Origin of the sequence: Endobacterium cereale, assembly GCF_009617585.1 — a bacterium.
GTDB classification, from domain to species: Bacteria; Pseudomonadota; Alphaproteobacteria; order Rhizobiales; family Rhizobiaceae; genus Neorhizobium; species Neorhizobium cereale.
Window position 1 is genome coordinate 341,342 of record NZ_WIXI01000051.1, and the last position, 113,930, is coordinate 455,271.

A 113,930-nucleotide genomic window follows, 5' to 3' on the forward strand; every position below is an offset into this window, starting at 1 on the left:
TGCGGCGTGGCGTGACAAAGAAAAACCTCTTCACGCCAGACCATGCTTGTCGGCAGTTTGCGCAGCCATTCGAAATGCCGCGGCGCCAGCAACGCGTGAGCATGCGCGTCCGAACGCCCCATTGCCTCGGGCGGTGTTTCCAGAAGGTAGCGATCGTGATTGCCACGCACCGTCTGAACCGCATTCATGTCAAGCAGGAGAAGAAGATCGGCTGTACGCCCCGCGTCCAGCGGCCCGCTGAAACAATCGCCAAGATTGACGATATCGCGAATGCCGAGCGCGGCAACATCATCCAGCACTGCCGTCAGGGCGGCACAATTTCCATGGATATCGGCGATCGCGGCAAAGCGCATCAGCTCCCCCGATAGGTGGAATAGCCGTAGGGCGAAAGCAGCAGAGGCACGTGATAATGCCCGGTGATATCGGCAATACCGAAACGGATCGGAACGACATCGAGGAAAGCCGGTTCGGCAAGCGCTGCACCATGAAGGCGCAGGTAATCGCCAGCATGAAAGACGAGCTCATAGGTGCCGGCGACAAAGGCGTCGCCGATCAGGATCGGTCCGCCATCAACCCTGCCGTCACTGTTGGTCGTTACCGTCTGCAGCTTCTCACGTCTCTCGCCATCAATACGATAGAGATCGATCGCCATCCCCTCGGCGGGCTGGCCCCTTGCGGTATCGAGAACATGCGTGGTGAGGCCGGTCATAGCTCTGGCTCCGCAATCTGGTAGGCATTCTCGAAGAAAAACTCCTCGAGATTTTCGGCAGTATTGTCACGATCGACAACGAGAAAATCACTGACCTCGCCAAGCGCCATCAGGGGATGGTGCCAGGTATTTACAAAATAGTTCACGCCCTGATGCGCCCCGGCCAGAAACACCTGCGGAGGCCCTGGCTTGCCGTCCTCGTCATCGGACACGGCAACCAGAAACGGCCTGCCCGACAAAGGCATGAAACTCTGGCTGCCAAAAGGATGACGCTCCATCATGTCGATGGCATAGGGAAATTGCCGGGGCTGGCCGCGAAAAACGTTGAAGATCAGCCGTTCCGGCTGCCCCACCACCACGGGTTCCGCCAAAGCATGGAAGCGCTCGGTGGTGCCGTTGTTGATAAGCCGCATGCGGGAGGGGTCGGCCTCGATGACATCGCCGTAACGGGCGAAGGCATTTTTGGTGAGTGGCTGAATGGTTAGGGTCTGCATGTGGGACAACATCATTCACCTTGGGCACGCCAGTTTCCAAGAGCGTGGAGTTGATCGATAAGTTCAGGCAAGGAGACGGATGCGGCACGCCACACGATATCCAGCTCGATATCGAAATAACCATTCGCGATCCGGTTGCGGAGATCCTGTATCGCAGGCCAGGGAAACTCCGGGTGATCTACCGGAAATTCGGGATATTCCCTCGATAATCGAAGCGCCGCTTCACCAAGCATCAGGATGCTCATCCCGACCGCGCGCTGGACCATAACGTTTTGGCGAAAATCTTCGTTGCTCATCGCTTCGATGAACCGCACGACATCAGCGGCTGCCGTCCGCATCTGATGCAGGTACAACGCGCGACTGTCCGTCATAGGGGCCTGGCTTCCGACAACACGCGAGACCGGATCATCTCGTGCAGTTCGCCAGGAGTGAGAAGACCCAGTTCATATCGAAGCCCGCCCAATGTCAGCAACGTGCTCCCCGCCAAAGCATCGACAAGAACGCCGATATTGCTAGCAGGCCGATCTTCCCCCCGCGCCACTGAACCGAAGACACGCGGGTTTGCCGCATTGAAGCATTTTGTCGCTTCGCGGATCGCCTGCCTGTTTTTGTCCAGAACGTCCGATGGGCTCATGACGACATCGCTCCTTCAACAGATAGAATAATTCGCCTCTATCGCTCCGGCAACAGCGCCTGCAGCCGCAACAGAGCGATACGCTCCACCTGCGCCGCGGCCGTTTCGAACTCCTCGTCGAAATCGTTATCGATACGGCGCTCGAAGGCAGTCAGAATATCGTGCCTATTCAATCCCTTTACGGCAATGATGAAAGGAAAGCCGAATTTTTGCGTATAGGCCGCATTGAGTTCCGTGAAACGCGCATGCTCCGCCGGGCTCAATCGGTCGAGCCCGGCACCGGCCTGCTCATTTCGGCTGTCCTCAGTCAATTCCCCGGCGATGGCGAGCTTTCCAGCGAGGTCCGGATGCGCGCGCAGCACATCCAATCGCTCCTCGCGCGCCGCATTGCGAAACTCCAGCACCATGCCGTCATGCAGCCGCTTGGCGGTCAACGGCACCGTGACGAAACCGGCGTCGTATGCACGCTCGGCAATGAACGGCGAATGTTCGAACACGCCGCCGAATTTTTCGATGAAATCGCCCCGCGCTGTCATGCTGCACCTGTCGGCTTGTGATGTTCATGCCAATGGCGCGCAATCTCGACACGCTGCGGGATCCAGACCTTGTCATGCCCCAGAACATATTCGAGGAAACGCCGAAGTGCGGCGACACGGCCGGGACGCCCGACGAGACGGCAATGCAGCCCCACCGACATCATTTTTGGAGCGCCCTCCTGCCCCTCGCGACAAAGCGTGTCGAAGGCATCCTTCAGATAGATGAAAAACTGGTCGCCTGAGTTGAAGCCCTGCGGTGTGGCAAACCGCATGTCGTTGGTCTCAAGCGTATAGGGGATGATCAGGAAAGGCTTGCCATCTAGACCTTTCACCCAATAGGGCAGATCATCCGCATAACTGTCTGACGAATATAAGAAACCTCCCTCCTCCATCACCAGCTTCAGCGTGTGGTCTGAAGGTTTCCCCTGATACATCCCGTAAGGCCGTTCACCGGTCAACTCCGTATGCAGCCGCACCGCCTCGATAATATGGGCACGTTCGTCGGCCTCGGCAAAATCCTTGTATTCCAGCCAGCGATAACCGTGGCTGGCGATTTCCCAACCGGCTTCCTTCATCGCGGCAACGGCCTCCGGATTACGTGCCATGGCGAGCGTCACGCCATAAACGGTGGCCTGCACCTTGAGTTCGGTGAACAATCGCCACAAGCGCCAAAAACCGGCGCGAGAACCATATTCGTAGATCGATTCCATGTTCAGATTACGCTGCCCAGACCAGGGCGCGGCACCGACGATTTCGGAAAGAAGGCTTTCAGAGGCCTTGTCCTGATCGAGGATCGAGCTTTCGCCGCCCTCCTCGTAATTGATGACGAACTGCACGGCGACATTGGCCCCGCCCGGCCACTTCGGATCAGGCGGGTTGCGCCCGTAACCGACAAAATTGCGCAGGCTTTCGATCGGCAGCAGCATGACATCCCCTCGATGCGTTTTTTGAAACGCTATCAGCGCTCCGGCGCTGCTGTCGAGATGCGATCTTTGCCAATCAGGCCGTGCGACGTGCAGAAACCCGGCCGAGCGGATGCAGGGAATGTACGCTCAGTGGCGCGCCCGGCTCCTCTTCCACGAACAGGGCAAGGTTGGTCACCTCGACCGGATCTGTCAGGAGCGGCGTGAAATAGTTGCGCAGGGCCGTTTCGAAACGGCAAAGATCGGATTGCCCCAGCGGCCCGCTCAGGATCATATGGAAACGAAACTCGTCCATCACATAGGGATCGCCCCAGCGCAGCATATTGGCAAACTGACCGGCGGAAAGATTGCCGGGATCGGCGCGTTCCATCTCGTCATCCGGCATGGGCAGACGAAAACGCTCGAATTCGGTGACGACGGCTCCGGCGAGCAGATGCATGGCCTGCGACGGGATGACGGGCGCAAGAGCGAACTGCGTACCGATACGCACCACTTCCAGCTGCGGCAATGTGAAAGGGCGCTGCTTGCCGGCAAAGCGCATCAGGTCGCGCAGCAATTCCTGCTCGCTGGTTCCCGGTGCCAGTCGGAACGTCGGTCGCAGGCAGCCATGGAAACCCGAACGTCGCGGCAGTGCCGTGTTGAAGGCGATGTCATGCAGGCTCAGGCTTCGCAATGCCGGATGATCGAGGGTCGCGCCGGAAAATGGATGCCGACCCAGCCATTGGGCAGCGGCAAGCGTCAGCGGATCGTGCGCCGGTGGCGTAAAATTGATCGAATAGCGCATGCGTCATCATCCTGGATTGCGGTTGTTATTCACGCATTGCTCAAACATCCCCAACGACCGGGTTAGGTGATTTGCGTAACAGGATGACGACGATTCGGGAGGGTTACACGGCCGCTCGCGCAACTGTGAGATGATTTTCTAATAAAAAGCTTTCCGGCACCGGCATAGGCCTTCCGGCGAGCGCCTCCAGCACGGCATCGGCCAGTTTGTGCGCCACACCAAAGCTGACCTTGAAACCACCCGCCAGCGCCAGAATGTGTTGGTGCTCCGGGTGGCGGCCGAGCATCGGATCGCGATCAATCGCCTTTGGCCGCAGCCCCGCCCAGCGTTCAACCACGGGCGCATCAGCCAGCATAGGCGACATGTCTCGGGCACGCGCGATCAGGGCATCAAGCTTGTCGTCCGTCGAAAACGGCGCGTCAAAATCCTCCTCGCTGGTGCTGCCGATGGCAACCGTGCCGCCCTCATGCGGTACGACGTAAAGCCCCTTCAGGAAGATGACGGGCAGATCGATATCCACATCGGCTTTCATGAGCGCCGACTGCCCCTTGACCGGCATGCCGAGCGACCGCGGCATCGGATGTCCAAGACTTTCGAGCAACGGAAACGCCTGATGCCCGTTCGCCACGATCGCATCGCCGAAAGCGATAATGCTGCCATCGGCAAGCACAGCCTCGCGTCCATTCAGCCCTACGACACCATTGTTCTCGATGATCCGCACATGTTTTGCCTGTTTCAGGGCCGCCGCCAGCGCCGCCCCAAAACGGCGCGGCGAGGCACGCCCGGCCAGCGTGTCATGCACCACGCCGGCTTCACCGATCGAGGCATCCAGCCATTCGGGATGCGGCGTGGTTTCCAGCACGTGCCAATGGAATTTTCTGTCGCCGGCCAGCCACTGGCTTTCGGCATCCTGCGAATGACGACGGGCGATATCGGCCAGATGCGGTTTCGGCAGCGGGATCAACCGACCGCAGCGGCGATAACCGCAGGAGACACCGGTCTCGGCTTCCAGCCGCGCCACTTCGTCTTCCAGCGCCACCAGCGCATCGAACTGGAACTGCTTTTTGTCGTTCCACTTATCCGGTAGATGCGCCATCAGGGCGCCGACCAGACCATAGCTCGCCCCGTGCCCCAGAACACCTGCATCGACAAGGATCGTATCTATGCCGAGCCGCTCAGCCTTCACAGCCGCCCAAAGCCCCATGACACCGCCGCCGATGATCAACAACTCGGCAGACGATTGACCGAACGGCGCGGCCGGATTATCGGCTTTTCCCATGACAGATCCCAATCAGATTTCTGAAGTGCAGTCCCTAGACTGGCGTGACGGCGACATGCCCTATTCGCCGCAGTTTGGCGACCATTTTTATTGCCAGACGGATGGCCGGCTGGAATGCAGCCATGTGTTTCTGGCCGGCAATGGCCTGCCGGACCGCTGGAAACCCGCTAAAAATTTCGCGATCGGCGAACTTGGCTTCGGAACCGGCCTGAATTTCTGCGAAACCTGGCGGCAATGGAAAGAGGTGCGGCAAGCAGGCGCAGTTTTGCATTTCACCTCGTTCGAGCTTTATCCGATGGACCGCGCCTCGATCGACCGCGCGCTGGCGCATTGGCCGGAACTGGATATCGAACGTGCCGCGCTCACGGCGCTTTGGCCGGACAATCCGCAAGGCAGCGTGGAACTGCAGCTTGATGGACAGACCAAACTGACGGTCGTCTGCGGCGCGGCGCTGGACAACGTTGCTCGCCATGACACGCCATTCGACGCCTGGTTTCTCGACGGATTTGCACCGTCGCGCAATCCCGACATGTGGTCGCCGGAACTCATGAGCGCGGTGTTCGACAAGACTGTCGATAATGGTTCATTCGCCACCTATGCTGCAGCCGGCTTCGTTCGGCGCAACCTGCAGGCCGCCGGTTTTGCGGTAGAGCGCCGACCGGGCTTCGCCGGCAAGCGCGAGATGTTGTGCGGGAAAAAGGAAAGGCCCTGATCCGCAATATCAAGGCGTGAGAACGCAACAAGGAGTCGGCAATGTCCGAGACGATTCTTCGCTACGTGCCTCAAGATCCATTCTGGCAGCCCAATGGCGCCGACGCGGAAAAAGCCGTCTCGTAGCTGAAGACGATTGCCCCTCAGGCGGATAGCGTCGAAGCGCTTTTTGAAGATGAGGTCGTTTTTTATAATCCGGGCGAAAACTGGTCAGGCATAGAATGCAACGCGTGCGGCGCCGATGCGGAGCCCTGGTGGAACGATGCCATGGACATCGCTTTTGCCGGCGGTTTTAAAAAGCTTGAAGTCAAGGCGCCATGTTGCGGAGCAAACACGTCGCTGAACGATCTTCGCTATGTCTGGCCGGCCGCGTTCGGGCGATTTGCCCTGGAAGCTCTAAACCCGGACAATTCGGATCCAACGGAAGAACAGGAACGGGAACTTTCCCACCGCCTTGGTGCGCCGTTGCGAAAGATCTTGGTGCGGCTTTAATTCACAGCCGGTTCCGTGGTGAACTATCTTCCCGCAACATTTCCTATCACATCGCTGCCGAGCCACGCATTGATCTTCTGCTCCAGCATTTCCGGGCTGATCGGTTTGGACATGTAGTCGTCCATGCCGGCGGCGATGCACAGTTCCCGGTCGCTTTCCAGCGCATGCGCAGTCACGCCGATAATCGGCACATGGCCACCCTGTTCGCCTTCGATTTCGCGGATTTTTCTGGTTGCCTGATGGCCGTTCATGACGGGCATGGACACGTCCATCAGAATGACGGACGGATCGCGTTCTCGCCATGTGTCGACAGCTTCGGCGCCATTCTTGACAATCAGGAATTCCAGCCCCGTCGATTGCAGGATCTGCGTGAAGACGATCTGGTTGACGTCATTGTCTTCCGCCACAAGCACATGCAGCAGAGGAGCCGCTTTTTCCCCGACAGCGGCAGCGGATGACGTCATCGCAGTGTGCGCAATCGGCTGCAGACGAGGTGGCGCGACAACGGCGGCTGTCTTCGCCGGCAGTCCATCCGTGTCGGCAGCCAGACGGCGGCGGGTGCGAACGCCGCGCACGACATCGACAATGGTACTGCGCAACAGGTTGGCACGCGCCGGCTTCATCAGATGCGCCTGCACGTTCATCGCCGCAAAGGCGCTGTCATCTCCGGCCATGTCCATCGAGGTGAGGAAAACGATGGCAATGTCGGCAAAGCGACCGTCACCACGAATATGGGCGGCAACCTCCATGCCATTCATGTCCGGCATGTGGTAATCGAGGATAACGGCATCTATGACGATGCCAAGCCGTGCCGCCTCGGCCAGAACCGCCAGACCTTCCGGTCCGCCCTCGGCCGCCACGGAGTCGAAGCCCCACATGCCAAGCTGTTCGGTCAGGATGCGGCGATTGACGGGATTGTCGTCGATCACGAGGATTTTTGCGCCTTCGGTTGCAAGCGGCAGCGCCGGCGCATTGTTGCGCTCGCTGACCACCTCGAACGGCATGCTGACGGTAAAGACCGAGCCACGCCCGACCTTGCTTTCGACCGCAATCGAACCACCGAACAGATTGACGAGACCGGCGGTGATGGCCAGGCCAAGACCCGTGCCTTCATGACGCCGCGTCGAGGACGTATCGACCTGCGAGAATTTTTCGAAAACGGTGCGCAGCTTGTCTTCCGGAATGCCGATACCGGTATCCTCGATGCGGATCGCCAGCATCAACTGGTTCTCGGCCGTCGGCGTCGCCGAAAGCTCGATGAAGACATGGCCCTTTTCTGTGAATTTCACCGCATTGCCGACGAGATTGGTGACGATCTGGCGAAAACGTCCGGCGTCGCCCATCACCGTGTTGCGCACGGTCACATCACCGCGCACCAAAAGCTCGATATCCTTGTCGGCGGCAGATGACGACAGAAGCGTCGCAACATCCTCGATCGCCTCAACCGGATCGAAGGGCGCCTTGCGCAGTTTCATCTGGCCGGCATCGATCTTGGAGAAATCGAGGATGTCGTTGATGATGGTCAGCAGCGCGTTGCCGGATTTGACGATGATATCGATGAATGTCTTCTGGCGCGGATCGAGCTGCGACTTCGACAACAGTTCCGCCATGCCGAGAACACCATTCATCGGCGTGCGGATTTCATGGCTCATGTTTGCCAGGAATTCCGACTTTGCGCGGTCGGCGGCCTCTGCCCGTTGCAGCAGGCGGGTCAGTTCCTGTTCGCGCAGCTTCATCTCGGTAATGTCGGTAAAGACGGCCAGCCAGTGATCGTCACCGGTCAGCTTGGCCTCGACCTGCACCCACCGCTTGCCGTCGATCAGGAATGTCAGCGCCACGGGCTTGCCAAGCTCGATACTGGTCTCCCAGCTGCGCAAGGCATCCATCGCCTGCTCATGATTGCCGAAATCGCCGCGCTTCTGGCAGAAACGGAAAATGTCTCGCCAGGCGCAGCCTATTGCCGCGAGATCATCCGGCAAATCCAGCATGGCTGCCAGCGCATTGTTGGAGAATACGATGGTGCCATCATGCAGGATGAGCAGGCCCTGGCTCATGGCGCTGGTGGCATCGCGCATCAACGCGCCCTGCAACTCCAGCGCGGCACGCGCCTCGAGCACTTCCTCATCGCGCTTGCGCAACGCCGAAATGTCCATGTAGCTCAACAGCATCTTGCCGCCGGTCAGCGGCGTGCCGGAAATGACGATAGTACGGCCATCCCGGCTTTTCACCTCGATCGGCGGGCCGTCCTTTTCTTCCGTCAGACGCTGGATCCGCTCGGCATAGATGTCATCGAAGGATCGTGGATCTCCGGAATAAATGCCGTGGTCGTAATTGACCTTGAGGAAATCGCGATAGGGCCGGCCCTTGAGCTCAAACTGCTCGCCCGCATCCCAGAAACCGTAAAAGGCCGAGTTGGCAAACTCGAAACGCAGATCACAGTCGAGAATGCCGATCCCGACCGGCGTGGCATCAAGGATCGTCTGCAGATCCCGATGCATCTTCTCCGCCTTGTCCTGCGCCTGCCGGACCATGGTAATGTCGGTGCGCGAACAGACGAGATGGCGTTCGCCATCTGGTGAAATGATGCGGCGAAGACGGGTAATGACAGGAATGACATCGCCGTCCGGAAAGGTCACTTCCTCGACCTTGTCGATCGGTGTCCCGTCGCGCAGCACGCGGGTGTTCTCGTCGACAAAACGCTGGCCGGCCGAAGGAAACATCTCGGCTTCCGTCTTGCCGAGGAAATCCTCGCGTTTGCCGCCGAGCATTTCCTCATAGGCGTCATTGGCAAAGCTCAGGCGACGCTCGGCATCGCGCAGGAATACGGGCACCGGCAGGTCTTCCAGCACGGCGCGGAAAAGCTCGCTCTGCTTGGCTTTTTCGCGAAGCTGGGTTTCCTGCTCCTTGAAATCGGTCACGTCGATGCGAAGCGCGATGACAAGACCGTTGTCGAGCCGCTTGTTGACGCTGCGAAGCCAGCGACCACCCGGCAAATGCTCGATGATATCGCTATGAGCCTCGCCAAAACGGCTTATGCGCGCGGCAATCCATGCATCGCGATCCGGGTTTTCGCGCTGCATTTCGTCCGGTGCGCGCTCGGACGCACGATCGTAGATGGCGCGCGACATGTCACCGATCGTCATGCCCACGGCAACATCGATGCCAAGCGGCGCATAGAACCGGGCGAACTGGGGATTGCAATAGATCAGCGTCTTGTCGTCGCTATAGTCATCCTCGCCGTAAATGCCGACACCGATATCCAGAAGATCAAGCGCGTCGTTGAGCAGCAGTTCCTGGAGCTCGGGCTGGGGTCGTTGATCCCCTTCAGCATTCACCGGGGCGGTTTCCCGTGCCGGAGCAACCTGCCCGACAACCTTGTCGGGCACCGGTACATCGCCCATGTCTTCGAGCACGCCATAGACATAGGCCCGGTCGTCTTCGGTCAGAAATCGTTCGATATGAATCTTGTGGCGGGTAAAACCTCTATCGTCGAGCGATAGCGCCGTCTCATCACTGCCGAAGACCAGCGCCCTGCGCTCCTTCTCCTCGCAATCGAACGTGTCGAGACGTTCGGCAAGATCGAATGTGCGCTTGCCCTTGAAATCCTGACGCGAGAAGCCGAAGAGACGGGCATAGGCATCGTTGACCGCGACATAACGCAGAGCGCTGTCCTTGATGAAGGCAGGCGTGCGCAGATCGTTGATCCGCTCGCAGGCCATGCCTAAAAGCTCGCTATCGCTTGTCAACCCGCCCTCGCTGACCGCGCGCATACCCGCAACGCGTGATTCGACATATCACCAGATCGCGGGATATCATCATGGGGATGGTTAACAATGGGTTGTCCTTGCGCACACAAATCAACAATCCTGACGAGCATCATTTTCGGATCTCGGCGTTAGAAAGCACGGACTGAAAAGCGCTTTCACATTGCCACTCTTGACTTTTTGCCGAAAAACAACCAAATGGCGGCAAGCTTTCACCTTCCGGCCGCCGCGTGAGCTGGCCCCGCGACGAATTTCTGCATTCGCGAAGAAGGAACAAGGCGCATAGATAGATCGCCCTCACGACGAGGGTTCAAGCGCTGGAAAGTATTTTCCAACTCACAAGTTCCCACTTCACGCGGGGTTCTTGACGCCTAAAGCAGCCGACCCGGCATGGTGCCGCGTTGGCATATGTGCTTTTGGCGCCCCGAAAGGTTTTTGACTTGACCAATTTCGAAACGCTTGGCGTCTCCAAGCAGATCGTCGAAACGCTGTCGCAGCTCGGTATCGAAACGCCTACGCCTATTCAGGAAAAGGCTATCCCGTTGCTGCTCGAAGGGCGCGACCTGATAGGCCTGGCACAGACCGGCACCGGCAAGACCGCCGCTTTCGGCCTGCCGCTGATCGAGCGCCTGCTGGCCGAAGACCGTCGTCCCGATAACCGCACGACGCGCTCGCTGATCCTTGCCCCGACCCGCGAACTGGTGAACCAGATCGCCGCAAACCTCAAAACCTTCATCAAGGGCCGTCCGCTCAAGATCAACCTCGTCGTCGGCGGCGTGTCGATCAACAGGCAGCAGCTGCAGCTGGAAAAGGGCACCGACATTCTGGTCGCCACCCCCGGCCGCCTGCTCGATCTCGTCGCCCGTCGCGCCATCGGCCTGACCACCGTTCGCTTCCTCATTCTCGACGAAGCCGACCAGATGCTCGACCTCGGCTTCGTGCATGACCTGCGCAAGATTGCCAAGATCGTACCGAAGAAGCGCCAGACCATGCTGTTTTCGGCCACCATGCCGAAGGCAATCGCCGATCTGGCCTCCGAATTCCTGACCGACCCGGTCAAGGTCGAAGTGACGCCTCCGGGCAAGGCTGCCGACAAGGTCGAGCAGTATGTCCACTTCGTTGCCGGCAAGGGCGACAAGACGGAAATCCTGCGCAAAACGCTGCTCGAAAACCCGGACGGCCGTTCCATCGTTTTCATGCGCACCAAGCACACTGCCGAAAAGCTGATGAAGCATTTCGACAATATCGGTTTCTCGGTCGCATCCATCCACGGCAACAAGAGCCAGGGCCAGCGCGAGCGCGCCCTGAAGGGTTTCCGTGACGGCGAAATCAAGACGCTGATCGCCACCGACGTTGCTGCCCGCGGCATCGACATCCCGGCCGTCAGCCATGTTTATAACTACGACCTGCCGGAAGTGCCGGACGCTTACGTGCACCGTATCGGTCGTACCGCCCGCGCCGGTCGCGACGGTATCGCAATCGCATTCTGCGCACCGGACGAAACCATGCTGCTGCGCGACATCGAAAAGCTGATGGGCATCGAGATCGCCACCGCGTCTGGCGAACGCCCTGAAGCCATGATCCGTCCGGCTCGCGGCAACGGCAATGGCAACAACAAGCGTGGCGGCCAGTCCCAGGGTCGCGGCGGCCGTGGCAATGGCGGCGGCGAAGGCCGCAGCGCATCCGGCGAAGCGCGCAAGCCGCGCCGTGAACGTCCTGCCCGCAAGCCGTTCGGCGATGGCGCCAACGGTGAAGCCGGTGCGCGTTCGGAAGAACGCGGCGATCGCCCGCAGGCTGCACGCCCGCACGGTGATCGTCCGCAGGGCGGCCGTCCGGCCCGCCCGGCGCGTCGCAACGAGGATTTCCGCGGCCAGCGCCGCGAGGAAGCCGTTCCGCAGTCGCATGGTGACAACGACCTGAACTCGACCTCGGATTTCCGTCCGAAGAAGCAGTTCGGCGGCCAGGACGGCGCCAATCGCAATGAAGGCCGTCCCGCCCGTAGCGAACACCGCAAGGGTGGAAACGGCAAGCCGGAACATGCAGCACACGGCGCGCATGAGCCAGGCGCACAGCGCAGCAACCACCGCGGTGGCCAGGGCCGTCCGCAGGGTGGACAGGGCGCAGGCCAGAAGCAGGGCGAAGCCCGCGGCCCGGTCAAGTTCGGCGGTGCCGGCAACACCGAAGGCGGCACGCAGGGTCGCAAGCGCCGTCCGGCGTAACGCCTGACATGCATTGAACACACAAACGGCCGGGCATCACAGCCCGGCCGTTTGCTTTTAGGAGATGTTCAAGCCAATGCGAGATCGCGCTGGATGGTCAGGGCGATCAGGCGCCGACCCGCGAGACCTCACGGAAAATCCGACGAGTCTTTAGCGGTTTGGCACCCAGATACGGCGACCATCGCGGTAAGCGAACTGCCCGTCACGGCCGCGTCGATCGTCCCTGTCCGCTCGACGATCATTTCTCCAGTCACGACGATCACGGCGGTCATCACGGGCCTGATGGCGACCGCGATCCCAGTCCCTGCGATCGTGACGCGCATTATAGTGATGGCTCGGGCCAGACGGGCGCACATAAACGCGTTCGTGTGTGCGGTAGGTTGCCCCCTCGCTGACACAACCGGCCAGGGTGAGACAGGCAAGGGCTGTTGCGGCAAGTGTTGTAAAAGATCTGATCATATCTGCTCCTTCATGCCACGCACACATCGGGCGCTGCCCGGATTTGACAAGGTGGCGCGCTCCAATACCCTGATGGCAAGGTCCGCCGCGAGCACTCTGCCTTTGCCTTTTGCCCACCACCCGGTTACCAAGGCGGCAAACAACGGAGATCTCATGCCAGCCCGCTATTCGCTGACGGAACAGGATGTCGTGGACGGAAACGACATGTGGCGGCGCCAGCAGATCAATATCTGGCCGCTCGTCACCGTGCTGGCTTTTTCATGGCTGCTGATCTCGGCCTATATGGCACGGACGCTGACCGGGCTTTCCCTCGTCTTAACGGTGCTCTTCATTCTCATCCTCGTGTTGGCTCTGGGGGCCGTCACGCTCTGGCACGGCAAGCGACAATCCCGCCGCATGTCGGCCATCGCGTTCAGCCAGGCGACCGGCGCCAGCCGTGAGGTGCGGGTGACGTGGAATGCGGAAAAGATCGAGTTCCGCCAGCATAAGGCCTATCGCACGCAGGCATGGCGCGAGATTTCCCGCTGGGCCGAAAGCGACACGACGTTCGTGCTGCTGAGTGCCGACGGCATGTTCAACCCGATCCCGAAGCGGGCACTGACAGCCGAGGATCTGTCGCAGATCAAGGGACATCTTGCCGCCGCCGGCGCAAAACGGGCCCGGTTGCTTTTCTACTGAGCAGCGGCCGGTCCCGCCTCGTCCTTTGCCGACTTGCGGTTCACCATCCACACACCGGCAACGACGATGATCGTGCCGATCACCATCGGCGGCGTCAGCGGTTCGCCGAACAGGATAGCGGCTTCGATCGCCACCGTCGGCGGCATGAGATAGATGAGCGAGGCAGCGCGCGACACCTGACCACGGCGGATAAGATAAAGCAGCAGTGCCACCGCCCCCATGGAAATACCGATAACCGACCACGCCATGGCGGCGATCGCCTGCATGGTCCAGTCGAAACGCAGGTCTTCCAGAAGCAGCGCCAGCGGCAGGGTAACGATGAAGGCGCCAACGAATTGCAGGCAGGCGATGGTCAGAAGATCGCCCTCCTGCAGGTGGCGCTTCTGGTAAAGCGTGCCGTAAGTTACGGAAAACATCGCAACGAGATTGATCAATACAGGCAGCGCCAGACCGGACAAGCCGCGCTCGGTGACATCGAGAAGCTGTGGCGAGATGGCAATGAGAATGCCGGCGAAACCGATACCGAGGCCGATTTTCTGAACCCGGCCCAGCCTCTCGCTTAAAAACATCGGCGCGAGCATGGCGGTCAACAACGGTTGAAGGCCGGCAATGACGCCTGACAGTCCTGCCGGCACGCCCTGCCCGATCGCATACCACACACCCACCAGATAAAGCCCATGCAGGAAAAAGCCGGAAAACAATGTCCGGCCGATCAGCTTTGCGGTTTTCGGCCAGGCAGCACCCATGGCAAATGCCACGCCGGCAAAGGCTATCGCTGCGAGCGCATGCCTCGCGGCGAGAAAGGTGATCGGGTCCGCATGTACGGCCGCATATTTTGCGACGATCCAACCGGTGGACCAGAGAAGGACGAAAACGGCCGGAGCGAGACGATCAAGCATAAATGGATCCCGGCGTTGGAGAGATTTTGTCCGATGCTCTAAAGCCGACGCAACCTTCGCGTCAAAGAAGAAATATTGATCGCTGTGATCAGTACCATTCAAGGCCAGTAGCGGTGCACAAATTCAAGGCACGGGCAGGAACAGCCAAACGCGGTAAAACAAAGCCCGCAGCCGTTTCTGTCGCCTGTCAACATCTGCCTGTTTTATCGGCAGAAAGCGCTTGAAATCAGCAGGTCCACGTTAAATTCAAATTCTGCGCGCGAAATGTGCATCCAGCTTGCAAAGGCCCGATGCTTGTACTCTTATGGTCAAAAAAAGGGGAACGCATCATTGGCATTTGATGAAATGTTAACTGCGGAAGAACTTCCGCGAACACCCTACCAGACCTATCATGAGTGGTATTCGAGCCAGGATCCCGCACATCTGATCCAGAAGAACCGCGATGCCGAAAACATCTTTCGCAGGACCGGCATTACTTTTGCCGTCTATGGTCACGCGGACAGTTCGGAAAAGCTGATCCCGTTCGATATCATCCCGCGCATCATCGCGGCACGCGAGTGGCGCAAACTCGCGCAGGGCATCGAGCAGCGCGTGCTGGCGCTCAACGCCTTTCTTGAGGATATCTATCATAAGCAGGAAATCATCAAGGCTGGCCGCATCCCGCGTGAACTGATCGAAAAGAATGTCGCTTTCCTGCCGGAAATGATTGGTTTTCGCCCACCGGGCGGCGTCTATACCCATATTGTCGGCACCGACATCGTGCGCACCGGCGAGGACCAGTTCTACGTTCTGGAAGACAATGCCCGCACGCCTTCCGGCGTCTCCTACATGCTGGAGAACCGCGAGACGATGATGCAGATGTTCCCGGAACTGTTCTCGCTCAACAAGGTGCAGCGTGTGGAAGACTATCCGCGTCTGCTGCGCCAGTCGCTCGCCTCGCTGGCACCCGCCGGCTGCAAGGGTCGGCCGCGCGTGGCGGTGCTGACACCCGGCATCTACAACTCCGCTTATTACGAACATTCCTTTCTAGCCGACCAGATGGGCGTCGAGCTGGTGGAAGGCTCCGACCTGCGCGTCATCGACGGCAAGGTGAAGATGCGCACGACCAAGGGCTATGAGGCGATTGACGTGCTCTACCGCCGCGTCGACGACGATTTTCTCGATCCCCTCACCTTCCGCCCGGATTCCGCACTCGGCATTCCCGGCATCATGGATGTCTATCGTTCCGGCAACATCACCATTGCCAACGCACCGGGCACCGGCATCTGCGACGACAAGGCGATCTATTCCTACATGCCGGAAATCGTCGAATTTTATACAGGCCGTAAGGCGCTGCTCGAAAACGTGCCGACCTGGCGCTGTTCCGAAGCCTCCAGCCTCAAATACGTACTGGAGCATCTGGAAGAACTGGTGGTCAAGGAAGTCCACGGATCGGGCGGTTATGGCATGCTGGTCGGCCCGACCGCCTCGAAGAAGGAACGCGCCGAGTTTGCCGAAAAGCTGAAGGCGAGGCCCGGCAATTACATCGCCCAGCCGACGCTTGCCCTCTCCACCGTGCCGATCTTCGTCAACAAGGGCATCGCCCCGCGTCACGTTGATCTGCGCCCCTATGTTCTCGTGTCGGACAAGGTCAAAATCATTCCCGGCGGGCTGACCCGCGTTGCCCTGAAACAGGGATCGCTGGTGGTCAATTCCAGCCAGGGTGGCGGCACGAAGGACACCTGGGTTCTGGAAGATTGAGGGCGTAAACATGCTGGGAAGAACTGCAAACGGCCTCTACTGGATGTTCCGCTACATCGAGCGGGCCGAAAACATCGCCCGCCTCGTCGATGCCGGCCTGCGCGTCTCGTTGACACGCGTCGGGTATTCGGATGAAGACTGGCACGGCGTGCTGGAAAGTGCGGGCGTGCGCGAAGCCTATTCCGAGGTTCACGACACGCTGACGGCAGCCGACGCCATCGATTACCTGCTGCGCGACAGCGCCAACCTGTCGAGCGTGATGTCCTGCATCGAGGCGGGCCGCAACAATGCCCGCATGGTGCGCACGGCGCTGACGCGCGAGACCTGGGAAGCCACCAACGAGGCATGGATCGACCTCAAGGCCCGGCTTTCGAAAAAGCTGAAAGCGACCGACCTGCCGGAACTGATCGGCGTCATCAAGCACCGTTGCGGGCTTATTCGTGGTGCATTCCATGGCTCGATGCTCAGAAACGACCTCTACAATTTTTCACGGATCGGCACATTCATCGAGCGAGCGGACAATACGAGCCGCATCCTCGACGTCAAATATTACGTGCTGCTCCCGTCCGTCAGTCAGGTCGGATCGGCACTCGACAACATGCAATGGGAATCGATCCTGCGTTCGGTCTCCGCGCACCGTTCCTACGGCTGGGTTTATGACGGCGACTACCAGTCGGCCAATATCGCCGATTTCCTGATCCTGCAGGTGCAGATGCCGCGTTCGCTCGCCTATTGTTACGAAAAGATCGTCAGCAATCTCGGCTATCTGGCCGAGAATTACGGCGGACGTATCAAGGCGCATGAGACAGCCGATGCGATCCGCAAGACCCTGAAGCAGCGCACTGTCGCCGAGATCATGGATCAGGGCCTGCATGAATTCCTCGAGGATTTCGTCAGCCGCAACAGCCAGTTGAGCGCCGAGATTTCCGACGGCTATCGTTTCTATCAGTGAGCCGGAGAGTGTTTGCCGATGCGCCTGAAGATCACCCACACGACCGAATATCTCTATGATGCCCCGGTCCCTTATTCACTGCAGCGTTTGCGGTTGACGCCGGTCGATACGCTGGCCCAAAAGGTGCTCTCATGGCAGATCGCCGTCGAGGGCGCCTCTGTGGAGGCCGGTTATGCAGATCAGTATGGCAATCGCACCGAGCTCGTTTCCACCGAAGGCGACGCCCACACGATCCGCATCATCGCATCGGGCGAAGTGGAAACATCGGACAAGGCAGGTGTCTTCGGCCCGCACCAGGGTTTCTGCCCGCTCTGGCTTTTTCTGCGCGAGACGGCACTGACGAGGCCCGGCAAGCTGACGCCAGAACTCGCCCGTAGCCTTTCCGGAGACAGCGAACTGGCAAAAATGCATAGGCTGATGGAAACGATCCACGCAACCGTCGCTTATACGCCCGGCAGCACCGGCACGGAAACCACCGCCGAACAGGCGCTGGAGGCGAAGACTGGCGTATGCCAGGACCACGCCCACATTTTCATCACCACCGCACGCCTGCTCGACATCCCGGCCCGTTATGTTTCCGGCTACCTCCTGATGGAAGGCCGCACGGAACAGGTGGCGACACACGCCTGGGCGGAAACATACCTCCCTGGCCTCGGATGGGTCGGTTTTGACGCCGCCAACAATATCTGCCCGGACGAGCGTTACGTGCGCATCGCCTGCGGACTGGATTATGCCGATGCCGCCCCGATTTCGGGCATGCGCCTCGGTTCAGCAGGCGAAGATCTCAAAGTGTCGCTCACTGTCGAAGGAAGCCAGCAGCAAAGCCAGAGCGGCCAAAGTCAGAGCCAATCCTGACCGGACACGCCCGTAAGCCCTGCGCCATCTTCGGCTGTTTGAATGCGCCTTCATAAAGGAGGGCACATGCTGGTAGGGCAGTCCATTTTCCAGTCGGTCCTGAACCGGCTGGAGGACGAGCAACAGGAAAGCGAGGACGCTTCAACCGAAGGCACGGATTTCCGCATTCGCGGGTTCGGCGCCGGTTTTGTCATGCCCGAAGGTCGCCCGGCGGCAGCCGATGCCGACACCGACGCCTATTTCGATCATCTTGCGGAATGGCTCGATGAGAAGCCCGCCACTCAGCCGGAAGCATCCGATGCAACAGGTGGCGAACAGACGCCGGCCGCGGCCCTCATGCCTCAACATCTCGAGCGCCTGAGCGAAGCTGATATCGCCGAAGATCTTGCGATTTCCCCGCAGGACACCGAAGCAATGCTCAACGAAAAGCGCCGGCAATTCGCCAAGCTCAATCACCCGGATCGGGTTGCGCCGGAATTTCGCGAAAACGCAACCACCCGGATGAAGATCGCCAATCTTTTGATCGACCGGGCGCTCTTATCGGGCAACCGAGGATGATACGGATATGCGTGAAGGCCCGACCGGCCTGATACGCGGACGCTATCTCAACCGGATTTTTGACGTTCGAAGAAAAGCTTGTAGGCCGCAAAAACGCCGATGGCGCCGACAATTCCCGCCCACATGAGATTACCGACAAAAAGCTCGATGACCACCCAGCCGAAACAGAAGGCCACGATCGCCACCCGGCGCCAGAGTGCGTCATAAAAGGGATGGTTGGGGTCGATCATATCTGCGCGTCTCCTCCGCCGGACATTTTTGGCTTGCGTGCGGATATCCGGGCTGGCGCAGGAAAATGCAAGAGAGATCGAAGAGCGGGCACGATTTTGCGGCATGTGGACCCACAACTCTCCGTGTCCCTCACAAAAATCCAGGTATTTGGGAGGGAAGCTGAAGCTACAGCAATTTTTCCCTGCGCGACGGCGGTATTGGCATTGAAGCCACTGCCGAGCTAGGCTAAGAACCAATCATCGGTCACCGGCGAGTCATCGTCGGCACGGTTAGCACCCGTAGCTCAGCTGGATAGAGTGTTGGATTCCGATTCCAAAGGTCACAGGTTCGAATCCTGTCGGGTGCGCCATTTCAAAACGAAAAAATCAGTAACCCATTGATGTCGTTTCGTCGGCTTTTGCCAATGTCGGCTCCGCTTCGTTCGCCGCGATCTTTGACCGGATCTGGCGTTTCGCGCCCGGCCGCCTCGTCATGCAGGCAGGAAAAGGCAGATAGCCACAAATGTCGCCATGACCATCCATCCCAGCATTTCCAACGTAAAAAACGTACGCATCGCCCTACCCCGCTAGCCAGCAATCGCACTCAATGCGAAAATGGCAGGAAGGTTGCGTTCATCTGCAAATATTATCTGCGGAGTTTCTAGGTTCGAACGCGTGTCGAAAGATATCGCTCGACAATTGCGTCGACGGGCTCTTGACCGGTGCAATCTTGGAAAAGCTGCCGCCGGACCGCCAACGCCTGTTCGCTATCAGGAGCAATACGCAAGGCTTCACATATCTCGATGCTCGCCTTCGACAACACACCAAGTTCCTCGCATGTGAATTGCTTGCTTTGGTGCATATCTCACCCTGTCATCCGTGACCTTCAATCCCTCACCGTTTCGACCAGCTTGCGGTCGATGATGATGGCATTGGTCAGATCATCGTTATTGTTCAATCCGTTCAACAGCGTTTGAGTGTCGGGGATTTCCATATCCACGCGGTAAATCGGCATCGGATCGACATCACCATATTCCGGATCCGATCGCAATTCGGACCGCTGCTGCCTTGCGGCTGTACGGCATTCGTCCAGCGTGGCGGTGAAATAGAGCCGGTCGGGGTTTGAGATGGGGCTGATCTCGTAGGCGAAAAGCGTCGTCATGGCTGTATCCTCATTATCAGACACACAAACGATAACGGCACCTATCTGGTTCCGTTTCCTGCAGAATTCTACAGTTTATCAGTTTGCGAGGACGTGTTCTGACAACGGATGCAGTTCAACAGCCATGCAGGCAGAGGCCGAAATCCAGATCGCTTCAAGGATACCCAGACCTCGACCACAGCGCACAGCTTCCCACGGCGGGCCTGCGCCACGCCATTCTCCAAAAAACGGCACGACCTTGTCATTGCCACCGGAAACGACAGATAAGACGCAGGCATATTCCGCTCCGGCAAGGACATTTCCATGAACAAGCCAATCCTCTCGGCCGCCTTCGCAATCCTTCTAGCAAGCTGCACCGCCACGCCAGATCCGAGCATGCGCCGGTTCGATGCCGGCCCCGGCCTGCAGCCCATTCCCGGCAGTATCACTTATGGCGGGCAGCCGCGCACCAAGCTCACCAAGTCACCGATCGGCAGCAGCCTCACTCACGAATTCGAAAACCAGTTCGGTTACCGCGTCATCGAACGTTACGTGATCCAGCCTGATCGCAGCCTGCTTCTGGTCAGCCGCCGCGTCATCCGCAGACCTTTTGGTTACGACGACTGAAGCCTGCGCATCCGCACAGTTACGCAGCAAATGCATGCCTCCGTTGCTTTCAAATGCATACAAAACCGGCATTAAACCGATTATATAATGTGCATAGACCAAAGGAGAGAAGACATGCGTATCGCTGAAAAACTGAAGAACTACGCCGCCAACCGCCGCGCCATGCGCGAACTGGACCAGCTCGATGACCGCGCCCTGCATGACCTCGGCATTTCGCGCTCGACCATCCGAGCCGCAGTTCTGGGCGCCGGCCGCTAAGCCGATCTTCGGCTGGCACTCATTGATGCAAAGCCGGAGGCGAAGCTGTTCGCCTCTTTCGGCACGCGGGCGGTATCCTGTTGTGCCCACCCGCCAGGTTCAAGTCACTACGGATTTCGCGCGAAGCGCTGGATACGGCGCTCGTTTTCAGTCCATGCGGGACCGTTTCTGAATTCGCCGCAAGCATAACAGCAAGGCACATTGCTTTTTGCGCGGCAGCGCCTTGAAATAATGACAAGGCACATCCATATTCTTCCCATACAAGAATTCATCTCCGCCTGACCACGGATGTACTGGCGGTGTCGTAGAGATGACGTGAGGAAGGTCGGTGCGAAATTCGCCCGGCCTTTTTTCTTGTTCGATTTCCGTTGAAGCCTAAAAAAGCGAGGCCCGCACATGGCAGGCCTCGGCTCTGATTTCAGCAAAATAACGCGGCAGGCTCAGGCAGCAGGCACCTGGCGGCGTGGCAGCTTCCAGTTCGGCCGCGCGAAATGGCAGGTGTAACCATTCGGGATTCGCTCCAGATAATCCTGATGCTCAGGCTCGGCATCCCAGAAATCGGAAACCGGAGCAAGCTCCGTCACTACCTTGCCTGGCCACAGGCCTGATGCATCGACATCGGCGATCGTGTCTTGCGCGACGCTTCTCTGGGCATCATCGACATAAAAGATCGCCGAGCGGTAACTCGGGCCAAGATCGTTGCCCTGGCGGTCGGGCGTCGATGGGTCATGGATCTGGAAGAAAAATTCCAACAGGTCGCGAAAACTCAAGCGGGCCGGATCGAAGATGATCTCGATTGCTTCGGCGTGATTGCCATGATTGCGATAGGTGGCATTCGGCACCTCGCCGCCGCTGTAGCCAACGCGGGTCGAAATGACGCCGGGCATCTTTCGGATAAGATCCTGCATTCCCCAGAAGCAGCCGCCGGCCAGCACTGCACGTTCCGTTGTCATGACATGCCTCCTTGATTGGTATGATCGACATTTGGTGCGATCAGTCCTCGCCAATATAAGGAGAGACCTCGGTGATTTACAGATGTGCCTGTCGCCATTGCGCCAGATCAAGGCGACCGACTGCACCATTATGGCATATTCGGCCCGACTAAAAAGCGCTTGTCGAAGACACGAAATGAGCGCAATTTCAGTGGACTGCTCGGTAGCGAAGGAGGAACGCGAATGAGTAGAGACCTGACAATCACGGAAGCCATCAGCGATCCGCTGATCGTACAGTTGCTCGCGGCCGACAACGTGCCCGTGGCAGCCTTCGTGCAACTTCTGCAAAGCGCGGCCCGCATCCAGATGGCAGAGGTCGAGCGCGCCAGGCTTGATGTTGTCATTGCCGATGCACAAAGCGGCCTGCGCGATGCCGAAGCGATGGGTGCGGCATGATTTTTTCGCGCGAGAGCCATCCGGAGACGGCGTTTTCGCATCTGCAGGGCACGGCATCCGCTTTCGGTGCCGCCTCCCCATTGCCGTCATCGACAACAACGAAAACCGACCCCGTGGCGCGGCAGGCGCGCTGGCCGGTTTCGCCGGCCCTGCTGGACAACAGCGACGCGACCAAGGATGTCGACCGGCCGACAACGATCGCACACCCCTTCCCGGTCCGGCTGCCGATCTGATCGGCCGCGCCAAACGCCACCGCCTGCGACGCGTTGGCGGCTTGCCCGCTCGTGCATGGCGGCGTAACAAACATCAAGCACAGTTCAACCGCCGACCTCACCTTTCGTCATGGCCGCAACGGCCATGGTCAGAAGCGCCAAGGCCAAGCGGCAGCAATGGATCTTCATGTCAGGCGAAACCATCACCCTTTACGAAGCGATCGGCGGCGATGCCACGGTGCGCGCCCTGTCCCACCGGTTTTACGAGTTGATGGACACGCTTCCCGAAGCCGCGCGTTGCCGGGCCATTCATCCTGCCAGCCTGACGCAAAGCGAAGCCAAACTGTACGACTACCTGACGGGTTATCTCGGCGGCCCGCCGGTCTATGTCGAAAAACATGGTCACCCGCGCCTGCGTTCACGCCATTTCGGCGCCGAAATTGGCCCACAGGAGCGTGACGAATGGCTGCTCTGTTTCCGTCAGGCGCTGGATGAAACGATCGAAAATCCAAAGCTGCGCGATATCATCTGGCCACCGATCGAGCGGCTCGGTTTTCACATGCAGAACAAGGAATAAGCCGTTGACCGGAATCGACAAACTGCGCCCGCTGATCCTGCTTGCGAGCGGGCTGATGGGTCTTTCGGGTGTGGCGCTGGCAGCCGCCGCTAGCCACAGCGGCGATAACCATCTGCTCGGTTCGGCCTCCACCATGTGCCTCGCGCATGCGCCGGTTCTGCTAGGGCTTTATCTCGCGAACACCCGTTTCCGCACCGCCACGCTTGCGGCGCTGATCCTCGCTCTCGGCACGATCGTGTTTGCCGGTGATCTCGTCGCGCGCCATTTTCTCGGCGACCGACTGTTTCCGTTTGCCGCCCCTCTCGGCGGCACGCTGATGATGCTCGGCTGGCTGGCCGTCGCGGCAGGCGCATTGCTGCCGGTGAAAAAAGCCTAGAGATCTGCCTCGACCGATATCAGCCGGATACCGATGATGTTTTCGCGCTCATCGGCAATGATTTCGCCGTAGCCGATGCGCTTGCCGTTGACCTGCAACTCGACCGGCTCGCCAAAATGCTTGTCGAGCCAGAAGGGTTCGCCGGGCTTTGCCGCCATCAACTGCGAAACCGACACCTTTACCTTGCCGAGAACAGCCTCAACTTCGATCGGGATGTCGCGCACGCGCGGAGAGGAAAGTTCCAGCGATGTTGCCGGCATGGCGGAGCGGGATTTTGGATGGCCGGTGGATGCATCGGTGTTCATTATGACTGCCCTCTAAAAATCTACGGTGAATCACAGGTTAACCCGGCGCATTTGCCAAATCGCGGCCGAACGCCCGCAAACCTTAACAAGCGGTAAACACCCACAACGCCCCAAATCGAGCCGCCTGAAAACGATACAAAATCACATTAAATCGTAACCGTAGGCCGCCCTTTCGTGCGCATTCGGGCCTGAACGATCGGCGGGCAGGCGTCACGAATCCCGCTGAGCGATGCCAGCGGCAGCACGAGTCGCGACAGAGCCTCGATGAAAAACGAATCTTCTGCCTCCGAAAAGGCCACCACCATCTCGCCCTTGATGATGTTTTTTTGCGCGCAGGTGAAAAAGATTTCGCCGGCGCCGAGGCAGATGTAAAAATGTTCGGGCAGGAATTCGATTGCCTTGGACTGGATGATCGCGCCCTTTTCATGCAGGCCGACGATACGGATCTGCATTGTGGCAAACGACTTGACGCCGGATTTCGGGTAAATCGCCCGCGCCAGGATGTTCGCCTTGCGCATGCGTGGCAGGGCGTTGTCATTGGCGCTGTAAAACTGCGCCAGATAATTGCGAGGTTTCTGGGGTCTCAAATGAATGGTCCGAGGCAAACGATTTGGTTAAACAATCCTTAACCCTGTATCGCCCCGCATAAAAATGTTCAACTATCACATTTAGGGATAACCGCCTTTTGCGCGAAATCCCACAAAACAAAACAGCCCGACTTCTAACCGGGCTGCGCGTTGTATCTGTCATTTTCGAAAATCAGGAAACCCGACGTTCCTCGCGGCGATCCTTCATGGTCTGAAGGGCGCGATCGAGGCTGGATTTCGAGCCGTTGCGCAGCGGCACGAAGGTGACGCCGAACTTCTTGCAGCCTGTCTTGACGCGCAGACACGCGTCATGGCTGATACAGTCGATGGGGCAGAACACACAGTCGACCGAGGGAAGCACGGTATCGATGCGGGAGACCGCCTCGCGCAGGCCGCCGTCATGGTGGATCAGCTCAGCTCCATGGGCGCTGGCGATCGCCCGCAGATGCGCAACCTGGCAGTCACGCCCGCCGACATAAAGGAAGCTGCGGATATCCTGCTGCGCCTGGGTAATGCCGGTGGATTCGCGCGACTGCTCTTCGGCACCGCTGTTTCCGCCCTTGCGCTTCTGCTTCTTCGCCATCACCAACCTCATGTCGCAATCAAAGTGCTGCAATCAAATTTCGAACCATTCCCTAGAGCGGGAATGCCGTGTTGGTGCGCACCCTAATAAACTTGATTTTGAGAGTAAAGATTAAAGTTGAGAATTTCGGTCAGGAAATTTACCCGATACCAAAAATTGCGCCGCCTTCGACACGGCAATCATAAGGCATGACGAAAACGGCCCCGATCAACGGGGCCGTTTCGAGGTTACAGCTTGAAGGTTTTCACCTCGTTGCCGCGTTCGAGATTGCGGTTGGCGAGAAAACGTTCCCGCCGCGCCGCATCCGCCTTGTGGTGCTCCAGCATGTCGAGCATGCCGGAGAGACGCCGCAGCGCCAGCGCCTTGTTGCGATGCTGGGAACGCTCGTCGCGCGCCAGAACCGTCAACCCGGTCGGGATGTGCACCACACGCACGGCGCTATCCGTGGTGTTCTGGTGCTGCCCGCCCGGCCCGCCGGCCCGCAAGGTCTCAAAGCGCAGGTCGGCGGGATCGAGACCATTGTCGACCTGCTCGACGGCAAGATCGACCGGCTGCACCGCCACGAACCAGTTCTGTCTTTTGTGACCCGGCCTGACCGGGCTCTTGAACATGAACTTGATCGAGCCGGTATAATCACCGGCCAGCACCGCAGCGCCCTCACCGTCCAGGCTGACAATTGCCGATTTCGGCCCATGCCTGTCCGGCAACGGACCGAAACTGACTGCGAAACCGCAGCCGCGATTGCCGGCCTCCACCCGCAGGATATCGACCAGTTTCGCAACGGCGATCCGGCACTCGACCGGACCGTCGCCGGAAGTGACGAGAAGATCAACGCCAGCCATGTTTCTGCCCCCTCATCTCCCGGTGGTCAGACTTGCGCTCGCGGCGTTCAGCCTCAACCTCGTCCACCGCCTTCTTGTAGGTAACGAGCGGCCGCAAGGTGGCGACCGGCTTGACCAGTCCCGCAGCGGCAAGATCCCCCACGACATGACCGGCATCCTTGTAGGCGGCAGCCGCTTCCTCGATGACGAGATTGCGATCATCGCAGATCGCCACCCCACCCCAGGCATTGCGCAGAAGCTGCTCGCGATCCGACCGCGTCTTGCCGACACGGCCATACATGCTGGCACGGTCGTATTTGCGACCGGCCCCATGCGAGATCGCCCCGAGCGCACCCGAAACGCCCTTGAGCGCCCGCACCAGATGGCTAAGGCTGGCGCGAGAACCGGCAACGGGCGCGAGTTCGCCCGCACGCACCGCGGCTGCGCCTTTGTGGTGAACGAAACCACGCTCGGACACCCGGACGAGATTGTGCGGAATGTCAGCGATGCGTTCGACATCGGCCCGAAGCGCCAAAGCCGCCCGCTCCGCCACTATCTGGCGATTGAGCGAGGCCCATGCGACACAGCCATCATGCGCTGCAAGCCACGCCACCCCCGCTTCGGAAACCGGGTCGAGACCATCCTTCAGTGAAGGGTGGTTCGCAACGGTGTTTTCGAAAACGGAGGCACCAAATCCGCGAGAGCCGGAATGCACGAGGAGATAAAGACGCTGATCGTCAAACTCCTCGCCATCCGCCACCGTGTCGATGGCCTGCAGCTCGCAAAAGTGGTTGCCGCCACCGATCGTGCCGAGCGAGTTTTGGAAAAGCTCAGGCGGCAGACCGGCATCCTCCAGACGCGTGGAAAGATCATCGATCTCCTGCGCTTCGAACAAACGCAGGCGTGCGGTCGCCTTTTCGATCTTCAGCTTGCGCAGCGGCAGATCCAGCGCAAACAGCGACATGCCGCAGCCGATATCGTTGCCGATCAGCAGCGGATGAACGCGGTCGGATAAAAGCGCGACACCGGTCGCACCATATTTGCCGGGATGAAGATCAGGAAATGCGACGATTTCCTTCACACCCGGAAGACGCGCCATCTCGTCAAGCTGATGGAGGGCAGCACCCTCGATCCAGGCCTTGTCCGAAAAGACACGATGAATGGCCGCCGGGTGCACCGACGGCGTATGGGAGCTATCGCTCCCGATGGAATTGCCCATTTTTGAAAAACTCTGGGTAGGAGTGATCGTCTGCCGGCGGATCTAAAATCGGCGCGGCAGGTCAATCGGCATTCGTCGGCAAAATCACCGAGTTAAGCCGAAACCCCATTGGGGCGTGCGGAGATGTTTTGCATCGGGCGCTCCCTTGTTCCAGAAATCAATGAGGCTCAACTAGGCCAGGCATTTCGCATAAGCAAGCGACAGCGAAGGCTCGGCGCATAGGTTTGGGCCGAGGTGTGGCGAAAAGGTCGCCGTCACCAAACATGCCGGCATTTCAGAGTGACGACCAGCCGATTTTTCTGAATTAAAACGAAAATTTATTTGGCCGTATTCCGTTCAGCATTTATTGTGCAGCGCAGTATATTCCGCGATGCAACATTTTTCGCGGTATGCGCGAGATATTTCGCCGGGCGCCACGGAAAACGAAGTATTTGCATTCAAAAGAATTTTAGGCACATCTGCAATGAGCAATTGCCCTAATAATTTACATTTATTCGGCACACTATTCGCGCGCCGTTACTTCATTGGCACAACAACTATCGGTCTGCATTTTAACCGGCAATTAGTGCCGATCTGCCAAATTGTCGCACAAGCATGCTGTCGCGCCTCTCAGAGAGAAGAGCTGCGCCACGCGCCGTTGTGTTGTGCAGTTTTATGGGTGGGGTGTAGCATTATGGCATTCAAAGATATGGCCATTTCAAAGAAACTCGGCATCGTCACGGTTGTGATGGGCCTGTCCTCGGTCGTCATCGCCGGTGTTGCTGGCAGCGGCCTTTATGGCCTCCAGCAGGCGATGGTTTCCGTCGGCGCCCGCGAGGAAGTCGCTCGCGAAGCGATGGACCTGCGCGTCGACATCATCGCCATCAGCCGCATGACCTACCAGCTGGCCGCAGCACCGGAAAAGGCCAAGGATTTTCGCGCCGAGACCGATAAGCGTTCGACCGAAATGCTCGGTCGTCTGCCAAAGATCGAATCCACCGCCGATGCCGCCGAAAAGGATCAGTTGAAGACGATCCGTGGTGCGATGGAAAGCTACTTTGGCGAGATCCGTAAGATGGTCGATGTTGCCGAAAAGAACCCGGCAGACACCGCGGCCATCGGCGCCAGCCTCAAGAAAGCGCTGGACGGCCAGAAGGTCGTCACCGACACGGTGAAGGTCTACAGCACCTACTCCGGCAAGTCGCTGGCGGAAGCTCGCACCTCGGCCGTAGAATCCTCCTCCACCGCCATGCTGATCTCGGCGCTTGCCGCCCTCGGCTTCATCGCTCTCGGCAGCGTCATCAGCACGCTGGTCGCCCGCCGCGGCATCATCCGCCCGATCCGCGACCTGACCGATGCCATGAGCCGCCTTGCCAAGGGTGATCTCGATGGCAGCGCCGTCGATGCCGCCCGCAAGGACGAGATCGGCGAAATGGGCCGCGCCGTCGACGTGTTCCGCCAGAACGCACTGGCCATGAACCAGCTGAAGGCACAGGAAGCCGTTCTGCACGAGCGCAGCTCCGACCTGCAGTCGAGCATCGCCACCGTCGTCGCGTCAGCTGTCGCCGGTGATTTCACCGCCCGCATCCGCAAGGACTACCAGAGCGAAGACCTCAACCGCTTTGCCGGCAGCGTCAACGAACTGGTATCGAGCGTCGATAGCGCCGTCAGCGAAGTCCGCCGCGTTATCGCCGCCCTCGCCGATGCCGACCTGACCCAGACGATGGAAGGCCAGTTCCAGGGCGCGTTTGCCGAACTGCAGGGCAACGTCAACGCCACGATGGTGACGCTGCGTGCCACCATGCACAATGTTCGTGGCGCCGCCGGTACGATCAACAACAACTCGGCCGAACTTTCGTCTGCCGCCAATGACCTCTCCAAGCGCACGGAGCAGCAGGCCGCTTCGCTGGAAGAGACCGCTGCGGCTCTCGACGAGATCACCGCAACGGTTCGCGCCGCATCCGCCCGCTCCAACGAAGCCCGCGACATGGTGCACCAGACCAAGCAGAGCGCATCGAAGTCCGGCGACATCGTCCGCTCGGCCGTCACCGCCATGGGCCGCATCGAAGAGTCCTCGAACAAGATCAGCCAGATCATCGGCGTGATCGACGAGATTGCCTTCCAGACCAACCTTCTGGCGCTGAACGCCGGCGTCGAGGCAGCGCGTGCCGGTGAAGCCGGCCGTGGCTTTGCGGTCGTTGCACAGGAAGTCCGCGAATTGGCCCAGCGTTCCGCAAACGCCGCCAAGGAAATCAAGACGCTGATCAGCACCTCGGCTTCGGAAGTCGAGGGCGGTGTGTCGCTCGTCCGCTCGACCGGTGATGCGCTTCTGGAAATCGAGAACCTCGTCAACCGTGTCAACGAGCATGTGGAATCGATCGCTACCGCCGCGAAAGAACAGTCGATGGCGCTGGCCGAGATCAATTCCTCGGTCAACCACATGGACCAGATGACCCAGAAGAACGCAGCCATGGTGGAAGAAACCACCGCCGCCAGCGAAACGCTGGCAGAGGAAAGCCGCCAGTTGCAGACCATCCTGCAGAACTTCAAGCTGGAAGAAGGCCACGTCGCGCAGACCGGCCATCGTTACCGCTCGGCAGCCTGATCACCGTCAGAAACAGTCAAAAGACAAAGGCCCGGAGCAGCGATGCTTCGGGCTTTTTCGTGTTTACGCTCGCCAAGATATCGCGATTGTCGCATCAAACATCGATCGATAGGTTTGAACACAGCTTGCAACGCCGAGCCAACCGGCTCTACCGGATGGATGAGCGTGTCCTTTGCATCGAAAAGCGTCTCGAACTCGTCGAGAGCTGAGCCTCAACAAAGCCGCAAACAGCCCACATTCATTGAAGCCCGCTGTTACAAATTGCAAAAAAACTGCAAAGCGGATGTTACGTCGCTCTGATTGATTTGCGCTACCCAAGCCGTTAAGTTCACGCAAGTGTGAAGCCGGTACTTGCAATCGCAAATGTCGATGCACATGTCAGCGGCGACCTTGCGTTGGGAGGCGCAATCTCGATCCGTCGCGATTGGATTCTCTCCCTTACCCATGAAAGAGTCCGCATGTCTCGACGCCGCTTTGACCTTTTGCCCACTGCCGCCGCCATCGTATTCGTTGCCGCATTTTCTGGCCCGTCGCAGGCGCAGGAGCCTCAGCCAAAACCCGAGCCGAAACTGCCCGCAATCGTCGTCACGCAGGCCGCAGAACGGCCGCTGACCGACCGCGTCATCGCCACTGGCACAATCCGGCCAATCGATGAAACCCTGGTCCAGCCGCTGGTCGACGGCCTGCCGATCAAGACACTCAATGTCGATGTCGGCGATCATGTCGAGGTAGGTAGCGTGCTGGCGGTACTCGATGGTGATGCGCTGGTTTTGCAAAAGAGCCAATATCAGGCCAACAGGGCAAAGGCTGAGGCGGGTCTGGCACAGTCGAATGCCCAGGTCGTGGAAGCTCAGGCCAATTATGACGACGCTATCCGCCAGCGTGACCGCACCAAACGTCTTGGTCAGAACGGCACCAACTCCGTTTCGCAGGTCGAGCAGGCGGAGGCGCAGGCACAGGTCGCCGATGCCAAGATGAAGGCCGCTCAGCAGGCTGTCGGTGTCGCCGAAGCCGATATCAAGGTTGTCGATGCGCAGATCGCCGATATCGAGCTGAAACTGGCGCGCACCGAGGTCAAATCGCCGGTCGCAGGCGTCGTTTCTGTGAAAAACGCCAAGGTCGGCGCCATTGCCGCCGGCAGCGGCGACCCGCTTTTTAACGTCATTCGTGATGGCGCCATCGAACTCGTCGCCGATCTGGCCGAAACCGAGATCGGCAAGATCAAGCGGGACCAGAAGGCAACCATCCGCGTGGCCGGCAACCGCAATGGCATTGAAGGCGTTGTGCGTCTCGTATCCCCGACCGTTGACGCATCTACCCGCCTCGGAGCTGTCCACATCGTTGTCGATGCCACCAGCACCGCACGCGCCGGCATGTATGCAAGCGCCGAGGTGATCGTTGCGCAGAAGGCAGCATTGGCGCTTCCGCAATCGGCGGTCACCAGCGGCCGTGATGGTTCCGTTGCCCGCAAGGTGGAAGGCGATGTCGTCAGGCAGGCTGCCGTAGAGACCGGCATTCAGGATTCCGGTTTTATCGAAATCATCAGCGGCCTGAAGGCCGGCGACAAGGTCGTGGCCAAGGCCGGCGCGTTCGTGCGCGACGGCGACCGCATTGCGCCTGTCGAACCCAAGAATAGCGAAGCGCAGAAACAAGCGTCGAACTGAGGATTGTCTCGATGAACTTCTCCGCATGGTCGATCCGCAATCCGATCGCGCCGATCCTCGCATTCGCGCTGCTGATGTTTGTCGGCATCCAGTCGTTTTATGCGCTACCGATCACCCGTTTCCCCAATATCGACGTACCGGTCGTCTCGATCACCGTTGTCCAGAATGGTGCAGCACCGGCCGAACTGGAAATGCAGGTGACCAAGGAGGTCGAGGATGCTGTTGCTTCGATCAGCGGCATCGATGAAATCCAATCGACCGTGGTCGATGGCCAGTCGACGACCACCGTTCTGTTCCGCATCGAAAAACCCACGGCCGAAGCCGTTCAGGACACCAAGGACGCCATCGATCGCATCCGCAGCGATCTGCCCGCCGATGTCGAGGAACCGGTCGTTTCCAAGGTGGATGTCGAAGGCCAGGCAATCCAGACCTTTGCCGTCTCCTCCCCCAACATGACGCTCGAGGAACTCTCGTGGTTCGTCGATGACACCGTCAAGCGTGCCCTGCAGGGTCAGGCCGGTGTCGGTCGTATCGACCGTTACGGCGGTTCGGACCGCGAAGTGCAGGTCATGCTCGAACCCGGACGGCTCGACGCCTATGGCATTACCGCTGCCGAGGTGAACGAGCAGCTGCGCGGCACCAACGTTGATCTCGGTTCCGGCCGCGGCCAGATCGGCGGCAATGAACAGGCGATCCGCACGCTTGGCGATGCCCGCAATGTCGCCGAACTCAGCAACACGACGATCACGCTGCCGACCGGCAATTTTGTGAAGTTGTCGCAGCTCGGCAAGGTCACCGACACCTATGCCGAACAAAAATCCTTCTCGCGCTTCAACGGCAATCCCGCCGTCACCTTTGCCGTGTTCCGTGCCAAGGGCGCCAGCGAAGTCTCCGTTGCCGAAACGGTCGCGGAAAGCCTCGATCAGGTGCGATCAGCCCATCCGGACGTCGCCATCCAGATGGTCGATGACTCGGTCTATTTCACATACGGCAATTACGAGGCAGCCCTTCACACGCTGGTGGAAGGCTCGGTGCTTGCCGTCATCGTCGTCTTCCTTTTCCTGCGCAACTGGCGGGCAACGCTGATCGCCGCCGTCGCCCTGCCACTGTCTGCGGTGCCGACCTTCTGGATCATGGACGTGATGGGCTTTTCGCTCAATCTCGTCAGTTTCCTGGCGCTGACGCTTGCGACCGGCATTCTTGTCGATGATGCGATCGTCGAGATTGAAAACATCGCCCGCCATATCAAGATGGGCGAAACGCCATACCGGGCAGCGCTGGAAGCCGCCGATGAAATCGGCCTCGCCGTCATCGCCACCAGCTTTACCATCATCGCGGTCTTCGTGCCGGTGTCCTTCATGCCGGGCATTCCGGGCCAGTATTTCATCCAGTTCGGCCTGACCGTCGCATTCTCGGTGTTCTTCTCGCTGATGGTGGCGCGTCTGATCACGCCGCTCATGGCCGCCTATCTGATGCGATCAGAAGATGCGATGGACGACCACCAGGACAATGATGGCCGCCTGATGCGCGCCTATTCCAAGGTCGTGTCCGGTACCACTCACAAATGGTACTGGCGTTACGCGACGCTTCTGGGAGCGATTGCCTTCCTCGGCGCTTCGCTTTTCCTGCTCTCGAAAGTGCCAGGCAGTTTTCTGCCTCCCGAAGATTCCTCGCGTGTCGTGCTTTCGGTGGAACTGCCACCGAATGCGACGCTCGAAGAAACCGATGCGACCAGTGCACAAATCTACAATGTGGTGAAAGACCTCGACGGCGTCGAAAGCGTCTTCGTGCTCGGCGGCGCTTCGCCCAAGGGCGATCTCGAACTGCGCCGCGCCACCATTCGTGTCATCCTCGGCAACATGGACCATTCGCTCGTCAAGACCATCGTCAACAAGGGTTTTGGCGGCATACCGCTCATCGGCCCTTACCTTCCGAAAATCGAAGACCACGGCCGTACGCGTCCACAATGGGACATCGAGAAGGAACTTTTTGCAAAAGTTCAATCCATACCGGACGTGCGCATTTCCAAGATCAACGACCGGGCAGAACGTGAACTCACCTTCAACTTCCTCTCCGACAACAATGACGAGTTGAATGACGCCGTCGCGCTTCTCGAATCCAACCTGCGCGCCTCACCCATTCTTGCCAATGTCTCTCAGGATGGCGCCCTGCCCCGGCCGGAACTGCAGATCCGTCCGCGCAAGGACGAGGCCGCGCGTCTCGGCGTCACGCCGCAGCAGATCTCGCAGACCGTTCGTGTCGCCACCATCGGCGATATCGATGCGCAGCTGACAAAGATTTCGCTGGATGACCGCCAGATCCCGATCCGCGTACAGACCTCGCTCGATACCCGCCGCGATCTCGAACGCATCCGATCCTTGAAGATCAAGACCGCCTCGGGAGCGACTGTGCCGCTCTTCAGCGTAGCCGATATCGACTATTCGGAAGGCCCAAGCTCGATCAAGCGCAATGCCCGCAACCGCGTTGTCGCTATCGGCTCCGACGTGCCGCAGGGCACGGCGCTGGAAACCTCGACCGCCGAGTTCAAACGCATCGTCGACGAAACCAAGCTGCCGCCGAGCGTCAAACTGGCCGAAAGCGGCGACGCCAAGGTGCAGGGAGAAATGCTGGCGGGTTTTGCCAATGCCATGCTGCTCGGCCTGCTTCTGGTGCTGGTCGTGCTGATCCTGCTGTTCAAGGATGTCATCCAGCCTTTCACCATCCTGTTTTCGCTGCCATTGGCGATCGGCGGTGTCGCGGTGGCGTTGATCATCACCCAGAATGCGCTGTCCATGCCCGTGCTGATCGGCATTCTCATGCTGATGGGTATCGTCACCAAGAACGCCATTCTTCTGGTCGATTTTGCCATCGAGATGAAACATGCCGGCATGAGCCGCGTCGATGCCATGGTGGAAGCCGGCCGCAAGCGCGCCCGCCCGATCATCATGACCTCGATCGCCATGTCGGCCGGCATGTTGCCGTCTGCGCTCGGCGTCGGTGAAGGCGGTTCCTTCCGCGCACCGATGGCGATCGCCGTCATCGGCGGCATCATCGTGTCGACCGTGCTCTCCCTGCTGGTCGTGCCCGCATTCTTCCTGATCATGGATGATCTGTCGCGCCTTCTGGCTCGTCTGTTCGGACGGCTGGTCGGTAAGAAGGACGAGGAAGAACTGCCGATGTCCGAAGAAGCATTGACGAAGGCAACGCGCGAACAGGCTGCCGGCATCGCGGCACTGGAGGAGCGGATCAGCCGCATGGAACGCGAGAAAAGCGATGACCGCTCACCGGGCAGCCCAGGCAATAATGTCCTGAGATTGCCGCCACTCGCGGCCGAATGACCGGGTTTTCCTGCACCGCAAAAAGCAAGGAAAAGTAGCGCCGGCGATTGCAACACCCGCAACTGCGGTCAAATGACACAAGCGCCATTTTCCGACCGGCGGTTTGATGAACATCAAATTGCCGGTCGGACCATCGGCTATCCTCCTCTCATCGAAGAACCGCCGGCCCTTTAGCCCCCGGCAAAGGAGGAACTGCAACGATGAACAAACACGCCATCACCGAAAGCGAACGTGGTCAGCTCTTGAAGACAACACTGCTGACCGGGCTTCAGGGACGGTCCCTGCAGCGCATGCTCGACAGCGCCATCGTGGAAGAACGCGAGGGTCGCTCCTCGGTGTTTCGCCAGGGTGAAAATGCAGACGCCTTCTATTGTGTGCTGAACGGCTATGTCCGCCTATTTCGGCTGAGCCGCGAAGGCCGCCATGCCGACGTACGGATCTGCCAGCCGGGTGACGTTTTTGCCGAATGCATGATCTATGGCGGCGGCGACTATACGTTCAATGCACAGACGGCCGACACCGCAACGCTTGCCCGTTTTGACCTTGGCACGGTTCGTCGCCTTGCGGAAGAAGACACCAATATCGCCCGCGCGGTAATGACCTGCCTCTCCCAGCACCTGATCGACACGATGCATTGCGTCGGCAGCGACCGCCTCAATACCGCGCCGCAGCGTGTTGCCGATTATCTTCTTGAACGTTGCCCGATCGACCGTGGCCCGGCCTCCGTTCAGCTTCCCTTCCAGAAAAACCTTCTGGCCGGCATGCTGGGTCTGGCACCGGAAGCGCTGTCTCGCGCCTTCTCCACGCTTCGCCCGCGCGGTGTCACCGTCCGCGGCCGAATGATCCAGATCGGCGACGTGCAGGCACTTCGCGAAGTCGTCTAAAACTACTCGGCCGGACTGCGCTTGCGCCAAAGGAATGGCGCAACGCGGATGCGCTGGCCGACATCGCCATCCCACTCCGCCTTGAGGCCGTGCTGGCCAAGCACGGCCATGGCTTCCCGGGCTATGACCGGTGCCATATTATCCGCATCCTCGAAAGCACCGAAGGCGATATGAAGCTCGCCGCCGGAGAGCGCACCGTCAACATCCTGAGCGTGATAGAACAGCCAGCCGCGAGACGATCGTCCAGCCTCCTTGCGGGCGTGATATTCATCCTCGGCATCGGAGCGACCATCCGATCGCGTGTTTCCGGCATTGTGAAGGGCGATGATATCGACCTTGCCCAACTGCTCGAATGCCGCCTCCAGACGATCAACATCCGTCTCTTTAGGCCAGGTCTTTTCTTCGTCACGCTTTTCCTCGAACAGCCCCGCGGTCTCCTTGCGAATCCACTGCCGGTCGGTCGCATTCAGGTCAGCAGGATCGAGATATTCCTCGCTGATAATAACCTCGATATCGGCCTGCGTTTCAAAACCGGCCCAGACGAGGTTGCGGATGGCCAGACCGGTGTCATGCCTGTCCATTGGCTCGGCTGCGTGGACGGCCTGCGCGGTCGATGCCGTAAACAGGCCGGCGAACAGGATTTTCAGAAATTTCATGACCACTCCCCGCGACCTTACAGACCGCCATGCAGTTCCAGAAACCGCACGACATCATCGACGCCTTCTCCGCGCTTCAGGTCGGTGAAAACATGCGGTTTCTGCTCACGCATGCGGGCAGCGTCACGGTCCATCACGTCGATATCGACGTCCACGTAAGGTGCAAGATCCTTCTTGTTGATGATCAGCAGGTCTGAGCGAGTGATGCCCGGCCCTCCCTTGCGCGGGATTTCTTCACCCTGACAGGTGGAGATCACATAGATGGTGATGTCGGCAAGATCCGGCGAAAAGGTCGCCGCCAGATTGTCGCCGCCGGATTCGATGAACACTACATCGAGATCGGGAAAACGCTGGTTAAGCCCGGCAATGGCCTGGAGATTGATCGTCGCATCCTCGCGGATGGCGGTGTGCGGACATCCGCCCGTCTCGACACCGACGATACGATCCGACGACAGCGCCTGGCACCGCACCAGCGCCTCAGCATCTTCCTTGGTGTAGATGTCGTTGGTGACGACCGCGACCGAATATTTCTCGCGCATCGCCTTGCAGAGCTTTTCCGTCAGCGCCGTCTTGCCGGAGCCGACCGGTCCGCCGATACCGACCCGCAGAGGACCGTTTGCCGATTTCATCAAATGTCCTTTCGAATAATTAGCGCGAGAATAGCGCCGGGGCGTGCCGCTGCAATGGGCAAGATACCGGTGTTCAGGACCGGAACAGCCGCGAATGCTGAACCTCATGCCTGAGCGAGGCAATTTCCGCCTGCACGGTCGATGTCCCCAGATCGTCCAGCGTCAGCGCTCCTGCCATTGCCGAAATCTCGCCAATGGCGGCCTCCGTGCCGGCCAGCACCCGCACGCCATTTGACTGACCACAGACACCGAGCCGGATCGCCGCGGAAATCCACTGCGACACGGCCGCATGCAGATAGGCGGCGAGAGCCTTGTCAGCCGGTACGCCATGCGCCGCCGCAACTGCACCGACAGCGACCGGAAACGGCAAATCAGCCGGCAAGCGTTCGAACACCGGATGTGGCCAGGCGGCAGCGCCTGCGAGAAATGCCTTACCGAGCGACAACGTTTCCGCATGGCGTTCCGCCGATCCCGCCAGCGCCAGACCAAGTTCGCTGACAGAAGCCAGAGCCTCGGCGTTCTCCACCTGTCGCCACGCCAGGCAAAACAGCACCGCATCATTCCACAGCGAACCATGTGCAAGCACAGTGGTGATCCAGTCTGTCAGGTCGGCCGCATTCGTCACCAACCGGTCATGCACGGTGCGCTCCAGCCCGCCGGACCAGGCAAAACCGCCGACCGGAAAAGCCGGCGACAGCCATGCCATCAGCCGCAGCAAACCCTGGGTATCGAAAGCGGACGTCATGCCCGGTCAGTCGTGATTGCAGTTCGGGCCATGCACATGCCCATGTCCGTGGTCATGAGAGTGCCCTCCATGCGCGTGATAGGCGCCGCGCGCTGGCTGGAACGGCTCTTCGACATCATAAACCTTGGCACCGAGGCCTTCGAGCATGGAGCGAATGACATGGTCACGCAGGATGAGAATGCGGCCTTCCTCGATCTGCGCTGACAGATGCCGGTTGCCGAGATGCCAGGCAAGTTCGATCAGATGCAGCGTATCACGAGCGTTGATCTCATACAGCTTTTCAGGGGCGGCCTGAACCTCGATCGTATCGCCGTTGTCGAGGATCAGCCGATCGCCGTGGTGAAACAGCACCGCTTCCTTGAGGTCGAGCATCACCATATCGCCGTTCGACAGGTGCAGTAGCTTGCGGCGCAGATGGCGCAGATCGTGCGGCAGGCTGACGGTATCGACCGGCGGATCGGTGACGACGCCGGCGGGGCGATAATACTGGATATGCTGCATGGTTTTCCCACTCGAATTTTTCTCCGCCGCATCATTGCCAACGGCAAGGCCAAGCACAAGCCCGGCGTGAGAAACATCCGCAAAAAGCAGATCCACCCGGGAGGGGCACCGGGTGGATCTTGCGCGTCAACACCACTTTGTCAGCGCAGCAGCGCCAGTGCCTCGTCTATACCGAGCGCCGCCGGCTGAGTGCAGGTCGTGGTGGTCGCGACGAAATTGCCGTCGGCGCCTGACTTCAGAATGGAGGTCATGACATCGACGCCGTGCAGCGCCCGGTCGATCGAGCAACGCACATCGCGTCCCTCGATCAGTGCCATCGCCATATCGGCAAGACCCGCCGTACGATAATTTGCGCGCGGGCCTTGTGCGCTTTCCTGATTGGCCTTGCTGAAAGGATGATCCCAATCCTTGAGCGGCTGGATATCCTTGTCCCGGCCGCTCGCCTCGACCACGCCGCCGAAGAAGTTCGGATCCGGCACATAAATCGAGCCTTCAGTGCCATAGAGTTCCATATTGGCATGGCGATGCGACCAGACATCCCAACTGGCCGAGAGCGTGATCGTTGCGCCGCCGCCGAACTCCAGCAGTGCATGGATATTGGTCGGTGTTTCGACCGGGATGGTCTGCCCCTTCAGCGGTTCGCTGGTGATCGTGCGGAACGGATTGGCCATGGAGGTCAAAGCCGCCACCCGCTTCACCGGGCCGAGGAAGTTGATCAGGTTGGCGATGTAATACGGCCCGAGATCGAGGATCGGGCCGCCACCATTGAGGAAAAAGAAGCCCGGATTGGGATGCCACATTTCCATGCCGGGGCTCATCACGTGGCATGTGCCGGACGTGATACGCCCGACGCCGCCCTCATCGATGAACTGGCGGGCAAGCTGATGCGCACCGCCCAGGAAGGTGTCGGGCGCGCAGCCGACTGCCAAGCCTTTTGCCTTGGCCAGCGCCTGCAGTTCCTTGCCTTCCTCCAGCGTGACAGTCAGAGGCTTTTCGGAATAGACGTGTTTGCCCGCCTCCAGAATTGCCTTCGACACGGTGAAATGCGCCGCCGGGATTGTGAGGTTGACGACCACATCGAGCTCGTCATTGGCGAGAAGCTCCGGGATGGTTTGCGCCTTCACGCCGTATTCTTCCGCCCGAAGTTTTGCCGCTTCGGGGTTGAGATCCGCGCAGGCAAGGATTTTGAGACCCTTGAACAGCGGTGACAGGGCAAAATAGGTGGTGGAAATGTTGCCGCATCCGATGATGCCGACGCCCAGTTCCTTGGACATGGATAAACTCCGCGATCTCTTTGAAATCAGTAGGTGTTGAACGTTGCGATGGAACGCTTGGCAAGCCGCACGACGTCGTTCGGATTGTCATGTTCCAAGACGAAATGTTTGGCTGGCGTCTTTTTCAGCGCCTCGAGCAGATCCTTCCACGGCACCGTGCCATGGCCAAGGTCGGCCCAGCCATCCTCATCGGTGTTTTCACCTGCCGGGGCGATATCCTTCACATGCACGGCGGTGATCTTCTTGCCGTAGCTTTCGATCCAGGCGAACGGATCGGCTCCGCCACGGATGACCCAGGCGATATCGGCTTCCCAGGCGAGGTCGGGACCACCGGCAAAGATCTGCTCCTGCGGTGTCGAGCCATCCGGCAATGCCTTGAATTCGAAATCGTGGTTGTGCCAACCAAAGGTGTAACCGGCATCCTGATAACGCTTGCCGACTTCAGACAAACGCTTGCCGAAAGCGTACCAGCCTTCCGCGTCACTGGGGCGCTGGTCGGCTGCGAGATGCGGGCAATAGATGCCGGAAAGGCCAAGCGTTTTGGCGATCAGCAGCGCCTGCGCCGGTTCGTTTTCGAGAAGGTCGAGACCAAAGTGGCCGGTCGGCATGGTCAGGCCGTTGGCATCAAGTTCGGCACGGAAGGATTTGAGAGCCGCCTCATCCAGCGCGGCATAAAGACCGCCATAACCTTCAACTTCCTTGTAGCCCTCACTGGCCACGAGTTTGAGCGTATCGGAAAGCGGCGGAAAATTGCGGGCGCTGTAAAGCTGGAAACCTAAAGTCGTCATGTCATCCTCCTTGAAATGAAAATTCTGTCTGATCCGTGTCAGACCGACCGGACCATCAAATCCGCTCCTCCGTGCCGGCATCGAAGAGCGATGCCATGGTCATGTCGAAACCAAGCCGCACCTGCGCGCCGATCGCGTAACGACGCGCGCCACCGACACGCACCGAGATCGTGTGACCGGCGAGCTTGAGCCAGATCAGGTTATCGGCACCCATCGGCTCCTCGATATCGACCACCGCCTCATGCGCCTCTTCGCCGGAGAGATCGCCATCGACCTTGATATGTTCCGGGCGGAGACCGAGTACGACCTTGCGTCCTGCGGTGAGCGGCTCCGATGCCTCATAGCCATCAAGCCCAAAGCTGACACCATTGGTGGTGAAGACGGTGCGTCCGCCCTCTTCCACCAGTTCGCCGCGTAAAAAATTCATCGAGGGCGACCCGATAAAACCGGCAACGAACAGATTGTTGGGGCGGTTATATATGGTGACCGGATCGGCCAACTGCTGGATGACGCCGGACTTCATGATGGCGATGCGGTCAGCGAGCGTCAGCGCTTCGATCTGGTCATGGGTCACGTAGATCATCGTGTTTTTCAGCTGCTGGTGCAGCCGTTTGATCTCGACACGCAGTTCCGAGCGCAGTTTTGCATCGAGGTTGGACAGCGGCTCATCAAACAGAAACACGTCGACATCGCGCACCAGCGCCCGCCCGATCGCCACGCGCTGGCGCTGTCCGCCTGAGAGCGCCGCCGGCTTGCGCTGCAACAGCGGCTCGATCTGTAAAATCTCGGCGGCACGAGCGACACGCTTGGCGATTTCCTCCTTCGCCATGCCGGCAACTTTCAGGCCAAAGGAGAGATTTCCCTCCACTGTCATCTGCGGATAAAGCGCATAGGACTGGAACACCATGCCGATGCCACGATCCTTTGGCTCTTCCCAGGTTACGTTCTTGTCCTTGATGAAGATCTGCCCCTCGGTCGGCTCCAGCAGGCCGGCAATGCAGTTGAGCAGCGTCGATTTTCCGCAGCCGGACGACCCGAGCAGGACGAGAAACTCGCCATCGTGAATGTCGAGATTGAGGTTTCCAAGAACCGTCAGCGAGCCGAAGGACAGTGTCAGGTCCCGCACCGAAACGCTGTGATTGGCCTTGGAAAATTGCATGGGAACTACGTTCATGATGGTCATCCCTTCACTGCGCCGGCGGCGATGCCACGGACGAAAAGGCGGCCGGATACGAAATAGACGATGAGTGGAACGGCACCGGTCAACAGGGTCGCGGCCATGTTGACGTTGTATTCCTTCACGCCCTGCACGGAGTTGACGATGTTGTTGAGCTGCACCGTCATCGGATAGGTGTCAGGCCGGGTGAACACGACGCCGAACAAGAAGTCGTTCCAGATGCCGGTCACCTGCAGGATCATCGCCACAACGAAAATCGGTAGCGACATCGGCAACATGATGCGCCCATAAATCTGCCAGAAGCCGGCACCATCGATGCGCGCCGCCTTGAACAGTTCTTCCGGCAGCGAGGCAAAATAGTTGCGGAACAACAGCGTCAGGATCGGCATGCCAAAAATCGTGTGGACGATGATCAGCCCGGTCAGCGTGCCGTAGACACCCATTTCCCGAAGGATGATGACGATCGGATAGATCATCACCTGATAGGGAATGAAGGCGCCGATGATCAGGATCGAGAAGAATAGTTCTGAACCCTTGAAGCGCCAGTTGGCCAGCGAATAGCCGGAGACCGAGGCGACGAAGATCGACACGATCACGGATGGAACCATGATCTGCACCGAATTCCAGAAACCGCGTGAAAGGCCATCGCAGTTGAGGCCGGTACAGGCCTGCGCCCACGCCTTCACCCAGGGTTCGAATGTAATTTCCACTGGCGGTGAGAAGATGTTGCCGAGGCGGATTTCCGGCATGCCCTTCAGCGAGGTCACCACCATCACATAAAGCGGCAGCAGATAATAAAGCGCGGCCAGCCCGAGAATGCCGTAAAGCATGATGTTGCGGCGAGACAGCGCCTTTTTCGGCTTTTTGCCGCGCGGACCTGCGGAGAGCCGGGTTCTGGCCGCATCGGTTGCGACGACGGTCGTGTTGAGAGTGGAAACGTCAGCCACGCTTGCGCCCTCCGAATTCGAGATAAGCCCATGGTACGATGATGATGGCGACGGTGAGCAGCATCATTGTCGATGCGGCAAACCCCTGCCCCAGGTTCTGCGCCTGGAACATGTAGTCGTAGACATATTTTGCCGGCACTTCGGACGCATTGCCCGGACCGCCGGATGTCTGCGCAACGACGAGATCGTAAAGCTTGACGATGCCGGCGCCGATGATGACCAGCGTGGTGATGAAGACAGGCCGCATCATCGGGATGACGATAAAAATATAGGTCCGCCACATCGGGATGCCATCGACGCGGGCCGCCTTCCAGATATCCTCGTCGATGCCGCGAAGCCCGGCCAGCATCAGGCACATGACAAGACCTGTCCCCTGCCACAAGCCGGCGATCAGGATGCCATAGATGACGATATCGGCGTCATAGATCGGGTTGAACTCGAACGTCTCCCACCCCATTGAGCGGACGATGGCCTGAATGCCGAAATCGGGATTGAGGATCCACTGCCAGACAAGGCCGGTGACGATGAAGGACAGCGCGAAGGGATACAGAAAGATCGTGCGAAAGACGTTCTCGAACCGGATTTTCTGGTCCATCAGTGCGGCCAGCACAAAACCGACCACCAGCGAAAAGATCAGCGACAGGATGCCGTAGATCGCCAGGTTCTGGATCGAGATGATCCAGCGGGACGAAGCCCAGAGGCGCTCATACTGGTCGAAACCGACAAAATTCGCGCGCGGCAGGAGCCGCGAATTGGTGAAGGAATAAACGATGGTCCAGATGGATCCGCCGAGGAAAATCACCAGCGCGACAAAGATCATCGGAAGGGAGGCAATCTTCGAATTGAGATTGCGGAACAACTGGTTGGGTCGGCCGGATGACCGCGGGGTCGAACCGGTTGAGCCGACCCGCGACGGCATGGAATTGGGCATGTTTCCTCCTCGATCGGCCGTGCGGATGCGCGGCTTTTCCGTCCGGCCCCGCCTTTTGAGCGGAGCCGGTCAGGGTGAGCGATGGAAAGCGGTTGTCAGTCCGCCGAGCCGATGATTTCGGCAAACCGCTCCTGCGCGGCTTCAGGTGTCATCGAAGCATTTGCGAAGAATTCGGCCATGAGATCCTCCTTCTGCTTCATGCTGTCGGTCGAAAGCAGCTGGTCGACGCTCGTGGCGGTGCCGCCCTTGGCGATGATGTCGATGCCCTTTTTCATGCAGTCATTGGCGGACGCCATGTCGACGTCGCCGCGGATCGGCACCGAGCCCTTCTTGAGGTTGAAGGCAACCTGGACCTTGGGATCAACGATCGTTTCCGCCAACGCATCCTGTGCCTTGGTGGTTTCCTCGTTTTCGATCAGCGGGAAATAGATGGCGTCGCCACCGGTGGTCAGCACCTGATTGAGGCCCAGACCTGCAAGGCAGCTATATTCCTTGCCGGCCGTCTGTCCGGCCTGCTGGAACTCGCCCTGCGCCCAGTCGCCCATGATCTGGCCGCCGGCTTTGCCGGTGATGACGAGATTGGTCGCCTGGTTCCAGTCCTGTACGTTATTGCCCTTGGCAAGGTCACGCGCCTGAACTGCCGCAGCAAAAATCTTGGCCATTTCCGGCCCTGCCGCCGCTTCTTCATCCTTGTCCTTGTAGACCTTTTCGAACAGCTCCTTGCCGCCAATCGACAGAATGAAGACGTCGAACATATTGGCGGCCTGGAAGGCCTGCCCGCCAAGCGCCAGCGGCTGGATGCCGGCCTCCCGCAGTTTCGGGCCGGCAGCGACGAACTCGTTCCAGTCCTTAGGAGCCGGAATGCCCGCCTTTTCGAAGGCGGCATTGGACACCCACAGCCACTGCCAGGAGTGGATATTGACCGGCGCGCAATAGATCTTGCCTTCAAAGGTGCAGCTGTCGAGCAGGCTCGCCGGCTTGATCACTTCTTTCCACTTGCCCTTCTCCGCCACCTCGGTCAGGTCGCGCATCAGGCCGGATTGCACCAGTTCCTCGGCCTGACGGCCGTGGTTGAACTGCGTGGCACCCATCGGATCACCGCCGGTGATACGGCTGATCATGATCGGACGCGCCGTGCTGCCGGACCCGGCAATGGCGCCATCCACCCACTTGTTTCCTGTTGCATTGAATGCGTTGGCCAGTTCCTTGACGGCGGCGGCTTCACCACCCGACGTCCACCAATGCGTGACTTCCAGATCAGCCGCCTGAACGATACAGGGCAGCGCCACTGTGGCAGCCATGACAGCTGCAAAAGCACGAATACGCATGAGTCTCCTCCCTCACTGAAACGTTGCAGTAAAAAGCTAGGGCAAAGTTTTATAGGTGGCAACCCGTGATAGAGGGAATAATTTCATCGCCGTGATTGATTCAATCTTAGGGAGAGTTCCAAATTGAACCGATCACGTTCAACATCACATAAATTCAATACCTTATGAAAGTTTATCAATACGCCGTCTTCGCGGTTGCAAAAAGTTTGTGCGACTGCGTCATACCTACGTTGAATTGCAGGTTGTAGACACTACGCGAAATGACCTTCATAAAAATCACTGTAACGTTACAGTTTTTTGCCGTAAGACGCCAAAGAACGGTTAAGCCGCCGATCAGCGGTGCCTCCAGCACGAACGCAGTCATGGACGACGAAGACAGACGATTTTCCCGCGGCACGCCCGCAACAGAGCGCCCGACGCTGAAAACCATCGCCTATATGACCGGGCTTGGGATCACGACCGTATCGCGTGCCTTGAAGGACGCGCCGGATATCGGCGCGGATACCAAGGAACGTGTACGGCTGGTGGCACGCCAGCTGGGCTACCAGCCAAACCGCGCCGGCGTGCGCCTGCGCACCGGCAAGACCAATGTGATTGCCCTCGTGCTCGGGATCGAACAGGAACTGATGGGTTTTACCAGCCAGATCGTGCAGGGTATTTCCGAGGTTCTTGGCGGCACGCAGTATCACCTCGTGGTGACGCCACATTCCTTCGAGAAGGACCCGATGGTGCCGATCCGTTACATTCTCGACACCGGCTCGGCTGACGGTGTGATCATCTCCCGCATCGAACCCGACGATCCGCGTGTCAAACTCATGCAGGAACGCAACCTGCCCTTCGTCACCCATGGCCGCACCGACATGGGGATTATCCACCCCTATTACGATTTCGACAACGAGGCTTATGTCTACCAGGCCGTCGAACGACTGGTGAAACGTGGGCGCAGACGCATCGCGCTTCTGGCGCCGCAAAGCCGGTTTTCCTATCACGCGCACAGCCGTGCCGGTTTCGAGCGCGCATTAAGCGATTTTCACGCGACCGAGGTATCGATGGGACGGTTGACGACGGAAACGCCGCTCGACGAATTGCGCAGCCATTCCGAGCGCCTCTGCCGCCTTCCCGAGCCGCCCGACGGCATCGTCTCGCTCAGCGGCTCCTCCACCATCGCGCTCACGGCCGGCATCGAAGCGACGGGCCTGAGACTCGGCACCGATGTCGATATCGTTGCCAAACAATCAGCCGAGTTCCTGAACTGGATCAGGCCGGAAATCCTCACCGTTACCGAGGATGTGCGCTACGCCGGGCAGGAGCTTGCAAAGGCCGTGCTTGCGCGCATCGATGGCGTGGCAGCGGACCTGCTGCAGACGATCGGCAACCCGGTCTGGTCCCACATGGGCCCCAAGGACTGAACGCAAAAAGCCCGGCTTGAACCGGGCCTTTCGAGACATTGCGATAAAGGCAAAAACCTTATTCGGCGGCAACCTTCATGGCACGCAGATTGTCCAGAATGTTCTGCGGCGAAGAGGCACCATACGGGTCGCTTTCGCAGTTGTCGGAATAACCTTCTTCCTCGAACCACTGCTCGACAACGCCATCGTTGACGATGGCACCGTAACGCCACGAGCGCATGCCGAAACCGAGATTGTCCTTGGCAACCAGCATGCCCATCTTGCGGGTGAACTCGCCCGAACCGTCCGGAATGACGGTGACGTTGGCGAGGTTCTGGCTCTTGGCCCATGCGTTCATGACGAATGCGTCATTGACCGACATGCAATAGATGGCGTCGACGCCTTCGGCCTGGAAATCGCCGAAAAGCTTTTCGAAATCAGGCAGCTGGAAGGTCGAGCAGGTCGGCGTGAAGGCGCCCGGCAGCGAGAACAGCACAACGCGCTTGCCGGCGAAATAATCGGCCGAGGTCACGTCCTGCCAACGGTAGGGGTTCGGGCCGCCAACGGCTTCATCGCGGACGCGGGTGCGGAAAGTGACTTGGGGAACGCGTTTGCCCAGCATGACTGTCTCCAGAAGAATTGAACTTTTGCCCCGTCCCGGAGCAGATGAGAACTTCTCTAAAGACAATTTTCCTGCAGCGCAGCAAACTTCTTAACAAAATCCTGCACTGCACAGCAGCTATTCACAGGAAGCATTGCTAGAAGACGAACCAGCCTCAATTTTGGGCGCGATTATAGAGATCGAGTGAAAGGCCGAGCGTCTGCGGTAGCGGATTCCACCAACCGGTGTGCAAGCCGGCAGCGCGCAACGCACCTGCCGTCCATGTATTGCAGCCGACCAGCGCATTGAACGATCCATGCGCTTCATAAAACTGGTCATAGTCACCGTAACCGGCACCGGGAATAAGCGCGACCTTGCCTTGCTCGCGGACAAAACTCGCCTGGATGAAGCCGGAGAGGTTTTGAAAGGCGGCACTGGAAAGATCGAAAGCCCGCACGGAGGGGTGCCCCTCATCGATCGGCCCGGCGATATCGACATGCATGACCGAACGATCGATGGTGAGCGCCCGAAAGACCGGCACCGGCTTGAGATCGGCCCATGTCGGTGTTTCCAGATAAAACGACCGCCCTCCCCAGCCGATCACCAGCCATTCTGCCCGAGGATCGGCAACGGGAATGCCGGTGTCGCCGAGGAAAGCATAGGCAGCTCGCGTCTCGTCATCCAGCGGGATTGCGATATCTGTGTGTATCGGGTTGGAAAGAACGAGGATGCGACGCGTTTCACCGCCGCCCGCCGCTTGCTCAGGGGCAAACAGCGGTCGTGGGATGAACGTGCCCGCCGCCGCAGCGATCACGATCAGAAGCACCACCGTCAGGAACCATCGAGCGAACGTCTTCATCTATGTATCGCTACGGAGGTCAGAACAGAAAATACCGCTGCGCCATCGGCAGAACGGTGGCCGGCTCGCAGGTCAGCAACTCGCCATCGGCGCGAACCTCATAGGTTTCCGGGTCTACCTCCACATGCGGCGTCGCCGAATTGTGGATCATCGACGCCTTGCCGATACCGCCGCGCACATTCTTCACTGCCACCAGCTTCTTGGCGACGCCGAGGCGCTGCGCCAGACCGCCATCGAGCGATGCCTGGGAAACGAAGGTGACTGAAGAATTGGTCCTGAGCTTGCCGTAGGCGGCAAACATCGGGCGATAATGCATCGGCTGCGGCGTTGGGATCGAGGCATTCGGATCACCCATCGGAGCCGCCGCAATCGAACCGCCGAGCAGCACCATCTCCGGTTTCACGCCGAAAAAGGCAGGGTTCCAAAGCACCAGATCGGCGCGCTTGCCGACCTCGACCGAACCAAGTTCATGGCTGACGCCATGCGCGATTGCCGGGTTGATCGTGTATTTGGCGATATAACGTTTGACGCGAAAATTGTCGTTATCGCCGGTCTCTTCCTTCAATTGACCGCGCTGGCGTTTCATCTTGTCGGCCGTCTGCCAGGTGCGGATCGCCACCTCGCCAACGCGGCCCATCGCCTGGCTGTCCGACGAAATGATCGAGAAGGCGCCGATGTCGTGCAGAATATCTTCGGCCGCGATGGTTTCCTTGCGGATACGGCTTTCGGCAAAAGCAATGTCTTCCGGGATCGACGGCGACAGGTGATGGCAAACCATCAGCATGTCGAGATGTTCGGCGAGCGTATTCACCGTATAAGGCCGCGTCGGATTGGTGGAGGATGGGATGACGTTCGGATTGCCGCAAACCTTGATGATGTCGGGCGCATGGCCACCGCCCGCCCCTTCCGTGTGGAAGGCATGGATGGTGCGGCCGCGAATGGCAGCAACGGTGTCCTCGACAAAACCCGATTCGTTCAGCGTATCGGTGTGGATCATCACCTGCACGTCGTATTCGTCAGCAACTGTCAGGCAATTGTCGATGGCCGCCGGTGTCGTGCCCCAGTCCTCATGCAACTTCAGCGATGAGGCGCCAGCCAAAATCATTTCTTCAAGCGGAGCCGGCAGCGCCGCATTGCCCTTGCCGGCAAGCGCGAGGTTCATCGGAAAGGCATCAAAACTTTCGATCATGCGCTCGATATGCCACGCGCCGGTGCAGGTGGTGGCCAGCGTGCCATGTGCCGGCCCGGAACCGCCACCCAGCATGGTGGTAACGCCCGACATCAGCGCTTCCTCGATCTGCTGCGGGCAGATGAAGTGAATATGCGCATCCATGCCGCCCGCGGTCAAAATCTTGCCTTCGCCGGCAATCGCCTCGGTCGAAGGGCCAACGATGATCGTCACGCCCGGCTGTGTGTCGGGGTTGCCGGCCTTGCCGATGGCGTGGATGCGGCCGTTCTTCAAACCAACATCCGCTTTGTAGATGCCGGAGTGATCAACGATCAGCGCATTGGTGATGACCGTATCGACAGCCCCTTGCGCCCGCGTCGCCTGACTCTGGCCCATGCCGTCGCGAATGACCTTGCCCCCGCCGAACTTCACCTCCTCGCCATAGGTGGTAAAATCGCGCTCCACCTCGATGAACAGTTCGGTATCGGCCAGCCGAACCTTGTCACCGGTGGTGGGGCCGAACATCGAGGCATAGGCAGCGCGGGACATCTTGTAGGACATGGTTTACCTCTGGAGTTCGGTCAGCTGCGGATCGGCATCAATTCATAGATTTTCGGCCAACGCTTTGAGGTCCTTCGTCCGCTCGCGCGTTAAATCGGCGGCGCAGTTTGAGACCAGCATTGGCTCCATCGAGCCGCCGCGCGCCTGATATCCGCGCAGATCACATTCGGCGTCGCGGTAAACAATCCACGCACGCTGCGCTTTGAGCAGCGCTGCTTCCGCACCCTTCTGATCTTCGCTGACTGCATCCGCATCGCGCGATTTCATCACCTTACGGGTCGCCTGGTACTGGACGTTCAACGCGCTATCGGCATCGGCCAAATCCTGCCCGGCGCAGATGGTCATGTCGGTCTGCGTCTGCGGCGCCTTGCAATCGGGCGCCGGTTCCTGCGCAGGCGCCGGACCATCGACCAGCAACACACAGCCGCACAGAAGCGGCATCATCACCAGTTTCAGCATTTTACGGCCCTTTCGCATATCACGCCGCCGCCCCATCATGATGGTAGGAGGTCAGTTTGCGCGGATTGACGCCCTCCAGGCAATTGACGTTGAGCGCCACCATCTCAGCGCCATCGGGCGCGGTGCCATAAGAGAAGCTCTGGATGCCGCAGGTCTTGCAGAACAGATGCTGCAGCTTTTTCGAGTTGAAGCGGTATTCGGTGAGGTTTTCCTCGCCCGACTTCAGCGTGAAAGCCGCTTTCGGCGTAAACGTCAGCACCGCACCAAGACGCTGGCAGCGCGAGCAGTTGCAGGTCACCGTCTTGTCGAGATCGGCATCCGCCTCGAAGGAAACCGCGCCGCACTGGCAGCCGCCGATATAATGTTTCGTGGCCATTTCAGAGTGCTCCCATGATCTTTTGCTGGAATCCATAAACTTCGCGTTTGCCCGAAAGCGGGATCAGCGTCACCGAACGGGTCTGGCCCGGCTCAAAACGAACGGCGGTACCGGCCGGAATATCAAGCCTCATGCCCCGCGCCTTGTCGCGCTCGAAGGAGAGGCCGTTATTGGTCTCGAAAAAATGGTAATGGCTGCCCACCTGGACCGGCCGGTCACCGGTGTTCGACACATCGATCGAGATTGTCGGCGCACCAGCATTCAGTTCGATTTCGCCTTTGGCGGCAATGACTTCACCGGGTATCATGAATCACTCCCTCAGGCGGTTAAAGCAGTTTGTGGCTGGCAGCCTTCGGGCTTCAGCACCCGCACGGTAGACGCCGGATTGTTGACCAGCGCCGCCAACGGGCGCACCGGGCGACGCACCAGTTCACCGCTGCAATTGGGGCAGAAACCGCGGAGCCTGTCCGTCGCGCAATCGGCGCAAAACGTGCATTCGAACGTGCAGATCATCGCCTCGCGGCTATCGGGCGGCAAATCCTTGTCGCAGCATTCGCAATTGGGTCGCAGGGCCAGTGCCATCGCTTGCTCCTCAGCGGATCGGTTCGTGAACGGTCACCAGCTTCGTTCCATCCGGGAACGTCGCCTCCACCTGCACGTCATGGATCATTTCCGGAATGCCTTCCATCACCTGATCGCGGGTCACGACATGGGCACCGGCTTCCATCAGGTCGGCAACCGAGCGGCCATCGCGTGCGCCTTCGACAACGTAGTCGGTAATCAGCGCAATGGCTTCGGGATAGTTCAGCTTCACGCCGCGTTCGAGGCGGCGGCGAGCGACGATGGCCGCCATGGAAATCAGCAGCTTGTCTTTTTCGCGTGGGGTCAGGTTCATGGAACGTCCCGGCTTATCGGATCAGATATGCCAGACTTTCGGCACTGCCGCGCCATTACGCAATACGGAAATTGCCGGTACCAGGATTTTTCTCAAGGCAAAGCCGTCGATGGCCGTAATTCGGGCAATCAGTTTGTCATTCCAACAGCTTGCGCCTGCATTTGAGGCACCGAGAATGTTTCTCAGCGGCTCCAGAAGGGCCTCGGCGCGCGGTCCGGTGTAAAACAACGTGGCAAAAGCCACCTGGCTCGACAGAACAGCGGACTGCGCCGACAATGATTCGACCGCACCGTCCAGACGCAAATCCTCGGCATGGATGAGCTTGCCGCCGCGGCGAATACGCCATCGATCGCGGAAAAAGCCGTTCGCGACCGTTTCGCCCATCGCCTTGCGGCCGAGCAAAACTGCCTCGACGGCTAAAAATTCGGAATTGTCGTGGAGATCGACCTCGAGGCTGCGCGTCAGCGACGATCGGTCGAAAAGGATGGTTTCCTGCGGCAGCCAATGGACAACCGCCCCCTCACCCACTTCTATTTGGGTGGAAAGCGTCGCGGTATCAGAAGATGCCTTGTAGATTTTTTCGTTGGCCTGGGTCGTGATCGTCGCCGCCGTCCCACCGCCGGCGACGATCTTCCACCCCACTCTATCTCCGCCGGTGAGACCACCGGACGTATTGATCAGAACCGCTTCCATTGCAGGAGAAAACGTCTCCGGCAGGCGGATCTTTGCGCAGCCTTCCTGAAAAAGTTCGGCAAGCCGCGTGCGGCCCTCAAACGCCTTGGTTACAAGGCGCCCTTCGCCCCTTGCCCGCTGCGGCGCATGTCGGTGGTCTGGCTGATGCTGCACGTCATGTCCTGGCTGTCGCCGGTCGCCATGCAGTCCTTTGCAGCGACATCCGAAATTTTTGCCTTCGGCTGCGCAGCGGTTGCCACGACATCGGTGCTGTCGGCCTTGCCGAAGAAGTCCCACATACGATAGGCAGGGTCAATATTGGCGTCGAAAGCCGGCTTCTTGGCAACGGCCGAAACCTTGACTACGCCATTGGCGCTGTCGGTAGCAGCCGCAATCACCGTTTCCTTTTCCGTCGGCTTCGGCCAGTCATGCGTGCCGTTGGCAAACGAGTAAGAAGCGATGCGCGCGCCGTTCTTGCAGGTGTCGTAAACGCCGTAGGTCACGCCGTTGACGGTCTCGGTGCGGCCATTGCCGGTGCAGCCGTCCATGTCGGTCCAGCGCTGGATGGCGGTCTTGAAACCATACTGCCAGTAAGCCGACCCACCACCCGCATAAGGGTTCTGCTCGTCCTTCTGGCCCGCAAACGCAACGATCGAGACCGGCTTGGCCGGGCTGCAATTGGCCTTTTCCGGAGCCCATTTGCCATCTGCCTCCACGGGGCGGCCGGCGCGCAGCGAATTGACGAATCCGGCTGCTGCAAAATCGTCGCCGCCGGCGCAGAGATAGGCCGACAGCATACGGCCACCACCGGAATAACCGGAGGCAAAAATGCGGTTCGGATCGACGCAGAAATCATCCTTCACCTCATCGACGGCTTCATCGATGAAGGAAATCTCGTCGAGGCCACCCTGACCTCCCTGCGGGATGATAGCCTTGCTGACTTCAACATGCGGCACGTTCCAGGCAAAGGTACCGGGTGTCTTGCCGGAAATGCTGCCCTGCAAAGCCACCGCAATAAAGCCGTTCTTCTCGGCGACCTTGTCCCAGGAAGACCGATTGAGCTGGCCGCTCGGATTGCTGTTGCTGCCGTGGAAGTCGAAAACGACGGCCACCTTGTCCTTGCCCGTATAGGAGGACGGCACGTAATAAACGGCGGAACGCTTGACGCCATCGGCCTCGATCGTCGTGACGTGACGGCCTGGTTTATAGGTCTCGCCACATCCGGCATGGGCCATTCCCAGGCCGCCGGCCAAGAAAAAAGCTCCTGTCGCAAAAAAAGTGCCAAGAGCTTGGGAACCAGATCGATCTATCATGCGTTCAAATGCCATCAAGCGCCTCATCATAGGGTGCGGGGTGGTGTTTGCCTGTCTGAATGGCAGCTGAATAACACTTATTAGAACGGATTTAAATGGGTGCGCCGGGTAGCAGCCATGCAATAAATTGCGGCCTGTGACACAAAATGTGTGTCAGACCGTCAAGTGGCGCCTTGCTTCTGCCGTATCCAGCGTTTCAGCGGCCCCTTCATGCACAATCTCGCCACGATCCATGATGTAGACGTGGTCGGCAAGCTCCCGGCAAAAATCCAGATATTGCTCCACCAGCAGGATGGCCATGCCCGTGGAATCACGCAAATAGCGGATCGCGCGGCCGATATCCTTGATGATCGAGGGCTGAATGCCTTCGGTCGGTTCGTCCAGCACGAGGATTTTGGGACGCGTGACCATGGCGCGGCCGATCGCCAGCTGCTGCTGCTGGCCGCCGGACAGATCACCACCGCGACGCGACAGCATCGATTTCAAAACTGGAAACAGCGTAAAGATATCGTCAGGGATGGTGCGCTCATTGCGTGCCAATGGTGCAAAACCGGTCTCGAGATTCTCCTTCACCGTCAGCAGCGGAAAAATCTCGCGACCCTGCGGCACGTAACCAATGCCCTGCTTGGCGCGGACATAGGGCGAAAGCCCGTTCATCGACACGCCATCGAAGGAAATCGTGCCACCGCTCACCGGCTTCTGGCCGGTCACCGCCCGCAGCAGTGAAGACTTGCCGACACCGTTGCGGCCGAGCACGCAGGTGATCCTGCCCATTTCGGCATGGATGGAGACACCACGCAGCGCTTGGGCGGCACCGTAATGCAGATTGACATTGTTGACTGCGAGCATCCCCGAAACCCTTTTCTTTTGCAGCGCCATGCGCGGCACATGGCACGCGAACGACGCTGCAACATCCAAAACAGAGCCTCGGCTTTGCCGATGCTCTAGCTCATGAGCGTGCGCCTGAGTACCTGGAGCGCCTGCTCCTGTTCATTCGTCCTGTCACCGCCGACTTCGGCGACTTCCTCGGCAATGCCGATCAACTGTATCCGCTCGTTCGTATCCAGCGCCTTCATCCACATGTCGCGGAAGCGGCGGATCGGATCCTCCGGATTGATGGTGTTTTTCGAAGCCCATTCGCAAAACACCATCACTTCATCCATGTCGCCCGGCCGGATGATGCCGGCCATGCGGCTGCGGATGACATCCTTTGCCGCATCCAGATAGATCGGCTTTTCCTTGGCGATGCAGAAGAAGAAAGCCACCGCCGCAATCGCCGGATCGGCAATCGAAGCGAGAGGCGCAGCCTCCGCCTTCTTGCGAAACTGCCGGCGCTTGAAGGCGCCGCGCATGCGCTCGATACTGTCGATCACTTCGCTGCCCGCCTCGCGCACCATCTTCAAACGCCAGTACCAGACGGCCGCGCCGCCGATCGCCATAACCAGAATGCCAAGCAAAGCCATGATGAAACCTCACAGTAAAAACTGCCGGTTTTAAAGCTCTTTCCTCCATCACCGGCAAGACTTGAAGTTTTTCATGACCGCGCCAACTTGTGTCATCGCCCGAGATAGTTCTCGATCACCTTCGGATCGTTCGAAACGAAGTCGATCGAGCCTTCGGCAAGAACAGAACCTTCCGCCAGACAGGTTACCTTGACGCCAAGCTCGCGGATAAACCCCATATCGTGCTCCACCACCACGACCGAGCGGCTTTTGGCGATCTCGCGCAGCAGCACCGCCGTTTCTGCCGTTTCGGCATCGGTCATGCCCGCCACCGGTTCATCCACCAGCAGCAATTTCGGCTCCTGAGCGAGCAGCATGCCGATCTCCAGCCACTGTTTTTGGCCATGACTGAGATTGGCGGCCAGTTCGTTGCGCCGATGGGTCATGCGAATGGTGTCGAGGATTTCCTCGATGCGCACGGTATCGTCGGCAGACAATTTATAAAACAGGGTCGAAAACACCCCGCGCGGCCGGTTCAGCGCCAGTTCCAGATTGTCCCAGACCGTATGGCTTTCGAACACTGTCGGTTTCTGGAATTTGCGACCGATGCCGAGCTGGGCGATATCCGCCTCGTCCTTTTTCGTCAGATCGATTTCATCCTCGAACAGCACCCGGCCCGTATCCGGCCGCGTCTTGCCGGTGATGATATCCATCATAGTCGTCTTGCCCGCACCGTTCGGCCCGATGATGGCGCGCAGCTCTCCCGGCTCGACCACAAAGGACAGCGAATTGAGCGCCTTGAACCCGTCGAAGGAAACGGAGACGTCCTCAAGGTAAAGCAGGCTTTTCGAGCGTGTTTCGGCAATGGTGTTCATGATCCCGACCTCTCCTATTCCGCCGCCTGTGCGATCGGTGTCACGTCACCCCGACCCTTTTCGGCATCGCTGGCCACCTTGATCGCCTTTCGGGTGGAAAAACCGCCCTGGATGGTGCCGACAATGCCTTTGGGCAGGAACAGTGTGACCGCAATGAACAGGCCCCCCAGTGCAAACAGCCAGAGTTCCGGGAAGGCGCCGGTAAAATAGCTTTTTCCCGCATTGACCAGAACAGCACCGATGATCGGACCGATGAGCGTGCCGCGCCCGCCGACCGCCGTCCACACGACGACTTCGATCGAATTGGCCGGTGCGAACTCGCCCGGATTGATGATGCCGACCTGCGGCACGAACAGCGCACCGGCAATGCCGGCAAACATGGCCGAGACGACGAAGGTGAAAAGCTTGATGTTTTCGACACGGAAACCGAGGAAACGAACGCGGCTTTCGGCATCACGCACGCCGACCAGAACCTTGCCGAATTTGGAATTGACGATTGCCGACGCGATCAGCAGGCAAAGCGCCAGCATCAGCGCCGACATGGCAAACAGAACGGCACGTGTACCACCGGCCTGCACGGAAAAGCCGACGATTTCCTTGTAGTCGGTGAGGCCGTTATTGCCGCCGAACCCCATGTCGTTGCGGAAGAAGGAGAGCATCAGGGCATAGGTCATCGCTTGGGTGATGATCGACAGATAAACGCCGTTGACGCGGGAGCGAAACGCGAACCAGCCGAACACGAAGGCGAGAAGCCCCGGCACGAACAGCACCATCAGCATCGCGAACGGAAAGAAATCGAACCCGTACCAGAACCACGGCAATTCCTTCCAGTTGAGGAAGACCATGAAATCCGGCAGGTCGGGATTACCATAGACGCCACGGGAACCGATCTGCCGCATCAGGTACATGCCCATGGCATAACCGCCGAACGCGAAGAAGGCGCCGTGGCCGAGCGAAAGAATGCCGCAATACCCCCAGACCAGATCGAGCGCCAAGGCGAGCAGCGCATAGCAGAGATATTTGCCCATCAGCGACATCACGTAGGTCGGGATATGCAGGGCATGGTCGGCTGGCAAAAGCAGGTTGGAGGCCGGCACCAGAACGGCGGCTGCGAGGATGACCACAACGGTCGCCAGAATATGGCTCTTGAGCGCACGAAAAATGAAAGCGGACATCATGCTTCGATCGCCCTTCCCTTGAGCGCGAACAGGCCGCGCGGACGTTTCTGGATGAAGAGGATGATCAGCACGAGCACAAGGATCTTTCCGAGCACGGCCCCGACGGACGGTTCGAGGAACTTGTTGAGGATGCCAAGCGACAGAGCGCCCACCAACGTACCCCAGAGATTGCCGACACCACCGAACACCACGACCATGAAGCTATCGATGATGTAGCTCTGGCCGAGATTGGGCGAAACGTTGTCGATCTGGGAGAGCGCCACGCCGGCAATGCCGGCAATGCCGGAGCCGAGCGCGAAGGTGAACGCATCCACCCACGGCGTCCTGATGCCCATGGACGATGCCATGCGACGGTTCTGGGTGACGGCGCGCATCTGCAGTCCGAACGCGGAGCGCTTCATCAGCAACAGCAGGCCAACAAAAATCGACAGCGAGAAAACGACGATCCACATGCGGTTCCAGGTGATCGTCATGCCGCCGAGCGGAAACGAACCGGACATCCACGATGGATTGCCGACTTCCTGATTGGTCGGCCCGAAAATCGTCCGGATGCCCTGCTGCAGGATCAGCGAAATACCCCAGGTGGCGAGCAGTGTTTCCAGCGGCCGGCCATAGAGAAAGCGGATGACGCCGCGCTCTATGACAAGGCCGACAGCTCCAGTGACGAGGAACGCCACCGGCAGCGCTATGGCCAGCGACCAGTCGAACAGGCCGGGCGCATTTTCACGGATCACCTGCTGCACAACAAATGTGGAATAGGCGCCAAGCATGACCATTTCGCCATGCGCCATGTTGATGATGCCCATGACGCCAAAAGTGATGGCAAGGCCGATGGCGGCGAGCAGCAGCACGGAGCCGAGCGACAGGCCGTACCAGACGTTTTGCGCCATGTCCCACAGCTGTTGTTCGTTCTGGATCGAGGCAATAGCGGCCTCCAGATCGGGCTTCAGGCTGGCATCGATGGAAGAGGAAACGGAATTGAGGATGCCGAGCGCATCACGACCACCGAGTTTGCCGATGGTTTCGATGGCGGCGCGTTTTTCCTCGACGGAACGGTCGGAAGAAAGCAGCGAAACGGCGCGCGCCTCTTGCATGCGGGCCTTCACCGCACGGTCGCTTTCCTTGGCAAGTGCCGCTTCCACCAGTTCCAGCGCTTCGGCGCTTGGCGAACGCAGGATGGCATCGGCGGCGGCAAGGCGTGCACCACGATCCGGGCTCATCAGCGTCAAGCCACCGAGAGCGGCGCGAATGGCGCGGCGCAGGTTGTTGTTGACCTTGATCTTGGTGACGGCACCCTTGGCGACCTGACCGGCGCTTTCGCCCGTCACCGGATCGATCAGTTCCAGCTGTGAAGCCGCGGCCTTGGCGGCAAACACCGCCTTGTCGGATTTGCGGAAATAGAGATCACCCTCGGCAAAGGCGTTGAGCGCCGGCACGACGCGGGTGTCGCCAGTGGCGGCGATCTGCCCGACCAGCTTTTCCGCATCATTGAAATTGGCGTCGGCCAGCTGGTCGAACAGCGGCTTCGGATCGTTGCCTTGCGCAAAGGTTGGCGCAGCGAAGGCAAACGCCAGGAGCGTGATCAGAATTCGAAAGAAATGTCGTGTCGTCATGGCGTCAGCCTTCATCGCCTATCTGCCGTCAGAGCTGCTCACCTGCAACTCGATGTTTCCGTCATCCTCGGGCTTGTCCCGAGGATCTGACACATCGACAGTATCAGGCAGGCGCAGATCCTCGGGACAAGCCCGAGGATGACGGTGGAGAGGTTCGCAGTCTCTAGAAGCAGTCAGGCTGAGCTTCAGCCAAGCCATAGATTTTGTTGGTGAGGGACAACGCCCCCACCAACCTATGTTCAACTTAGCTGCCCTTGCCGCCGCACTTGCCGGTGGCAACATTAAAATTGCCGCATTCCATCGGCTTGCGCCAATCAGAGATCAGGTCCTTCGAATCCGGCAGGTAGTCCGACCATTCGTCGCCGACGACAGCCGGGGTTTCCTGCACGATGTCGAACTGGCCATCGGCCTGGATTTCACCGATCAGAACCGGCTTGGTGATGTGGTGGTTCGGCATGACGGTCGAGGTGCCGCCCGACAGGTTCGGCACGGAAACACCGATGATGCTGTCCAGAACCTTGTCTGTTTCAACAGTGCCGGCAGCCTCGACGGCCTTCACCCAGGCATTGAAGCCGATATAGGCAGCTTCCATCGGGTCGTTGGTAACGCGCTTGTCGTTCTTGGTATAGGCGTGCCAGCTCTTGATGAATTCGGCATTGACCGGTGCATCGACGGACTGGAAGTAGTTCCACGCGGCGAGATGACCGACCAGCGGCGCCGTATCGAGACCAGCCAACTCTTCTTCGCCGACAGAGAAGGCGACGACCGGAATGTCTTCCGCCTTGACCCCCTGATTGCCGAGTTCCTTGTAGAACGGCACGTTGGCATCGCCATTGATGGTGGAAACGACGGCGGTCTTCTTGCCGGCAGAACCGAATTTCTTGATATCGGAGACAATCGTCTGCCAGTCGGAATGACCGAAAGGCGTGTAGTTGATCATGATGTCCTCTTCCTTGACGCCTTTCGACATCAGGTAGGCCTTCAGGATCTTGTTGGTCGTCTGCGGATAGACATAGTCGGTACCGGCAAGAACCCAGCGCTCGACGCCTTCGGTGGCAGCCAGATAATCGACAGCCGGAATGGCCTGCTGGTTCGGAGCAGCACCTGTGTAGAAGATGTTGCGCGAGGATTCCTCACCCTCGTATTGCACCGGATAGAACAGGATCGAGTTCAGTTCCTCGAACACAGGCAGCACGGATTTGCGCGAAGACGAGGTCCAGCAACCGAAGACGGCGGCAACCTTGTCCTGAGAAATCAGCTGGCGGGCTTTTTCAGCGAACAGCGGCCAGTCGGAAGCCGGGTCGACGACAACGGCTTCGAGCTTCTTGCCGAGGACGCCACCCTTCTTGTTCTGCTCTTCGACGAGCATCAGCATGGCGTCTTTCAGCGTCGTTTCCGAAATCGCCATCGTGCCGGAAAGCGAGTGCAGCACGCCGATCTTGATCGTGTCGTCCGCCGCGAATGCGCCTTGGAAAGCCGTGGTGGACAGTGCGGCGGCCAGCAGCGCGCCTCCCAATCTTGCCTTGAATGTCATGGTCGAACCCCTCTTCTTGTTCGTTCAAGCAAGGCGGGCAAAGCCTCTTGTTAACCGTTGCTTGAGAGGACTATCGGCCGCTGCACCGCAAACCCGAATACGTAAAATGACGTAGCCGCGGGGGAGAAATGGAGGTTTTGCGCAAGTATTGGTCACGCCGGCCCGGAATGATAACCTGCCGTGATGTTCATCAAGGAGAAGAACATGACAGAGACCAAAAAGCCGGTCCTGCTTTCGGGCGGCAATCCGCAGATTGCCAAGGGTTATGGCGAAGAGCCGGTCAAGGCCTATATCGCCGCCATGCCCGGCTGGAAGAGCGACGTTGGGCAGCAAATCGATGACATCGTCACCAGCACCGTTCCGGGAGTGGTCAAGGCGGTGAAATGGAACTCACCGTTTTACGGTACCGAAACCGACCTGTGGTTCATGAACCTTCACTGCTTCGACAAATACATCAAGGTTGCCTTCTTTCGCGGCACCTCACTTAAGCCGATGCCGCCGGAAGCATCAAAACATGCCGAGACCCGTTATTTCCATATTCGCGACGGTGACGATTTCGGCGACAGGCTGACCGAGTGGATCAGACAGGCGACAAAACTGCCGGGCGAGCGGATGTGATTGGAGATAACGCGGCGAAAGCGAATGCGGGGGAGTTTGGGAAGAAGCCTCGCAACGGCGGTGTGAACACCCGCCGCTGCGCAACATGTTTTTTGTGCTCTTAACAAGAGCAGTGCGCCGTGTTTGCAAGCCTTACTTTTTCTTGTCGCCGCTCTCGGCCTGCTTTACCTGCGAACCCAAAGTCGGTGCCGCCTTTGCAGCAACCTTATCCTTCTTGGGTTTGCGCGTTTCCTTATTGCTGCGTACCTGACCCTTGGCCATGGCCTGTCTCCTCATGTTGACACATAAGGATAACCGCCTATCCGCAGGAAATAGCAAGCGATATTACAGTGGCCGACAACATCGCCGCAATCCGCGGGCTCGGCGGCACCTCACACCCTGTCCTTGCCTTGACCTGCCCGCGCCTCGGCCAGAAACGGCGGCAGCGCCGGATTGAGATTGCCGAGCCTCCAGGCGACGACATGCTGGATGACAGGCGCATTTTCGAGCGGACGGAACACCACGTCGGGCAGGCCAAGCCGTTCCATCGATTGCGGCACCAGCGCAATACCGAGCTTTTCCGCGACAAGGCTGACGATCGTCTGCTGCAATTCCACCTCCAGCCGGAAGGACGGCGCAAAACCGGCGCCGTGGCAATAATTGGTGATCGCCTCGCGCAGAACCGGCGCCACATCCATCGGCACACCGATCAGCGGCTCGCCATCCAGCTGTTTCGCCGAGACCAGAGGCTGACCCACCAGCGGATGCCCCACCGGCATTACAAGACACAGTTCCTCGTGATGGATGATCTCCGTCTCAAGCCCGCGCACGAAACCGGGATTGAACATGATCGCCGCATCGAAACGGCCTTTCAGCACAGCATCGGCAAGCCCGCCCGGCACCACTTCGCGCAGTTCCAGATGCACGCCCGGATGTGCGTTGATGTAACGCCGCGTCAGCCCGGGCAGCACGGTATAGGCGGCATGCATCATGAAGCCGATGGAGATTTCGCCCAGATCACCGTGTTCGGCCAGCCTGGCATTGCGGCAGGCCTGATCGAAGTTGGCAATGACGGCGCGGGCATCCTCCAGAAACCGGCGGCCGGCATAGGTCAGCACCGCCTGCCGCGAATTCCGCTCCAGCAAGGTCACGCCAAGCTCCGCTTCCAGCGCCGCGATCTGCCGGCTGAGCGGCGGCTGGCTGATATGCAGCCGCTCCGCCGCCCGTCCGAAATGCAGGGTTTCCGCCAGCGCCACGAAATAACGCATCTGCCTGATGTCGATCATGATACCGATCCGGTATGAATTGAAACAAAAATCAGTATTGGATGGAATTGATCGCAAGGACTAGACCGGACACAGATTTTTTGCCTCCGGTCTTCGCCATGCTTGCCACGCTTACCGTCGTTCTTCCCATCTTTGCGCTGATCTTTGCCGGCTGGCTCGCCCGCCGCATCGGCGCGCTTGGCCCCAATGCCACCAGCGAACTCAACCGTTTTGTCGTTTCTCTGGCCCTGCCCGCGCTGCTGCTCGATATCACCGCGCATGCCCGCTGGGTCGATGTCTGGCAGCCCGGCTTCATCGCCGCCTTCACGCTCGGCGCCTTCATCGTTTTCGTGCTGACGATCCTTTACCGCCTGCGCCGTCCCCGACATCTGGCGGACGCCACGATCGACGGGCTGAACGCGGCCTATGCCAATACCGGTTTCGTTGGTTTTCCGCTGGCGGCCGCAGCGCTCGGGCCGGCGGCCCTTGCCCCGACGTTGATTGCCACCATCATCACCGTCTGCGTGCTGTTCGCGGCCGCCATCATCCTCATCGAAACCGGATTGCAGACCGAAAAACGGCGCTCGAAACTGTTCATCAAGGTCGGTGGTTCGCTGATCCGCAATCCACTGCTGATCGCCCCCGTCATCGGCGCCATCATCCCGATCTGCGGCCTGACCGTGCCCGCTCCTGTCGAAACTTTTCTAAAACTGCTCGGCGGCGCGGCCTCGCCCTGTGCATTGGTAGCACTTGGCCTGTTTCTGGCGGCAAAACGTGACAGCTCAGAGCGCGACATCAAATCCGCAGCGCTGCTGACCAGCTTCAAACTCATCCTGCAGCCGGCCATCACCTGGGTGCTGGCCGCACTGATCTTTGATCTGCCGCCAAATTTGGTTCACGCCGCCGTGCTTCTGGCGGCACTGCCCACCGGCACCGGCTCCTTCATGCTGGCGGAATTCTACAAGCGCGAGGCCGGCGTCACCTCCAATGTGATCCTGACATCAACGGTACTCTCGGTGGTGACCGTCAGCCTCTATCTGGCATTGGTCGGGCCAAGCGGCTGAAACATCAGGAAGCGGATTTCCACGGCCGCAATCCCTCCAGCAGGATGTCAAAACTGTCGATACGAACAGCATCGGCAAGCGGGTCCTTGACGATGTCATTGACAAGCAGAAGCGACGGCATCGTTTCACTCTGACGATAATCCAGAAGCAGCGCCTCATTTTTCCTGTACTGCAGGATCACCAATCGCTCCGCACCCGCATGCTTTTCCCGCAGTGGCAGCTCGTCGTCCGGCCAGGTGATGCGGTCGGAAAGATCGGCAAGCGTCGTAAAATACTCCATTGGCATCAATTGTTTCGGCAGTTCCGCCTCGGCGTAAGGCTCGCCGGCCTTGCTGGTCTGAAAATGGCGGGCGGCCAGCGCACCGCCATTGCGGTAACGCCATAACGCCACCAATGCCGACGGCAATGTCACGCCCAGCCGCGTCTGCGTTTCCGCAATCAAGTTGTCATCGGCCTTTTTCTTCGGCTCGGAGCCATCCTTGCGCGATCCGGCAATATTGGCGAACACATGCGGATCTGAGCCCCAGAATTCCGAGGGCTGCTGCGCTGGCATGTATTCGCCAATCGGCTTCTTGCGGTAGGCAAGCAAACGATCGCCGGTCGTGAGCTTTTCCGGATATTCGCGCCTCAACTCGACAAAAAAGCTGTCGAAATCGGGAAACTGGATATCTTTCGATTGTTTCGGCCCTTCATCGAAATCCACAAGCCAGACGCGTGCTTCCAGCCCATAGCTGTAATCCAGCAGCGTCATATCCTGATAACGCGCCTGCAGCACAACAAGCTTGTCGGCATTAACCGGCATCTCATCGGGATCGTCGGTAAAGTCCTCATAGAGATCCTTCACCGTGCGCAAGTTTTTCAACGAATGCAGCTGCGAATAATCGATCGAAAAAGCACCCCGCCAGTCATCGTAAAACGGACCGGGATCAGCCTTCAGCGGCACATACATCCAGCCGACATAACCGCCATCCATGACCTTGTAGAGATCACGTAGCCCCTCCGGCAGCTTGAAACCCAATCGCGCTTCGGTCGCGGCGATATCATCTTCACTGGCCGCATCCGCCTTTTTCACCACGGGTTTGCCACGCCCTTCCATCGCATCTTCAAGTGCGTCGGCTTTCCAGTAACCGGGCGAGACATAAAAGCTTTGCAGTGTCAGCGGCGTCGGATCGATATTGAGTTCGACCTCTTCATCGGCATTTCGCGTCTGCCCTTTGCCGGACAAGACAGCGGCAGGAACGGATACCTGCGCCTCGCCAGCTGAGCGGGCCTCCAGCACATTGATGAAGCCGGCAAGAGCTACGGAAAACACGAACATGACGGCGGCTGTGACGAGATCTGCCGATGTGAGTACCTGCAAGCCGGTCGACGCCCCCACCAGCATGCTGGCCCCAAGGCCGAACAGGAAAAACACCGATACGAGAATCAACTGGATCGGCATGGTTACGAGAATGGACAGAAGGATCATCTTCAGGCCACCACTCCGCCAGGCCAGTTTCCACCTGTCCCATTTGCCAAGAGCGTAAAGCGCGGTGAAGGCCGGCGTTGCCAAAAGGATCAGCCATGCCGACCGGTTCAGGAAACCCGCGATGATCACCGCAAGTACAATCGCTGCGCCCATGAACATGCGTAGGCTGCCCGATAATTTAGTCGTCATCAAATCCACAACCCGAAACTTAAAAAATCTCGAGATGATCTTGGTCAGATCGGGCAGAAGGCAAGAGGTTTAGTTCGGTCGGTTCCTGAGTGCTTCCGCCTGCGCATAAAACTTCTTTTCCCACTCCTTGTGGTTATCCAGCCCCTCGCGGATGAACGGCGTAAAGATTGCCATATGCATCAGCATCCAGTTGACCAGCCGGGCAGGAAAATTGAGTGGCTTCACGAAGTCTACGAACATCACCACGCGGGTCTTGTCCGTGTGGTTCCACGCTTCATGTTCATAGGCATCGTCGAAGATCAGCACTTTGCCCTCTTGCCAATGGCAGATCTGGTCTTTGACGCGGATGGCGAGGTCATCTCCCCTATTGTCCGGCACGATCAGGCCGAGATGCAGGCGCAGCACGCCATTATACGGCCCGCGATGCGCCGGCAGATGTTTGCCCGGCTCGAAGATGGAAAACATCACCGTCGTCAGGCCCGGGATTTTCTGGCAGGCATTCCACGTGTCGGGGCAGGCTTTTATATTCTGCTCGGAGCGCACGCCAAAACCGAGCAGAAAAAAGGTCTTCCAACCCTGATCGGTGGAGATCGTCTTCACGTCGGTGGAAATGTCCTGAAAACTCGGCAGCTCGTCCTTGCGCACCAGAATGCGATCAAGCTCGGCACGAATGGCCGGCGCTGCCTTTTCGATCTCGGCCGCCCAGGGAAAGGTCGCATTGTCATAGACCGGTGGATTGCCGAGCTTGGCATGTTTGAAGTTCAGCTTCTCCGCCCAGGCCACAATGCCCATGAAAAAGCGGGTGACGGGGCTGGCACGTTCCATCGGCGCAATGCCGGAAGTGCCGAAATTCTGCGAAGGTTCTGGTGCGTCATCAGATGTGGATGTCACGGGAAACGCCTGAAGTGATGGGTTGATCTGGCGCGGCAACAAAACGACACCGACCGCCGCCTTGCCGGTGAGGATACCTGACATTGATCGATCTGACATGGAGCGGCTGCACGGCCTTGCAAGAACTGCCGTAGAACGCGATGCCAACCCGGCGCGTTGTGATGACCGGCGCAACAATGGCGCGGGAAAATCCGGCGAAACAATGACCACCGCGGTTGCAGACGGCTTGCCAAACAACGTGCTGCCGGTCAAAACTGCCTAATAATCGACCTCCCCGCAAAAGGCGCTGGATTTTAGGCATGGCCGCACGGCAACGTATCATTCCTGTCCGGCGCGAATACAATCGCTGGGTGGCCAACCAGACGCTGGAAGACTATGCGCTGCGGTTTACCGCCAAGAGCGCCCGGCGATTTTCCTCCAGCCGCATTTCGCAGACAGCCATCGGCGCCATCTCGTTTCTGGCGCTGGAAGCGATCGGCGGCACGATCACCCTTTCCTACGGCACTACCAACGCGTTTTTCGCCATCATCGCCGCCGCCATCGTGATGCTTCTGGTCGGCTTGCCGATCAGCCGTTACGCCATCCGCCACGGCGTCGATATCGATCTTCTGACGCGCGGCGCGTCCTTCGGCTATATCGGCTCGACCATCACTTCGCTGATTTATGCCAGCTTCACCTTCATGCTGTTTGCGATCGAGGCGTCGATCATGACCGGAGCGCTGGAACTCGCCTTCGGCATCCCGCCCTGGATCGGCTACATCGTCAGCGCCGTCGTTGTTGTTCCGCTGGTCATCTACGGCGTGCAGATGATCTCGCGTTTCCAGTTGATCACCCAGCCGTTCTGGATCGTCCTCAACATCCTGCCCTTCATGTTCATCGCGTTTCTGGATTGGGAAAAGTTCGATCTCTGGCGCGCCTTTGCCGGGATCGGCCATTCCAACGGCGAAATCGGTGGCGCGGCCCCTTTCGATCTGGTCGAATTCGGCGCGGCCTCAGCCGTCATTCTCGCCCTGATGCCGCAGATCGGCGAACAGGTCGACTTCTTGCGCTTTCTTCCACCGGAATTGCCGACATCCACGGGCCTGCGCAAATGGCGACATCGCATCGCCATATTTCTGGCCGGCCCTGGCTGGGTCGTTGTGGGGGTGCCGAAACTTCTAGCCGGCTCGTTTCTGGCCGTGCTGACGCTGTCGACCGCCGTGCCGATGCATGAAGCCGCCGATCCGGCCCACATGTATCTCACAGCCTTCGGCTACATGATTCCCAACCAAACGGCGGCACTTCTGCTGATGGCCGCCTTCGTGGTCGTGTCACAGCTGAAGATCAACGTCATGAACGCCTATGCCGGTTCGCTGGCATGGTCGAATTTTTTCTCACGCCTGACGCATAGCCATCCCGGCCGCGTCGTCTGGCTGGTCTTCAATGCCGCCATCGCACTTCTGTTGATGGAACTCGGCATCTATCGCCTGCTGGAGGCAACGCTCGGCATCTTTTCGATCATCGCCATGAGCTGGCTCTGCACCATCTCGGCCGATCTCTTCATAAACAAGCCGCTTGGCCTTTCCCCCGAAGGCATCGAGTTCAAGCGTGCCCATCTCTACGACATCAACCCGGTTGGAATAGGCGCCATGTTCGGCTCGGCCACGATCGCGCTTGCAGCCCATTTCGGCCTGTTCGGACCGCTCTGGGCATCGCTTTCGACCTACATCACCTTGATCGCGCTTCTGCTCTCACCGGCCATCGCCTTCGCCACCAAAGGCAAATATTACCTCGCCCGCAAACAGCGAAAGAGCTGGGCGACACTGGGTACGATTACCTGCTCGATCTGCGAACACCCGTTCGAACACGAGGACATGGCTTGGTGTCCCGCCTATGCCGCGCCGATCTGTTCGCTCTGCTGTTCGCTGGACAGCCGCTGTCACGACATGTGCAAACCGCATGCGCGGCTGAATACGCAGGTCGGCACTGTAGCACGCACTTTCTTATCCGAAACCGTCATCACCAAACTGACGACACGCTTGGGCCGTTACGCCACAACCGCCGTGCTCTCCATTTCAGCCATGGGCGGCATTCTGGCAATGATCGCCTATCAGGCCGGAGAAGCAGCACCCGCCAATGCCGAAATCATCTATGGCACGATCTCGATCGTATTTTTCGTCTTCGCCATCATGGCCGGCATCGTTTCATGGTTTTATGTGCTGGCCCATGACAGCCGGGTGGTGGCGGAAGAGGAATCCTCACGCCAGAACACGCTGCTGCTCAAGGAAATCTCCGCCCACAAGAAAACTGACGCCGCCCTGCAGGAGGCCAAAGAGACAGCCGAGGCGGCCAACCGCGCCAAAAGCCGCTATGTGGTTGGTCTTTCCCACGAGTTGCGGACGCCACTGAACGCCGTACTCGGTTACGCCCAAATCCTCGAGCGCGACGACACCATCCCCGCCCCGCGCCAATCCGCCATCAAGGTGATCAAGCGTTCCGCCGACCATCTGTCGGGCCTGATCGATGGCCTGCTCGATATCTCGAAAATCGAAGCCGGCCGGTTGCAGGTCTATTCCAATGAGATCAACATTCAGGATTTTCTCGACCAGATCGTCGAAATGTTTTCGCTTCAGGCGCACGCCAAAGGTCTGACTTTCGCCCACGACCGCGCCAAAACCCTGCCGCAATATGTCCGAACCGACGAAAAACGCCTGCGCCAGATTCTGGTCAACCTGCTCTCCAACGCCATCAAATTCACCGATCGCGGCACGGTGCGTTTCGACATCGCCTATCGCAGCCAGGTCGCAACCTTCACCATTTCCGACACAGGTCGCGGCATTGCCGAAAAAGATCTTGGCCGCATCTACGAACCGTTTCAGCGTGGCGAAGCGGACAATGTCCGCCCGATGCCGGGTCTGGGCCTCGGCCTCACCATCACCCAATTGCTGACCAACACGATGGGCGGTGAAATCACCGTCTCGAGCGTCAAGGATGAAGGCTCGACCTTCAAGGTGCGGCTGATGCTGTCAGCCGTGCACCGGCCCAGCACAGCACCGGCGCTGGAAAAGAAGATCACCTCCTACACCGGCCCACGTCGTACCATCGTCGTGGTCGATGACAACGAAGATCACCGCGAACTGATGCGTGAAGTTCTCACCCCGATGGATTTCGTCGTGCTGACGGCGGCAAGCGGACCGGAATGCCTGACGCTGATCGAAGGTGTGAAACCTGATCTCTTTCTGGTCGACATTTCCATGCCCGGCATGAACGGCTGGCAGCTGGTCGCCAGACTGCGCGAACTGGAACAGAAAGCACCGATCGTCATGCTGTCGGCCAATATCGGCGATGGCGCCGGCAATCCGGATGGCACCGATGGCCATAACGATGCGATCGCCAAACCAGTCAGTGTCCGCCGCCTTGCCGACAAGCTCGCCGTCCATCTAGGTCTGACATGGATCTATGAGCAAGACCAACCGGTCGAGCCGCCACCAAAACCTGCCGTGGTCAAAAGCCCCGGCTTCCCGCACCTGCAGGACCTTCTACAGTTGGGTGAAATCGGCTATGTCCGCGGCATCGAGGCAAAACTTGCCGATCTCGCAAAGTCCGACGAACACCGACCCTTTACCGAGCAAGCCGGCGCCTATGTGCAGGCTTTCGACATTGCCGGTTACATGGCCTTCCTGAACCGTTTTGACGAGGAACACACCGACCATGCCTGACACGACAACGCCCCGCGATATCGTGCTTCTGGTCGATGACAGCCCGGAGGCGCTGGGTTTCCTGACCGACGCACTGGAACAGTCCGGTTTTTCCGTGCTGATCGCCACCTCGGGACAAGCGGCGCTTTCCATCGTCGAGCGCATCACGCCCGATCTGGTGCTGATGGATGCCGTCATGCCCAACATGGACGGTTTTGAAACCTGCCGCCGCCTGAAAGCCCATGGCGCGGTGGTGCAGGTGCCGGTTATCTTCATGACCGGCCTCACCGACACCGAACACGTCGTCAACGCGCTGGACAGTGGCGGCGTCGATTACCTCACCAAGCCGATCAATATCGACGAGCTGCGCGCTCGCATCCGCGTCCATCTCTCCAATGCCCGTTCGGCCCAGAGCGCCCGCGTCGCGCTCGATGCCGCCGGCCGACATCTGCTCGCAGCCCGTGGCTCCGGTTCGGTTCACTGGTCCACCCCGCAGGCCACGCGGCTGATCAATGCCGCCACCGGCAGCGATGAGGGTCTGGAAATCGTCGCCACCCGCCTTGCCGGCTGGATGGCCGAGCGCAACAAGCCGGGCTTTTCCCGTGAGGCCAGCTTTTCCCTCCCCTCGCCAACGGCCAATGCGGCGGAAGCGGCCAGCCTGCAATTTTCGTTTTTGGGCGCGATCGGTGCCGACGAATTTCTGTTCCGCCTAACCGCCGCCCGCGAACGGTCCGATGATGCCGTACTACGGCAGCATTTTCCGCTGACCCAACGCGAATCCGAAGTGCTGCTCTGGATCGCCAAGGGCAAGGCCAATCGCGACATCGCCGACATTCTGGGGCTTTCGGCGCGCACGGTGAACAAGCATCTCGAACAGATCTATGTGAAGCTCGGCGTGGAAAATCGCGCATCGGCCGCGGTCAAAGCCGCGCATGTGCTGCACGAGATGTGACGCTCTTTTCTCGATATGCTGGGAACTGATCCGGTGGCTCCCTGTTGTGCCCTGACAAGCCGGAGGTCACACTATGGTATTCAAGATCAAACCGCTGGACAGCAATCGTCCGAGTATCGAGACAGAAACGGCGCGGGAAGCGACCGAAGCGATCCATAAAGTTTGGCGCGACGGTCAGGGCACAGCAAGGGTCGAGATAGAACATGAAAGTTTATCTCCGGACGATATGACCGCGTCGGAACGCGACCTGATACGCCGGCAAAAATCCGATCGCGACTGATATTGTCGCAACCTATCTGTCAAAACGCTCGGACAAGGCGGCATCCCGGGCATCAAGGAAGACATTGAGCGCGTCATCGACACCACCGGCTTGGTCGTCGAAAGACCAGACCCAGATATTGGGATTGATGGTGTTGATGCGCTTCTGGATGCGGTAAACCGCCTGCAGGTCGCCAATCCAGTCCATCGCCATCGCATAGCGGTTGAGAATACTCTGGCTGGTGGGAAAGCGTTCGATCAAATCCTCGAAACCGCGCACCACCAGATCCGGGTCGCATAATGTTTCCGAGACATCATGGCTGCCCACGCCCGCCTGGATCGAATAGATGAAGCCGTAAGCACCAGCCCCGAAACGATCCTCGGTCACGGACAGAGCACGGCGTGCAAACACCTCCAGATCATTCGGTCCCCTGCCCACCCATCGCGGCAGAAGAATGATGCCATGATCCGCACAGAGGTTGAGATTATAACGATCCAGCATCCAGACACGTTCAAACGCGGCATCGACTGCGTCTCGCGGCCGCTCGACGACATCGATCGCCAGATGATAATCAGCCGTTTGCCAAAGCAACGAACTGCCCGCGACATCGGCACAGGCATCGAGAACCTGTCGCGCCCGCATGCGATGGTCAGAATAACCACCCCACTGCTCGTCGCTTGTTTCATCGACGACGTCCGCCCCCCGGCTTTCATCGGAGCACCGGATCAGCGCGTTGGCGAGAAGCCCCGCCATATGGGGTGAATGCCGGGTCTCGAAGGCGGCGAAAAACGGGGCCAAATAGGCGCGTTGTGCCTGAGGTTCCACCGGCGCGGGATCAAGAATTCGCCGCATCAGCGCCTCGTGCAGCGCGCAGCCGCTCGGCAGCGTCACATCGGCTGCATGAGCAGACAGGAACAGAGGTTCGAATTTTTCGAATTCCCCCGAGGCCTTTATGGCTTCGACGGCACGTGCCGTCATTTCATGCTCGCCAAGCTCGTCCCATGAAGACGCGATCCTGAACTGTCGTTTCGCCATCAGGGCCTGACGCTCCTTACGCTCCTGCCGGTCCTCGAAAAAACCGCGCACCGACCGGATGCCGTCTGAGACAAGACGAATAAGCGGCATGGGGATTTCCTTGCAATGTCGACAGGAACGCTTTGGCCGATCCTTTCGATCGGCTTCAGCATAGTTTCAGGTCAGCGATTTAGCGCGCCGTCCCTGTTCTTCAATCATCGACCACCGGCACCCTCGCCAAAAGAAAAAGCCCGGCATGACGCCGGGCTCCCTGAATATTCGATGCTCAAGCCGAAATGGCTTAGCTGCCCTGCTGGAAGTAGCTGAACTTGCCGTCCGGGCCCTTCTTCCATTCGTACATGACGTAACCCGGAAGCTTCGGGTCACCCTTTTCGTCGAAGGAGATGTCGCCGAGAACGGTCTTGAACGAACCTTCCTTCAGCTTTGCGGCAACGGCTTCCGCATCGTCCGCGCTGCCCGCAGCCTTGATGCCTTCAGCGATCAGCTGAACGGCGGCGTAGGAGTAGAGCGTGTAGGCTTCCGGGTTGAAGCCGGCGGCCTTGAACTTTTCGACCAGTTCCTTGTTTTCCGGGCGCAGTGTCGGGTCCGGGCCAAAGGTGTTGAGCGTGCCTTCGACGGCATCGCCGGCGATCGAGGCGAGTTCGTTGGAGACGATACCGTCACCCGAAACGAGCGTTGCCTTGAGGCCCTGATCCTTTGCCTGACGGATGATCAGGCCGGCTTCGGTGTGAAGGCCACCCCAGTAGATGATCGAAACGCCGGCTTCCTTCATCTTGGCGATGAGGGCGGAAAAGTCCTTGTCGCCGGTGTTGACGCCTTCGCGGACGACTTCCTTCTTGCCGGCTGCGTTGTAGGCCTTCTGGGTTTCGTTAGCGAGGCCTTGGCCGTAAGGCGTCTTGTCGTCGATGATGGCGATCTTGGCATCGGCGAACTTGTCGGCGAGGTATTTGCCGGCAACGCCGCCCTGCTGGTCGTCACGGCCGCAGGTGCGGAACGTGTTCCACAGGCCGCGCTCGGTGAAAACCGGGTTGGTCGCAGCCGGTGTCACTTCGAGAATGCCGTTTTCGGCGTAAACTTCAGACGCCGGGATGGAAACGCCCGAGTTGAAGTGACCGACCACGTATTTGACGCCGTCAGCGACGAACTTGTTGGCGACAGAAACGCCCTGCTTGGCGTCCGAGACGTCGTCACCGAGTGCGATCGTCAGCTTTTCGCCGTTGATGCCGCCGGCAGCATTGATGTCTGCGATGGCCTGTTCGGCACCCTTCTGGAGCTGTGCACCGAATGCGGCGTTCGGGCCGGTCAAAGGACCGCCGACGGCGATGACGATGTCAGCCCAGGCGTTGCCGCCAAAGGCAACCATGGCCGTCAGCGCAACAGCGGAAAGAAGAGACTTCTTCATTGAATAACTCCCAGTTATTTAAAAGGTGAGCGGTTTTTTGGGATCCAGCGCGACACCCACCATCGCCACGCCGGAAAGCTGTTCCACCTTTTGGTGTGTTATTGTTATTGTTCAAACCGATCTGAATTCAGATTAGACCGGCTGTCAATCTTTGTTCTTCCACGAAAACGCGGAGGTCGGCTCGTAGAGCCAGTAATAGTTCTGGACCATCTGTTTGGTGCGGCGAATGCGGAAACCGGCAAGCGCAAAACCAAGCAGAAGAACGAGATCCAGACCGAAATAGAAGGCATTGATGAACGGCCCCTGGAACAGCGCGTAATGCAGAAACTGCATGGCGCAGGCCAGAAGCACCGCATAGATCACCACTTCGCGATAACCGCTCCAGCCTTCGGCTGCCGCCTTGCCGGCCCGCCATGCGGTCCAGAAACCGAGCAGCATCACGATGCCGCGAAGAAAGTAGCGAACCGTCGTATCGTTTTCGAAAAACAGGCCCTGCATGTCAGTTTTCCCCCATGGAGAGGTCAAGAAGAATTGCGCTCAATGCCGGCCTCCTTCGAGATAGGCGGCACGAACTTCCGGATTGGCCAGCAATTCCTTGCCGGAACCCGACATCGTCACGCGGCCGTTGACCATGACATAAGCCCGGTCCGAAAGCTTCAGTGCCGCAAAGGCGTTCTGTTCGACGAGGAAGACGGTCAGCCCCTCTTCCTTGTTGAGCTTCTTGATCGCCTCGAAAATGCCCTTGACGATCAGCGGTGCAAGACCGAGCGAAGGCTCGTCCAGCAGCAACAGCTTCGGACGCGCCATCAGCGCGCGGCCTATCGACAGCATCTGCTGTTCGCCGCCCGAAAGCGTGCCGCCACGCTGGCTCTGACGTTCCTTCAAGCGCGGGAACATCGCAAACACCTTTTCGACGTCCTCTTTAAAGAATTTGAGGTTGTCGAGATTGGCGCCCATCTGCAGATTTTCCAGCACGGTCATGCGCGGAAAAATGCGGCGGCCTTCCGGCGACTGGGCAATGCGTTTGCGGGCGATCAGGTGTGTCGGCAGCTTGGTGATATCCTCGCCGTCGAAAATGACCTGACCGTTTTTCGCCTGCGGAGAACCGCAGATGGTCATCATCAGCGTCGACTTGCCGGCACCATTGGCGCCGATCAGGCTGACGATCTCGCCCTGGTTGACGTCGACATCAACGCCGGAGAGCGCACGGATATTGCCATAGAAGGTTTCGACACCCTGGACTTTCAGAAGGGGTTCACCGGCCATCAGACGGTCCCTCCTTCGACAGTTCCGTGGTCGAGCTGTTCCTCGATTTGTTCAACTTCTTCATCCTCGACGCCGAGATAGGCTGCGATAACCTTCGGGTCGTTTTTCACATGATCCGGCGTGCCATCGGAAATCTTCTGGCCATATTCCAGAACCACGACATGGTCTGAAATCTCCATGACCACAGACATGTCGTGCTCGATCAGGAGCAGCGACGTGCCCTCGTCGCGAATGCCACGCAGAAGCGCGTTCAGCGTCAGCGATTCCTTCGGGTTGAGGCCAGCGGCCGGTTCGTCCAGGCAGAGCAGTTCCGGCCCCGTGCACATGGCGCGGGCGATTTCCAGACGGCGCTGCGCACCGTAGGAAAGATCACCCGCCGGATCGTCGGCGCGATCGATCAGATCGGCCTTTTCCAGCCAGTAGGTTGCCTTCTCAATCGCTTCCTTGGCAGCGGTCTTGTAGGCCGGCAGCCCCAGAAGGCCGAGGATCGTGTACCCCGAGGCCTTCATCAGCACGTTGTGCTGCGCAACCAGCAGGTTTTCCAGAACCGTCAGGCCGGAAAACAACCGGATGTTCTGGAATGTACGGGAAACCCCGGCCACCTTGTTGATCTCGAAATCGCGCAGGCGCTCCAGAAGGAACTCCTTGCCGTTCGAGCGCTTGAGCGTGAGCATGCCCATGGTCGGCTTGTAAAAGCCGGTAATGCAGTTGAACACCGTGGTCTTGCCGGCACCGTTCGGGCCGATCAGCGCGGTGATTTCGCCGCGCTTGGCTTCGAACGAGAAGTCGTTGATTGCCATCAGGCCACCGAACTTCATCGACAGGTGTTCGACCTTGAGGATCGTGTCTTTTATCATTGTATTCGTACCCGTCGCCATCAGCCGTGGCCTTCCTTGGTGAAGCTGCCAGAGACAGCTTTTCGCGTCTTCAGGAAGGCCGTCGGTTCACGGGTGCCGACGAAGCCACGCGGCTTGAACAGCATGACGATGACCATCGCCAGACCGAAGAGCAGCATGCGGTAGAGTTCAGGCGTGAAGTCAGGCCCAAAGATATGCTTCAGGAACTCCATTTCACGCAAAAGCTCGGTCCCACCGACCATGACAACCGCCGCAATAGCGATGCCGGTGAGCGAACCCATGCCGCCAAGAACGACGATGGCAAGAATGACCGCCGATTCCAGGAAGACGAAGCTTTCCGGAGACACGAAACCCTGACGGGCGGCGAAGAACGAGCCGGCGAAACCGCCGAACATGGCGCCGGTGGCAAACGCCGTCAGCTTGGTGGTGACGGTATTGATGCCGAGCGAACGGCAGGCGATTTCGTCTTCGCGCAGCGCTTCCCACGCACGGCCGATCGGCATGCGACGCAGGCGAATGGTGACATACGCCGTCAGCATGCACAGCGCCAGAATGATGTAGAACAGGAACATCTTGTAATAGACCGACGAGGACGGAAGCCCCCAAGCCTTGTTGAAGTTGTTCGCGGCACCGACATCGAAAGACCAGATGCCGAAGAACGATGCCTTGGCGATGCCCGAGACACCGAACGTGCCGCGGGTGACGTCGGTCCAGTTGATCAACACAAGCCGGATGATTTCACCGAAGGCGAGTGTCACGATCGCAAGATAATCGCCTCGGAGCCTCAGAACCGGGAAGCCGAGAATGACACCCCAGAGCGCGGCAAGAATGCCGGCCATCGGCAAAAGCAGCCAGAAGGAAAAGCCGAAATAGGACGACAGCAACGCGTAGGAATAGGCCCCGACCGCATAGAAGGCGACGTACCCCAGATCAAGCAGACCGGCGAGACCTACGACGATGTTAAGGCCCCAGGCGAGCATCACATAGATGAGGATCTGGATGCCGAAATTGTCGACATATTTCAGCGAGCCCTGACGACCGAAGATCATCATCGCCAGGAAGGGATAGCAGAGCAGGAAAACCAGCGCGATTTTGAGGAAATGCTTGTGGAAGAAGCTTTTCTCTTCCGAAATTTCCAGAACGCCGGTTTTCGCCTTGGCAAGCTTGCGCTTGTCGAGATGCGGCTTGATGAAGCCGACGGTAATAAAACGTCCGACGGCGGCAACGATGACGAAGACCGCCAGCAGGCCCCAGCGGGTGCGCCAGACCAGCTGATTGTTGATGTCCTGATAGGTTTCGATACCGACGAAGACGAGGAACATCAGGAAGGCAATGATGCCGGCAATGGCACCTTCCTTGACGGCCTTGGCCATGACGTCCTCTTGAACGTTCACAGATACGTTTGCCATTTTACACCTTCTCCACTTCCGGCCGGCCAAGGATGCCGGTGGGCTTGAAGATCAGCACGATGGCGAGGATGGCAAAGGTTGCGACATCCTTGTAAGCAATCGAGAAATAGGCTGACCACAGGCTTTCGATGAGACCGATCAGCAGGCCGCCGAGAACGGCGCCCGGCAGCGAGCCGATGCCGCCGAGAACGGCTGCGGTAAATGCCTTCACGCCCGGAATAAAACCGTCGTTGAAGCCGGCGACACCATAATACATCAGGTACATGGTACCGGCGACGGCCGCGAGTGCCGCACCCATGACGAAGGTGATCGAGATCGTGCGGTCGACATCGACGCCGAGCAGCGCCGCCATCTTGCGGTCCTGCTCGGTGGCACGCTGGGCGCGACCAAGCGGCGTCTTGTTGACGATGTACCAGAAGGCGAACAGCAGGATCGAGGTGATCACCACGATCAGAATCTGCTTCAGCGAAATGGTGATATTACCGATGTGGTAGACATCCGTCACCAGCGGCGGGATCGGCTTGTTGCGCGGGCCCTGCGTCACCTGGATGAAGTTCGACAGCACGATCGACATGCCGATCGCGGTGATCAGCGGAGCGAGCCGGAACGAACCACGCAGCGGACGATAAGCGATGCGCTCGATCGTCCAGTTCCACAAACCCGTCATCAGCATGGCGATGACCAGCATCAGCAGAAGCGCCAATGCAACCGGGATGCCGGCAAAGAACGTGGTGAGAATGAGGAAGGCGATCAAAGCAGCAAAACCGCCGAGCATGAAGATATCGCCGTGGGCGAAGTTGATCATGCCGATAATGCCGTAAACCATCGTGTAACCAATTGCCACGAGGCCATAGATCGATCCGAGAGTCAGCCCGTTGGCGAGCTGCTGGATAAAATATTCCATGTAGTTTCCCCTGGATGCAGTCCTTGGTCGGCCGCATCTCTTCGTGTCAGTGTCCCTTAAGGGATCTTCAATTTTTTTGATTCCTACCCGTTTCAATAGAAATGTGAAGTGCAAAATAAAGAGGCAGAAAAAATTTAGTGAGCTTTTGCTCAGGATGGCGCAATTACGCTCATTGGTGCTAAAAAAACGGCACGAACGTCACAAAATCTGTGCGTAAATTAGATGTAGAGGCACCGGTTAGCGCCTCAATAGTTTCATTAAATTGCAATTTCAGCGCGTACGGGCCTGACTTCCGTCGATGAATACCGACGTTAGCAGTTTATTCGCCGAATCCGCGCGTCATCGCATATTCGCGTCCGGCTTCACGCAATTCGTCAAAAACATAACCGGCATAGGAGCGCGGCACGAGAATCTCAAACGTATCAGTACCCGTGCGCGCCAGATTCCCGGCGACACGGCAGATCATCATCGGCGCGGATTCTCCTTCGGCAAAGGCGTCCGCATGCAGGTCGACAGCCACACATTTGGCGAGGATTTTGCGCACATCCGGGCCAGAGACAGCCATCAACACCTGACCATCGCTCTGCTCGGCGAAGGAAAGGCCCGGAACGGCGCCAAGCGACGCCGCAATCGCTCCGGCTTCGGCGTTCTGCGACACCAGCAGCCAGTCCGACGGACTGACCGAGCGGACGACGATGTTCTCGACCAGCGACAGCGCCTCCGCAACGGACGCCTCGTGACCGGCATGCGCCAGCGCCGAAAAAATCACCGGGCGACGTAAAACCGTCAGGTGGTTGGCGTTCGGGCTCGGCTCGTAACCACTCATGCGGTCTTCAAGAATGTGCCGGTGTGTAAAGGGAATCGACATCGGCGGCACCTCAGACATGCAGGTTCAGGTTTTCGGGATCAACGAATACGGGCGCGCAGACTTCTGCCAGGAATTCACTGCTGCGCACGGCATCCCAGACAAGGATCTTTTCGCCGATGCGTTCGCGCCCGGATTTCAACATGGCAAGCCCGATCCACTGGCCGACATGCGGCGAGAAGCAGGCGGAGGAGACGAACCCCTGCCCCGCCGTCATCGACGGCTCGACGCCTTCGCGCAGCAGTGCCGCACCGGCCTTCAAGGGCTTGTCGAGTTCGACAGGTTTCAGGCCAACCATCTGCAGACGGTCGGCAGCGGTGAGGCCATAGCGGGTGGAGAGACGCTTGCCGATAAAGTCCGGCTTGTTCTTCGACATCATTTTGCTCAAGCCCACATCGTCTGCGGTGGTGCGGCCATCGAGTTCGGAGTGGGTGACATGGCCCTTTTCGATGCGCAGCACATCCAGCGCCTCGACACCGTAAGCGCAAATGCCCTCGCCTCGTCCGGCCTCCATGATCGCATCGGCAACCGCCTCCCCGTAACCGGCTGGCACCGCCAGCTCGTAAGCCAGCTCGCCAGAGAAGGAGATGCGGAAAAGACGCGCGATCAACCCGCCCTTCAGTTGCACTTCGCGCGCGGCAAGGAAGGGGAAGGAGGCGTCAGAGAGATCGTCCTCCACCAGCTTTTGCAAGATCGCCCGAGACTTTGGTCCGGCCAGTGACATCTGCGCCCATTGGTCAGATGTGGACACGAAACACACGTCGAGATCCGGCCAGAACGTCTGCGAAGCAAATTCCAGATGTGCCATCACTTCGGCCGCATAAGCGGTGGTGGTGGTCAAGACGTAATGGTTTTCCGAAAGCCGGCTGGTGGTGCCGTCATCGAAAACGATCCCGTCCTCACGCAGCATCAGCCCGTAACGCGCCTTGCCGACCGGCAATTTCAGGAAGGCATTGGAATAGACACGGTTCAAGAATTCCGCCGCATCGCGACCAAAAATCTCGATCTTGCCCAGCGTGGAGACATCGCAAAGACCGGCATTCTGGCGCACGTTCAGCACTTCGCGATCAACGCTTTCGCGCCAGGTCTTTTCCTCACCCTGCACGAAATAGGCCGAGCGATACCAGAGCCCGCTTTCAAGGAAGGTCGCGCCGTTCTTTTTGGCCCAGCCATGCAGCGGCGAGGTGCGGATCGGCCGTGACTGTTCGGCCCGCGCCGTGCCGGCCAAGGCACCGAAGGAAACCGGCGTATAGAATGGACGATAGGTGGTGGTGCCGACTTCCGCCGGCGAAACCCCGCGCATGCCGGCAAGCAGCGCCACGGCGTTGACATTGCCGAGCTTGCCCTGATCCGTTGCCATGCCACTGGTGGTGTAACGCTTGGCATGTTCGACATGGCCGAACCCTTCGCGGGTAGCGAGCGCCAGATCATCGACATGGACGTCGTTCTGGAAATCGACAAACGCCTTTGACCGTGCCCCCGGCACATACCAGAGCGGCGCAAACGACGGATCGTATTCGCCCTCCACTTCCGGCGTGTTGACATGCCCGACCAGACGGCCAACGGCTTCCACCGCCGCATGCGCCTTGACCGCGCCATCACGAAGGCATTCGGAGACTGTGGCATGGCCCGCAGCAGAACCGGCAGCGGCAAACAACGGCCCGACATCCGGCACCAGAAAAGCCTGCGCCTCATCCGACCAAACAGGTCTGGCGCCACGCTGGCACATCAGATGAACGATCGGCGACCATCCACCGGACATGGCCAGCGCATCACAATCGATCATCTCGTCATAACCGAACCGGTTGGTCATGATACCCGACAGGCGTTTACCGCCCTTGGTATCAACGATCGAACCGCTGCGGATGACGCGCACACCATAAGGCGCAAAATCCGCAGAGGCGGCACGACTATCGATGATCGCAGCAATATTGACACCGCGTGCCGAAAGATCGGCGGCGGTGCGATAACCCGATCCGCCATTGGTGAACACGGCGACCTTACGGCCCGTCGCAACACCATAACGATTGAGATAGGTGCGCGTCGCATCGGCCGTCATGATGCCGGGGCGATCATTGCCGCCGAACACCAGCGGCCGCTCTTCCGCACCTGAAGCCAGAATGGCGCGACCGGCAGCGATACGCCACAGCCGTTCAACCGGCTTGTCGGCGCTCGGTACGGCCAAATGTTTCTGCACTTTTTCGACAGCGCCAAAAACCATGTCGTCATACCAGCCGAACACGGTGGTGCGCGGCATGATCGTCACGTTTGGCATATCAGCCAGCTCGGCAATCGTCGCCGCCGCGAAATCAGGCGCCGAAACGCCACCGATCATCGCCGTTTCGGAAAGCAACGAACCGCCCAGGCGAAAATCCTGCTCGGCAAGGATGACACGCAGACCAGCGCGGCCAGCGGTCAAGGCAGCCATCAGGCCAGCAGGACCGGAGCCGACCACCAGCAGATCACAATGCGCCCAGCTTTTTTCGTATCGGTCGGGATCGGCTTCCATCACCGCCTTGCCGAGACCGGCAGCGCGGCGAATGACCGGCTCGTAAACCTTCTCCCAGAAAGCCGCCGGCCACATAAAAGTCTTGTAGTAGAAACCGGCGCCCAGCATCGGCGACAGCGCGCCGTTGATCGAACCGATATCGAAGTTCAGCGATGGCCAGGCATTCTGGCTGCGCGCCACCAGACCGCTGTAAAGCTCGGCAACGGTCGCCCGCGTGTTCGGCTCGGTGCGGGCATCCTTGCCGATCGTCACCAGCGCGTTCGGTTCGGATGGTCCCGCCGTTACCGGCCCACGCGGACGGTGATATTTGAAACTGCGGCCCATCAGCATCTGGTCGTTGGCCAGAAGCGCCGAGGCGAGCGTATCTCCTTCAAAACCCTTGTAGGTTCGGCCATCGAACGAAAATTTGACGACACGGCTGTGATCGACCAGCCCGACATTAGCGATACGGGAAGAAGTCATGCTGCATCTCCCGTCGCCGCTTCGCGTGCATCGGTCACGGCAAAAACCTCGTGGGTGAGATTATCGCGCTCCACCACCAGCCAGCGGCGGCAGCCAGCCACATGATGCCAATATTCGCGAATGGCGCCGCGTGGATTTTCACGCAGATACACATAAGCATGCCACGCCTCTTCCGAGGCGGCAGCCTCCGGCCTTTCCGGCACGGCATCGCCGCGGATGGAAAACTCTTCCTTGGGTCGTCTTCCGCAGTGCGGACAGGTGATCAGGCTTGCCATCAGTAAAATCTCGGTCGATGCATCATCAATGAATGTTCGGCTGCGGGCCCTTGCCCGCCTCGTCCACCGCATAACCGCGTTCGAAACGGTCGAGCCGCAGGGCGCGCGCCACATGGTGCGGCTCATTCTTCGCGATCAGGTGGGCAAAACAGAAACCGGAGGCTGGTGTCGCCTTGAAACCGCCGTAACACCAGCCGGCGTTGAGATAGAGGTTTTCGATCGGCGTGCGGTCGATGATCGGCGAGCCATCCATCGACATGTCCATGACGCCACCCCAGCTGCGCAAAACCCTCAGCCGTGAAAGGCCGGGGATCAGCGACACGCCCTCTTCCATCGTCGATTCGACGATGGCGAGATTGCCGCGCTGTGCATACGACGAATAATAGTCGATGTCGGCGCCAAACACCAAGCCGCCCTTGTCCGACTGCGATATATAAAAGTGTCCGCCGCCGTAGACGATGACATTGTCGATCACCGGCTTGATGCCTTCAGACACGAAAGCCTGCAGCACATGCGTCTCGATCGGCAGGCGCAGATCAGCCATACGCGCCGTTTCGGAAGAATGCCCGGCCGTTGCCAGCGCCAGCTTGTTGCAGCCGATAAAACCCTTTGAGGTTTCGACACCCGTCACCCCGCCCTTTTCGTCGCGGCGGATAGCCGTCACTTCGCAATGCTGGATGATATCGACGCCGTGGCTGTCGGCACCACGCGCATAACCCCAGGCGACCGCATCATGACGCGCCGTGCCGCCGCGCTTCTGCAACAGGCCGGCCTTGATCGGGAAACGGGCGTGATCGTAGTTGAGGTAAGGCATCATCTTCTGCAGGTCTTCGCGATCCAGCAGTTCGGCATCGACACCATGCATGCGCATGGCATTGCCGCGCCGCGCAAAGGCGTCGCGCTGGCCGTCGGAATGCGCCAGCATCATCACGCCGCGCTGGCTGACCATGGCATTGTAGTTGAGATCGGCCTCCAGCCCTTCCCAGAGTTTTAGCGAAAACTCGTAGAACGGAATATTTCCCTCGAGCAGATAGTTGGAGCGCACGATCGTGGTGTTGCGGCCAACATTGCCGGAGCCGATATAGCCCTTTTCCAGGACGGCGATGTTCTTGATGCCGAATTCCTTGGCCAGATAATAGGCCGTCGAAAGACCATGCCCGCCTCCGCCGACGATAATCACATCATAATGCGGTTTCGGCTGCGGTTCGCGCCAAACCGGTTTCCAGCCACGATTGCCCGACAGTGCTTGGCCGAGAATGGAAAGGGCGGAATAACGCATGCGAAGGTCCTGTTTTCAAACGCGGCCAACATGCGCATAAGCGCGTCCAAGAACAAGCGCAAACCCGGTCACAACATTCTGTTTGCGACCATTTTTCACGGCCCACAGCAGAAAGACACGTTTTTCACGCTGCAAAACCCCGTGGACGTTTTCGCGGCCGGTTTCAACCTTTTCAATCGCTTGAGTCCGAGTTCATCCACGCATTCCCGGTCTCACTTAAAATCCCGTCTGTTCAACCTCGTCAAAGGAGACGACAGATGACAGACCGCACGACCAATCTCTCAATGCCCTATATCCTTCCCTCGCAGGCGCAGAAACACGTTACCCATAACGATGCCTTGCAGACGCTTGATGCCGTAATCCAGTTGGCTGTCGATGGCGATGCAACGGCCCCTCCGCCAGCGCCCGCAGCGGGTGCGCGTTTTCTGGTCGCCGGCGGCGCAACGGATGCCTGGGCCGGTCATGACGGCCACATCGCCGTCTGGCAGGATGGCGCGTGGCTGTTTGCAGCTCCGCGGGAGGGTTGGGTCGCCTGGTTCAGGGGCGAGAAGAAACTGAAAATCTTTCATGACGCCGCGTGGAGCGAGCTTGACCAGGGCAATGCCAGTCCCACCATGATTGGCATCAACACCAGCGCCGATGATTACAATCGTCTTGCCGTGGCCTCGCAGGCCAGCCTGTTCACCCATGTCGGCCAAGGTCACCAGGCAAAGATAAACAAGGCCACAGCCGGCGATACCGCCACCTTGCTCTTCCAATCCAACTGGATCGGCCATGCGGAAATGGGACTTGCCGGCGACAACGAATTTTCGATCAAGGTGAGCGACGGTACGGCCTGGCTGACGGCCCTCAAAATTCGACAGAACGGCATAGTGGACCTGCCGCAGCGACCGATGGGACGTGCCTACAAAAATGATGGCACCGTCTCTCCCCTTCCAAACAGTGACAGCGGTTTCACTATCCTGGATCAGGCTCATGGGGGTGTAGCGCTCGGGTCCAAGTTGAACAATGGCGACCGAGCACTGGCAGTCCCTGTCGAAGGACGTTATCAGCTCTCACTCATGGCCACGTCGATTTCGGCGTCCGGATACGCCATCAGCCTCATGCGCAACAAATCGGAGATTATCTTCAGTCTGTGGTTCCCGACGGCCGCGCCGCTGACGCTCTCGCACACTCAGGTCGTCACCCTGGCGGCCGGTGACGAGCTTAGCCTCTACCATGCCGGAACGGCGCAGATTTATAACGCGGCAGCCGCGACCCAACTGACGCTCGCAATGCTCTGAACGCTTGCCTTCGTTTGGACTCATCGACCCGCCAAAGTGGTAGGAACAACCACAACCCACGGGAAACGTGAGCACAAAAGACATCGCGTAAAATTTGAATCAAGGCTGTCATGAAATTGCTGCAATGCAAAAATATCCCAATGAATTCATGGCAGCCTTAATTGATCACTAATCAAGCGGGTTGAGCAGTCCTGAGTTTGTGTTATATCGGGACGTAGACAAACGATTGAAAACATAGATAACGCGGGGGAACGTCGTGAGCATATCCGATCTCCACAAAAGCGCAGACTATGCCACCGTCCGGAGTCGCGAGCCCTTCGCGGTTGCGAAAAGCAACAGTCGCGCCGTTGCATCCTCTAAACCCCGGCTGAAATCCGGCCACCTCGTCGCCAAGCGTGTGGTGGATATTTCCGTCTCTCTGATGGCCCTCATCGCGCTGGCACCGCTGCTATTGGCGGTTGCGGTTTTGATCAAGCTCGACAGCCCCGGCCCGGTTCTTTTCCGGCAGACGCGCTGGGGCAAGGATTGCAGCAAGATCAGGGTCTACAAGTTCCGCTCCATGCGCACCGACCTCGGCGACTCCACCGGTGTTGCGCAGACGATCAAGAACGATCCGCGCATCACCAAGCTCGGCGCTATCCTGCGCAAGACCAATATCGACGAACTGCCGCAGCTCCTGAACGTGCTGAAGGGCGACATGTCGTTCGCGCTCCAATGGGCGCATCTTGCGCTCCGCCGGGTGCATCTGGCGCTCCGGATGGCGGGCGGCATCGAGCGCGCGCTGGCGGCGACGGATTTCTTCGAGTGGATTGAGCTGTCCGGCCGGCTGCGGTGTTGCCTTCTGCGTCGCCTGCTGTGGAGCTGGCTGCTCGCTGTAACGGCGCTGTTCACGGCCATCACCCTGACTTTCACCAGCCTGACGTTCGCGTGCCGACGAATGCATCAGCCCTTCGATCCGTGCCTCGAGCCCTTCGATCGTACGGTTGAGCGCGTCCAGAGAGGACGTCTCGCCGCGACGGGATGGCGTGGGTCGTGATCCGTTCATGGTCTCGCTCGCTTCGACAGCGCGGATTGCAGGAATCCGCTGATTGGTATTCGCCGACGATGCCGGGTTGAGCGACATCGCAGGTTACCACTCCTGAAGAGAATGCCGGACAGGACTTTCCTCAACCTTGAGTGGTTGCGGCTTCCTCATAAGACAACGCGAGACAAAAGAATGAGGTGCGCCACGACTAGTTCAGAGCACACAATCCACCAAACGTGGTAAACAGCCGGTTAATCCCGGTAGGGTTTTTTAACTTCTGCTGTTTTAAACGGGTTTTCAGGCGCTTTGCTGCCGTTGTCCCGCATCGAGGCAAGATTGTCGCGGTTGCGAAATTGACCCGGTTTTTCGGCTGGTGTTACGGTCCGCGCTGCGCGATTTTGAGAAGTGGTGAACATGACAATGCAATCCGCCCAGCCTGCCCCGACCGTCAGCGGTTTGCGTATTGCATCTCGGCAGTTGCAATTGACCTTGCGTCTGCTGTTTCGTTTCTGGCCGCAGCTGGCAGCGCTCTGGCTTCTCGGCTTTACCGGCAATCTTCTTCTCAACGAACTCGCCGCCCTGATCGGCCGCTGGAACTCGCTGGCCGGTCTGTCCATGCTGGCTCTTGTCGTCCTGTTGAAACTGGTGGTCATCGTCGGCCTGTTTGAAACCGTACGTCCGGGACTGCCGACGCTCGATGCCGCCTCGCGTGCTCCGGCAGCCCAGCCGCAGATGCGGCAAGATGGCCGGACAAATTTCGTCACCGCGCTTGCCCTGACGCTGGTGCCGTTTTTCGCCTTTTACGCGGCATGGGGGTTTCTCTCCGATACGGTTCGGGATTATTCGCGCCTGTCGCTCGATCTCTTCATGGCGGGCGAGGCGACCGGTCTGTTGAAAGTCAGTGGTGGCGCCTGGCTGTTCGTGTCGGTTGCCGCAGCGTGGGCGTTAAGGCGTTTCGCCAAGTTCATGCACAAGCGCTCGAAAACCTCGATCTGGCCGATCGTCATCGTCATCTGCGAGGCGAACTGGGCCTTTGTCGGCCTGTTCGTGGTGTCGGAGTGGCAAAGCGAAATCCGCGCCTGGTTCAGCCACCTGCCGGACACGATCGGCCATTTCCTTGGCCTGCTGCAGCCGGTCGGTGAAGCCTCTGCCCAGACAAACGTTGCGACACCCCCGGAGATGACGTCGGCTCCGATCGGCCAGCAGATAAAGGGCGTTTTCCTTTATGCGCTCTATCCCGTGGTCTGGCTGACGCTCGCCGCACTCATCTACGGTTACGACATCAACGGTGAGCCGCAGATCGGTGAGGGCCGGCTGTCCCGTGCCGTCTCACGCTGGCAGGCTTTGCCCAAGGCGGCCCGCGATTTCATCGCGCATTTCATCGCCGGTACGATGAAACGGTATCGGGCTCTGGCAGAAGGTGTCGGCCTTGCGCTCGGCTCAGGCATTGGCCTGCTGCTGTTCGCCATCGTTTTTTACCGCCTGCTCGATTGGGGTGCAGCCTGGGCCTGGTTCGGCCTCACGCAACTCATCGGCCCGCATGAGCTTCAACTCTGGCAGATTTTTGCCCAAGGCATTTCGGTATTGTTCGGCACGCCCAGTGCGCCGGGTGATGGCCTTTTGATCATGCCGATCAAGGTGTGCCTGCTGGCCGCCACGCTGGAGGTCGGTTTCGCGCAGGGGCGCGAATGGCGTCGCCGGGCGTCTTGAAGTCCCGGGCAGCGTGCACTTAAAGCCCGAGCGGCAGCGAAATCGCTTTCGGGCGTGATGCGGAAAAGCTCAGTTGTGCGGCGAGTTTTGGTGCCGCATCGGCAGGCACCACGAATTTTTCCTCGATCATGACAGCGCTGCTCTTTTTCGGCGGCGTCAGCGAGGTTATGCCGCAGCCGTTGACCGGATCGGCTTTCGGCTCGAGATCGCGGCTGATATCGTTGGACAGTGACACCTCCAGCGGCAGCCAGCGACGGCCGGTGTCGTCGGTCAGGCTCACCTGGCATTGGCCCCAGTTCTTGCCGATATCGTCATGCGCGGTTGCCACCAGCCGCACCACGATCAGCCGCATCGCACCGGGAAATTTCTGCGCCGTATCACGCCCGTCACCGATCAGCCGCACATTTTCCAGTCGCCAGAGCGCGCCGGCATAATCGAGATTGCCATTGCCGGTGAGAATCTCGCTTTCGCTAAGGCGAGAATATTCCTCGATATTACGCCAGGCATTGATGCGGAAAGCAACCACCAGCAGCACCGGCAGGCTCGCCAGCGAAAGCCAGAACCACTTTCTTTCGCGGTTAGATGCCATTCTTGCCGAGCTCCATTTTTTCACGCAAAACGATGCCGTTCTGCTCCAGCGTTATGGCAAGTTCATCCTCGAGCTGCGGTCCATATTGCCGCGAAAGCAGCAGCGTCATGTCGCGCGTTTCTTCCTTCGGCATTTCGAAAATGTAGATGCCGGTGGTCGGCAGCCCGGGCTGGACCGTTTTGGCCGAAAGCACATTCGGCGCCGCCTGGGCACGCTGTGACTGGTGATAGAGGCGGCCCGACGTGCCGATGATCGTTGCACCCCGCACCGGCATGGTTTCGCGCATCGCCTGCAACTCTGCGGACACGATGACCCATGTGCCGGAACTCTGGCGCTCGACGGCGCGCCCGAACTGGTCCCAGGCAAGCGTTTTCGCTTTCTGCACCTGCCGGATCTGCGCACTGAACACGGTACCGGACACCGTCTCTCCCTGCCGTCCTTCGGTCCTGATCGGCCCGGTCAACATTGCGTAAGGTGGTGTCGTTGCCTGCAGCGCGGCCAGCACCGTCATCGACACGGCGATTACGACGATGAGGAAAACAAGGCGCATCAGGGTTTTGCCTCTGCTGCCGGAATGGGTGCAGGGGCGGGCGCCAATGGCAGCGTCACCTGCGCCACGCTGCCGGCCGAAAACCAGCCCGGAGCGGCGTAGAGATTATCACGCGGCTTGAACTTTTCACCCTCGACCTTGACCTTCAGTTCTTTCGGCAATGTCAGGTCGGCCGGCACCTGCCAGACGGCTTTCACCGCCTCCGGCATCATCGGCTGCATGTCCCACAAAATGTCCTTGTCGCGCATCAGATAAAATTGCGGTTTTGGCGCATTGGGAATGTTCTGAAGCCTGATCAGGTCGCGATAGATGTTCGAACTCTCGGCCGAGAGATTTTCCAGTACCATGTCGATGGCTACCACCTGCTTGCCCGGTGCGATATGGGATCCGTTCGGCATCTCGCCGCCAATGACGCCGGCACTCAGCGATACTTTCCAGCGCCCGGCATCGACGGGTGTCGCGATCGCCACCTGCGGAATGATCTCCGCCTGCCGTTTTTCATAGAGCGAATAACCGAGCGAGATCGCCGCCGCCAGCAGACCGCCAATCCCCGCCAAAAGCTTGGTCAGCATGGCCTTGTTGGTTTTTCGGCTGATCGGCTTGAGCATGAATATCCAGTCCTCGGGCGAGGCAAGTGTCAGAGCAATGTCCGGCCGAACCATGGTGGCTTTGCAGTGCGAGGACCTGCACTCGAAACCGTGAGAGATTTAGCATCGCGCCCGTGATTGTCCACCTCTTCGGCTTCTGCTTGACCGCAACGCGATAGAGGCATATTGACAAAAGTCATCAGATGACTTGATGAAATAGATACATGCAGACACTGAGCAAATCCAGCCTCACAGAGAGTGCCGCGCAAGCGATCCGCAGCGAGATCACCTCCGGCCGCTGGGCAATCGGCGCGAAACTGCCCAATGAGGCAAGCCTGTCGGCCACGCTCTCGGTCAGTCGCGGTACGGTGCGCGAAGCTGTGCGGGTTCTGGTTGCGCAGGGGTTTCTCGAAACCCGGCAGGGCTCAGGCACCTATGTACTGTCCAGCACCGACACATCAAAAACATTCGACATGGCCCGCCGCACCAGCCTGCGCGACCAGTTCGAGGCGCGCTGCGCGCTCGATGTCGAGTCAGCGCGGCTGGCGGCGCTGCGCCATACGCCTCAGGTGATCACCGATCTGCGCCGCCTGCTTGCCGAGCGCGGCAACTACAAAGGCGGCGACAGACAGGAATTCATCGCTCGCGATCTCGCCTTCCACAAGGCCGTCATCGCCGCATCCGGTAATCGCGCCCTCATGGAAATCTACGATTTCTTCTCGGCCACCATCTCGGAAACCATCGAGGCTACGATCTCGGCGGAAGTGCCCGAACCCGACATGCAGGCGCATGCCGATATCATCGATGCCATCGAAACCGGCAATCCCGATGCGGCTTCAGCAGCCGTGCGCCGGTTCATGGCTCCCGTCTTTTCCGCACTGGATACATTGTTGCAGTCATGACAACTTCCTTGCACACCTCCGTCGCCCAAGCTTCGCAAGAGGGGTCGGCACAAAGCCAGGCTGCCGCACAGCGGATGCCGTATAACCAATCCTCCGCAGGGCCGGCAGAAGAAGCCTCGTCGCACGAGATGCTCGTCGATCCCGTCGAGGAAACGCTGGTCGATGCCGAAGTCGATACCGTTCCGGTGCCGGCGCCACCGAAACTAGGCACGTTTGGCCGCGTGGCTCTTGGCGCGAGCCTCGTGCTGATTGCCTTCAACCTGCGCCCGGTCTTTTCCAGCGCCTCGGCGCTATTGCCGGAAATCCGTGCGGAAATGGGCTTGTCGGCGCTCGGCGCCAGCTTGCTCACCACGCTGCCGGTCGTCTGCCTCGGCGCCTTTTCGCCGCTGGCACCAAAGCTGGCGCAGCGCTTCGGATCAGAACGCACGCTGCTCGGTGTTCTGGTTCTTTTGGCACTCGGCACGGCATTGCGCGGCCTTGTCTCCGCGCCACTGCTGTTTTTCGGCACGGCGCTTGCCGGCGCCTGCATCGCTGTCGGTAATGTGCTTTTGCCCGGCCTCGTGAAACGAGATTTTCCGAAACAGGCCGCCCTGATGACCGGGCTTTACACGATGGCGCTCTGCGCCGGTGCCGCCAGCGCCGCCGGCCTGACCCTGCCGATCGAAAAGGCGCTTGACGGCTCCATGCATGCGGCACTTGCCGTCTGGGCGCTGCCGGCGGTTGCCGTCGCACTCCTCTGGCTGCCACAGGTGTTTCTGGCCAAGCGCCAGGCGGGCCGCAGCGGTTTTCGTGTCGAAGGCCTCTGGCGGGATCGCCTTGCCTGGAATGTCACCCTGTTCATGGGCCTGCAATCGGCGCTCGCCTACAGCGTTTTCGGCTGGCTCGTCCCGATCCTGCGCGATCGCGGTCTCGATGGCGTCACGGCCGGTGCCATCGTCTCCGCGTCGGTCATGGTGCAGGCGGCCTCCTGCCTCGTTGTCCCGCATATCGCCGTGCGCGGCAAAAACCAGAGCGTCATCAACGTCACGCTGTGCGCCTTCGCGGTTACGGCGCTGATTGGCCTTCTGTTCGCGCCGCTTTCCACCGTGTGGATATGGGCGGTTTTGCAGGGCATCGGTCAGGGCGGTCTTATCGCTGCCGCCATGACCGTGATCGTGCTGCGCTCACGCGATCCGCATGTGGCGGCGCACCTGTCGGGCATGGCGCAATGTGTCGGTTATCTGCTCGCCGCCATCGGGCCGCTGATCGTCGGCGTCATACGCGGTGCCACCGGCAGTTTTGCATGGTGCGCGGTGCTGTTCGTCGCGATCGGTTCGGTTGCCGCCTTCAACGGCTGGCGGGCAGGACGGGCGCTGCATGTGGAGGCGAAAACGGTGGAGACCGCCTGAGGTCGTCTGTAGGCTCAATCGTCGGAACATCGATCCAGCTTCGGTGATCGCGTGGTCAGAAGATCGCCGACGCGCGGTCCATGCAAGATCGTGCCATCCTCGCCACGTTTGTACCGCACGCCCACCTGGCAGGCATGCGGCGCCATGCCCCAGATCCAGCCGATCAGGTGCCTGTCCGTATGTGCGGGTGAATAAAGCGGCATGTTGTGACGCAAACCGTCCTCTTCGCCGAGATCGAGCGTACACATCACCGTTCCTTCGCCATCGTCCTCTTCATCGAGAACAGGCTCTGCCACATGGGTAATGCGGGGCATGACAGGCTCCACATGCACCAGTTCGCGCAGGCTCTGTGGCAGGTCGGTCAAGGGCGGAGCGGCGCGGTCATCGCTGGAATTTTCCGACAATGCCTCCTCTGGCGTCACGCGACGGAAATAATATTTGCTGCTGCCGATCGTGCCGCGACCACCGATCGCTGTGGCGATATTCTTCAGTTCGCCGAATTGCAGGAGAAGGGTTTCTCCGCCTGTGGGCATGACGAGCAGCTCGTCGTCACGCGCATCGCTTCCCAATGAATCACCGCGCAGCCGAATGTCGAGCACCAGCTTGATATCGCCATTCGCGTTGCGTTCGATCTTGTAAGGGCCGGCATAAGAACGCACCTCCGTCCGCTCGAATGTCTGGTAGTGGATACGCCAGAACAACAGCCGGTATTGGCCGCCCGGCTGGAGCGCCAGAAGGCGGTACCAGTCGCTGTAGGAGGAGAGATAAAGTCCGGTCAGATCATCGCCTGTTGCAGAATCGGCAAACATGTCGCGATAGGCATCCGGAATGGCTTGCACCAGCGTATTCGGTTCTTCGCCCTTCTTTTTCGGCGGATCCACCGCATCGCGTAAGCGATGGTGCATAGCTGCCGCATCCACCTTTTTGATCTGCAGCATCTGCATGGTCAGCAGCATCTGGTTGATCTCATAGGCCTCGCCGGTCGCCAGCAAGCCGTTTTCCTCCCGCGCAATCTTTTCCGTGGCGGCCGGGATCAGGCTTTCCAGCGCGCGCGTGTCACAGAGAAAACCGTTGAAGAAATCATCCAGCTTCCATGTCAGCACGTCCGTCTCTTTCGAGACGGGATCGAAATAGGCCACATCTTCTTCGGTATCCGTCAGGCGCCGGTAATAGAGAAGAATGCCGAATGGTGTCATGGCGATCGGCACGCGCACGGCAGCGCCGGGCGGCGAGATGATCCAGCGATCCAGTACCGGCTGCCAGATGCTTGGGTCGATGAGCGCCAGCTGCCGGTTGCCGTAAAAGCCGAACCCCTTGCGCTGCCATAGTTCAAGCAGGCTTGCCGGAAGGATGTCCCGATAACTCTCGATACGTTCTGCCGGTGCCGGCGTGACCTGCCGCGATGGCGGATGTTTTCTGGTGAATTTGTGAAGAGCCGGGCGGTAAAACAGCGAGCGCAAAAACTTGAACATCTGCAAAGGGCTCCAGGACGCGATCCCGCCAATATGGAGCCGTGGCGCCCGATGGCCATGCCCAGGGTATTTTCCCGCAAGTCAGGTCTAACGTGTTTGCCAAGGCGCCGGCCAGCACACGATCACGGACTTTTGGCTGGCCCCAACCGACCACCCGATGTTTCTCTCACGCCGTATCGATGAACCGAAAAACTCCCTTGTTACGGGATTGACGTTTACGCAAACGTCAATATTTTAGCGATGGAGTTTGCCGGTTACCACCGGCGCGCAGAGGAGGAGTTTGCGCATGCCCATCTACAAGGCCCCCGTTGAAGATACGCTGTTCATCCTGAACGACGTGCTCAGTCTCGAACGTTTCGGCAATCTGCCCGGCTTTGCCGATGCGACGCCGGACATGATCGAGGCGATCCTCGGCGAGGCCTCCAAGGTGGCGGAAGAAGCGCTTTTCCCGCTCAATCTGTCCGGCGATCAGGAAGGCTGCACCCGCAAGGATGACGGCTCGGTCACCGTACCAAAGGGTTTCAAGGAAGCCTACGACCAGTATTGTCAGGGCGGCTGGATCGGGCTTGCCGTGCCGGAGGAGTTTGGCGGGCAGGGGCTTCCCTACACGCTGCACGCCGCCGTTGGCGAATACATGTCGTCTGCCAACATGTCGTTGATGATGTATCCGGGCCTCACACAGGGCGCCATTGCCGCCATCCTCGTGCACGGCTCGGATGAGCAGAAGGCCACCTATCTGCCCAACATGGTCGGCGGCACATGGTCCGGCACCATGAACCTCACCGAACCCCATTGCGGCACCGATCTCGGCCTGCTGCGCACCAAGGCCGTGCCGCAGGGCGATGGCAGCTATAAGATTTCCGGCCAGAAGATTTTCATCTCGGCCGGCGAACACGGCATGACGGATAACATCATCCACCTCGTGCTCGCCCGCATCGAAGGCGCGCCTGAAGGCACCAAGGGCATTTCGCTGTTTATCGTGCCAAAATTCATGGTCGGTGAGAATGGCGCGCTGGGTGATCGCAACGGCGTCACCTGTGGCGCGCTCGAAGAGAAAATGGGTATCCACGGCAATTCCACCTGCGTCATGAACTATGATGATGCCGTGGGCTATCTCATCGGCGCGGAAAACAAGGGCCTGTCGGCCATGTTCGTGATGATGAACGAGGCCCGCCTCGGCGTCGGCCTGCAGGGCCTTTCGATCGCCGAGACCGCCTATCAGAACGCCGTCGCTTACGCCAATGAGCGTATCCAGGGCCGTTCTCTTTCGGGTGCGAAGGCACCGGATAAGAAGGCCGATCCGATCATCGTCCACCCGGATATCCGCCGTTCGCTGATGACGATCAAATCGTTCAACGAGGCTGGACGTGCCTTCCTTCTCTGGACTGCACTCAAATCCGACATCGCCCACCGCTCGCCGGATGAGGCCGAACGCCAGAATGCCGACGATCTGCTTGGTCTCGCCACGCCGATCCTCAAGGGCGTGCTGACCGACAAGGGGTTCGACCACGCCGTGATGGCGCAGCAGGTGTTTGGTGGCCACGGGTATATCGAGGAACATGGCATGAGCCAGTATGTCCGCGATGCCCGTATCGCCATGATCTATGAAGGCGCAAACGGCATCCAGGCGCTCGATCTGGTGGGTCGCAAGCTGGCGCTCAACGGCAGCCGCGCCGTCATGGCCATGTTCAAGGAAATCGGCGATTTCTGCGAGGAAAACCGCACTGACGAAGCGATGGCGCCCTACACCAAGGCATTGAAAAAAGGTCTCAACGACGCGCAGGCATCGACCATGTGGTTCATGCAAAACGCCATGGCCAAGCCCGATAATGCCGGCGCGGGTTCGACCGATTACATGCACCTGTTTGGCCTCGTGACGCTCGGCTACATGTGGGCCAAAATCGCCAAGGCCGCGCAGGAAAAGCTTGGCTCAGGGGATGCTCGCGAGGACTATCTGAAGAACAAGCTGGTGACGGCACGCTTCTTCATGGAGAAGGTGATGCCCGAAACGGCATTGCGCAAGGTGCGCATCGAGGCAGGTGCGGATAGCGTGATGGAACTGGCGGCGGAAGCATTCTGAGCCATTTGTAAGGACAAGGCGCGCGCAAGTGCCGACCCGAAAGGGAAAACGGGAGAGATGATACCATGACCGAAGTCTTCATTTACGACCACGTGCGCACGCCGCGCGGTCGCGGCAAGAAGGACGGATCGCTGCACGAAGTGCCGTCCGTCCGCCTCGCCGCCAAGACGCTGGAAGCCATCCGCGATCGTAACGGCCTGAATACTGAGACTGTCGATGACATCATCATGGGCTGCGTCGATCCGGTAATGGATTCAGGCGCCGTCATCCCCAAGGCTGCCGCTTTTGAGGCCGGGTATTCGACAAAAGCCCCCGGCATGCAGATTTCCCGTTTCTGCGCCTCCGGCCTCGACGCCATCAATTTTGGCGCCGGCAAGATCGCGGCAGGTTCGGATGACATCGTCATCGCCGGTGGTGTGGAAAGCATGTCGCGTGTCGGCATGGGCATGTCCGGCGGCGCCTGGTACATGGACCCGTCGGTCAACTTCCCATCCTATTTCATGCCGCAGGGCGTATCGGCCGATCTGATCGCCACCAAATACGGCTTTTCGCGCGATGACGTCGATGCCTATGCCGTCGAAAGCCAGAAGCGCGCCGGAAAAGCCTGGGATGCGGGTTATTTCAAGAATTCCGTCATTCCGGTCAAGGACCAGAACGGCATCACCATTCTCGACCGCGACGAGCACATGCGCCCGACAACGGACATGCCGGCGCTGGCCTCGCTCAACGCTTCCTTCCAGATGCCCGGTGAAATGGGCGGTTTCGAAGCCGTCGGCATTCAGGCGCATCCGGAAATCGAAAAGATCAACTATGTCCACCACGCCGGCAATTCGTCCGGTATCGTCGATGGCGCGGCCGCCGTGCTGATCGGCTCGAAGGCGGGCGGTGAAAGCATGGGCGTAAAGCCCCGTGCCCGTATTCGCGCCTTCGCCAATATCGGCTCCGATCCGGCTTTGATGCTGACCGGCCCGGTCGACGTCACCGAAAAGCTGCTGGCTCGCACCGGCATGACGATTGCCGATATCGACCTGTTCGAGCTCAACGAAGCGTTTGCCGCCGTGGTGCTGCGTTACATGCAGGCTTTCGACATTTCCCACGACATCATGAACGTCAACGGCGGCGCGATTGCCATGGGCCACCCACTCGGCGCCACCGGCGCGATGATTTTGGGCACGGTTCTGGATGAGTTGGAGCGCCGCGATCTCAACACCGCACTGGTGACGCTGTGCATCGGCGCCGGCATGGGCACGGCAACCGTCATCGAACGCGTCTGAGTATCGGGGAGGAGAAACGCATGACCTACAAGAACTTCACCATCGAAACCGGCGCAGACGGCATCGCTCTCATCACCTGGGACATGCCGGACAAGTCGATGAATGTCTTCACCGTCGAGGTGATGGACGAACTCGAAGCCCTGTTGAAGCAGACGGTGGAAGACGCCGCCATCAAGGGCGTCGTGTTCACCAGCGCCAAATCCTCCTTCTCCGGCGGGGCAGATCTCACCATGATCCGCGGCATGTTCTCCATGCTGCAGGAAGCCACGGCCAAGGATCCGGAAACCGCCAAACAGAAGCTGTTTGAAGTCGCCGGCCGCATGACCTGGCTGTTTCGCGCCATCGAAACCAATGGCAAGCCCTGGGTTTCGGCCATCAACGGCACCTGCATGGGCGGCGCGTTCGAACTGTCGCTTGCCTGCCACGGCCGCGTTGTCGCCAATGGCAAGTCGGTCAAGCTGGCACTGCCGGAAGTCAAGGTCGGCATCTTTCCGGGCGCCGGCGGCACCCAGCGTGTGTCGCGCCTCACCGATGCCCAGTCCGCCCTGCAGATGATGACGACAGGCCAGTCGCTCACCCCGCAGCGCGCAAAAGCCATGGGCCTCGTGGATCAGGTGGTCGAACCGGCCGAACTGGTGAATGCCGCCAAGCAGATGATCAAGGACGGACTGAAGCCCGTCGCCCCATGGGATGAAAAAGGTTTCAAAGCCCCCGGCGGCGGTGTGTGGACGCCCGCAGCCGCGCAGCTCTGGCCGGCCGCCCCCGCCATCCTGCGCCGCGAAACAGCCGGCAATTATCCGGGCGCACTCGCCATTTTGAAATGCGTCTATGAAGGCCTGCAGCTTCCCTTCGATACGGCTCTGAAAGTCGAGCAGCGCTATTTCACGCAGGTTCTCGGCACGACCGAAGCGTTTTCGATGATCCGCTCGCTGTTCATCTCCATGCAGGAACTCGGCAAGGGCGCCCGCCGCCCGGCCGGTGTGCCAAAGAGCGAGTTCAAAAAGGTTGGCGTTGTCGGCGCCGGCTTCATGGGCGCGTCGATCGCTTATGTCACGGCCGCCGCCGGCATCCCCGTCGTTCTGATCGATCGGGACCAGGAAGCTGCCGACAAGGGCAAGGCCGTCTCGGAAAAGCTGGTGGCGGAAAGCGTCTCCAAGGGCCGCCTGACCAAGGAAGAGGGCGAAAAGCTGCTCTCGCTCGTCACGCCGACACCGGATTATGCGACGCTTTCGGATGCCGATCTGGTCATCGAAGCCGTGTTCGAGGATCGCAACGTCAAGAAGGCGGTGATCGAACAGGTCGAAGCCGTCATTCCGGCCACCACGATCTTCGCCTCCAACACCTCCACCCTGCCGATCTCGGGTCTTGCGGAAAACTCGAAACGGCCGGAGCAGTTCGTCGGCGTGCATTTCTTCTCGCCGGTCGAAAAGATGATGCTCACCGAAGTCATTCTCGGTGAAAAGACTGGCGACAAGGCGCTCGCCACGGCGCTGGATTTCGTCGCCAAGATCAAGAAGACGCCGATTGTCGTCAATGACACGCGCGGTTTCTTCGTCAACCGCTGCGTCTTCCGCTATATCAACGAGGCCTATGACATGCTGGCCGAAGGCGTGCCGGCAGCGATGATCGAGAATGCCGCCAAGATGGCCGGCATGCCGGTCGGTCCGCTTTCGCTTAACGATGAGGTCGCCGTCGATCTGTCCCAGAAGATCATGAAAGCCTCGATTGCGGATCTGGGCCCCAATTCGGTCAAGCCGGAACACATGGCGCTGGTCGATCAGCTGATCGACGTGCTCGACCGTCGTGGCCGCAAGAACGGCCGGGGTTTTTACGACTACCCGGCCAAACCGGCGAAAAAGTCGCTCTGGCCCGGCCTCAAGGATCTCTATCCGCAAAAGAAAGCATCTGAGGTCGACGTCAACGTGCTGAAGCAGCGCTTCCTCGTCACCATTGCGCTGGAAACGGCGCGCACGGTGGAGGAAGGTATCGTCACCGATCCGCGCGAAGCAGATGTCGGCTCCATCCTCGGCTTCGGTTTCGCACCTTATACGGGCGGCACGCTGAGCTATATCGACGGCATGGGCGTGAAGGCGTTCGTGACGCTGGCGGAAAAGCTTAGCCGCGAGTACGGCGACCACTTTGCGCCGACATCGCTGTTGAAGGACATGGCGGCGAAGGGCGAGACGTTTTATGGGCGGTTCGATCCGTACACGAAGGTAGGGGCGGCGGCGTAAGGCCGCCTTTCTTTACGAAGGCAAAATGCGGAAGCTCCTGCGCCATGAGCTTCCGCTTGTGTCGTATCGGGATGTTGAAACTTCACCCGGCCATGGCTTGGCGAGAAGCTGATCAGGGACGCAGACCGTGTGGCAAAACAACGTTCCGAAGCCAAGCCGCTCACGCCGTGCCTATTTGCAGCAAGCCATGTTCATTCTGTCGGGTATGGCTGTGGCTGGCGGTTTCCTAGTCTATGTCACGCGATATGACGGCGACCCGCTCTGGCTGCTGGCGGCAGCACTTGCATTGCTTGTGCCATGCGGACAAAATCTGATGTTTGCGTATGAGGCATGCAACGCCACCATACTGTCGTTAGACAATCCGATCATCATTGTGCTTAGCCTCGTTTTGCTTCTGCTAATGCTTCCGCTTCTGGCGTTTTTCTTCCTTGCGACAATGCTCATGCAAGCCGCAAGGGCGCCATCTTCGCCGGGACCCTGAAGGCCTTCACGCAGCACTCGACCGCACCAGTGCCGCGATATCCGCTCCGCTCATCGGCCTGCCCAGCAAAAATCCCTGCAACTGGTCGCAACCGGTCTGCTTCAGTGCCGCCATCTGTTCCGGCGTTTCCACACCTTCCGCCGTCACTGGAATGTTCAGCGCATGGGCCAGTGAAATGGTCGCGGTCAGCACTTCCGAGCCCTCGCGGTTCTTCAGCCCGCTTACCAGCGATCGGTCGATCTTCATCCGGTCAAACCCGAATGTGCGCAACGCGCCGATGCTGGCATAACCGCAGCCAAAATCGTCAAGCGCGAACTTCACGCCGATATTGCGCAGTGCCTCGATGGCGCGGCGCGCCTGGTCGGGGTTGGACATCAGCACGCCCTCGGTGATCTCCAGTGTCAGCCGATGCGGATCGAAGCCGGTTTTGTCGAGAAGCCGGATCACATCGGCGGGAAAATTGGGGTTGCGAAGCTGGATCGGCGAAACGTTGACCGAAAGCGCCAGCGTTTTCCATTTTTGCGCCTGTTCGATCGCGGTTTTGAGAACTTGCATGCCCAATTGGTCGATCAGGCCCGAGCGTTCGGCAATCGGGATGAAGATTTCCGGGCTGACACGGCCGGTGATCGGCACCCATTGCGCCAGCGCCTCCACGCCCACCACCCGCCCGGCCTGGGCGTCGAACAGCGGCTGGTAAGCGACCTGTATCTCGCCGCGCTCCAGCGCGCGGCGCAACCGGTCTTCCAGTTCGGCCGCCATCAGCCGGTCGTTGTCGAGATTGGCGGTGAAGGTCACCGCCTGTCCGCGACCGCCTTCCTTGGCGGTATAAAGCGCCATGTCGGCGCGGCGCAGCAGTTCCAGCGCATCGGGCACATCGTTTTGCGCCGTCACCGTACCGATGCTGGCGCCGATCTCGATCGTGCGCCCACCGATCATGAAGGGTTCGGCCACGCAATCCACGATCCGCTGGGCAAGGTCCGTGGCTGTGTGAAGCGGCGTTGCAACGGCAAATTCGTCGCCACCCAGCCGGGCAAACAGGGCATCGGCCGGCAGATGCGATTGTACCCGTGCGGCCACCAGTTTGATCAACTCGTCACCCACGGCGTGGCCCCAGGCATCGTTGACACCCTTGAAACCGTCGAGGTCGATCAGGTGCAGCATCAGGTCGGCCCTGTCGGCCGCAATCGCCTTGTCAAGCTTTTCGAGAATGCCGGCGCGGTTCAGTAGGCCGCTCAGCACGTCATGGGTGGCGCGGTGGCGGGCGCGGTCGGTGGAACGCTGCAGCATACGCACCGCCATGAAACCGGTGACGAGAACGGCCACCAGGAACGCGGCCAGAACAATGGCTGCGGTCAGAAGGTAACCGTGGACGCGATCGTAAATCATTGTGCCGGGCTCGCGGCTTTCCCATTGCAGATAGGTTAGCGTATTGCCGTCCGCGTCGTTCAGCGGCACAGACAGCATGTGCGGTTCGGGCGTTTCACTGACGCTCAGATCGTCGAGGTCAAAAGTCTGCTCGATCTCGTCGAGCGTTTCCGCAGACATGAACCTGACCAGCACCAGCGTATGAAGTGGTGCATCGGCATCAATCGTCCGGTTATAGGGCCGGATCATGCCGGCCGCCATGATGGCCAGCCCGTCCGCGCTGCGCACGAAACTGACGACCGGCACGCGGCCGGAGGTCTTTGCATGGCCGATGATATCGGCCAGCGACGAATCGAAGAAACTGTGGGGGTCGAATTCCTGGCCCTTCTTGTAGCTGCTCAGAATGGTCTGTTGCGGTGTGACCACGATGGAGGCATCAAAAAGCGGGTTGTCGATCGTGCTCTTGCCCCAGGTCGTATCGGAGAATTCCTTGGCCTCGGGAGAGGTTATGTGCTCGTAGCCATCATCCCACACCGTGTTGTCGCGTGCGGTGGCACTCAGGTGTTCCTGCAGTGCTGCTATTGCGGCTTTCGCAGCATGTCTGGCCCGTGCGTCATCGATGCTGGTTGCCGTACTCGTCATGTCGCGCACCGAAACGGCGATCAGCACCGCCAGTATGGCTGCAACAGCCAAAAAGAACGCGGTCACCGCAATGACGACGCGAATGCGAAGCGGCAGTCCTGTAAAAAGCAATCTCGACATAACACACCAATGCGAGGGAACCGCGGCTCGTCAGTTGAGCCCATCACATCTGTATATTATGATTATCTAAATAAGAAATTTATGCCGTTGCGACGATTGTATCGTCGGCCGCCGACAGCCCGCGGAATACTGGCTGTCTGTGGCAAAAGAAAAGGGCCGGTTTCCCGGCCCTTCGTCGATCATTGATCAGCGTATCAGTCGCGCTTGTCGGACTTCGTGAACTTGCCGCCCTTCGGCGCGCCCTTGCCAAACCCGCCCTTGCCGCCTTCCGGCTTGGCAAAACCCGGCTTGCCACCATCCTTGTTCTTCTTGAAAGGCTTGGCATCGCCGGCCGGTGCGTCATTGGCCTTTTTCTTCCAGGGCTTGTCGTCGCCAACTCTGTCGGACTTCACCTTGTCGCCCTTATACCCTTCAGACTTTTGTCCGTCGGACTTGAAGCCGTCATTGGCCTTGCCCTTCGGCTTCCAGTCCTTGCGCGGTGCATCGCCGTCCTTGAACGGCTTGTCACCATAAGGCTTGTCGCGGAAAGGCTTGTCGCCACGCAGGCCGTCCTTCTTGAAAGGCTTGTCCTTCCAGGGCTTGTCCATGCGCGGGCCATCGCGCTGGGTAAAGCCTTCGTCGTCGGTGCCGCGTGAAAACTTGGAGAAGTCGGGGGCGCCGTCCAGCTTGGTCACGCGGATGCCGCGCTCCATCATGCGGTCCTTGCCGAGCTTGGCCATGAAGCGTTCGGCATGGGCTTCGGAGATTTCGACAAACGTCTCGTCGGCCTGCATCTTGATGGCGCCGATCTCGTTCTTGCTGAGATCGCCGCTCTTGCAGATGGTCGGGATTAGCCAGCGCGGTTCGGCGCGCTGCTTGCGGCCAACCGAAAGCGAGAACCACACGGCCGGGCCGAAATCACCACGCGGCGTCAGCGGACGCGAAGCGGCGTCGCCGGTCTGTCCGTCACGCGGCTTGCGCGCGCCATCCAGCGAAACCACGCTGATTTCTTCCGGGGCGGAATTTTTGCCGCGATACATCGAGACAAAAGCAGTTGCCAGCTTCTGCGCGTCAAAACGCTCGGTCAGCTTGGCGATCAGTGCCAGTTCGTCCTCATCCGTCGTCACCTCGGTGAAGATCGGGTTGGCGAACAGACGTTCTTCATCACGCTCGATAACGGCATCGGCAGACGGCGGGTTTGCCCAGGTCGGCTCGATCTTGGCGCCGAGCAGAAGACGTTCGGCCTTGCGGCGCTGGCTGACCGGAACGATCAGCGCGCTGATGCCCTTGGAACCGGCGCGGCCGGTACGACCCGAACGGTGCAGGAGCGTTTCCGAATTGGTCGGCAGGTCGGCATGGATAACCAGTTCGAGGCCGGGCAAGTCGATACCGCGGGCGGCAACGTCGGTCGCCACGCAAACGCGGGCGCGGCCGTCACGCATGGCCTGCAGCGCATGGGTGCGCTCGTTCTGCGTCAGTTCGCCGGAAAGCGCGACGACGGAAAAATTGCGGTTGGACAGGCGGGCGGTCAGATGATTGACGGCAGCGCGGGTCGAGCAGAACACGATCGCGTTCGGCGCTTCGTAATAACGCAGCACGTTGACGATGGCGTTTTCACGGTCCTGGCCGGTGACCAGCAGGGCGCGCTGTTCGATGTCCACATGCTGCTTCTGCTCGGCAGAGGTGGCAATGCGCACGGCATTGCGCTGATAGCTCTTGGCAAGCTTGGCAATGGCGGCCGGCACGGTGGCCGAGAACATCAGGGTGCGGCGGTTGTCCGGGGCCTGCTCGAGAATGTATTCGAGGTCCTCGCGGAAGCCGAGGTCGAGCATCTCGTCGGCCTCATCCAGCACGGCGACGCGCAGCTCGGACATGTCGAGCGCGTTGCGGCGGATATGGTCGCAGATACGGCCCGGCGTGCCGACAACGATATGGGCGCCGCGTTCCAGCGCACGGCGCTCGGAGCGGATATCCATGCCGCCGACGCAAGAGGTGATGACGGCATCGGCCTCGGCATAAAGCCAGTCCAGCTCGCGCTTCACCTGCATGGCCAGTTCGCGGGTCGGTGCGATCACCAGTGCCAGCGGCACGCCGGCGCGACCAAAGCGTTCCGCGTCGCCCAAAAGCGTCGGCGCCATGGCGATGCCGAAGGCCACCGTCTTGCCGGATCCGGTCTGCGCCGATACCAGCGCGTCGGAATTGATGAGGTTGGGATCGAGCATCGCCAGCTGAACCGGGGTCAGCGTCGCGTAGCCACGTTTTTCCAACGCCTTGGCGATCGGCGGGATCGCGCCGTCAATTGCGGTCATGAATTACTGTCTTTCGGATTTAACGCGCCCACGTTTCCGGGGCGCCCTGGCTGCAAGGCTCGCAGCCGAACATGGGCGCGTCTCTACTGGCTTCAAGGGCAAATGTCAAAGTGCACACGCGCAAGGCTGCCCGTCACGGCAGGCAGGTCTCGCGCATCGTCCACCTGAGGCCCATGGTCAGGCCAACATCAAGCCTTGTCGAGAGCCACCGTCAGATCGGCGATCAGGTCATCCGGGTGTTCGATGCCAATCGACAGCCGGATCGTGCTTTCCAGTACGCCGATCCTCTGGCGCACATCCGCCGGCACGCCCGAATGCGTCATCGAGGCCGGATGGCTGGCAAGCGATTCCGTGCCGCCAAGGCTCACTGCCAGCTTGAAGATCGAAAGCGCATTGAGGAAGCGGAACGAAGCAGGTTGCCCACCCTTGATGTCGAAGGAAAAGGTCGAGCCTGCACCGCTGCACTGGCGGGCAAAGACCTTGCCCGTCGGCGATTGCGGGTCGTGATAGGGCAGGTAATGAATGCTCTCGACCGCCGGATGGGTTTTCAGGAAATCCGCGACCGCCTTTGCATTGGCATCGGCCTTTTCCATGCGGATCGACAGGGTTTCCAACGAGCGGCCCAGCATCCAGCAGGAATGCGGATCAAGCTGCGTGCCGATCGCCCCGCGCAATGCCTTTACCGGTTTCATCACGGCCTTCGAACCGAGTGCAGCACCGGCAATCAGATCGGAATGGCCGCCGACATATTTGGTCAGCGAATAGACGGAAATATCCGCGCCATGCTCGATCGGCCGCTGGAAAACCGGACCGAGCAGCGTGTTGTCGCACACGACGATCGGCGTGTGGCCTTGGCTGGCGCCGATCTCGTCGGCCGTGCGCCGCATCAGGGCAACGTCGACAAGGCTGTTGGTCGGGTTGGCCGGCGTCTCGATCAGGATGACAGAAACGCGGCCCTTGGCCATCGCCGCCTTGGCGGCGACGACGACCGAAACCTCATCGACGCCATTGGAAAAACCGACAGCCGCCACATCGAGTTCGGCGAATTTTCTGGAGAGCAATGTTTCGGTGCCACCGTAAAGCGGCTGCGAATGCAAAATGCAGTCGCCGGGCTTCACGAAGGCCAGCAGTGTTGTCGCGATCGCCGACATGCCGGAGGAAAACAGCGCACCGCTTTCCGTGCGCTCGTAAACCGCCAGCCGGTCCTCGACGATCTCGCTATTGGGGTGGTTGAAGCGCGAATAGACGAGGCCGGCGCCCGTGCCTTCCGGCGGTTCCTTGCGGCCGGAGACGTAGTCGAAGAAATCGCGGCCTTCTTCTGCCGATTTGAACACGAAGGTGGAGGTGAGGAAAACCGGCGGCTTCACCGCGCCCTCAGACAATTCGGGGTCATAACCATAGTTCAGCATCTGCGTTTCGGGATGAAGCGCGTGATTGCCGATATGCGTCTTCGAGGGATGCGGTTTGGTCATTGACCTGCTCCTGTCTTCGCGATGAACAGGAACATATCACCCAAATCTCCGCCGCCAAGAAAAAGCAAGCCGCAGACGCTCGAACATGAAAAAGGCGGCCCGTTGCCAGGCCGCCTTCATATTTTATGCGCTTGACCGGTTTATGCCGTGCGCGGACGTGTTGCCGGCACGCTGGCCTTGGCGGTCGCCTTGGCCCCAACGGCGGGCTGACCATTCTGGCCGCGCGGTGCGGGCGCATTGTCCTCGGCGGTGCCAAAAAACTTGTCGCGCTCGCGCCACAGGGCGGGCAGGGCCAGAAGCGCCACGCCGACCACGGCGATCATCGCCTTGGTGAACTGCGACAGTTCCGGCGAACGACCGTCGAAATAATAGACGGCGTAAACGATGGCGACGTGCCAGACATAAACGTGCAGCGAATGACGGCCGAGCAGCTGCAGGAAGCGGATCGAGAACACCCAGACCAAGGCATTGGCGATCTTGCGAACCCACACGGCCGGATGTTTCGGGCCGGCAATCAGCATCCAGGTCATCAGCGATGCGGCAGCCATGAAGTTCAGCAGGTAAACCACGCTGAAGTCGGTGCGGATTTCCAGCGACGCGAACTTGGCGGCCAGTTCCGGCGGCATCCAGCCATAAGCCGTCATAATGCGCAGCGGCAGGAAGAACAGGCAGACGGACACGGCAGCCAGCGGAATGAACGAGTTTTCCGGCGAGAAGATCTTTGTCCACGGAATGCGGCCAAGCGAGGTCAGCGCGCCGAGAACCAGAGCCGAATAGAACACGATCTGCCAGCCGAACAGGTTGAACGAGGTGCGCATGCCCTGATCGTCGGCACGCATCAGGAATGCATTGATCGGGTCGGAGATCAGCTTCTGCACACCGATCTGGCCAGCCATCCAGACGATCAGCGAGCCGATCATCACATAGGCCCACTTGCCGTCGATCACGAGCTTCACCAGCATCGGCGCAAAGATCATGTAGACGATATATTGCGGCAGGATGTCCATGAAGGTCGGCTGGAAGAAGAAGGTCGCGACAGCAGCCAGACGCAGCGGATCGTCGAAGGTCGTGTAACCCAGCCAGTTATACCATATGTAATAGGCACCCGGCAGAACCATCTGCGCGGCCAGCGCAACGAGCACGATGCCCATCGCATAACGGTAAAGCTCAAAAGCACGCGAATAGATCGCGTTACGCCCGGCTTCATAACCGTTCTTGGCCATTTTGCGCACGTAAACCATGCCGATCAGCAGGCCCGACAGGAACACGAAGCCCTGCGCGTCCTCAACGAAGGCAAGCTGGTTATGGTTGATTTTCACCAGCCAGTAGCCGCCGGCAAAAACCAGGTGGTTGATGAGCATGAAAACGAGGAAATATCCCCGCAATCCATCAATAATCTCAAAGCGTTTCATCGGTCGCGTTCTCCGTCTTTCAGGTGCCGAGCGCAGGCGCGATCGATGCCTTGGTGCCTCTTCGGGCCGGTGGAAGATACGCGCCTAAACGCGGCAAAAAGGCGTGCGGTTCCGAACATGGGCCAATTTTGCAACCCACACGCGATCAAAAGACGATCAAGGAGATGTGTGTTTCAGAACGGGAACCTACTCGGCCGCGGTGCGACGATGACTGGCGATCTGGGAAATATAGGCACGCAGGGCTGCCGGTTTGACGGGCTTGTTCTGCAATCCCAGGCCGTGTTTTTTTGTCTCGGCGCGAACCTCCTGGCTGCGGTCGGCGGTAATGATAAGGGCCGGAATATCGATTTCGAATCGTGCCCTTAGCCCGAGAATTGCCGCAATCCCGGTTCCGTCGTCAAGGTGATAATCGGCGATCACGAGATCGGGAACGGGTGTGACGGCAGTGCTGTGGACATCCTCCGCCAGCGCCGCGGCTTCCGCCTTCGAGGAAGCCTGCAGAACCGTGCAGCCCCAGCCGGAAATCAGGATCGCCATGCCGGCGAGAATACGCGGATCGTTGTCGATGCACAGCACGGTGACGCCGGAAAGCGATTGCGGGGCGATGGAGACAGGGATGGGCGAAGACTGCTTTGCCGCCTCGGTTTTTGGCAACGTGACGCGAAAAATCGTGCCGCGACCGGGGGCGGACACGATCTCGACCGGGTGCGACAATACCCGCGAAATGCGGTCGACGATGGAAAGGCCGAGGCCCAACCCGCTGGCTGTGCGCGCACCTTCATCCAGCCGCGTGAATTCCTCGAAGATCGCCTCGAAACTGGCTTTCGGAATACCGATGCCGCTATCGGCCACCTCAATCACCACATCCTCGCCACGCCGACGCACACCCACCAGAACCTTGCCGGACACAGTGTATTTGATGGCGTTGGATACAAGGTTCTGCACCAGACGGCGCAGGAGATTGGCATCCGAACGGACGCTGAGCGAGGTGGCCATGACCTTGAAGGTCAGGTTCTTTTCACGCGCAAGCGGTGCAAAATCGGTCTCGATCCGGTGCAACAGATCGCCCAGCGGAACGGCGGCGATCTGCGGTTTCATGGCGCCTGTATCGAGCCGCGAAATGTCCAGCACCGCGCCGAGAATGGCCTCGACCGATTCCAGTGCCGAATCGATATTGCTGACCAGTTCGCTGTTTTCCGATTGTCCTAACCGTCCGACCAGCGCGGAAGAGTAAAGACGAGCGGCATTCAGCGGCTGAAGAATGTCGTGGCCGGCAGCGGCAAAGAAGCGTGTCTTGCCGAGATTGGCATCGTCGGCAGCGGCGCGGGCAGCGGCCAGTTCGCCGTTCACCTGCGTCAGTTCGGCGGTGCGCTCGCTCACCCGCAATTCCAGTGTCTCGTTTGCCTCCTGTAATGCGCGAGCCGCCGACACGCGGTCGGTAATGTCGGTGAAAGTGGCAACGAACCCATTGTCCGGCATGGCGTTGGAGCGCACCTCGATTATGCGCTTTCTTCTGCCGAGCGAAAGCGAGAAGGGGATATCGAGCGTTTTGAACCGTGCGATCAGCGCCGTCTTGCCGGCTGCGTCCAGATCACCTCGGGCCACGAGAATAGAGACGAGATCGGAAAGTGGGTAGCCTACCTGTCCGACGTCTTCCGGCAGATCAAGCAGGCTGCGAAACCGCCGGTTCCAGACCGTCAGACGCCCGAGATTGTCGAACACGGCAATACCCTGGTCCATCTTGGAAAGTGCGGTCTGCAGCATGTCCTGATTGTGCTGCAGCGCTTCGCTGGCCTGATCGAGCAGCCATGCGGTGTCCGGCCCGGCATCCTCCGTTTTTTGCAACACAAGCGACAGTACCAGCCGTGCGGAAGCCGAACCGATGGCGCTGCCGAGAAGCTGTTCGGAAAAATGGATGATCGACATGTCGGCCGCGTCGGTGTCCGAGAGCTTGCGACCAGTCGATCGTTCATGGCTGGCAAAGGAGCGGCGCATGCGTTCCTCACCGAGATAACGGCCGATCGTCGCCTTCAGCGTGCCGATCGTGACCGCCGTCTTCCAGCCACGGCTGACCAGTTGCGAACGCGGCTGGCGGCGCACGAACACACCGGCCTGCACGCGTTCCAGCGGTCGCGGATTGCGTGAAAGCGAGCCGAGCACGAAAGCTGTGAGGTTGAGGAGAAGGCTGAGCGTGACGGCATTGACCAGCGGATCGGCACCCGGGCCGGAAAAAATCCCGGTGCCGGGAAACAGGAAATTCAGAACGGCGGACGCCACATGGGCGTTGTCCGGCCCGCCAAGGCTCGGCACGAACAGCAGATAGGCCCAAGCAAAAAAACCGGCCAGCATGCCGGCAATGGCGCCACGGGCATTGGCGCGGTGCCACCACAGGCCACCCAGCACGGCCGGCGCCATCTGCGCGATCGCGGCAAAGGACAAAAGACCGATCGAGGCAAGGCCGGATTGACCATCGGACATACGATAATAGGCATAACCGAGGATCAGTACGGCAAAGATCGCCATGCGCCGTATCGTCAGAAGCATGGGCGCAAAATCGGCGCGCTGGTCGTCGGAGCCGATCAGGCGGCGGCGCAGAAATACCGGCATGACGATATCGTTCGACACCATGATCGAAAGTGCCACGGATTCGACGATGACCATGGCGGTGGCTGCCGAAAAGCCGCCGATAAAGACGATCAGCGACACGCCCGGCATATGCTGGGTGAGCGGCAGGAGCAGAAGGTAGAGGTCGGAATCACCGCTGCCTCCAAGCAGGATCAGGCCGGCGGCGGCTACCGGCAGCACGAACAGGTTGATGGCGACCAGGTAAAGCGGCAGCAGCCAGCCGGCCATGCGCAATTCCCGCATCGTGCGATTTTCAACGACGGTCACATGAAACTGGCGGGGCAGAAGAATAATCGCGAAAACCGACAATACGATCAGCACGACCCAGCGGCTGGTCGGTGTGTGGTAGTCCATCGAGGCCGATACCAGCGGATGATTTTTCGCTTGCTGCAAAATATCGGCCGGCCCATCGAACAGGAAATAAAGGACCGCAATGCCGGCAGTGAAGAAGGCCACCAGTTTCACCAGCGATTCCGCCCCGATGGCAAGGATCAGCCCATCCTGATGTTCTGTCGCATCCGTGTGGCGTGTACCGAACATCACCGCGAAACAGGCCATCATCAGTGTCACGATCAAAGCCAGATCGAGGAAGCCGGGCGAGAGGTCGGCGGCCGCCCCGAAGCCCGAAGGATCGAGCATGGCCGAGACCGAGCTGGATACGGCGCGCAGTTGCAAGGCGATGTACGGGATGACACCAACCAGCGAGATGACGGCGACGATCAGCGCCACCGTCTGGTTCTTACCGTAGCGGGCGGCAACAAAGTCGGCGACCGAGACGAGGCGTTCCGCCTTGGCGATCTCGATGATGCGGCGGATGATCGGCAGGCCGATGGTAAACGCGATGATCGGGCCGATATAGATGCCGGCAAACTCCAGCCCGTGCCCGGCGGCCAGCCCCACGCCGCCAAAATAGGTCCAGGACGTGCAATAGACGGCGAGGCTCAAGGCGTAGACGAGCGGCCGTCCGTTGCGGCTCACGCCAAGACTTGCGCTGCGGCGGTCGCCATAGGTCGCGACTGCGAACAGCAGCAGAATATAGGCACATGCCGACAGCAAAATGGCCCAGCCTGGAAGCATATCTCCTCCGCGACCGGTCAGACCGGCCATCCTCCGAAGCCAAGTCTAAGGGAAAAGCGGACGCTTGAAAATCAGCGGCTTCTCGTCAAAAAGTTGAAGATGGCTGTCTGGCGCCCGAATACTGCAAACTGGTCTTTTCAGTATTTTCGAATGCGCTATGTTGCGTTTCAGGGTGGAACATACAGAGAGGGTAACCATGTCTTTCGTCAGCGAATTTCGCTCCTTCATCGCCAAGGGCAACGTCGTCGATCTTGCGGTCGGTATCATCATCGGCGGTGCTTTCACCGGCATCGTCAACTCGCTCGTCAATGACGTCGTCATGCCGGTCGTCAGTGTCGTGGTCGGCGGTATCGATTTCTCGAATTACTTCTTTCCGCTGAATTCGGCTGTCACCGCAACGACGCTGGATGCCGCCAAGGAGCAGGGCGCCGTCTTTGCCTACGGCAAGTTTCTGACCGTCATCATCAACTTCCTGATCCTCGCCTGGATCATCTTCCTGATGGTGAAGGGCGTGAACAAACTGCGCGCAGCCGAGGAAAAGAAGCCGGTCGAGGCCGCACCGGCCCCGCCGCCGGCCGATATCGCGCTTCTGTCGGAAATCCGCGATCTTTTGAAGAACCGCTGATCGGCAACGCTTCACATAAATCGATCGAAGGCCGACGAATTCTTATGGGATTCGTCGGTATTCTTGCGTTATGAATTCCCAAAACGGGAGTCATTGTAACGCATGTCCATTCTTGAAAGCCTGAGCCACCGTGCCCTGTCCGCTCCCCCGAGCGGCATTATCGAAGTCGTTCAATATGCACGTGGCCGCGAAGGCCTGATCCCGCTCTGGGCGGGCGAGGGCGATCTGCCAAGCCCCGATTTCATCAACAAGGCGGCCAGCGACGCCCTGATGTCCGGCGAAACGTTTTACACCTGGCAGCGCGGCATTCCGGAAATGCGCGAGGCGCTCGCCGATTTTTACCGCCGTCATTTTCAGGTCTCCCTGCCGATCGACCATTTTTCGGTTACCAGTTCCGGCATGCATGCGATCACGCTGTGTGTTCAGGCAGTGACTGCGCCAGGCGACGAACTGATCTATCTGACGCCGACATGGCCGAACATCGTCTCCGCTGTCGGTATTGGTGGTGCAACGCCTGTTCCTCTGGAGCTTGATTTTGTGGATGGCGGCTTCAAGGTCGATATCAACAGGCTGGAAGCGCTGATCACGCCGCGCACCAAAGCGCTGTTCATCAATACGCCATCCAACCCGACCGGCTGGACAGCCACGAAGGAAGATCTCGCCGATATCCTCTTTGTCGCCCGCAAGCACGGCCTCTGGATCATCGCCGACGAAATCTATGCGCTCTATTATTATGCGGGTGGTCGCGCGCCGTCCTTCTTTGACGTGATGGAAGAGGGCGACCGTATCCTTTTTGCCAATTCCTTCTCGAAGAACTGGTCGATGACCGGCTGGCGTGTAGGCTGGATCGTCGGCCCTGCCGAGATCGGCAATGTCATCGGCAATCTCATCCAGTATTCCAGCTCCGGTCTTGCGCAGTTCATGCAGCGTGGTGCTGTCGTGGCGCTCAATCAGGGCGATGACTTCGTGCGGAAAAATATCGAGCGCGCCACCATCTCGCGTGACATTCTCTGCGACACGCTGATCTCCACCAATCGTGTCGAGACCCGCAAGCCGGATGGCGCGCTTTACGCCTTCCTCAAGGTCGATGGCATCACTGACAGCCGCGCCGCCGCCTTCGATATCGTCGACAAGACGCTGGTGGGTCTGGCACCGGGCACCGCATTTGGTCCGGGTGGTGCGCCTTTCCTGCGAGCCTGCTTCCTGCGTGACCCCAATCAGGTCCGTGAGGCTGCCGGGCGTCTGGCCGAATATATTCTCAAGCTCTGAGGGTAAGATCCGGATACGGCTGACGGGTACCAGTCAGCCGTATTAATACGAAAAGATGAGTTTTGCTCATTAAGCCTTGAAATGCTCCCGCACTGCAACATGTACCGTCCCTGATCGTCTCGCTGCGCCGTTAACCATTCGTTGATGATGTGCATTGAGGATCGGCGATTTGTTGCGCTACCAATGGCGCCGGCAAAAGTGACTGTATGTGTTGAACAGATGCGGGTGATGACGTGACGGGATCGGGACGCCAGTTAGACGCAATTCAAGTGGCAGCGGAACAGCCGAAACCATTTCCTTTCAATATCGAGGATTATGGTGCCGCAGCAGTGATGCGAAGGGTGAGCCATTCGCGTGCGCACCTCGCCGCAAAGCGCGCGGTCGATATTTCGGTCTCTCTGATGGCCCTCATCGCGCTCGCACCGCTGCTATTGGCGGTTGCGGTTTTGATCAAGCTCGACAGCCCCGGTCCGGTTCTTTTCCGGCAGACGCGCTGGGGCAAGGATTGCAGCAAGATCAGGGTCTACAAGTTCCGCTCCATGCGCACCGACCTCGGCGACTCCACTGGTGTTGCGCAGACGATCAAGAACGATCCGCGCATCACTAAGCTCGGCGCTATCCTGCGCAAGACCAATATCGACGAACTGCCGCAGCTCCTGAACGTGCTGAAGGGCGACATGTCGCTGGTCGGCCCGCGCTGCCATGCGATCGGCATGCTGGCCGCCGGTATCCCTTATGAAGATCTGGTGCCGGATTACCACCGTCGCCACATGGTCAAGCCCGGCATGACCGGTCTTGCCCAGATGCGCGGCCTGCGTGGTCCGACCGACCGCCCCGGCAAGGCACGCGCCCGCATCGCCTGCGACCTGCATTATATCGACAAGTTTTCCGTCTGGTTCGATATCCGCATCATGGTCGGCACCGTGGTGTCCGAACTGCGCGGCGGCAAGGGTTTTTGAGGTCCTCGTCTTCTTCTCCGAATCCTCCCAATGAAAAAGCGCCTCCTCCAGGGCGCTTTTTTTCTGCGTTTTCCGTTACTCCCTCAACTTTTCCACAATCGGGACAAAAAGCCGTGAACCGCTTAGGTAAATGTTAAAACTGCGGCTCTAGGGTCAGTTGCGTGGTCTTGAGTAGTGTAGAGAGTCCAATGACCGAAATGATCCGACCCCGAGTTAAATATGTCATCGGACCCGATGGCAGCCCTTTGACGATTGCGGACTTGCCCCCGGCCGATACGCGCCGCTGGGTCATCCGTCGCAAGGCTGAGGTGGTTGCCGCTGTTCGTGGTGGCCTGTTGAGCTTGGAAGAAGCCTGTGAGCGTTATACGCTGACAGTAGAGGAGTTCCTGTCCTGGCAGGCCTCGATTAACGATCACGGCCTTGCCGGCCTGAGAACAACCCGTATCCAGCAGTATCGTCACTGATCACTGCCGACGCCGAATTTGGCCTGCTTTAACCCCTCTCGACCTCAGGGCCGCGAGGGGTTCTGCTTTTTCAGCCTGCGCTTCAGCAAGGCATGCCGTTCCCAGAGCGGCAAAAGTGCTGCGGAAATCAGCGTCGAGCCGGCGTAAAACCAAAGGCCCGGCTGCGTTATCGCTTCCGCCAACCCGCTGGTCTTGGCCGCAAAAACCACGATCGCCACCAGCATCACATCCATCATCGACCATTTGGAAAGATGCGGCATCAGCCGACCGAGCCGGCTGCGCTTTAACTGGCCCTCCCCGCGTACGGCGCCAAGCGCCAGAACCGCGAGTTTCAGGATCGGAAACAGGATGGAAAATCCGCCGACCAGCAAGGCGAGCAGAATATCGCCACCCATCCAAAGGGATGAAACAATGCCGACCAATGACGGCGTCTTGGTGAAAAAGTAAAAGCTGTCGAAGCGCATGATCGGCAGGAAAAGGCCGAGCATCAGAAAAACGGCTGCGACAAGTATCAAAAGAAATTTAGGCAGATCCATCAATCGCTCCGGTCTTGTTGCGACTGGATATAGACTATCGGATCGACCGAGGCACCTGACAAAAACGAAAACGGGCCCGGCAGGAAAACCTGCCCGGCCACGTTAACGAAACGGATCCGGCAAAACGGATCGGAAACCTTTAAGCGCGGGCGCGCTGGTTTCCGACGTCACGCTCTTCGAGCGCCGTTGCCTTGGAAAGTTCTGCCTGGGCTTCTTCAAGCGCCAGTTCGGCAGAATCCTGCTGGGTTTTCAGCTCTCGGATCGAAACCTGGAGGTTATCCGCCCGCTGCCGTGCCGCCTTCGCAAAGGTCGGATAGGCAAAATGGCCCGGATCGGTAATTCCCGACTTCTTTTCTTCAAGCGTGATCTGGTGTTCCAGCTCTTTCGCCATTCTTTCAAATTCCGCCATCATCATCTGCAACTGCTGCAGCTGGCGGCGTTTGTCATTCACCTGAAATTCCTTCAGGCGAACCAGACTGTCACGCGATTTCATACGCAATACTCCCGTGGATAGCGAGACCCCGGCCAATTCACAAACATGCCTGTGTCCGAGCTGATACAGATAGGACCAAAAAAATTTCCACGACGTTAATAAAATTCCGGTCGCGGTAACCTTTCGTTTACGGGCATCGTTAATGATAAACCCGATCGCTTAAGGGTCAGTAAATGCCATGGTCGATTTTCGACAAACGACAATGACGAGTCGTATGAATCACTTAGCGCAATTTCCTCGCGTTATGATTCAGGTTTTGGCGGTGACGGATTCTCAATTGAAATCAGGCCAGTACCAATTTTGTTTAACAAATTCCTGTACCTTGCCAACACGAGTCAGAGTTTGTTAACCATTTGGTGGCAGCCTCCAAATCAGGCAACGACTGGATCCGGTGCGCGTTAGGGGGTTGCAAACCTTTCGCGGCGGTAAAGGGGAAAAATATGCGGGTTCTATTGATCGAAGACGACAGCGCAACGGCTCAGAGCATCGAGCTTATGCTGAAGTCCGAAAGTTTTAACGTTTACACCACCGATCTCGGTGAAGAGGGCGTCGATCTCGGCAAACTCTACGACTACGACATCATCCTTCTGGATCTTAACCTGCCGGACATGTCCGGTTACGAAGTGCTGCGGACGCTGCGCCTCTCGAAGGTCAAGACCCCGATCCTTATCCTGTCGGGCATGGCGGGCATCGAAGACAAGGTACGAGGCCTTGGTTTCGGCGCTGACGACTACATGACCAAGCCGTTCCACAAGGACGAACTGGTTGCACGTATTCACGCCATCGTTCGTCGCTCCAAGGGTCACGCTCAGTCGATCATCATCACCGGTGAACTGATCGTCAACCTGGACGCCAAGACCGTTGAAGTCGGCGGCCAGCGTGTTCATCTGACGGGCAAGGAATACCAGATGCTGGAGTTGCTTTCGCTCCGCAAGGGTACGACGCTCACCAAGGAAATGTTCCTGAACCACCTTTACGGCGGCATGGACGAGCCCGAACTGAAGATCATCGACGT

At 59.3% G+C, this 113,930-nt stretch carries 111 protein-coding genes, 1 tRNA gene and 1 pseudogene (2 of these 113 running past the window's edge); 40 read left to right on the top strand and 73 right to left on the bottom strand.

The annotated features are described in order from the left end of the window. From GAO09_RS27875 to GAO09_RS27915, 9 genes are all read right to left on the bottom strand, one after another. A protein-coding gene (locus GAO09_RS27875; protein WP_153359975.1) for a metallophosphoesterase family protein crosses the window boundary here: on the bottom strand, positions 1-353 show its 5' portion. Its footprint begins 397 nt before the window's first position; the window shows 353 of its 750 coding nt (coding positions 1-353); the start codon lies at positions 351-353; the stop codon falls past the left edge of the window. Then, on the bottom strand, positions 353-709 hold the full coding sequence (uraH, locus tag GAO09_RS27880; protein WP_153359977.1) for a hydroxyisourate hydrolase: 357 nt from the start codon (positions 707-709) through the stop codon (positions 353-355). Before uraH ends, GAO09_RS27875 begins: the two co-directional genes overlap by 1 nt. Beyond that, entirely contained in the window at positions 706-1,203 is a 498-nt protein-coding gene (locus tag GAO09_RS27885; protein ID WP_153359979.1) for an ureidoglycolate lyase, read from the bottom strand. The genes uraH and GAO09_RS27885 overlap by 4 nt, the downstream gene beginning before the upstream one ends. A gap of 11 nt (positions 1,204-1,214) precedes the next feature. Then, positions 1,215-1,574: a HepT-like ribonuclease domain-containing protein gene (locus tag GAO09_RS27890; protein ID WP_153359981.1), complete on the bottom strand. Its 360-nt coding sequence runs from the start codon at positions 1,572-1,574 to the stop codon at positions 1,215-1,217. Next, positions 1,571-1,837 (bottom strand): nucleotidyltransferase family protein, encoded by a 267-nt coding sequence (locus GAO09_RS27895; protein ID WP_153359982.1) that lies wholly within the window; start codon positions 1,835-1,837, stop codon positions 1,571-1,573. Before GAO09_RS27895 ends, GAO09_RS27890 begins: the two co-directional genes overlap by 4 nt. Before the next feature lie 38 nt (positions 1,838-1,875). Next, the gene (gene uraD, locus GAO09_RS27900) at positions 1,876-2,373 is read right to left on the bottom strand and encodes a 2-oxo-4-hydroxy-4-carboxy-5-ureidoimidazoline decarboxylase (RefSeq protein ID WP_153359984.1); all 498 of its coding nucleotides are present in this window, start codon (positions 2,371-2,373) and stop codon (positions 1,876-1,878) included. Further along, positions 2,370-3,299 carry an allantoinase PuuE gene (gene puuE, locus GAO09_RS27905; protein ID WP_153359986.1) on the bottom strand — a complete coding sequence of 310 codons (930 nt, stop codon included), beginning with the start codon at positions 3,297-3,299 and terminating at the stop codon, positions 2,370-2,372. The genes uraD and puuE overlap by 4 nt, the downstream gene beginning before the upstream one ends. 73 nt (positions 3,300-3,372) lie before the next feature. After that, complete coding sequence (locus GAO09_RS27910) at positions 3,373-4,080, bottom strand: DUF1045 domain-containing protein (RefSeq protein ID WP_153359988.1); 708 nt, start codon at positions 4,078-4,080, stop codon at positions 3,373-3,375. A gap of 103 nt (positions 4,081-4,183) precedes the next feature. After that, entirely contained in the window at positions 4,184-5,359 is a 1,176-nt protein-coding gene (locus GAO09_RS27915; protein ID WP_153359990.1) for an NAD(P)/FAD-dependent oxidoreductase, read from the bottom strand. Between GAO09_RS27915 and mnmC2 the strand changes: the two genes are divergently transcribed. Together mnmC2 and GAO09_RS30190 are read left to right on the top strand one after the other, a co-directional pair. Continuing rightward, a complete protein-coding gene (gene mnmC2, locus GAO09_RS27920) occupies positions 5,358-6,071 on the top strand; it encodes a tRNA (5-methylaminomethyl-2-thiouridine)(34)-methyltransferase MnmC2 (protein ID WP_153359992.1) in 714 nt (237 codons plus the stop codon). The genes GAO09_RS27915 and mnmC2 overlap by 2 nt on opposite strands. A gap of 266 nt (positions 6,072-6,337) precedes the next feature. Then, positions 6,338-6,562 (top strand): hypothetical protein, encoded by a 225-nt coding sequence (locus GAO09_RS30190; protein WP_235938537.1) that lies wholly within the window; start codon positions 6,338-6,340, stop codon positions 6,560-6,562. 23 nt (positions 6,563-6,585) lie between these two features. On the opposite strand, the gene GAO09_RS27930 is transcribed toward GAO09_RS30190, so the two are convergent. Beyond that, positions 6,586-10,332, bottom strand: a complete 3,747-nt coding sequence (locus GAO09_RS27930; RefSeq protein WP_235938540.1) for a response regulator — start codon at positions 10,330-10,332, stop codon at positions 6,586-6,588. A 358-nt stretch (positions 10,333-10,690) separates the two neighbouring features. Here GAO09_RS27930 and GAO09_RS27935 point away from each other — a divergent pair. Further along, positions 10,691-12,545 (top strand): annotated as a pseudogene (locus GAO09_RS27935) (DEAD/DEAH box helicase). 150 nt (positions 12,546-12,695) lie between these two features. Here the strand turns inward: GAO09_RS27935 and GAO09_RS29770 are convergent. Then, complete coding sequence (locus GAO09_RS29770; protein WP_209018872.1) at positions 12,696-13,004, bottom strand: hypothetical protein; 309 nt, start codon at positions 13,002-13,004, stop codon at positions 12,696-12,698. 153 nt (positions 13,005-13,157) lie between these two features. Here GAO09_RS29770 and GAO09_RS29775 point away from each other — a divergent pair, with 153 nt between their 5' ends. Beyond that, positions 13,158-13,682, top strand: a complete 525-nt coding sequence (locus GAO09_RS29775) for a YcxB family protein (protein ID WP_209018873.1) — start codon at positions 13,158-13,160, stop codon at positions 13,680-13,682. Here GAO09_RS29775 and GAO09_RS27945 read toward each other — a convergent pair. Continuing rightward, positions 13,676-14,581 (bottom strand): DMT family transporter, encoded by a 906-nt coding sequence (locus GAO09_RS27945; RefSeq protein ID WP_153359998.1) that lies wholly within the window; start codon positions 14,579-14,581, stop codon positions 13,676-13,678. The genes GAO09_RS29775 and GAO09_RS27945 overlap by 7 nt on opposite strands. A gap of 330 nt (positions 14,582-14,911) precedes the next feature. Between GAO09_RS27945 and GAO09_RS27950 the strand changes: the two genes are divergently transcribed. From GAO09_RS27950 to GAO09_RS27965, 4 genes are all read left to right on the top strand, one after another. Further along, the gene (locus tag GAO09_RS27950) at positions 14,912-16,321 is read left to right on the top strand and encodes a circularly permuted type 2 ATP-grasp protein (protein WP_153360000.1); all 1,410 of its coding nucleotides are present in this window, start codon (positions 14,912-14,914) and stop codon (positions 16,319-16,321) included. Positions 16,322-16,331: 10 nt separating this feature from the next. Beyond that, positions 16,332-17,273 (top strand): alpha-E domain-containing protein, encoded by a 942-nt coding sequence (locus GAO09_RS27955; RefSeq protein WP_153360002.1) that lies wholly within the window; start codon positions 16,332-16,334, stop codon positions 17,271-17,273. 18 nt (positions 17,274-17,291) lie between these two features. Next, entirely contained in the window at positions 17,292-18,128 is an 837-nt protein-coding gene (locus GAO09_RS27960) for a transglutaminase family protein (RefSeq protein WP_153360004.1), read from the top strand. Between the two features lie 66 nt (positions 18,129-18,194). Continuing rightward, positions 18,195-18,686: a hypothetical protein gene (locus GAO09_RS27965; RefSeq protein ID WP_153360006.1), complete on the top strand. Its 492-nt coding sequence runs from the start codon at positions 18,195-18,197 to the stop codon at positions 18,684-18,686. 47 nt (positions 18,687-18,733) lie between these two features. Here GAO09_RS27965 and GAO09_RS27970 read toward each other — a convergent pair whose 3' ends face one another. Then, on the bottom strand, positions 18,734-18,916 hold the full coding sequence (locus GAO09_RS27970; protein ID WP_153360008.1) for a DUF3329 domain-containing protein: 183 nt from the start codon (positions 18,914-18,916) through the stop codon (positions 18,734-18,736). Between the two features lie 273 nt (positions 18,917-19,189). Here GAO09_RS27970 and GAO09_RS27975 point away from each other — a divergent pair. Further along, a tRNA-Arg gene (locus GAO09_RS27975) sits at positions 19,190-19,266 on the top strand. A 515-nt stretch (positions 19,267-19,781) separates the two neighbouring features. Here GAO09_RS27975 and GAO09_RS27980 read toward each other — a convergent pair. After that, positions 19,782-20,057 (bottom strand): hypothetical protein, encoded by a 276-nt coding sequence (locus GAO09_RS27980; protein ID WP_153360010.1) that lies wholly within the window; start codon positions 20,055-20,057, stop codon positions 19,782-19,784. A gap of 303 nt (positions 20,058-20,360) precedes the next feature. Between GAO09_RS27980 and GAO09_RS27985 the strand changes: the two genes are divergently transcribed. Further along, entirely contained in the window at positions 20,361-20,663 is a 303-nt protein-coding gene (locus GAO09_RS27985) for a hypothetical protein (protein WP_153360012.1), read from the top strand. Positions 20,664-20,777: 114 nt separating this feature from the next. Beyond that, positions 20,778-20,921: a DUF1127 domain-containing protein gene (locus GAO09_RS27990; protein WP_153360014.1), complete on the top strand. Its 144-nt coding sequence runs from the start codon at positions 20,778-20,780 to the stop codon at positions 20,919-20,921. Between the two features lie 440 nt (positions 20,922-21,361). Here the strand turns inward: GAO09_RS27990 and msrA are convergent, their stop codons facing one another. Further along, complete coding sequence (gene msrA / locus GAO09_RS27995) at positions 21,362-21,874, bottom strand: peptide-methionine (S)-S-oxide reductase MsrA (protein WP_153360016.1); 513 nt, start codon at positions 21,872-21,874, stop codon at positions 21,362-21,364. Between the two features lie 222 nt (positions 21,875-22,096). Here msrA and GAO09_RS28000 point away from each other — a divergent pair, with 222 nt between their 5' ends. The 4 genes from GAO09_RS28000 to GAO09_RS28010 all read left to right on the top strand — a co-directional run bounded on the left by GAO09_RS28000 (position 22,097) and on the right by GAO09_RS28010 (position 23,474). Then, the gene (locus tag GAO09_RS28000) at positions 22,097-22,309 is read left to right on the top strand and encodes a hypothetical protein (RefSeq protein ID WP_209018894.1); all 213 of its coding nucleotides are present in this window, start codon (positions 22,097-22,099) and stop codon (positions 22,307-22,309) included. Then, positions 22,306-22,542 (top strand): hypothetical protein, encoded by a 237-nt coding sequence (locus tag GAO09_RS29780; protein ID WP_209018895.1) that lies wholly within the window; start codon positions 22,306-22,308, stop codon positions 22,540-22,542. Before GAO09_RS28000 ends, GAO09_RS29780 begins: the two co-directional genes overlap by 4 nt. A gap of 166 nt (positions 22,543-22,708) precedes the next feature. After that, on the top strand, positions 22,709-23,098 hold the full coding sequence (locus GAO09_RS28005; protein ID WP_153360018.1) for a group II truncated hemoglobin: 390 nt from the start codon (positions 22,709-22,711) through the stop codon (positions 23,096-23,098). Between the two features lie 55 nt (positions 23,099-23,153). After that, positions 23,154-23,474, top strand: coding sequence for a DUF423 domain-containing protein (locus tag GAO09_RS28010; protein ID WP_235938568.1), 321 nt, complete (start codon positions 23,154-23,156; stop codon positions 23,472-23,474). On the opposite strand, the gene GAO09_RS28015 is transcribed toward GAO09_RS28010, so the two are convergent. The 5 genes from GAO09_RS28015 to GAO09_RS28035 all read right to left on the bottom strand — a co-directional run bounded on the left by GAO09_RS28015 (position 23,471) and on the right by GAO09_RS28035 (position 26,989). Then, positions 23,471-23,779, bottom strand: coding sequence for a FliM/FliN family flagellar motor switch protein (locus GAO09_RS28015; protein ID WP_153360022.1), 309 nt, complete (start codon positions 23,777-23,779; stop codon positions 23,471-23,473). The genes GAO09_RS28010 and GAO09_RS28015 overlap by 4 nt on opposite strands. 146 nt (positions 23,780-23,925) lie before the next feature. After that, positions 23,926-24,366, bottom strand: coding sequence for a hypothetical protein (locus tag GAO09_RS28020; RefSeq protein WP_153360024.1), 441 nt, complete (start codon positions 24,364-24,366; stop codon positions 23,926-23,928). A 172-nt stretch (positions 24,367-24,538) separates the two neighbouring features. Continuing rightward, a complete protein-coding gene (locus GAO09_RS28025) occupies positions 24,539-24,949 on the bottom strand; it encodes a DUF2325 domain-containing protein (RefSeq protein WP_153360026.1) in 411 nt (136 codons plus the stop codon). A 227-nt stretch (positions 24,950-25,176) separates the two neighbouring features. After that, the gene (prfH, locus tag GAO09_RS28030; RefSeq protein WP_153360028.1) at positions 25,177-25,791 is read right to left on the bottom strand and encodes a peptide chain release factor H; all 615 of its coding nucleotides are present in this window, start codon (positions 25,789-25,791) and stop codon (positions 25,177-25,179) included. Next, positions 25,778-26,989: an RNA ligase RtcB family protein gene (locus GAO09_RS28035; RefSeq protein ID WP_153360030.1), complete on the bottom strand. Its 1,212-nt coding sequence runs from the start codon at positions 26,987-26,989 to the stop codon at positions 25,778-25,780. The genes prfH and GAO09_RS28035 overlap by 14 nt, the downstream gene beginning before the upstream one ends. Before the next feature lie 673 nt (positions 26,990-27,662). On the opposite strand from GAO09_RS28035, the gene GAO09_RS28040 reads away from it, so the two are divergent. From GAO09_RS28040 to GAO09_RS28055, 4 genes are all read left to right on the top strand, one after another. Further along, positions 27,663-29,573, top strand: a complete 1,911-nt coding sequence (locus tag GAO09_RS28040) for a methyl-accepting chemotaxis protein (protein WP_153360032.1) — start codon at positions 27,663-27,665, stop codon at positions 29,571-29,573. 458 nt (positions 29,574-30,031) lie between these two features. After that, on the top strand, positions 30,032-31,237 hold the full coding sequence (locus tag GAO09_RS28045; protein ID WP_153360034.1) for an efflux RND transporter periplasmic adaptor subunit: 1,206 nt from the start codon (positions 30,032-30,034) through the stop codon (positions 31,235-31,237). Between the two features lie 11 nt (positions 31,238-31,248). Then, positions 31,249-34,575 carry an efflux RND transporter permease subunit gene (locus GAO09_RS28050; protein WP_153360036.1) on the top strand — a complete coding sequence of 1,109 codons (3,327 nt, stop codon included), beginning with the start codon at positions 31,249-31,251 and terminating at the stop codon, positions 34,573-34,575. 200 nt (positions 34,576-34,775) lie between these two features. Then, complete coding sequence (locus GAO09_RS28055; RefSeq protein WP_153360038.1) at positions 34,776-35,459, top strand: Crp/Fnr family transcriptional regulator; 684 nt, start codon at positions 34,776-34,778, stop codon at positions 35,457-35,459. 2 nt (positions 35,460-35,461) lie between these two features. Here GAO09_RS28055 and GAO09_RS28060 read toward each other — a convergent pair whose 3' ends face one another. The 10 genes from GAO09_RS28060 to GAO09_RS28105 all read right to left on the bottom strand — a co-directional run bounded on the left by GAO09_RS28060 (position 35,462) and on the right by GAO09_RS28105 (position 44,435). Further along, positions 35,462-36,115 carry a DUF6891 domain-containing protein gene (locus GAO09_RS28060; protein WP_153360040.1) on the bottom strand — a complete coding sequence of 218 codons (654 nt, stop codon included), beginning with the start codon at positions 36,113-36,115 and terminating at the stop codon, positions 35,462-35,464. Between the two features lie 17 nt (positions 36,116-36,132). Then, positions 36,133-36,744 carry an urease accessory protein UreG gene (gene ureG, locus GAO09_RS28065; RefSeq protein WP_153360042.1) on the bottom strand — a complete coding sequence of 204 codons (612 nt, stop codon included), beginning with the start codon at positions 36,742-36,744 and terminating at the stop codon, positions 36,133-36,135. A gap of 73 nt (positions 36,745-36,817) precedes the next feature. Continuing rightward, positions 36,818-37,489: an urease accessory protein UreF gene (locus GAO09_RS28070; RefSeq protein WP_153360044.1), complete on the bottom strand. Its 672-nt coding sequence runs from the start codon at positions 37,487-37,489 to the stop codon at positions 36,818-36,820. Between the two features lie 6 nt (positions 37,490-37,495). Beyond that, the gene (gene ureE / locus GAO09_RS28075; protein WP_153360587.1) at positions 37,496-37,990 is read right to left on the bottom strand and encodes an urease accessory protein UreE; all 495 of its coding nucleotides are present in this window, start codon (positions 37,988-37,990) and stop codon (positions 37,496-37,498) included. 140 nt (positions 37,991-38,130) lie between these two features. Next, positions 38,131-39,264: a Gfo/Idh/MocA family protein gene (locus GAO09_RS28080; RefSeq protein ID WP_153360046.1), complete on the bottom strand. Its 1,134-nt coding sequence runs from the start codon at positions 39,262-39,264 to the stop codon at positions 38,131-38,133. Between the two features lie 26 nt (positions 39,265-39,290). Continuing rightward, positions 39,291-40,052, bottom strand: a complete 762-nt coding sequence (locus GAO09_RS28085; RefSeq protein WP_153360048.1) for a sugar phosphate isomerase/epimerase family protein — start codon at positions 40,050-40,052, stop codon at positions 39,291-39,293. 55 nt (positions 40,053-40,107) lie between these two features. Then, positions 40,108-41,226 (bottom strand): ABC transporter ATP-binding protein, encoded by a 1,119-nt coding sequence (locus GAO09_RS28090; RefSeq protein ID WP_235938542.1) that lies wholly within the window; start codon positions 41,224-41,226, stop codon positions 40,108-40,110. Between the two features lie 5 nt (positions 41,227-41,231). Continuing rightward, positions 41,232-42,176, bottom strand: coding sequence for a carbohydrate ABC transporter permease (locus tag GAO09_RS28095; RefSeq protein ID WP_324184641.1), 945 nt, complete (start codon positions 42,174-42,176; stop codon positions 41,232-41,234). Next, on the bottom strand, positions 42,169-43,107 hold the full coding sequence (locus GAO09_RS28100) for a carbohydrate ABC transporter permease (protein ID WP_235938543.1): 939 nt from the start codon (positions 43,105-43,107) through the stop codon (positions 42,169-42,171). The genes GAO09_RS28095 and GAO09_RS28100 overlap by 8 nt, the downstream gene beginning before the upstream one ends. 95 nt (positions 43,108-43,202) lie before the next feature. Then, a complete protein-coding gene (locus tag GAO09_RS28105; protein WP_153360050.1) occupies positions 43,203-44,435 on the bottom strand; it encodes an ABC transporter substrate-binding protein in 1,233 nt (410 codons plus the stop codon). A gap of 362 nt (positions 44,436-44,797) precedes the next feature. On the opposite strand from GAO09_RS28105, the gene GAO09_RS28110 reads away from it, so the two are divergent. Continuing rightward, positions 44,798-45,844, top strand: coding sequence for a LacI family transcriptional regulator (locus GAO09_RS28110; RefSeq protein ID WP_153360052.1), 1,047 nt, complete (start codon positions 44,798-44,800; stop codon positions 45,842-45,844). Positions 45,845-45,902: 58 nt separating this feature from the next. Here the strand turns inward: GAO09_RS28110 and GAO09_RS28115 are convergent, their stop codons facing one another. From GAO09_RS28115 to urtA, 16 genes are all read right to left on the bottom strand, one after another. Then, the gene (locus tag GAO09_RS28115) at positions 45,903-46,445 is read right to left on the bottom strand and encodes a peroxiredoxin (RefSeq protein ID WP_153360054.1); all 543 of its coding nucleotides are present in this window, start codon (positions 46,443-46,445) and stop codon (positions 45,903-45,905) included. Positions 46,446-46,599: 154 nt separating this feature from the next. Beyond that, a complete protein-coding gene (locus GAO09_RS28120) occupies positions 46,600-47,283 on the bottom strand; it encodes a TIGR02117 family protein (protein WP_153360056.1) in 684 nt (227 codons plus the stop codon). 19 nt (positions 47,284-47,302) lie between these two features. Beyond that, positions 47,303-49,012, bottom strand: coding sequence for an urease subunit alpha (ureC, locus tag GAO09_RS28125; RefSeq protein ID WP_153360058.1), 1,710 nt, complete (start codon positions 49,010-49,012; stop codon positions 47,303-47,305). A 42-nt stretch (positions 49,013-49,054) separates the two neighbouring features. Further along, the gene (locus tag GAO09_RS28130; protein WP_235938545.1) at positions 49,055-49,471 is read right to left on the bottom strand and encodes a lysozyme inhibitor LprI family protein; all 417 of its coding nucleotides are present in this window, start codon (positions 49,469-49,471) and stop codon (positions 49,055-49,057) included. A gap of 19 nt (positions 49,472-49,490) precedes the next feature. Further along, the gene (locus tag GAO09_RS28135; RefSeq protein WP_153360060.1) at positions 49,491-49,847 is read right to left on the bottom strand and encodes a GFA family protein; all 357 of its coding nucleotides are present in this window, start codon (positions 49,845-49,847) and stop codon (positions 49,491-49,493) included. Between the two features lies 1 nt (position 49,848). Next, positions 49,849-50,154, bottom strand: coding sequence for an urease subunit beta (locus GAO09_RS28140; protein WP_153360062.1), 306 nt, complete (start codon positions 50,152-50,154; stop codon positions 49,849-49,851). Positions 50,155-50,165: 11 nt separating this feature from the next. Then, positions 50,166-50,429: a DUF1272 domain-containing protein gene (locus GAO09_RS28145; protein WP_153360064.1), complete on the bottom strand. Its 264-nt coding sequence runs from the start codon at positions 50,427-50,429 to the stop codon at positions 50,166-50,168. Between the two features lie 10 nt (positions 50,430-50,439). Next, positions 50,440-50,742 (bottom strand): urease subunit gamma, encoded by a 303-nt coding sequence (locus GAO09_RS28150; RefSeq protein ID WP_128442860.1) that lies wholly within the window; start codon positions 50,740-50,742, stop codon positions 50,440-50,442. Between the two features lie 21 nt (positions 50,743-50,763). After that, positions 50,764-51,588: an urease accessory protein UreD gene (locus GAO09_RS28155; protein ID WP_324184640.1), complete on the bottom strand. Its 825-nt coding sequence runs from the start codon at positions 51,586-51,588 to the stop codon at positions 50,764-50,766. Next, positions 51,525-52,667, bottom strand: coding sequence for a CE1 family esterase (locus GAO09_RS28160; protein WP_153360066.1), 1,143 nt, complete (start codon positions 52,665-52,667; stop codon positions 51,525-51,527). Before GAO09_RS28160 ends, GAO09_RS28155 begins: the two co-directional genes overlap by 64 nt. Before the next feature lie 213 nt (positions 52,668-52,880). After that, a complete protein-coding gene (gene urtE, locus GAO09_RS28165) occupies positions 52,881-53,576 on the bottom strand; it encodes an urea ABC transporter ATP-binding subunit UrtE (RefSeq protein WP_153360068.1) in 696 nt (231 codons plus the stop codon). A 95-nt stretch (positions 53,577-53,671) separates the two neighbouring features. Then, on the bottom strand, positions 53,672-54,190 hold the full coding sequence (locus GAO09_RS28170; protein WP_153360070.1) for a hypothetical protein: 519 nt from the start codon (positions 54,188-54,190) through the stop codon (positions 53,672-53,674). Positions 54,191-54,282: 92 nt separating this feature from the next. Next, positions 54,283-55,044, bottom strand: a complete 762-nt coding sequence (gene urtD, locus GAO09_RS28175; RefSeq protein WP_153360072.1) for an urea ABC transporter ATP-binding protein UrtD — start codon at positions 55,042-55,044, stop codon at positions 54,283-54,285. Between the two features lie 14 nt (positions 55,045-55,058). Beyond that, complete coding sequence (urtC, locus tag GAO09_RS28180; protein WP_153360074.1) at positions 55,059-56,222, bottom strand: urea ABC transporter permease subunit UrtC; 1,164 nt, start codon at positions 56,220-56,222, stop codon at positions 55,059-55,061. After that, positions 56,219-57,835: an urea ABC transporter permease subunit UrtB gene (gene urtB, locus GAO09_RS28185; RefSeq protein WP_153360076.1), complete on the bottom strand. Its 1,617-nt coding sequence runs from the start codon at positions 57,833-57,835 to the stop codon at positions 56,219-56,221. The genes urtC and urtB overlap by 4 nt, the downstream gene beginning before the upstream one ends. A gap of 244 nt (positions 57,836-58,079) precedes the next feature. Beyond that, positions 58,080-59,369, bottom strand: a complete 1,290-nt coding sequence (urtA, locus tag GAO09_RS28190) for an urea ABC transporter substrate-binding protein (RefSeq protein ID WP_153360078.1) — start codon at positions 59,367-59,369, stop codon at positions 58,080-58,082. 204 nt (positions 59,370-59,573) lie between these two features. Between urtA and GAO09_RS28195 the strand changes: the two genes are divergently transcribed. Beyond that, a complete protein-coding gene (locus tag GAO09_RS28195; RefSeq protein WP_153360080.1) occupies positions 59,574-59,987 on the top strand; it encodes a DUF1801 domain-containing protein in 414 nt (137 codons plus the stop codon). Between the two features lie 132 nt (positions 59,988-60,119). Here GAO09_RS28195 and GAO09_RS30300 read toward each other — a convergent pair whose 3' ends face one another. After that, on the bottom strand, positions 60,120-60,248 hold the full coding sequence (locus GAO09_RS30300; protein ID WP_274379791.1) for a hypothetical protein: 129 nt from the start codon (positions 60,246-60,248) through the stop codon (positions 60,120-60,122). A 110-nt stretch (positions 60,249-60,358) separates the two neighbouring features. Further along, on the bottom strand, positions 60,359-61,252 hold the full coding sequence (locus GAO09_RS28200) for a LysR substrate-binding domain-containing protein (RefSeq protein WP_153360082.1): 894 nt from the start codon (positions 61,250-61,252) through the stop codon (positions 60,359-60,361). Between the two features lie 98 nt (positions 61,253-61,350). On the opposite strand from GAO09_RS28200, the gene GAO09_RS28205 reads away from it, so the two are divergent. Beyond that, complete coding sequence (locus GAO09_RS28205; protein ID WP_153360084.1) at positions 61,351-62,295, top strand: AEC family transporter; 945 nt, start codon at positions 61,351-61,353, stop codon at positions 62,293-62,295. A gap of 4 nt (positions 62,296-62,299) precedes the next feature. On the opposite strand, the gene GAO09_RS28210 is transcribed toward GAO09_RS28205, so the two are convergent. Then, a complete protein-coding gene (locus GAO09_RS28210; RefSeq protein WP_153360086.1) occupies positions 62,300-63,952 on the bottom strand; it encodes an SMI1/KNR4 family protein in 1,653 nt (550 codons plus the stop codon). 69 nt (positions 63,953-64,021) lie between these two features. After that, positions 64,022-64,843 carry an ornithine lipid ester-linked acyl 2-hydroxylase OlsC gene (olsC, locus tag GAO09_RS28215; protein WP_324184637.1) on the bottom strand — a complete coding sequence of 274 codons (822 nt, stop codon included), beginning with the start codon at positions 64,841-64,843 and terminating at the stop codon, positions 64,022-64,024. A 22-nt stretch (positions 64,844-64,865) separates the two neighbouring features. On the opposite strand from olsC, the gene GAO09_RS29785 reads away from it, so the two are divergent. The 4 genes from GAO09_RS29785 to GAO09_RS28230 all read left to right on the top strand — a co-directional run bounded on the left by GAO09_RS29785 (position 64,866) and on the right by GAO09_RS28230 (position 69,752). Next, a complete protein-coding gene (locus tag GAO09_RS29785; protein ID WP_209018896.1) occupies positions 64,866-65,105 on the top strand; it encodes a hypothetical protein in 240 nt (79 codons plus the stop codon). 37 nt (positions 65,106-65,142) lie between these two features. Next, positions 65,143-68,541 carry a hybrid sensor histidine kinase/response regulator gene (locus GAO09_RS28220; protein WP_153360090.1) on the top strand — a complete coding sequence of 1,133 codons (3,399 nt, stop codon included), beginning with the start codon at positions 65,143-65,145 and terminating at the stop codon, positions 68,539-68,541. Further along, the gene (locus GAO09_RS28225; RefSeq protein ID WP_153360092.1) at positions 68,534-69,472 is read left to right on the top strand and encodes a response regulator transcription factor; all 939 of its coding nucleotides are present in this window, start codon (positions 68,534-68,536) and stop codon (positions 69,470-69,472) included. Before GAO09_RS28220 ends, GAO09_RS28225 begins: the two co-directional genes overlap by 8 nt. Positions 69,473-69,545: 73 nt before the next feature. Continuing rightward, positions 69,546-69,752, top strand: a complete 207-nt coding sequence (locus tag GAO09_RS28230; RefSeq protein ID WP_153360094.1) for a hypothetical protein — start codon at positions 69,546-69,548, stop codon at positions 69,750-69,752. 12 nt (positions 69,753-69,764) lie between these two features. Here GAO09_RS28230 and GAO09_RS28235 read toward each other — a convergent pair whose 3' ends face one another. From GAO09_RS28235 to GAO09_RS28285, 11 genes are all read right to left on the bottom strand, one after another. Beyond that, positions 69,765-70,856 (bottom strand): hypothetical protein, encoded by a 1,092-nt coding sequence (locus GAO09_RS28235; RefSeq protein ID WP_153360097.1) that lies wholly within the window; start codon positions 70,854-70,856, stop codon positions 69,765-69,767. A gap of 190 nt (positions 70,857-71,046) precedes the next feature. After that, on the bottom strand, positions 71,047-72,168 hold the full coding sequence (locus GAO09_RS28240) for a branched-chain amino acid ABC transporter substrate-binding protein (RefSeq protein ID WP_153360099.1): 1,122 nt from the start codon (positions 72,166-72,168) through the stop codon (positions 71,047-71,049). Positions 72,169-72,312: 144 nt separating this feature from the next. Further along, positions 72,313-72,666 (bottom strand): DUF6867 family protein, encoded by a 354-nt coding sequence (locus GAO09_RS28245; RefSeq protein WP_153360101.1) that lies wholly within the window; start codon positions 72,664-72,666, stop codon positions 72,313-72,315. A 39-nt stretch (positions 72,667-72,705) separates the two neighbouring features. Next, entirely contained in the window at positions 72,706-73,434 is a 729-nt protein-coding gene (locus tag GAO09_RS28250) for an ABC transporter ATP-binding protein (protein WP_153360103.1), read from the bottom strand. After that, complete coding sequence (locus tag GAO09_RS28255) at positions 73,434-74,312, bottom strand: ABC transporter ATP-binding protein (protein ID WP_153360105.1); 879 nt, start codon at positions 74,310-74,312, stop codon at positions 73,434-73,436. The genes GAO09_RS28250 and GAO09_RS28255 overlap by 1 nt, the downstream gene beginning before the upstream one ends. Beyond that, positions 74,312-75,664, bottom strand: coding sequence for a high-affinity branched-chain amino acid ABC transporter permease LivM (gene livM / locus GAO09_RS28260; protein ID WP_235938571.1), 1,353 nt, complete (start codon positions 75,662-75,664; stop codon positions 74,312-74,314). Before livM ends, GAO09_RS28255 begins: the two co-directional genes overlap by 1 nt. A 37-nt stretch (positions 75,665-75,701) precedes the next feature. After that, positions 75,702-76,604 (bottom strand): branched-chain amino acid ABC transporter permease, encoded by a 903-nt coding sequence (locus GAO09_RS28265; protein WP_153360109.1) that lies wholly within the window; start codon positions 76,602-76,604, stop codon positions 75,702-75,704. A gap of 319 nt (positions 76,605-76,923) precedes the next feature. Continuing rightward, positions 76,924-77,472: a sarcosine oxidase subunit gamma family protein gene (locus GAO09_RS28270; RefSeq protein WP_153360111.1), complete on the bottom strand. Its 549-nt coding sequence runs from the start codon at positions 77,470-77,472 to the stop codon at positions 76,924-76,926. Between the two features lie 10 nt (positions 77,473-77,482). Then, positions 77,483-80,440 carry a sarcosine oxidase subunit alpha family protein gene (locus tag GAO09_RS28275; protein WP_153360113.1) on the bottom strand — a complete coding sequence of 986 codons (2,958 nt, stop codon included), beginning with the start codon at positions 80,438-80,440 and terminating at the stop codon, positions 77,483-77,485. Then, positions 80,437-80,715 (bottom strand): sarcosine oxidase subunit delta, encoded by a 279-nt coding sequence (locus tag GAO09_RS28280; RefSeq protein ID WP_153360115.1) that lies wholly within the window; start codon positions 80,713-80,715, stop codon positions 80,437-80,439. Before GAO09_RS28280 ends, GAO09_RS28275 begins: the two co-directional genes overlap by 4 nt. Positions 80,716-80,740: 25 nt before the next feature. Further along, the gene (locus GAO09_RS28285) at positions 80,741-81,994 is read right to left on the bottom strand and encodes a sarcosine oxidase subunit beta family protein (RefSeq protein ID WP_153360116.1); all 1,254 of its coding nucleotides are present in this window, start codon (positions 81,992-81,994) and stop codon (positions 80,741-80,743) included. 257 nt (positions 81,995-82,251) lie between these two features. Between GAO09_RS28285 and GAO09_RS28290 the strand changes: the two genes are divergently transcribed. Together GAO09_RS28290 and GAO09_RS30630 are read left to right on the top strand one after the other, a co-directional pair. Next, positions 82,252-83,277: a DUF2793 domain-containing protein gene (locus tag GAO09_RS28290; protein ID WP_153360118.1), complete on the top strand. Its 1,026-nt coding sequence runs from the start codon at positions 82,252-82,254 to the stop codon at positions 83,275-83,277. 367 nt (positions 83,278-83,644) lie between these two features. Next, positions 83,645-84,313: a sugar transferase gene (locus tag GAO09_RS30630; RefSeq protein ID WP_420796185.1), complete on the top strand. Its 669-nt coding sequence runs from the start codon at positions 83,645-83,647 to the stop codon at positions 84,311-84,313. 239 nt (positions 84,314-84,552) lie between these two features. Here the strand turns inward: GAO09_RS30630 and GAO09_RS28300 are convergent, their stop codons facing one another. Next, on the bottom strand, positions 84,553-84,717 hold the full coding sequence (locus GAO09_RS28300; protein ID WP_153360120.1) for a hypothetical protein: 165 nt from the start codon (positions 84,715-84,717) through the stop codon (positions 84,553-84,555). Here GAO09_RS28300 and GAO09_RS28305 point away from each other — a divergent pair. Next, a complete protein-coding gene (locus GAO09_RS28305) occupies positions 84,716-86,011 on the top strand; it encodes a hypothetical protein (protein ID WP_153360122.1) in 1,296 nt (431 codons plus the stop codon). The two genes, GAO09_RS28300 and GAO09_RS28305, sit on opposite strands and share 2 nt — an antisense overlap. Positions 86,012-86,030: 19 nt before the next feature. Here GAO09_RS28305 and GAO09_RS28310 read toward each other — a convergent pair whose 3' ends face one another. The 3 genes from GAO09_RS28310 to GAO09_RS28320 are packed head-to-tail and all read right to left on the bottom strand — an operon-like array spanning position 86,031 to position 87,812. Continuing rightward, positions 86,031-86,600 carry a hypothetical protein gene (locus GAO09_RS28310; RefSeq protein WP_153360123.1) on the bottom strand — a complete coding sequence of 190 codons (570 nt, stop codon included), beginning with the start codon at positions 86,598-86,600 and terminating at the stop codon, positions 86,031-86,033. After that, positions 86,590-87,150, bottom strand: coding sequence for a hypothetical protein (locus tag GAO09_RS28315; RefSeq protein WP_153360125.1), 561 nt, complete (start codon positions 87,148-87,150; stop codon positions 86,590-86,592). The genes GAO09_RS28310 and GAO09_RS28315 overlap by 11 nt, the downstream gene beginning before the upstream one ends. Next, a complete protein-coding gene (locus GAO09_RS28320; protein ID WP_153360131.1) occupies positions 87,150-87,812 on the bottom strand; it encodes a hypothetical protein in 663 nt (220 codons plus the stop codon). Before GAO09_RS28320 ends, GAO09_RS28315 begins: the two co-directional genes overlap by 1 nt. Positions 87,813-87,961: 149 nt before the next feature. Between GAO09_RS28320 and GAO09_RS28325 the strand changes: the two genes are divergently transcribed. Together GAO09_RS28325 and GAO09_RS28330 are read left to right on the top strand one after the other, a co-directional pair. Next, on the top strand, positions 87,962-88,639 hold the full coding sequence (locus tag GAO09_RS28325) for a FadR/GntR family transcriptional regulator (RefSeq protein ID WP_153360133.1): 678 nt from the start codon (positions 87,962-87,964) through the stop codon (positions 88,637-88,639). Between the two features lie 128 nt (positions 88,640-88,767). Continuing rightward, positions 88,768-90,027, top strand: a complete 1,260-nt coding sequence (locus GAO09_RS28330; protein WP_153360595.1) for a CynX/NimT family MFS transporter — start codon at positions 88,768-88,770, stop codon at positions 90,025-90,027. A gap of 14 nt (positions 90,028-90,041) precedes the next feature. Here GAO09_RS28330 and GAO09_RS28335 read toward each other — a convergent pair whose 3' ends face one another. Next, on the bottom strand, positions 90,042-91,499 hold the full coding sequence (locus GAO09_RS28335; protein WP_153360134.1) for a GAD-like domain-containing protein: 1,458 nt from the start codon (positions 91,497-91,499) through the stop codon (positions 90,042-90,044). Between the two features lie 286 nt (positions 91,500-91,785). Here GAO09_RS28335 and GAO09_RS28340 point away from each other — a divergent pair, with 286 nt between their 5' ends. The 4 genes from GAO09_RS28340 to GAO09_RS28355 all read left to right on the top strand — a co-directional run bounded on the left by GAO09_RS28340 (position 91,786) and on the right by GAO09_RS28355 (position 97,568). Then, positions 91,786-93,579, top strand: coding sequence for an acyl-CoA dehydrogenase C-terminal domain-containing protein (locus GAO09_RS28340; protein ID WP_153360136.1), 1,794 nt, complete (start codon positions 91,786-91,788; stop codon positions 93,577-93,579). 65 nt (positions 93,580-93,644) lie between these two features. Next, positions 93,645-94,853 carry an acetyl-CoA C-acetyltransferase gene (locus GAO09_RS28345; RefSeq protein ID WP_153360138.1) on the top strand — a complete coding sequence of 403 codons (1,209 nt, stop codon included), beginning with the start codon at positions 93,645-93,647 and terminating at the stop codon, positions 94,851-94,853. 20 nt (positions 94,854-94,873) lie between these two features. After that, a complete protein-coding gene (locus GAO09_RS28350; protein ID WP_153360141.1) occupies positions 94,874-97,087 on the top strand; it encodes a 3-hydroxyacyl-CoA dehydrogenase NAD-binding domain-containing protein in 2,214 nt (737 codons plus the stop codon). Between the two features lie 127 nt (positions 97,088-97,214). Further along, on the top strand, positions 97,215-97,568 hold the full coding sequence (locus GAO09_RS28355) for a hypothetical protein (protein WP_153360143.1): 354 nt from the start codon (positions 97,215-97,217) through the stop codon (positions 97,566-97,568). Positions 97,569-97,574: 6 nt separating this feature from the next. Here the strand turns inward: GAO09_RS28355 and GAO09_RS28360 are convergent, their stop codons facing one another. From GAO09_RS28360 to GAO09_RS28380, 5 genes are all read right to left on the bottom strand, one after another. Beyond that, positions 97,575-99,695, bottom strand: a complete 2,121-nt coding sequence (locus tag GAO09_RS28360; protein ID WP_153360146.1) for a bifunctional diguanylate cyclase/phosphodiesterase — start codon at positions 99,693-99,695, stop codon at positions 97,575-97,577. A 194-nt stretch (positions 99,696-99,889) separates the two neighbouring features. Continuing rightward, positions 99,890-101,983 carry a DEAD/DEAH box helicase gene (locus GAO09_RS28365; protein WP_153360148.1) on the bottom strand — a complete coding sequence of 698 codons (2,094 nt, stop codon included), beginning with the start codon at positions 101,981-101,983 and terminating at the stop codon, positions 99,890-99,892. A 188-nt stretch (positions 101,984-102,171) separates the two neighbouring features. Beyond that, positions 102,172-103,455 carry a cystathionine gamma-synthase family protein gene (locus GAO09_RS28370; RefSeq protein WP_153360150.1) on the bottom strand — a complete coding sequence of 428 codons (1,284 nt, stop codon included), beginning with the start codon at positions 103,453-103,455 and terminating at the stop codon, positions 102,172-102,174. 140 nt (positions 103,456-103,595) lie between these two features. Further along, positions 103,596-104,867: an OpgC family protein gene (locus GAO09_RS28375; RefSeq protein WP_153360152.1), complete on the bottom strand. Its 1,272-nt coding sequence runs from the start codon at positions 104,865-104,867 to the stop codon at positions 103,596-103,598. 186 nt (positions 104,868-105,053) lie between these two features. Next, positions 105,054-108,569 (bottom strand): hybrid sensor histidine kinase/response regulator, encoded by a 3,516-nt coding sequence (locus GAO09_RS28380; protein ID WP_153360154.1) that lies wholly within the window; start codon positions 108,567-108,569, stop codon positions 105,054-105,056. Between the two features lie 196 nt (positions 108,570-108,765). On the opposite strand from GAO09_RS28380, the gene mscL reads away from it, so the two are divergent. The 4 genes from mscL to sciP all read left to right on the top strand — a co-directional run bounded on the left by mscL (position 108,766) and on the right by sciP (position 111,886). Further along, positions 108,766-109,194: a large conductance mechanosensitive channel protein MscL gene (gene mscL, locus GAO09_RS28385; protein WP_153360156.1), complete on the top strand. Its 429-nt coding sequence runs from the start codon at positions 108,766-108,768 to the stop codon at positions 109,192-109,194. Positions 109,195-109,296: 102 nt separating this feature from the next. Continuing rightward, positions 109,297-110,463 carry a pyridoxal phosphate-dependent aminotransferase gene (locus GAO09_RS28390; protein ID WP_153360158.1) on the top strand — a complete coding sequence of 389 codons (1,167 nt, stop codon included), beginning with the start codon at positions 109,297-109,299 and terminating at the stop codon, positions 110,461-110,463. Positions 110,464-110,795: 332 nt separating this feature from the next. Further along, on the top strand, positions 110,796-111,422 hold the full coding sequence (locus GAO09_RS28395; RefSeq protein WP_153360596.1) for a sugar transferase: 627 nt from the start codon (positions 110,796-110,798) through the stop codon (positions 111,420-111,422). 188 nt (positions 111,423-111,610) lie between these two features. After that, positions 111,611-111,886 (top strand): CtrA inhibitor SciP, encoded by a 276-nt coding sequence (gene sciP, locus GAO09_RS28400; RefSeq protein ID WP_112733674.1) that lies wholly within the window; start codon positions 111,611-111,613, stop codon positions 111,884-111,886. Positions 111,887-111,930: 44 nt separating this feature from the next. On the opposite strand, the gene GAO09_RS28405 is transcribed toward sciP, so the two are convergent. Together GAO09_RS28405 and GAO09_RS28410 are read right to left on the bottom strand one after the other, a co-directional pair. After that, positions 111,931-112,422 (bottom strand): paraquat-inducible protein A, encoded by a 492-nt coding sequence (locus GAO09_RS28405; protein ID WP_153360160.1) that lies wholly within the window; start codon positions 112,420-112,422, stop codon positions 111,931-111,933. A 139-nt stretch (positions 112,423-112,561) separates the two neighbouring features. Beyond that, positions 112,562-112,915, bottom strand: coding sequence for a flagellar export protein FliJ (locus GAO09_RS28410; RefSeq protein ID WP_153360162.1), 354 nt, complete (start codon positions 112,913-112,915; stop codon positions 112,562-112,564). Between the two features lie 440 nt (positions 112,916-113,355). Here GAO09_RS28410 and ctrA point away from each other — a divergent pair, with 440 nt between their 5' ends. Continuing rightward, positions 113,356-113,930 carry the 5' portion of a response regulator transcription factor CtrA gene (gene ctrA, locus GAO09_RS28415; RefSeq protein ID WP_112733668.1) on the top strand. It continues 127 nt past the right edge of the window, so the window shows 575 of its 702 coding nt (coding positions 1-575); its start codon is at positions 113,356-113,358; the stop codon falls past the right edge of the window.

Bases quoted from the DNA above. Each gene is read 5' to 3' on its own strand.
- GAO09_RS28100 (WP_235938543.1), bottom strand. From the start codon at position 43,107: ATGCCCAATTCCATGCCGTCGCGGGTCGGCTCAACCGGTTCGACCCCG.
- GAO09_RS28250 (WP_153360103.1), bottom strand. From the start codon at position 73,434: ATGGCCGGTGAACCCCTTCTGAAAGTCCAGGGTGTCGAAACCTTCTAT.
- ureG (WP_153360042.1), bottom strand. From the start codon at position 36,744: ATGAAATCGGCAAACGGTCCTCTGCGGGTCGGTATCGGCGGACCGGTC.
- GAO09_RS28090 (WP_235938542.1), bottom strand. From the start codon at position 41,226: ATGAACGTAGTTCCCATGCAATTTTCCAAGGCCAATCACAGCGTTTCG.
- GAO09_RS28085 (WP_153360048.1), bottom strand. From the start codon at position 40,052: ATGACGACTTTAGGTTTCCAGCTTTACAGCGCCCGCAATTTTCCGCCG.
- GAO09_RS28120 (WP_153360056.1), bottom strand. From the start codon at position 47,283: ATGAAGACGTTCGCTCGATGGTTCCTGACGGTGGTGCTTCTGATCGTG.
- GAO09_RS28230 (WP_153360094.1), top strand. From the start codon at position 69,546: ATGGTATTCAAGATCAAACCGCTGGACAGCAATCGTCCGAGTATCGAG.
- urtC (WP_153360074.1), bottom strand. From the start codon at position 56,222: ATGATGTCCGCTTTCATTTTTCGTGCGCTCAAGAGCCATATTCTGGCG.
- GAO09_RS27970 (WP_153360008.1), bottom strand. From the start codon at position 18,916: ATGATCGACCCCAACCATCCCTTTTATGACGCACTCTGGCGCCGGGTG.
- GAO09_RS28280 (WP_153360115.1), bottom strand. From the start codon at position 80,715: ATGGCAAGCCTGATCACCTGTCCGCACTGCGGAAGACGACCCAAGGAA.
- GAO09_RS28110 (WP_153360052.1), top strand. From the start codon at position 44,798: ATGGACGACGAAGACAGACGATTTTCCCGCGGCACGCCCGCAACAGAG.
- GAO09_RS28305 (WP_153360122.1), top strand. From the start codon at position 84,716: ATGACAATGCAATCCGCCCAGCCTGCCCCGACCGTCAGCGGTTTGCGT.
- GAO09_RS27890 (WP_153359981.1), bottom strand. From the start codon at position 1,574: ATGACGGACAGTCGCGCGTTGTACCTGCATCAGATGCGGACGGCAGCC.
- GAO09_RS27980 (WP_153360010.1), bottom strand. From the start codon at position 20,057: ATGACGACGCTTTTCGCCTACGAGATCAGCCCCATCTCAAACCCCGAC.
- urtA (WP_153360078.1), bottom strand. From the start codon at position 59,369: ATGACATTCAAGGCAAGATTGGGAGGCGCGCTGCTGGCCGCCGCACTG.
- GAO09_RS28015 (WP_153360022.1), bottom strand. From the start codon at position 23,779: ATGAACACCGATGCATCCACCGGCCATCCAAAATCCCGCTCCGCCATG.
- GAO09_RS28150 (WP_128442860.1), bottom strand. From the start codon at position 50,742: ATGAACCTGACCCCACGCGAAAAAGACAAGCTGCTGATTTCCATGGCG.
- GAO09_RS28005 (WP_153360018.1), top strand. From the start codon at position 22,709: ATGTCAGGCGAAACCATCACCCTTTACGAAGCGATCGGCGGCGATGCC.
- livM (WP_235938571.1), bottom strand. From the start codon at position 75,664: ATGGCCAAGGCCGTCAAGGAAGGTGCCATTGCCGGCATCATTGCCTTC.
- GAO09_RS28210 (WP_153360086.1), bottom strand. From the start codon at position 63,952: ATGACGACTAAATTATCGGGCAGCCTACGCATGTTCATGGGCGCAGCG.
- GAO09_RS29780 (WP_209018895.1), top strand. From the start codon at position 22,306: ATGATTTTTTCGCGCGAGAGCCATCCGGAGACGGCGTTTTCGCATCTG.
- GAO09_RS28025 (WP_153360026.1), bottom strand. From the start codon at position 24,949: ATGGCGAAGAAGCAGAAGCGCAAGGGCGGAAACAGCGGTGCCGAAGAG.
- uraD (WP_153359984.1), bottom strand. From the start codon at position 2,373: ATGACAGCGCGGGGCGATTTCATCGAAAAATTCGGCGGCGTGTTCGAA.
- GAO09_RS28130 (WP_235938545.1), bottom strand. From the start codon at position 49,471: ATGCTGAAACTGGTGATGATGCCGCTTCTGTGCGGCTGTGTGTTGCTG.
- GAO09_RS28345 (WP_153360138.1), top strand. From the start codon at position 93,645: ATGACCGAAGTCTTCATTTACGACCACGTGCGCACGCCGCGCGGTCGC.
- GAO09_RS27990 (WP_153360014.1), top strand. From the start codon at position 20,778: ATGCGTATCGCTGAAAAACTGAAGAACTACGCCGCCAACCGCCGCGCC.
- GAO09_RS29770 (WP_209018872.1), bottom strand. From the start codon at position 13,004: ATGATCAGATCTTTTACAACACTTGCCGCAACAGCCCTTGCCTGTCTC.
- GAO09_RS28010 (WP_235938568.1), top strand. From the start codon at position 23,154: ATGGGTCTTTCGGGTGTGGCGCTGGCAGCCGCCGCTAGCCACAGCGGC.
- GAO09_RS27930 (WP_235938540.1), bottom strand. From the start codon at position 10,332: ATGCGCGCGGTCAGCGAGGGCGGGTTGACAAGCGATAGCGAGCTTTTA.
- GAO09_RS28275 (WP_153360113.1), bottom strand. From the start codon at position 80,440: ATGACTTCTTCCCGTATCGCTAATGTCGGGCTGGTCGATCACAGCCGT.
- GAO09_RS28350 (WP_153360141.1), top strand. From the start codon at position 94,874: ATGACCTACAAGAACTTCACCATCGAAACCGGCGCAGACGGCATCGCT.
- GAO09_RS28335 (WP_153360134.1), bottom strand. From the start codon at position 91,499: ATGTTCAAGTTTTTGCGCTCGCTGTTTTACCGCCCGGCTCTTCACAAA.
- GAO09_RS28310 (WP_153360123.1), bottom strand. From the start codon at position 86,600: ATGGCATCTAACCGCGAAAGAAAGTGGTTCTGGCTTTCGCTGGCGAGC.
- GAO09_RS28270 (WP_153360111.1), bottom strand. From the start codon at position 77,472: ATGTCGATTCCCTTTACACACCGGCACATTCTTGAAGACCGCATGAGT.
- GAO09_RS28060 (WP_153360040.1), bottom strand. From the start codon at position 36,115: ATGAAATTTCTGAAAATCCTGTTCGCCGGCCTGTTTACGGCATCGACC.
- GAO09_RS27965 (WP_153360006.1), top strand. From the start codon at position 18,195: ATGCTGGTAGGGCAGTCCATTTTCCAGTCGGTCCTGAACCGGCTGGAG.
- GAO09_RS27915 (WP_153359990.1), bottom strand. From the start codon at position 5,359: ATGGGAAAAGCCGATAATCCGGCCGCGCCGTTCGGTCAATCGTCTGCC.
- GAO09_RS28000 (WP_209018894.1), top strand. From the start codon at position 22,097: ATGAGTAGAGACCTGACAATCACGGAAGCCATCAGCGATCCGCTGATC.
- msrA (WP_153360016.1), bottom strand. From the start codon at position 21,874: ATGACAACGGAACGTGCAGTGCTGGCCGGCGGCTGCTTCTGGGGAATG.
- GAO09_RS28140 (WP_153360062.1), bottom strand. From the start codon at position 50,154: ATGATACCCGGTGAAGTCATTGCCGCCAAAGGCGAAATCGAACTGAAT.
- ureC (WP_153360058.1), bottom strand. From the start codon at position 49,012: ATGTCCTACAAGATGTCCCGCGCTGCCTATGCCTCGATGTTCGGCCCC.
- GAO09_RS28255 (WP_153360105.1), bottom strand. From the start codon at position 74,312: ATGGCGACGGGTACGAATACAATGATAAAAGACACGATCCTCAAGGTC.
- GAO09_RS28360 (WP_153360146.1), bottom strand. From the start codon at position 99,695: ATGTCGAGATTGCTTTTTACAGGACTGCCGCTTCGCATTCGCGTCGTC.
- GAO09_RS28370 (WP_153360150.1), bottom strand. From the start codon at position 103,455: ATGACCAAACCGCATCCCTCGAAGACGCATATCGGCAATCACGCGCTT.
- GAO09_RS28380 (WP_153360154.1), bottom strand. From the start codon at position 108,569: ATGCTTCCAGGCTGGGCCATTTTGCTGTCGGCATGTGCCTATATTCTG.
- GAO09_RS28290 (WP_153360118.1), top strand. From the start codon at position 82,252: ATGACAGACCGCACGACCAATCTCTCAATGCCCTATATCCTTCCCTCG.
- GAO09_RS28410 (WP_153360162.1), bottom strand. From the start codon at position 112,915: ATGAAATCGCGTGACAGTCTGGTTCGCCTGAAGGAATTTCAGGTGAAT.
- GAO09_RS28340 (WP_153360136.1), top strand. From the start codon at position 91,786: ATGCCCATCTACAAGGCCCCCGTTGAAGATACGCTGTTCATCCTGAAC.
- GAO09_RS27955 (WP_153360002.1), top strand. From the start codon at position 16,332: ATGCTGGGAAGAACTGCAAACGGCCTCTACTGGATGTTCCGCTACATC.
- GAO09_RS28240 (WP_153360099.1), bottom strand. From the start codon at position 72,168: ATGAAGAAGTCTCTTCTTTCCGCTGTTGCGCTGACGGCCATGGTTGCC.
- GAO09_RS28265 (WP_153360109.1), bottom strand. From the start codon at position 76,604: ATGGAATATTTTATCCAGCAGCTCGCCAACGGGCTGACTCTCGGATCG.
- puuE (WP_153359986.1), bottom strand. From the start codon at position 3,299: ATGCTGCTGCCGATCGAAAGCCTGCGCAATTTTGTCGGTTACGGGCGC.
- GAO09_RS28395 (WP_153360596.1), top strand. From the start codon at position 110,796: ATGCGAAGGGTGAGCCATTCGCGTGCGCACCTCGCCGCAAAGCGCGCG.
- GAO09_RS28285 (WP_153360116.1), bottom strand. From the start codon at position 81,994: ATGCGTTATTCCGCCCTTTCCATTCTCGGCCAAGCACTGTCGGGCAAT.
- GAO09_RS30300 (WP_274379791.1), bottom strand. From the start codon at position 60,248: ATGGCCAAGGGTCAGGTACGCAGCAATAAGGAAACGCGCAAACCCAAG.
- GAO09_RS28200 (WP_153360082.1), bottom strand. From the start codon at position 61,252: ATGATCGACATCAGGCAGATGCGTTATTTCGTGGCGCTGGCGGAAACC.
- GAO09_RS29775 (WP_209018873.1), top strand. From the start codon at position 13,158: ATGCCAGCCCGCTATTCGCTGACGGAACAGGATGTCGTGGACGGAAAC.
- GAO09_RS28195 (WP_153360080.1), top strand. From the start codon at position 59,574: ATGACAGAGACCAAAAAGCCGGTCCTGCTTTCGGGCGGCAATCCGCAG.
- GAO09_RS28080 (WP_153360046.1), bottom strand. From the start codon at position 39,264: ATGTCCAAGGAACTGGGCGTCGGCATCATCGGATGCGGCAACATTTCC.
- sciP (WP_112733674.1), top strand. From the start codon at position 111,611: ATGACCGAAATGATCCGACCCCGAGTTAAATATGTCATCGGACCCGAT.
- GAO09_RS28035 (WP_153360030.1), bottom strand. From the start codon at position 26,989: ATGGGCAATTCCATCGGGAGCGATAGCTCCCATACGCCGTCGGTGCAC.
- GAO09_RS28320 (WP_153360131.1), bottom strand. From the start codon at position 87,812: ATGGTTCGGCCGGACATTGCTCTGACACTTGCCTCGCCCGAGGACTGG.
- GAO09_RS28375 (WP_153360152.1), bottom strand. From the start codon at position 104,867: ATGAAACGCTTTGAGATTATTGATGGATTGCGGGGATATTTCCTCGTT.
- mscL (WP_153360156.1), top strand. From the start codon at position 108,766: ATGTCTTTCGTCAGCGAATTTCGCTCCTTCATCGCCAAGGGCAACGTC.
- GAO09_RS28170 (WP_153360070.1), bottom strand. From the start codon at position 54,190: ATGGCTTTGCTTGGCATTCTGGTTATGGCGATCGGCGGCGCGGCCGTC.
- GAO09_RS28135 (WP_153360060.1), bottom strand. From the start codon at position 49,847: ATGGCCACGAAACATTATATCGGCGGCTGCCAGTGCGGCGCGGTTTCC.
- GAO09_RS28300 (WP_153360120.1), bottom strand. From the start codon at position 84,717: ATGTTCACCACTTCTCAAAATCGCGCAGCGCGGACCGTAACACCAGCC.
- GAO09_RS27985 (WP_153360012.1), top strand. From the start codon at position 20,361: ATGAACAAGCCAATCCTCTCGGCCGCCTTCGCAATCCTTCTAGCAAGC.
- GAO09_RS28040 (WP_153360032.1), top strand. From the start codon at position 27,663: ATGGCATTCAAAGATATGGCCATTTCAAAGAAACTCGGCATCGTCACG.
- GAO09_RS27960 (WP_153360004.1), top strand. From the start codon at position 17,292: ATGCGCCTGAAGATCACCCACACGACCGAATATCTCTATGATGCCCCG.
- GAO09_RS28105 (WP_153360050.1), bottom strand. From the start codon at position 44,435: ATGCGTATTCGTGCTTTTGCAGCTGTCATGGCTGCCACAGTGGCGCTG.
- GAO09_RS28055 (WP_153360038.1), top strand. From the start codon at position 34,776: ATGAACAAACACGCCATCACCGAAAGCGAACGTGGTCAGCTCTTGAAG.
- GAO09_RS28235 (WP_153360097.1), bottom strand. From the start codon at position 70,856: ATGCCGCTTATTCGTCTTGTCTCAGACGGCATCCGGTCGGTGCGCGGT.
- GAO09_RS28225 (WP_153360092.1), top strand. From the start codon at position 68,534: ATGCCTGACACGACAACGCCCCGCGATATCGTGCTTCTGGTCGATGAC.
- GAO09_RS28045 (WP_153360034.1), top strand. From the start codon at position 30,032: ATGTCTCGACGCCGCTTTGACCTTTTGCCCACTGCCGCCGCCATCGTA.
- GAO09_RS28330 (WP_153360595.1), top strand. From the start codon at position 88,768: ATGCTCGTCGATCCCGTCGAGGAAACGCTGGTCGATGCCGAAGTCGAT.
- GAO09_RS27945 (WP_153359998.1), bottom strand. From the start codon at position 14,581: ATGCTTGATCGTCTCGCTCCGGCCGTTTTCGTCCTTCTCTGGTCCACC.
- GAO09_RS28070 (WP_153360044.1), bottom strand. From the start codon at position 37,489: ATGACGTCCGCTTTCGATACCCAGGGTTTGCTGCGGCTGATGGCATGG.
- GAO09_RS28115 (WP_153360054.1), bottom strand. From the start codon at position 46,445: ATGCTGGGCAAACGCGTTCCCCAAGTCACTTTCCGCACCCGCGTCCGC.
- mnmC2 (WP_153359992.1), top strand. From the start codon at position 5,358: ATGACAGATCCCAATCAGATTTCTGAAGTGCAGTCCCTAGACTGGCGT.
- GAO09_RS28325 (WP_153360133.1), top strand. From the start codon at position 87,962: ATGCAGACACTGAGCAAATCCAGCCTCACAGAGAGTGCCGCGCAAGCG.
- GAO09_RS28365 (WP_153360148.1), bottom strand. From the start codon at position 101,983: ATGACCGCAATTGACGGCGCGATCCCGCCGATCGCCAAGGCGTTGGAA.
- GAO09_RS28050 (WP_153360036.1), top strand. From the start codon at position 31,249: ATGAACTTCTCCGCATGGTCGATCCGCAATCCGATCGCGCCGATCCTC.
- GAO09_RS27910 (WP_153359988.1), bottom strand. From the start codon at position 4,080: ATGCGCTATTCGATCAATTTTACGCCACCGGCGCACGATCCGCTGACG.
- GAO09_RS30190 (WP_235938537.1), top strand. From the start codon at position 6,338: ATGGACATCGCTTTTGCCGGCGGTTTTAAAAAGCTTGAAGTCAAGGCG.
- uraH (WP_153359977.1), bottom strand. From the start codon at position 709: ATGACCGGCCTCACCACGCATGTTCTCGATACCGCAAGGGGCCAGCCC.
- GAO09_RS28205 (WP_153360084.1), top strand. From the start codon at position 61,351: ATGCTTGCCACGCTTACCGTCGTTCTTCCCATCTTTGCGCTGATCTTT.
- ureE (WP_153360587.1), bottom strand. From the start codon at position 37,990: ATGCAGCATATCCAGTATTATCGCCCCGCCGGCGTCGTCACCGATCCG.
- GAO09_RS28390 (WP_153360158.1), top strand. From the start codon at position 109,297: ATGTCCATTCTTGAAAGCCTGAGCCACCGTGCCCTGTCCGCTCCCCCG.
- prfH (WP_153360028.1), bottom strand. From the start codon at position 25,791: ATGGCTGGCGTTGATCTTCTCGTCACTTCCGGCGACGGTCCGGTCGAG.
- GAO09_RS28315 (WP_153360125.1), bottom strand. From the start codon at position 87,150: ATGCGCCTTGTTTTCCTCATCGTCGTAATCGCCGTGTCGATGACGGTG.
- GAO09_RS28220 (WP_153360090.1), top strand. From the start codon at position 65,143: ATGGCCGCACGGCAACGTATCATTCCTGTCCGGCGCGAATACAATCGC.
- urtE (WP_153360068.1), bottom strand. From the start codon at position 53,576: ATGCTCGCAGTCAACAATGTCAATCTGCATTACGGTGCCGCCCAAGCG.
- GAO09_RS28405 (WP_153360160.1), bottom strand. From the start codon at position 112,422: ATGGATCTGCCTAAATTTCTTTTGATACTTGTCGCAGCCGTTTTTCTG.
- urtD (WP_153360072.1), bottom strand. From the start codon at position 55,044: ATGAACACCATTGCCGAAACACGCTCGAAAAGCCTGCTTTACCTTGAG.
- GAO09_RS27895 (WP_153359982.1), bottom strand. From the start codon at position 1,837: ATGAGCCCATCGGACGTTCTGGACAAAAACAGGCAGGCGATCCGCGAA.
- GAO09_RS28245 (WP_153360101.1), bottom strand. From the start codon at position 72,666: ATGCAGGGCCTGTTTTTCGAAAACGATACGACGGTTCGCTACTTTCTT.
- GAO09_RS28145 (WP_153360064.1), bottom strand. From the start codon at position 50,429: ATGGCACTGGCCCTGCGACCCAATTGCGAATGCTGCGACAAGGATTTG.
- urtB (WP_153360076.1), bottom strand. From the start codon at position 57,835: ATGACGACACGACATTTCTTTCGAATTCTGATCACGCTCCTGGCGTTT.
- GAO09_RS27885 (WP_153359979.1), bottom strand. From the start codon at position 1,203: ATGCAGACCCTAACCATTCAGCCACTCACCAAAAATGCCTTCGCCCGT.